The following is a 114,072-nucleotide window of genomic DNA, read 5'->3' on the forward strand; positions in this document are numbered from 1 at the left end:
GCTGGTTCAAAGATGCGTCGCCACGGCAGCGTCAATTGGTGTTTGATCCCACTGAAACCGAAGTCGAGTATTACCACTATACCGAGAGCAATAGCCGCTTCGATCCAGATGGTGCGGAAACCAAAGCCGCGGATGCGCGGCATCAAAATGTGCCTGACAGTCTTTTCCCCATCCCACCCTTGATTGGATCCTTTGGGATATCTCCAGGAACGGGACCATTGCAAGCTCAAGCACGCGCCCGTCAAAGTCCCGCCCAAATAGCACGCTGGCGCGGGTGGAGTGAGGTGCTTTTCGACGGCGCATACGGAACCATGTTACGCACCACAGAGCAGCATCTAAACAATATGATTTCCAACGGAGAAGTACATCCGTTCTGGCACAGGAGAAGTGGCCTTGGTGCCATGCTAATGCAAGACCCAACAGCTTTTGGTGCGTCATCTGGCAAGGCCATTAATGTCAACGACTTGAAGAAAATTTCGCCCTGTTGGTATCCCGTGCACGCGATGGGCTACAACTTCATAAAGAGCAATGGTGAATCTGCTATCACCATTGCAGAGAGAATACGCGGCCTAGTCAAAGGCTACAAAAAACGCGGATTCAAATGTAGTGAAGTCATTCTCGTCACGCACAGCATGGGTGGCTTGCTGGCCAGGGCGTTGATAAACCCGTGCTATGGAAATATGCTTGACGATAAGGATGTAAAAATCCTCGGCATTTATCACAACGTGATGCCAACCATTGGCGCCGCAGGAGCGTATAAACGCATGCGTTTTGGCTTTCAGGAAAGAGAAGGTTCAATAGCAGAAATAGAAGCCAGAATTCTGGGTATCGACGGTATACATGCCACCGCCATTCTAGCAAATTCACCAGCGCCACTGGAAATGTTGCCAGGTGCGGCATATGGCCAGAATTGGCTGAAAATTGTAGATGCACAGGATAAAGTTTTATGGAGCTGGCCTCGCGATAAGGCGACTGCACTGGAAAGCATTTACCTTCAGGAACCCACTGCGTGGTGGCGACTAATCAATCCAAACTGGGTAAATCCGGCACGCATATCATCTGATAATGGAGGTGGCTTAGAAATGGTAATGAACCGATTAAAATTAGCCGCAGAATTTCTATCATCCATAGAAAAAACGTTTCACCCTAACACTTATGCAAGCTATTGCGCATCGAGAAATTTCTTAAGTTATGGTGATGTCGTATTTAAATTAATTGACGGTCTTCACGGTGGCTCCAACGATCCATGGAATAAATTTGAGCCGCTACCTGAAAAATGGAAATTACTTGAAGATGATGCAAAGGGACAACTCCTGGTCCAAGCCGGAGGGAAACGCTTAAAATTGCAGCTACAGCCAGCTAGTGCACGCGGTGACGGAACCGTACCATCAGATCGTTCTGCTCAACACATCACGGGTACATTGTTCGTACACGGCATGGCGGCAGCGACTGGTTATGAACACCAGAATAGTTACGCCGATTTAAATGTACTCGCATCTATGCTTTATTCTATCGTACAAATTTCCAAAAAAGCAAAATGGGATTAACTCATGGGAAATAAAACAAAAATGAAGGAAATTTCAATCATCACATTTGTGATGATCACATTTATTTATGGATGCAAACAAAAAAATTTAGATAAGGAACTCCAGATGCCTGACAATTTAAAGATTAGCAAACGTCTTGAAGTACTTTTTCTAAAAACAAAAATTGTCTGTTTCGGACGTTACGCTATAGAAATCCCAAAGGAGGCTGAATTGATATACGGAAACATATCATTCCCGTCAAGAATTGAAGTTATAAGAGGCGGAATTTTTGCAAAAGATGAAAAAATAGCAGAAGATATAAGAAAAATAAAAATGAATAGCCAGTCTTCTGAAATCATATCCAACGGAAATGGCCCCATAGAAAATAGCTGGCAATTTCGCTATTTTGACAATAAATTTTCCAAAGAAGATGGCAATGTTTTATTCAGTACGTATGTCAACAAAGGAGATATCACATTCGTTCTTACCGGCTCCATCCCCAGAGGTGGAACGGTTAAAAGTGCGGCTACCACACAGTTAATGCGCGCGAATAGTCTGCGCCTGCGTCACCAAGATGAAATTCCTACCGAACCCGGTCATTGCTTAGAAGTTGGTTTCATGAGCGACAATAAGTATGACAATCAAGAAATGGCGGACGCAGGTCTGTATTTTCCAAGCCTGCCAGACGTGACATTTTCCATCACTGCGAATAAAGATGCCTACGGCGATTACCCTCCTGCTGAATATGATGCAAAAGTACGCGGGAAATTATCATTACTTGCTCGCATCCAGGAAGCGAAAAAACAGCAAGGCAAGAACTACCCTCCTCGTACTCTGCTACGCGAAGGCAAACGTGACGTGCAGCATTGGCATGGCGAGGAATCGTTGATACGACGAACAGATGGCGTACACGATTTCGAATGGACACTGGTGGGCACGCCAGGAGATATCGCCTATCCAGCGGTATTGGAAGCATCCATGTACACCAAAGTCGCCCACAACATGGTCGGCGCCGCCGAAGCCGCGTCGCTGACGGACGAGGAGGCGATTGCCTTGTGGGACAAGCTGCTGTCCGGCCTGAAGTTCCGGGTGAAAGTGCCGGGTGCGCCGCCGGGTTCGTATTACATCGATCCGGACAAGCCGGCGCAGTGATGGCCGGGCCGACGTGGCAGGCGATCGTACTGGTGCGATGCCAGCCATTGCGCTAGCATGCTCCTTTTACCCGGAAAAACCCCATGACCATCACCCTGCGCCCCGCCCTGCCCTCCGACATCGACGCCCTGTGGGCCCTGCGCACGGTGGCCGTGCGCGTCAGTTGCGCCACGCACTATGCGCCGGAACAAATTGATGTTTGGACCGCCTCGCCCGTGCCGGCATCGTATGGCGCCATGCTGGCTGCCGGTGGCGGCATCGTGGCCATGCAGGACGAAGCCATCGCCGGCTACGCCATGCTCGATGCGGACAAGCAGGAAGTCGATGCCGTCTTCGTCGACCCGGCGCGCGCGGGACTCGGTATCGGCAAGCGCCTGCTGGCGGCGCTGGAGCAGCTGGCGCGCCAGCGCGGCATAGTGCGCCTGCACCTGTCCGCCTCGCTCAATGCGGAACCGTTTTACCGGGCCGCCGGTTTTGTTGCCTTGCGCGCCGAAGCGTATGCGCACCCGAGCGGCATCAGCCTGGCCAGCGTGGCGATGGAAAAAGCGCTGGCGGCCGCCTGAATTTTCAGTCAGGCACCGCGCCTGCCTCGGACTCGGCCAGGCATTGCTGCAGCTTCGCGATCAGGGCGCGCACTTCGTCGTCGCCCAGGTCCAGCGGGTCGCCATGCGCGCCGACGGCGATCAGGCAGATGGCCGAGCCGTCGTACCAGGCGTCCAGGCGATCCTGGCCCTCATTCATATTGCTCTGACTCATATTGCAAATCCCTCCGTAAATCGTCCGGCGCCGCGATGCTGGCGCGGCCCTGCGGCACGGGAAAGACGGACGCCAGCTGGCCGTTGCCCGCCATGCCTGGCAGCCATTTATGCAAAAAATCGCCCAGCGCGATGGCGCGCGGCTGGAAATGTCCCCACTCGCCGCCGGCGCACGCTTGCGCGTAGGCCGCTTCCGGCCAGAATGGAATCGCCACCTTGGCGTCGGCTTGCGCCGTGGCCCAGCCGTCGTGGTGCAAACCCCACACTTCTTGCGTATCGGCCACCTTGCGCACGAAATAGCCATGGCGTTCGGTGGACGGCAGGACCATCACCTGCTTGAACTTTTCAGGATGCACGGTTTTCCCCTACCTCGTCCCATACCCGCAGCTGCGGCGCGCACCAGCCCGTCACCAGGTCGAGGGCGTCCAGTATCACGTCTTCCCGCGCCTCATCCTGCACGCCGTCCTGCACAGACGCGCGCAATTCCTGCAGCAAGCCGGCCACTTGCGCCGCCGTCACACCGCTGGCCTTGTAGCGCAGCAGGATGGCGCGCAGCGTCAATAAACCTGCCCCGGACTCCAGCGCGGCGAGCAGGTCTCTGTCGATCTCGGCGATGATGGTGTGCGGCATGTCAATCCGCCTCCCACGCGATGGCGGCGGGCCGCGCGCCGCCCGTCCTGAAAAATGCGGCAAAGGCATGCTGGCAGTGTTCCACGTCCACGCACCACGCTTCCGGATACTCATCCACCTGGCCATTGGCCAGCAGATAGCTGCAACCGCCGTCTGCCTCCTCGTCGCCCAGCGAGTGAAAACTCAGGTCATCCTGGCCCGACAGATACATCAGCCAGGCGTTGCCGCCATTGCGCAGCATGCACAGGGCCGGGCCCTGTTCCGCATCGGTCGCCACGGTCAGCCACAGCTCGCACTGGGCCAGGGCGCGTGCTTCGAGCAGCGCCTGTTCCAGCGCAACAAGTCCATCTACCACGCGCGGCTCGCCGTGCAGATTCAGTTCCATGCTCACGCGTTTTCTCCACTTAAATCGTTCGTCGCCAGGGCCGTACTCAGATACAGCTTGCCGCTGAGGTCTTTCAATAAGCTGCTCTGGCGCAAACGGTCCATCACGGGGCCCTTCACCTCGGCCAGGTTCAGGCTGATGCCGCGCTTGGCCAGCGTGCTGTTGAGCTCGATCAAGCCCAGCAAGGCCGTGCTGTCGATCTGGTTGACGGCCGACAGCACCAGCACCAGGTGGCGCGCCGTCGGGTGGCCGCGCAACTCGTCTTCCACGCGCTCCGTGACGGCTTCCACATTGCCAAAGAACAGGCCCGCATCGATGCGCAGCAGCAAGACGTCGGGCAAGGTCTGCGCCTCGTAGCGCTCCACGTTGCGGAAGTGCTCGCTATTCGGAATACGCCCCAGCACCGCGATATGCGGGCGGCTGGCGCGCCAGATCAGGGTGCCCATCGACAACAGCACGCCGATCACCACGCCCGCTTCCACGCCCAGCACCAGCACGCCGGCCGTCGTCGCCAGCAGGGCCAGCGCATCGCTGCGGTCGTAGCGCCACGACAATTTCAAGGTATCCCAGTCCAGCAGGCTGCTGACGGCAAAGATGATGGTGGCAGCCAGCACGGGCAGCGGCAGCAGGGCCAGCCAGCCCGTGGGCGCCACCAGCGCCAGCGCCAGCAGGCCCGCCGTGATGATGCTGGCCAGGGGCGTGTTGGCGCCCGCCTGGAAATTGACGGCCGAACGCGAAATCGAGCCCGTGACGGGAAAGCCGCCCGACAGCGCGCTGGCCACGTTGGCCGCGCCCAAGCCCAGCAGTTCCCGGTTCGTCTGCAGTTTTTCACCGCGTTTTTGCGCCAGGGTCTGGGCGGCGGACATGCTCATCAGGAAGATAATGAAAGCGATCAGCAACGCCGGCGACAGCAAGGTGCGCCAATGGGCGCCCGAGGTGGCCAGATTCAGCCCCGGCAAGCCGCTGGGCACGTGACCCGTCGTCTGCACGCCCATCGCTGCCAGGCCGCCATAGGCGACGAGTGCGATGCCGGCCAGCACCAGCGCCATCGGCGCCAGGCGCGCGCCCACGTCGGCCGCCACCTTGTTCAGCCCGCAGCGCTGCAGCAGGCGCGATGCGTAGCGCTTGGCCAGCCACAGGAACAGCAGGCCGGACAGCCCCAGCACGAGGCTGGGCGCGTGCCAGTGTGGCCAGGTGGCCCCCAGCAGGGGCGTGATCTGGCCCCAGATGATCAGGATGGCGGCGCCATTGCTGAAACCACTGATCACGGGACGCGACAAAAAGCTGGCCATGAAGCCCAGCCGCAGCACGCCGCACAGCAGCAGGACCAGGCCGCTGATGAAGGCCAGCTGGGCGGCCAGCACGATATACAGCGAGGAGCCGGGGTCGGCCAGCGGCGCCAGGGCCGCGGCCGTCATCAGCGAGACGATGGCCATGGGGCCCACCGATTGCGTCATGCTGCTGCCGAACAAGGCGTACAGCACGGGCGGCAAGATGCTGGCGTAAATGCCCACGACGGGCGGCAAACCGGCCACCAAGGCGTAAGCCATGCCTTGCGGCACCATCATCATGGCGACAACGATACCGGCGGTGATGTCTCCGGCCAACAGAGGACGCCGGTATTGCCTGAGCCAGAGCAGCATGGATGATCCCAAAATCTGAAAACCGAAGCCTATCATGCGACGAGGCCGGCTGACAGGGGGAACGCGATCAGTCTGGCAGCAATTGCGCCTTCACGGCATCGAGGATTTCCGCCGACAGCGCTTCGTCATCGACGGAACGGGCCAGCACCATGGCGCCCACCATGGCGGCAAACGTGGCAATGGCCTGCTGGCGCCGCCGCTCCGGCGTACCATCGGGCGCGCCGTCGGGCAGCAAGCCTTCCAGCAGCGCGAACTGCTGCCGCGTGGCTTGCGTAAACGCGGGGCGCGCGCCGGGCGACATGCGCGCCACGTCGACGCCCATGGCCGCCGCCGGGCAGCCGCCGCCCGGCTGGTTGCGGTGCCGGGTGGTCAGATAACTGTCGATGATGGCCGGCAGCGCCCGCTGCGGGTCGCTGGCGACCTTCGCCCGCCAGCCTTCCAGCGACTTGTTCAAGGCATGCTGGCACGCCTCGATCATCAAGTCTTCCTTGGACGCGAAATGGCCGTAGAAGCCGCCATGCGTGAGGCCCGCGTTCTTCATCAGGTCGGCCACGCCGATGCCGTCATAGCCCTTTTCGCGGAACAATCTTGCCGCCACGTCGACGATGCGCTCGCGGTTCAGCGCCGCCTGCTCCCTGCTCACTTTCATGCTGCCCTCCTACATTTATGTCAATCATCATATAACTTTACGCCCGTTTGCGCCACTCTGTTAGCAAGCGCACCGTTTGATGCCGGCGCCGCGCCGATACTGGGTCTTCGTTTCCAGGGAGGCCAGCATGAACGAAAACAAAGACCAGTCCGCCGGCAACTTGCAGCGCGCCATCCAGCAGGAGCAGGATGGCCGTGATGCCGTAGCAAAAGGCAAACAGGACAGCAAGCAGCCCGTACAGACGGGCAGCCGCAGCCAGCCAGGCACACCCCTGCCCGCCCAGCACCTGGACAAACCGGGCATCGAGGGGCAAATGCAGTTGAAACCGCGCTTCCTGGCGCCCGATTACTGTGGCAGCGGCAAGCTGGCCGGCATGGTGGCCGTCATCACGGGCGGCGATTCGGGCATCGGGCGCGCCGTGGCCGTGCTGTACGCGCGCGAAGGGGCCGATGTCGCCATCATTTACCTGAACGAACACGCGGACGCCAACGAAACGAAGCGCTACGTGGAAGCGGAAGGCCAAAGCTGTCTTTTGATCCCCGGCGACGTGCGCGACCAGGGCTTTTGCCAGCAAGCCGTCAGCCAGGTGCTGGAACGCTTCACGCACATCGATGTGCTGGTGAACAACGCCGCCTTCCAGGAGCACGCCGAATCCTTGCTGGACCTGAGCGAAGAACGCTTCGACCTGACCATGAAAACGAATGTCTACGGCTACTTTCACATGGCCAAGGCCGTGCTGCCCCATTTGCGGCGGGGCGCGTCCATCATCAACACGGGTTCCGTGACGGGTTTGCAGGGTTCCAAGCACCTGCTCGACTATTCCACCACCAAGGGCGCCATCCATGCGTTCACCATGGCGCTGGCCGGCAACCTGCTCGACAAGGGCATCCGCGTGAACGCCATCGCACCCGGCCCCGTCTGGACGCCGCTCAATCCGGCCGACAAGTCGCCCGAGGAGATCGAGAAATTCGGCCAGGACACGGACATGCGCCGCCCGGCCCAGCCCGAGGAACTGTCGCCCGCCTATGTCTTCCTGGCCTCGCCCGCCTGTTCCAGCTACATCAGCGGCATTGTCCTGCCCGTCACCGGCAGCGTGGGAGACTAGCCTATGGCGCGCGCACTCTGGAAAGGCGCCATCAGCTTCGGGCTCGTGCACATTCCCGTCGAGCTGATTTCTGCCAGCCTCGATCACGAACTGGACTTGTCCATGCTGGACCGGCGCGACTTCGCGCCCATCGGCTACAAGCGCTACAACAAGCAGACGGGCAAGGAAGTCGAGTGGGACGACATCATCAAGGGCTATGAATACAAGACGGACGAGTACGTGGTGCTGTCCGACGAGGATTTAAGGCAGGCGAACGTGAAGGCCACGCAAACCATCGATATTTTGACCTTTGTCGATGCGGCGGAAGTGCCGCTGACCTTTTACGAGCACCCGTATTACCTGCTGCCCGCCAAGGGCGGCGAGAAAGTCTATGCGCTGCTGCGCGAAACCTTGCGCAAAGCTAACAAAGTGGGTATCGCCAGCGTAGTCATGCGCACCAAGCAGCATTTGTGCGCGCTCGTCTGCGTGGGCGACGCCATCGTGCTCAACACCCTGCGCTACGCTGATGAAATCCGCCCCACGGATGACCTGGACTTGCCCGCCAGCACCCTGAAGGCGGCCGGCATTTCCGATAAGGAACTCAAGATGGCCCTGTCGCTCGTGGAAGGCATGAGCGAAGCGTGGGAACCGGAGCAATACCACGACAGCTACCGCGAAGACGTTCTGGCGCTGGTCAAGAAGAAAATCAAGGCGAAACAGACCAAGACCATCACGCCGCCGGCCCCCGAACCGGAAGAGGAACACGCCAGCAATGTGATCGACCTGGTCGCCCTGCTGCAGCAAAGCCTGGGCAAGAAGGCGTCCGCGGCGTCGGCCCGCAAGCGGACGGCCGCGTCCCCCGCGCGCAAAACGGCGTCCGCCAGGCGCAAGGCGGCCTGAGGCACGCCCCACGCCACCGAGAATAGTCAATACTATAAATGCATTGACTTTGATCAAGCTTCTCGCTACGTTATGCACAGGCCTGCCAGCCGGCAAGCCCTGTCTCGCGTGCGGAAAAAAATGGATGCCGAGTTAGATCAGCTTATCCTCAGCGGCGCCCCTGGCGGCGTCGTCATCACGAACGAAGAGCACGCCGTCGTGCGCTGGACGGTGGGTGCCCAGCGCATCTTCGGCTATGCCAACGACGAAGCGCTGGGCCGCACGCTGTGGGAGCTGATCTCCTTGCCCGGACAAGCCGAGGCGGCACAGCTGATCGACGAACAGCTGACCCTGCATGGCAGCTACGACCGCGAATCGCTGCGGCGGCGCAAGGATGGCGAACTCATCCACGTCGATGTCGCATGCCAGGTCGCACAGGCCGGGGCGGATGCCCCCCGCTACCTGATTTCCACCATGAAAGACACGACCTTGCTGAAGGCGGCACGCGACGCCCAGTTCGTCGAGGTGCGCTACCGCGTGCTGTTCGAATCGACGCCGGACAGCGTCATCATGGTCAATGCCACGGGCGCCATCGTGCTGGCCAACCAGCAGGCGCAGCGCCTGTTCGGCTACGCGGAAGGCGAATTGAACGGCAGGCAAATCGATAGTCTGCTGCCGCAACGGCTGCGCCATTCGCACGTGGCGCACCGCGCGCGCTATTTCGACCAGCCCCGCACGCGCACCATGGGCGCCGACCTGGAATTGCTGGGCTTGCGCAAGGACAACATCGAGTTTCCCGTCGAAATCAGCCTGTCGCCCATCCAGACGGAAATCGGCACCTTCGTCATCAGCGCCATCCGCGACGTCAGCGACCGCCGCCGCGCCGAGCAGAAGTTCCGCGGCCTGCTCGAATCGGCGCCGGACGCCATCGTCATCGTCAACGGCGATGGCGAGATCGTGCTCGTCAACTCGCAGACGGAACGCCTGTTCGGCTACTCGCGCGCGGAGTTGCTCGGGCGCAATGTGGAAGTGCTGATCCCGGCCCGCTACGCGATGGACCATCCGCGCCACCGCCATGCGTTTTCCACGGCGCCGCGCGCCCGCTCCATGGGCGCCGGGCTGGAACTGTACGGCTTGCGCCGCGATGGTACCGAATTCCCCGTCGAAATCAGCCTGTCGCCGCTGGAAACGGACGAAGGCGTGCTCGTGTCGTCGGCCATCCGCGACATCTCCGAGCGCAAGCGCATCGAACGCACGCTCAACGAGCAGAAAGTCGAACTCGAGCGGGCCAGCCAGGCGAAGGACCGTTTTCTCACCAGCATGTCGCACGAGCTGCGCACACCGCTGAACGCCATCCTCGGCTTTGCCCAGCTGCTGGCCAACGAAGCCTTGCCCGCCACCGTGCTGCAAAAACGCACCTTCGTGCAAAACATCGTCACCTCGGGACGCCACCTGCTCACCCTGATCAATGAAATCCTCGACCTGGCGAAGATCGAATCAGGCAGCCTGAGCCTGTCGATGGAAGCGGTGACGCTGCCCGCGCTGATCGAGGAAGTGCGCGTGATGGTGGAAGAACAGGCGCAGCAGCGCCAGATCCACCTGATCTTTCCCGCCTGCGAAGCGCTGACGCTCAGGGCCGACCATACGCGCCTCAAGCAAGTGCTGCTGAACCTGCTGTCGAACGCCATCAAGTACAACCGCCCGGCCGGCAAGGTGGAGCTGGAAATTTCGCAGCCCGATGCGCTGTGCGTGCGCATCGCCATCCGCGACACGGGCAAGGGGCTGGACGACGCGCAGATGGCCGAACTGTTCCAGCCGTTTAACCGCCTGGGGCAGGAGGCCGGCAGCGAAGAAGGCACGGGCATCGGCCTGGTCGTCACCAAGCGCCTGGTCGAACTGATGGGCGGACGCATGGGCGTGCACAGCTGCCTTGGCGAGGGCAGCGTGTTCTGGATCGAACTCGACACCATGGCCGCGCCGCCCGACAGCATGCCGCTGGATACGGAGGGGCTATCCGAGCCTGCCGGCGACGCCGGGGACGACGCCAGCGGCCAGGCGCTGCTGCTGTACGTGGAAGACAATCCGGCCAGCCTGCGCCTGGTGGAAGACATCGTCAGCTTCCTGCCGCATCTGCGCATGATCTCGGCCACCGATGCGCGCCAGGGCATCGCGCTGGCGCTGGAACGCCAGCCCGATGTCATCCTGATGGATATCAACCTGCCCGGCATGAACGGCAACCAGGCGCAACGCATTCTGCGCAACGATCCGCGCACGGCGCACATTCCCGTCATCGCCCTGACGGCCAACGCCATGAAGGGCGACATCCGGCATGGCCTGGCCGCGGGCTTTTTCCGCTACCTGACCAAACCCGTCGAGATTCCCCAGCTCAACGCCGCCATCGACGAAGCCCTGCAGCTGGCGCGCGCCACCGTGACATTCAAGCCGGAGGCGTAAAGGCCAGCTTTTTCATCGCCGCATCGAGCCCTTTCGCGCTGCGCGCATAGCCAGCCCACGGCGCGTTGCCCACGTCGAGACGGCTGTGGACATTGCCCACGTTCCATTGGTCGCCCGCCTTCAGCTGGTCGAGCTCCTCCCAGGCCAGCGGCACGGAAATGCCCAGCCCCGAACGCGTGCGGGCCGACCACGCGCACACGGTGGTGGCGCCCCGGCCATTGCGCAAATAATCGATGAAGATCTTGCCGACCCGGTTGGACGGTCCGCTTTTCAGGACAAAACGCTGGGGAATGAGCTGCGCCATGTGCGCCACGATGGCTTGCGAAAACGCCTTGACCGTATCCCAGTCGTGTTTCGGGCGGATCGGCACGACCACGTGCAAGCCCTTGCCGCCGCTGGTTTTCAGCCAGGCGGGCAAGCCCAGTTCCGTCAAAAAGGCGCGCAGCAGCACGGCCGCTTCGCGGATGGCGGGCCAGGCCACGCCCTTGCCCGGGTCCAGGTCGAACACCAGGCGGTTCGGCGTGTCATAGGCGCTGGCCAGGGCGTTTTGCGTATGAAATTCCACCACGTTCCATTGCGCAGCCGACAACAGGCCCTGTACGCTGGCCACTTCCAGCATGCTGGCATGCTCGGGATCGAGGCCGGGATCGAGCTGTTTGACACCGGGCATGGCGGACGTGTCCGCATGCTTCTGGAAAAACAGCTCGCCGCCCACGCCGGACGGCGCGCGCACCAGCGACACGGGCCGGCCCCGCAAATGCACGAGCATCAGCTTGCCCACGAGCGCGTAGTAGCGCACCAGGTCGATCTTCCTGGCGCCGCTGTCCTGGTCGATCACCCTGTCCGCATGGCTGACCTTGAAACTGGCCGGCAAGACGCTGTCCGGCCTGGATTGGTTTGGCATCGTCTTCTCCCTGTCGATTCGCTGTGGCCGCTCGCGCACGATGGCGACCGGCTGTTTATCCGCACGCAAGCCGTGAAACACGGCGTGGCGCACGGCGCCGCCGCTGGTCCATTGCGCAAAGCCGACCTCGGCCACCAGCGCCGGCTTGACCCAGATGGGCTGGCGCACGCCGCCCGCCTTGCCCGCGAACGGACTCGTCTCGATGGTCAGGGCGTCGAGGCGGCGCCGCAAGTCGCGCAAGGCCGCATCGTCAAAGCCGCTGCCCACATTGCCCGCATAGCGCAGCTTGCCCTGGTCATCGTGTACGCCCAGCAGCAGCGAACCGATGCCTTCGCGCGCGCCTTGCGGCGCCGTATAGCCGCCGATGACGAATTCCTGGCGCAGCCCGCATTTGAGCTTGATCCAGTCGCCGGAACGCCGCGTGACGTAGGGCGAGCCGCGCCGCTTGCCAATCACCCCTTCCAGCCCCAGGCGGCAGGCGTGGGCCAGCAATTGCCGGGGCTTGGCGTCGAGCGCTTCGCTGAAGCGCAGCAGCGGCGAAGCGGGCAAGCGCTGCAGCAGCTGTTCCAGCAAGGCCCGGCGCGCTTCGACGGGCTGGCCGCGCAGATCGTGGCCGTCGAAAAACGGCACGTCGAACAGGTAATACACAATCTCGCTGGTGGTGTCCGCCTCGAAGGCGCGCTGCAAGGCGCCAAAATCCGGGTGGCCGCTGGCGTCGTTGACGACGATTTCACCGTCATACCAGCCAGGCGGCAAGCCCAGCTTTTCCAGCGCCTGGCGCAGCTTCGGCAGTTTCGCCGTCCAGTCGTTGCCATTGCGCGTGATCAAACTGACCCGTTCGCCATCGCAACGCGCGAGGATGCGGTAACCGTCGAATTTCACCTCGAACATCCAGTCTTGCGCGTCTGGCGGCGGCGCATCGACGAGCGTGGCCAGCTGCGGCGACAGGGCGGCTGGCAGCTTCGCGGCTGGCGCAGCCGCCTGCTCCGCGCTGTGTTTGCGCCTGGGCATGGCCTTGTGCTTGACGCTGTCGGGGAATTCGTCGACGACAGAAAATTCCAGCGCCGGCCGGGCATATTCATCTTTTTCCTTGATCAGCAGCCAGGCGGGCTGCTTTTCGCCCTTGCCCTTCATGCGCACGAGCACCCACTTGCCGTGCATCTTGTGGCCATGTACGGTGAATTTCAGCTCGCCGGCCGCCAGCGCCTTGCGCGCATCGGGCGTGGCCGGCTGGGGCTGCCACGTGCCCTTGTCCCAGATGATGACCTTGCCCGCGCCATACTGTTTTTCGGGGATCGTGCCTTCAAAGCTGGCGTAGGCAATCGGGTGGTCTTCCACTTGCACGGCCATGCGCTTGTCGCGCGGGTCGTAGCTGGGGCCTTTCGGCACGGCCCAGCTTTTCATCGTGCCGTCCAGTTCCAGGCGAAAGTCATAGTGCAGGCGGCTGGCCCAATGCTTCTGGATGACGAAGGTAAGCCCGCCGCCCGCCGCCTCGCCGCCCGCCGCAGGCTCGGGCGTGACGGCGAAGTTGCGCTTGGCTTGATAGGTTTTCAAGGCGGCTTTCATGGCGGACCCATGCGGTGACGATGGCATCGAGTCTAGGCCGCCAGGGGCCAAGGCGCGGTACGCCAGCTAACAGAGCGCCTGCCCCGGCAAATGTAAGTGTTTGTAATTGAGAGAAAACGTGTCAACGCAATTGCCGCACGGCGCGTTTTTGGCTCAGTGACAGGGGAAATGCATCTCCTGAACTACAACCCCACTTCTCGAGGAACTGCATCATGAAAAAACGCACTGTCAACATTGTCGCTACTCTGATCGCCGGCTTGTTCGCTACCGCAGCCTTTGCTCAAACCCCAGCACCAGCAGCGCCGGCCAAGGCCGAAGCCAAGCACACCAAGGAAGTGGCTAAAGCAGAAGCAAAAGAAACCAAGGCCGTGGTGAAAGCCAATGCGAAAGAAGCCGCTGTCGCTGCAGATGCCAAAGCCGACGTCGCCAGCGCCAAGGCCGATGCCGCCGTCACCAAAGCCAAAGCCCACAAAAAAGCGAAAAAAGCCAAGGCCAAGGCTGACGAAGCCAAAACTGAAGCGACCGCAGCAGCAGCCAAGTAATCCCCACAGCGCATTTTTTGCGCCACACAAAAAGACAGCTTCGGCTGTCTTTTTTCATTTTCATACCAGCATCATGCAGCAACATCCTATAAAACACCTGATTGTAAGAAAGTGTAAACAAGGTCAACGGTAAGCTTCCGGGGCGCGTTTTATGCTCAGTGACACGGGAATCATCCCACCACCAACAGATACACCAGACAAACCACCACTGAGGACTGCACCATGAAAAAAGTAATCGCTACCCTGATCGCCGGCCTGTTCGCAACCGCTGCCTTTGCCCAGACGCCCGCAGCCCCAGCAGCTCCGGCAGTGCCCGCCAAAGTCGAAGCGGCCCACACCAAGGCCGTCGTAAAAGCCGATGCCAAGGAAGCGCAAACGGTCGTGAAAGCGGACGCCAAAGAAGCGAAAGCCGTCGTCGCCGCGAAAACGGAAGTCGCCAGCGCCAAAGCGGAAGCGGCCACCACGAAAGCCAAGGCCCACCACAAAGCCAAGAAAACCAAGGCCAAGGCTGACGAAAAGCTGGCATCGGCCACCGCTGAAGCAGCACCGGCAGCAGCCAAGTAATCACCCAGACAATCGCTTACCACTCTCCAGGACAATACAATGAAAAAAGTTATCGCCACCCTCGTCGCCAGCCTGTTCGCTACCGCCGCCTTCGCCCAAACCCCTGCCGCCCCCGCAGCACCGGTTCCCGCCAAGGCGGAAGCGGCCCACACGAAAGCCGTAGCAAAAGCGGAAGCCAAGGAAACCAAGGCCGTCGTGAAAGCCGATGCGAAAGAAGCGGCCGTCGTCGCCGATGCGAAAGCCGATGTCGCCAGCGCCAAGGCCGACGCCAAGGTCAGCAAGGCCAAGGCCCATCACAAGGCCAGCAAAGCGAAAGTGAAAGCGGACGCAACGAAAGCGGCAGAAACCGTACCGGCAGCACCTGCGCCAGCGCCAGCGAAGTAATCGCGGCGGTAGCCACGGGAGCGCGTCCGCCGGGTCTGCGCTTCCGTGGCGGCTTCGCCCCGAATACCAAGGACAGCTTCGGCTGTCTTTTTTTTTCGCGCCCGGCATCGGCTGCGCATGACCGATACTTACGCTCGGGAGCAGGAGCTTTCCACGTAAAACCGTGTAAAGATGTAAAAAAACAACGCTTTTCAGTCACAAAAAATCCCCATTCCGGCGCCTCCTCAAATAGAATTGAGAATTATTCTCATTCTCATCCTTGATTCAGGAGCCGTTTCAATGCCAGGTCGCACCGTTCTTTCCGCCGCATCGTCCACCCCATCCTGCCCCGCCGCGCTGTCGTTGCGCCCGCTGGCCCTGGCCATTTCACTGGCGCTCGGCGCCGGCATGGCACATGGCGCCGACGGCGCCCCCGCCGATGACGCTGGCGAAGACACGCCCATGATGCAAACCATTACCGTCACTGGCAGCAGCGACGCGAACGCCTACACGGCGCGCAAAAGCGCCTCGGCCAGCAAGTTCGACCTGTCGCTGCGCGAGACGCCGCAGGCCGTTTCCGTGGTCACGCGCGCGCAAATGGACGATTTCAGGCTCGATAACGCCAGCAAGGTGCTGGCGCAAACGACGGGCGTGACGGTGGAAGCGGTGGAAACGGACCGCACCTATTACACGGCGCGCGGCTACGACATCACCAACTTCCAGTTCGACGGCGTCGGCATTCCTTTCGTCTTCGGCAATGTGATGGGCGACCTCGATACGGCGCTGTTCGAGCGCGTCGACATCGTGCGCGGCGCGAATGGCCTGATTTCCTCGACCGGCAATCCGTCGGCCACCGTCAACTTCGTGCGCAAGCGCCCGACCCAGGGCCTGGCCGCTGCTGCCGGCGTCACGCTGGGCTCCTGGAACACGCGCCGCGTCGATGCCGACGTCTCGACGCCGCTCGGCAGCGACGGCAAGGTGGCGGCCCGCTTCGTCGCCGCGCACGAGGAAGGCGATTCCCACCTGGACCGCTACTCGCCGCGCAAGGATGTCGCCTACGCCATCGTCGAAGCGAAACTGACGCCGGACACCCGCCTGGCCGTGGGCCACAGCTACCAGAACAACCTGGCCAGAGGCGGCATGTGGGGCGCCCTGCCCGTCGCCTACAAGGACGGCACGCCCACCGACTACCCGGTTTCCGCCTCGACGTCGGCCGACTGGTCGCGCTGGAGCATCCTCAACAACAGCACCTTCGCCGAACTGGCGCACCAGTTCAATGCCGACTGGCGCGTGACGGCCACGGCCACCTACAACCGCTCCACCTCGGATTCCAAACTGTTCTACGTCTACGGCACGCCGGACAAGGCCACGGGCGACGGCTTGTTCAGCTACCCTTCGCGCTATGCCTCGGCCAACAAGCAGCGCCTGCTCGATGTCGCCGCCACGGGAAAATTTGCGCTGGCCGGGCGCCGGCATGACCTCAGCATGGGCCTGGCCTGGTCGAAGTCCACGCTCGACGACGTGTCGTATTATGGCCGCGGCATCGGCACGGCCCTGCCGAACGGCGCGGCCTTCGACGGCTCCTACCCGGAACCGCTCTTCGATGCATCGACCAATGGCAGCGCCTACAAGGACGAACGCAAGAATGCCTACCTGGCCGCCCGCTTCAACCTGGCCGACAACGCCAAGCTGCTGGCGGGCGTGAACACCGTCAAGGCCGACAGCACGGGCAGCGCGTATGGCGTCAGCCAGGCCAAGTCGCAGAGCGATACCACGCCCTACGTGGGCCTGGTGTACGACATCGGCCGCCATGTGTCGGCCTACGGCAGCTACACGGAAATCTTCAACCCGCAAAGCAGCATCGACCGCACGGGCCAGACCCTGGCGGCGGCCACCGGCAAGAGCCTGGAAGCGGGCTTGAAAAGCGACTGGTTCGACGGCCGCCTGAACCTGTCCGGCGCCCTGTTCAAGACGCGCCAGAAGAACGTGGCCGAAGCGGCCGGCACCACGCCCGACCTCAAGACGTTCTACAAGGGCGTCGATTCGGAATCGCAGGGTTTCGAGCTCGATGCCTCGGGCGAGCTGGCGAAAGGCTGGCAGGCGAACGCCGGCTATGCGCAGCTGCGCATCGAAGGCGACGACGGCCACGATGCGCGCACCTTCATCCCGCGCAAGCGCTTTCACCTGGCCACCACCTATCACGTGCCGGCCGTGCCGGCGCTGAAGCTGGGCGCCAGCCTGACCTGGCAGGACGCCATCTACAACAAGGTCGACGACAGCACCACCCTGCACCAGGGCGCCTACGCGCAACTGGGCCTGATGGCCAGCTACGCCATCAGCCGCAACGTCAGCCTGTCGCTGAACCTGAACAATGTGACGGACAAGAAGCACCTGACCAGCCTGTACTGGACCCAGTCGCTGTACGCGGCAGGCCGCAATGGCAGCGCCACCCTGAGCTGGAAGTACTAGGGAGCCGCCATGCGACTGCGTCCTCCCATGGTTGTTCTGCACCGCTGGTTCGGCCTGGCGGCGGCGCTCTTCCTGTTCATTTCCGGCCTGACGGGCGCCGTGATCTCGTGGGATCACGAGCTCGACGCCTGGCTCAATCCGCAGCTGTTCCGCGCCGCCAGCGCCGCCGATGTCGGCCCCGCAAAATCGGGGCTGGAACTGGCGCGCCAGCTCGAGGCGCAGGACCGGCGCCTGCGCGTGAACTACGCGCTCACGGCGATCGAGCCTGGCCACACGGCGCTGATCGCGGTGGAAGGCCGGCCCGACCCGGCCACCGGCAAGCCGTTCGAGCCGGGCTTCAACCAGGTGGCCGTCGACCCGGCCACGGGCGCCATCCAGGGCACGCGCCTGTGGGGCGCGGTCTCGCTGACGCGCGAAAACCTGCTGCCCTTCCTGTATAAACTGCACTACACCATGCACATTCCCGATGGCTGGGGCATCGAACTGGGCGTGTGGTTCATGGGCATCATCGGCATCGTGTGGGTCCTTGACTGCGGCATCGCCCTATACCTGTCGTTTCCAAACTGGCGCAGCTGGCGCAAGTCGCTGGCCTTCCGCTGGCGCGAAGGGGGCCACAGGCTGAACTTTGACTTGCACCGCTCGGGCGGCGTGTGGGTCTGGTTGCTGCTGCTGGTGCTGGCCGTCACGTCCGTGTCGATGAATCTGCAAACCCAGGTGATGCGTCCCCTGGTCGCGAAGTTGTCCACGCTCAGCCCGAACGCCTTCGACAGCCGCACGCCGCAGCCCCCCGGGAACCCCATCGAGCCGCTGCTGACGCGCGAAGAGGCCGTGGCGCTGGCGAAGACGGAAGCGGCAAGACGGGGCTGGACGCTGCCGGCCGGCGGCGTGTTCTATTCTTCCGCCTACGGCCTGTATGGCGTCGGTTTCTTCGCGGCGGACAACGACCATGGCGACGGCGGCCTGGGCAATGCATGGCTGTACTTCGACGGGCGCGACGGCAAGCCGGCGGGAGGCGTGGTGCCCGGCACGGGCAGCGCGGGCGACATCTTCCTGCAGGCGCAATTCCCCCTGCATTCGGGCCGCATCCTGGGCCTGCCCGGGCGTATCCTGATTTCCGCCATGGGCCTGGTGGTGGCCATGCTGAGCGCAACGGGCCTGATCATCTGGCTGAGAAAGCGCCGTGCCCGCGCGGCGCAGACCGGCAAGGCGCCGGCGCCGCTGCATGCCAACTTCAGCAAGCAGGTGCAGTAAAACGCCACAAAACGGCGCAACTGGGCGACACTGGCGATCCGACCATCGCCACGAAAGCTGTCCATGCGCCGCCTGTCCTTGTCCTTGCTGACTACCCTCCTCCTGTCCTGCGCCGCCATGGCACAGGACAGCGACCCCGGCACCATCGCGCAAGTCCTGCAAGCCCAGGACCGCGACAGCCACGGCGACCTGCGCGCCGTCGTCGTGCTGCGCGACGGCGCCATCGTCGCCGAACGCTATTACAACGGCGAGACGGCCGATACCCTGCACGACATCCGCTCGGCCGGCAAGAGCATCACCGCCCTGCTGGCCGGTGCGGCCGTGGCGCGCGGCCAGCTGGCGACGACAAAAACCGTGGGCGACTACTGGCCCGAAGTGGCCGGCAGCCCGGCGGGCAAGGTCGTCCTCGACGACGTGCTGACCATGCGTTCGGGCCTGGCCGCCTTCGATGAAGACGAACAGTCGCCCGGCAATGAAGACAAGCTCGATGCGGCGCCCGACCCCGCCGCCTTCGTGCGCGGCGTGCCGGCCGCAACAAAGCCGGGCAGCGCCTACCGCTATAACTCGCTGGGGGCGTACATCGCCGGCAGGGTGGTGGAAAACGCCAGCGGCGCCGACCTGGAAGACTACGCCGCCAAGGTGCTGTTCGCGCCGCTGGGCATCACGCGCTGGAGCTGGGGCCGCGACGTGGCCAACCATCCGAAGGGACAGGGCAATCTGTCGCTGCGCGCGCGCGACACCGCAAAGATCGGCCAGATGATGCTCGACGATGGCGTAGTTGGCGGCAAGAGGGTCATCGACGCCGCCTGGCTGCACGCGGTGCTGGCGCCACGCGTGGCCGTCGGCGCCGTCGACCGCTACGCCGACAGCTACGGCTATTTCTGGTACGCGAAGACGCAGGAGATCGGAGGACAAAAAATCGCCGTGTATTTCGCCTCGGGCAATGGCGGCAACAAGATCTATGTGATTCCCACGCGTCGCATGGTGGTGAGCGTGGCATCCAGCGCCTACGGCAAGGCGCATGGGCAGCGCCGTTCGGAAGACATCCTGAAAGCCATCCTGAAAGCCGATGCCACGCAGATGTAAGCGTTTGTAATGACCGTCAACGCAAGCGTCCGGGGCCGCGTTTTATGCTCAGTGACACGGGAATCATCCCGGCACCAACAGATACACCAGACAACCACCACTGAGGACTGCACCATGAAAAAAGTAATTGCTACCCTGATCGCCGGCCTGTTCGCAACCGCTGCCTTTGCCCAGACGCCTGCAGCTCCTGCAGCCACCCCGGCAGCCTCGGTTCCCGCCAAAGTGGAAGCGGCCCACACCAAGGCCGTCGTAAAAGCCGATGCCAAGGAAGCGCAAACGGTCGTCAAAGCGGACGCGAAAGAAGCGAAAGCCGTCGTCGCCGCCAAGACGGACGTCGCCAGCGCCAAAGCGGAAGCGGCCACCACCAAGGCCAAAGCCCACCACAAAGCCAAGAAAACCAAGGCCAAGGCTGACGAAAAGCTGGCATCGGCCACCGCTGAAGCGGCTCCAGCGAAGTAATTTCTTCCCACTGCATTCACCCGAAAAAACACCAAGGATCTCATCATGAAAAAAGTTATCGCCACCCTGATCGCCAGCCTGTTCGCCACCGCCGCTTTCGCCCAGACGCCAGCCGTCGCGCCAGTCGCTCCAGTGGCACCGATTCCTGTCGTCGCCCCTGTCGTCAAGGCCGAAGCCCCGGCAGCAGCCGTCAAGCCAGCGACGCACAAGAAAGCCAAGCATCACAAGGCGAAGAAAGCGGCACCAGCAACGCCGGCAACGCCAGCAACTCCGGCCGCACCAGCAGCTTCCGCACCAGCAGCAGCGCCAGCCAAGTAATCACGGCCGCAGCAAGCAAAAAGACAGGGTTTTCCCTGTCTTTTTTTTCGTCCGCTTATTGTGGCATCAGCACCGTGTCGATGACATTGATCACGCCATTCGACTGGTACACGTCATAGGTGCTGATGTTGGCGCTGTTGCCGCCTTCATCCATCACCACGATGTTGTGCATGCCGTTCATGGCGAACATCAGCTTGCCCCCGCTGGCCGTGGGCAAGGTGGCTTTACCGTCATGCATCTTGATTTCCCTGGCCAGCGCCTTGAAGTCGTATTTGCCGGGCACCACGTGGTAGGTGAGGATTTTCGTCAGGGTCGCCTTGTTTCCGGCTTGACCAGGGTGTCGACCAGGCCAGCCGCCTTCACGGCGGCGACCAGGCTCGTGTGGTCGGCCGAATTGACGGCGTTGTCGACGATGTCCCTGGACGGATACATGCTCTGGCCACCGACCATGGTCGCCATGCGGCGGCAAAGGGGGCGCTGGCGGCCAGCATGGACGTGATGAACAGGGTATTGTCGGCTTACGCGCTGCGCGCTAAGCCGACCTACAGCGCTGAGCCGACCTGCGCCAACCATAAAAAAACGGCGCCGTGCAATGCACGACGCCGTTCTTGGCTGGCTTATAGCCGGGATACTAGTTGGCCGCGACTTGCGGCTCCGTCTCGCCCCAGCCGCCGCCCAGGGCGCGGATCAGCGCCACCGTGGTGACGGCGCGGTTGCCGCGCAGCTGCACGGCATTGCGCTCGATGGCCGCCAGGTTGCGCTGCGCATCGAGCAGATCGAGGTAGCTGGAACGGCCCGCGTCGTACAGCTTTTGCGCCAGGTCGGCCGAGCGGCGCGCCGAGACGACGGCTTCGTCGATCTGCTGCGTCTGGCCCGACAGGATGCGCAGGCCGGCCAGGTTGTCTTCCACTTCGGCGAAGGCCACCAGCACGCTCTGGCGATACGTCGCCACCGACTCTTCCAGCTGCGCTTCGCTGCGGCTCACGGCCGCCTTGTTGCGGCCGCCGTCGATGATCGGCATCGACATCAGGGCGCCCAGCAGCCAGGAGCGGCTGCTCCACTTGAAGATGTCCGAGAAGGTATCGGACGCGCCGCCGCCGGAAGCGTTCAGGCTCAAGGCGGGGAACATGGCCGACTTGGCCACGCCGATACGCGCATTCGACGCTTCCATGGTGCGCTGCGCCGAGGCGATGTCGGGACGGCGTTCCAGCAAGGACGACGGCATGCCGGCCGGGATCACGGGCAGGAAGCCGCTATCCTGCAGCGGGTTGACGCCCGCCGTGAAGCTGGCGGCAGGTTTGCCCAGCAGGACGGCCAGCGCATGCTCGCTGGTGGCGCGCTGGCGCTGCAGGCCGATGGCTTCGGCGCGCACGGTCGACAGCTCCGTGCGGGCACGGGACAGGTCGAATTCGCCGATGTCGCCCAGGTCGTAGCGGCGCTGGTTCACATGCACGCTTTCCTCGCGCAGGCGCACCGTCTGTTCCAGGGTCGCCAGTTCGGCGTCCGTGGCGCGCAGCTGGAAGTAGGTTTGCGCCACGTCGGCCTGCAGCGACAGCAGCACCGAGCGGTAAGTCGCTTCCACGGCCAGCGCATCGCTGCGCGAGGCGCTGACGTTCGATGCCACCCTGCCGAACAGATCGACTTCGTAGCTGGCCGTCAGGTTGGCCTGGTAGACGTTGGTCGCCGCCACCGGCGCGCCGTTCGGCAAGCCGAGCGACACGGCGGAAGCGCGGTTGCGCTGGCCGCCCACGTTCACGCCCACTTGCGGAATGCGGTCCGCTTCGGCGATGCCGGCAATCGCCCTCGCCTGCTTGACGCGGGCGGCGGCCACGGCCAGGTTGGCGTTCGCCTGCGTGGCCTCGTTGATCAGGCCAGTCAAAGCCGGATCATTGAACGCCAGCCACCACTCGCCGCGCGCCTGGCGCTCGGCCGGCACGCCCTGCTTCCAGCGCGTGCCGTCGGCTGCCGTCTGCACGGCAGGCAAGGTTTGTGCTTCCTTGAACGCCGCCGGCGTCTCGATCTGCGGCTGCTTGAACTCGGGCGCCGCGCAGGCGGCCAGCAGGACTGCGGCGGCCATGGCGCTCAAGACGGGCGCCGCGCGCCGGATGATTGCATTGGTTTTCAATATATATCTCCTTCCAGGTCCAGCGCTGGCGCGGCGACAGGCTTGGCGGCAGCGGCGGCTGGTTTTTTCTCAAAACGCTGCGCCAGGGTGCGCAGCAGTACGTAGAACACGGGCGTCAGGAACAGGCCGAAGAAGGTCACGCCCAGCATGCCGGCGAATACCGCCACGCCCATCGCATGGCGCATTTCCGAACCGGCGCCGTGCGAGAACACCAGTGGCACCACGCCCATGATGAAGGCGATCGACGTCATCAGGATCGGACGCAGACGCAGACGGCACGCTTCCAGCGCCGCTTGCACGACGGTGCGGCCATGCTCTTCCAGTTCGCGGGCAAATTCCACGATCAGGATGGCATTTTTTGATGCCAGCCCCACCAGCACGAACAGCGCGATCTGGGTGAACACGTTGTTGTCGCCGCCGGTCAATTTGACGCCCAACAGCGCGCACAGGATCGACATCGGCACGATCAGGATCACGGCCAGCGGCAGGGTCCAGCTTTCATACTGGGCAGCGAGCACCAGGAACACCAGCAGCACGCACAGCGGGAAGACATAGATCATCGTATTGCCGGACAAGATGTCCTGGTAGGTCAGTTCCGTCCACTCATACGAAATCCCTTGCGGCAGCACTTCCTTGGCGATGCGTTCCAGCGCGACTTGCGCCTGGCCGCTCGATACGCCAGGGGCTGCGCCGCCATTGAAATCGGCTGCTGCATACGCGTTGTAGCGCTGTACGCGGTCCGGACCATAGCTGTCCTTGACGCGCATCAGCGACGACAGCGGGATCATCTCGCCTTTGTCATTGCGTACCTTCAGCTGCGCGATATCCTGCGCATGCGAACGGAATGCCGCATCGGCCTGCACGCGCACCTGGTAGGTGCGGCCAAACTGGTTGAAGTCATTCACGTACAGCGAACCGAGGTTGATCTGCAAGGTCTGGTAAATCGTTTGCAGCTGCACGCCCATCTGCTTGGCTTTCACGCGGTCTACGTCGGCGAACAGTTGCGGCACGTTGATCTGGTAACCCGAGAACACGCCCGCCAGTTCCGGCGTCTGGTACGCTTTCGCGGCCAGTGCCTGGGTGGCGTTGTACAGCGCGTCGTAACCGAGATTGCCGCGGTCTTCGATCATCATCTTGAAGCCGCCGATGGTACCGAGGCCATTCACAGGCGGTGGCGGGAAGACCATGATGAAGGCATCCTGGATGCCGCCCAGGCGCTTGTTGATCTCGGCCGCGATGGCGCCGCCGGACAGCTCCTTGGTAGTACGCTCGTCGAACGGCTTCAGGGTGGCGAAGACGATGCCGGCGTTTGGCGCGTTGGTAAAGTCGTTGATCGACAGGCCGGGGAAGGCGATGGTCGATTCGACGCCGGGCACCGACTTGATGACGTCGGACATGCGGCGCACGACATCTTCCGTGCGGTCCAGCGAAGCGGCGTCGGGCAATTGCGCAAAGCCCACCAGGTATTGCTTGTCCTGCGCCGGCACGAAGCCGGCCGGCACGGACTTGAAGGTGAAGATGGCGGCAACGACCAGCAGCGCATACACGCCCAGCGAGGCGCTCTTGCGGCCCAACACGCCCTTCACGCCCGCTTCATAGCGGTGCGAGGCGCGGCCGAAGAAGCGGTTGAACCAGGCGAAGAAGCGGCCGAAGACCATGTCCATGCCGCGTGTCAGCGCGTCCTTCGGCGCATCGTGCGGTTTCAAGAGAGCGGCCGACAGGGCCGGCGCCAGGGTCAGCGAGCTGAAAGCGGAGATCACGGTCGAAATGGCGATCGTCAGCGCGAACTGGCGATAGAACTCGCCCGACAGGCCGGGCACGAAGGCGATCGGCACGAACACGGCGCACAGCACCAGGGCGATGGCGACGATGGGACCGCTGACCTCTTTCATGGCCTGGATGGTGGCGTCGCGCGGCGAGAGGCCTTCCTCGATGTTGCGCTCGACGTTTTCCACCACGACGATGGCGTCATCGACGACGATACCGATGGCCAGCACGAGGCCGAACAGCGACAGGGTGTTGATCGAGAATCCGAAGCCCAGCATCACGGCAAAGGTACCGACGATGGAGACGGGAACGGCCAGCAGCGGGATGATCGATGCGCGCCAGGTTTGCAGGAAGATGATCACCACCAGCACCACCAGGGCAATCGCTTCGAGCAGGGTGTGGATCACGGCTTCGATGGACGAACGCACGAACTGCGTCGGGTCGTACTCGATGCGGTATTCCACGCCTTGCGGGAAGTCTTTTTTCAGTTCGTCCATCTTGGCGCGCACATCGGAAGACAATTGCAGCGCGTTGGCGTTCGGCGCTTCGAAAATACCCATGCCGACGGCAGGATTGTTGTTCAGCAGCGAACGCAGCGAGTAGCTGTTGGCGCCCATTTCCACGCGCGCCACGTCCTTCAGGTGCGTCACGGCGCCGTCGGCATTGGTGCGCACGATGATGGCGCCGAATTCCTCGGGCGTCTGCAGACGGCCCTGGGTGTTGACGGTCAGCTGGAAGTCCGAGTTCTTCGCTGGCGAGGCGCCGATCACGCCGGCGGCCACCTGCACGTTCTGCTCGCGGATCGCGTCGACGACGTCATTGGCCGTCATGCCGCGCGCCGCTACCTTTTGCGGGTCGAGCCAGATGCGCATCGCATAGTCGCCGGCGCCGAAGATCTGGATGTCGCCCATGCCGGGCAAACGGGCCAATTGGTCCTTGACGTTCAGCACCGCGTAGTTACGCAGGTACATATCGTCATAGCGCTTGTTCGGCGACACCAGGTGCACGACCATGGTCAGATTCGGCGACGATTTCACCGTCGTCACGCCGATCTGGCGCACTTCCTCGGGCAGGCGCGGCAAGGCGCGCTGCACGCGGTTCTGCACCTGCGTCTCGGCCTGCTCGACGTTGGTGCCGATCTTGAAGGTCACGGTCAGCATCATCGCGCCGTCGGACGTGTTTTGTGAGGACATGTAGAGCATGTTCTCGACGCCGTTGATCTGCTCTTCGAGCGGCGCGGCCACGGTTTCGGCGATCACTTTCGGATTGGCGCCCGGGTATTGCGCGCGCACCACCACCGATGGCGGCACGACGTCGGGATATTCGGAGATGGGCAGGCCGAATATCGACAGCAGCCCGGCCACGAATATGACGATCGACAGCACCGCCGCGAAAATCGGCTTGTCGATGAAAAAGCGGGAAAAATTCATGTTTATTCCTTGGAAGTCGATGCTGCTTTCGCGGCGATCTTGGCGTCTTTTACTTCAGGTTTTGCGGGAGCGACGGGCGCGGTCGGGTCGAAATCCATCGCCACCATCTGCGGCGTCACGGGCGCGCCGGGGCGCACGCGCTGCAGGCCGTTGACGACGATTTTTTCGCCCGCCTTCAAGCCTTCGCGCACCACGCGCAAGCCGTCCGAGTTCGGGCCCAGCTTGACGGCACGGTATTCGGCCTTGTTGTCGGCGCCCACCACGTAGACATATTTACGGCTTTGATCCGTGCCGACGGCGCGGTCGGAGATCAGCAGTGCCGTGCTTTGCGCGTGCGGGCCGTTGCCGCCATCGAGCTGGATGCGCGCGAACAGGCCCGGTACCAGCTGGCGCTCGGCGTTGGCGAAGGTGGCGCGCATGCGCACGCTGCCCGTGGCCGGGTCGAGCTGGTTGTCGACGAATTCCAGCTTGCCTTCGTGCGGGAAGCCCGTTTCATTGGCCAGGCCCACCTTGACGGTGACGGGCGTGCCTTTTTGCGCCGTGCCGGCCACGCGCAGATAGGTATCTTCATCGCCGTCGAAGCTGGCGTAGATGCGGTCCGTCGACACCACCGACGTCAAAATGGCGGAAGCGTCGATCAGGTTGCCGACGGTGATTTCCGCCTTGCTGACGCGGCCGCTGATCGGCGCCTGCACCTGCGTGTACGACAGGTTCAGCCTGGCCGCTTCATACGCGGCTTGCGCCGAACGGACATTCGCGTCCAGCTCTTTCAGGCCCGAGGCCTTTTCATCGAATTCGCGCTGGGCGATGGCTTTTTCGGCCAGCAGCTTTTCAGCGCGCGACAGTTCCAGCTTGGCCAGTTCCGCCTTGGCGCGGGCGGAAGCGGCCGTGCCTTCGGCGCGCGACACTTCAGCCTGGAAAGGGCGCGGATCGATGACGAACAGCACATCGCCCTTCTTCACTTCGCTGCCCGGCTTGAAGTTGACGGCCGTGATGAAACCGCCGACGCGCGAGCGGATTTCCACGCGCTCGATCGCTTCCAGGCGGCCCGAGAATTCCTGCGTTTCCGTGATCTGTTTTTCAACGACGGCGGCGGCCGAGATGGGCGGGCCGCCGGCCGCTGGCGCGTCGGGCACCTTGCTATTGGCCGAATCGCAGCCGGCCAGGCTCACGGCCACCAGTCCCGCCAGCGCGAGCGAGGCCGCCAGGGGCTTGATGAGTGTACCTAAGGTGGAAAATTGTTGAACGTTTTTCATTTTATTTCCCTGTTTTATGAAAATTTCTAATGATATGGGCGACAGAAAGCAACCCAGCTGAAAAAGTGAATGGTGGTGCCATGGCGCCCGACGGCGCTCGATCAAAGGTAAACAGGCCGCCAGCTGCTTGAAAGCGGACGGGGACGACGAAGCTGGCTGTGCGAACGCACAACGCAGACAGGAAGGGAACTACACTGCGTAGTGTAGCAACCGAAACTCAAAAAGTAAACTGATTAGTGTAAGTTTTTTTGCAGTGCCGCAGATGGCGGCTTTATGACTCGGGCTCCTGCCCCAGTCCGGCGACGAAACTGCTAATTTCGCTCAATACCTGCACCTTGCAGGCGCATTCATTACGGGCGCCAGCGTCCTGCAGCGGCGCGGCGGCCATGCGCCGCACGGTGGTCTTGATGCCGCAGGCGATCAATTTACTGCCGTATTGTTCAGCCTCGTCGCGCAATGGGTCATCTTCGCTGGACAAGATCAAGGCTGGCGGCAGGTTCTTCAGGCGGCTCGACTGCAATGGCGACGCGTACGGGTGGGTGCGGTCAGCGGCATTCGGCAGGTAGCCGCGGTAGGCGGCGGCGCACTGGTCCGCCACTTCGGCCAGGTCCGGACAAGTCGGCAAGTGGCGCATCGAACAGGTCGACAGGCCGGGGTCGAGCATGGGCATGATCAGCACCTGGCCCGCGAGGGGCGGGCCGCCCCGGTCGCGCGACATCATGGCGCACACGGCAGCCAGGTTGGCGCCCGCCTCGATGCCCGACACCACCATCTGCTTGCCCGTCCAGCCCAGCTTGGACTTGTTCTTTTTCGCCCACAGCAGCACGGCATGCGCATCTTCGACGGCGGCGGGGAATGGCCGCACCTTCGCCAGCGTGTAGTTCGCGGCCAGCACCACGTGGTCGGGGTTGCTCAGCACGAGGCAGCGCAGGAAGTCGTCCGCGTCGTCCAGGTCGCCGGCCACAAAGCCGCCGCCATGGAAGAAGACCATCAGGTTCGGCTGCTTGGCGCCCGGCACGCCGGCCGTATAGACGCGCGCGCCGAGCGCATCCTGCGCGCCCTGCACCTGGATGTCGCGTATCTTCAGCGCCTGGCCAGGTGCCAGTTCGGCCGTGGTGTCGGCAATGCTCATTGCGCCACCACCGGCTGCACGGCCACATCGCGTACCGCGTCGTTCAGGCACAACAGGGCGATGCCGCCCACTTCATGGGTCAGGGCGCTATAAGCGCTCGCTTCGCTTTGCGCCGCCAGCGAGTAGGCATCCGTCGATACCATCGCGGCCAGAGCGAGCAGGCTCGCCGCCAAGGCGAATACTGCAAAGTTTCCATTCCGATGACCCATGATGTTTCTCCTGTTGTACTTCCTGCGGCATCACATTTATGCTGCAGTACAACAACTATAGACTTGATCTACAATCTGATAAAGAGTGCAATGCCGAATTGATTGTTCAGGATTCTGAATAATCACGAAGAAAGTGATAGGAAATCAAGTGAACAAGCTGCAAGCCATGGAAGTTTTCATCCAAGTCGTCGATGCGGGCGGTTTTACGCGCGCGGCGGAAAACATGCAGTTGCCCAAAGCCACCGTGTCGACCTTGATCCAGTCGCTGGAAGCGAGCCTGTCGGTCAAGTTGCTCAACCGTACCACGCGCCACGTCAGCATCACCTCCGACGGCGCCGCGTATTACGAACGCTGCGTGCGCATCCTGTCGGACGTGCGCGAAGCCGAGGAATCGCTGTCGCGCACGCGCTTGAGTCCCAGCGGACGGCTGCGCGTGGACGCGCCCACGGCCCTGGCCAGCGAACTGATCATCCCTGCCCTGCCCGACTTCTTCGCCCGCTACCCCGATATATCGCTGGAACTCGGCTGCAGCGACCGCCCCGTCGACCTGATCGAGGAAGGCGTCGACTGCGCCGTGCGCGGCGGCGAACTGGGCGATTTGAACCTGATCGCGCGCCGGGTCGGCGTGCTGCATTTCATCACCTGTGCCGCGCCCGGCTACCTGGCGCGCTATGGCACGCCGTTGCACCCGAACGACCTGGCGCAGCACCGGGGCGTGAACTTCTTCTCCGCCAAGACGGGCAAGACCTTCGAATGGGATTTCACGCGCGCGGGCGAACGCATCCAGATGTCCATGCCCAGCCATATCGCCCTGAACGACTCGAACGCCTACGCGGCGGCCGGTCTGGCGGGCCTGGGCATCGTGCAAATGACGCATTTCATGCTTGCGCCCCTGATGGAACAGGGCAAAATGGTGGAATTGCTGGGCGATTGGGAATCCGACCCGCTGCCCATCCACGTGATCTATCCGCCCAACCGCCACCTGTCCGCCAAGGTGCGCGTGTTTGTCGAATGGGTCGCCGACATGTTTACCAACCACCCGGCCACGCAACTGAAGGGCAAGAGCACCCTGCCCGCGCGTGCCGCCCTGACCGAGGCCCAGCCATGACCGCAGCAAGCACACCGCCGCACCTGCACCCGCACCGCATCGTCTTTCTCGACCGCGACAGCCTGATCGCCACCGTGCGCCCGCCCGCCTTTGCCCACAGCTGGGAAGAATATCCGCATACCAAGGGCAGCGAGCAGACGGTAGCCCGCCTGCAAGGCGCCACCATCGCCATCACGAACAAGGTGCCGCTGCGCGCGGCCGAACTGGCGCAGCTGCCCCACCTGAAAATGATCGCCGTGGCCGCCACGGGCACGGATATCCTCGACCTGGCCGCCTGCCGCGCGCGGGGCATTATCGTCGCGAATATCCGCGACTATGCGCGCGCCACCGTGCCCGAACACACGCTGGCCCTGATGCTGGCCCTGCGCCGCCAGCTCATCGCCTACCGCGCGGACGTGGAAGCGGGCCTGTGGCAGAAGTCCGACCGCTTCTGCCTGTTCGGCCACCCGATCCGCGACCTGGCCGGCAGCCGCCTGGGTTTGCTCGGCTACGGCGCGCTGGGCAAGTCCGTGGCCCAGCTGGGACGCGCCTTCGGCATGCAGGTGATCGTCCACAACCGTTCCCCGATCGAGGAAGACGGCGTGCAGGAAGTGAGTTTTGATGAACTGCTGGCCACCTCCGACGTGCTCAGTCTGCACCTGCCCTTGACGGACAAGACGCGCAACATCATCGGAGAGCAAGAGCTGGCGCGCATGCAGCCCACGTCGCTGCTGATCAACACGGCGCGGGGCGGCCTCGTCGATGAAGCGGCGCTGGCCGACGCATTGACCCGTGGCGTGATCGCCGGCGCCGGCTTCGACGTGCTGTCGAAGGAACCGCCGCTGCCCGACAACCCGCTGTTGAACTTGCGCCTACCCAACTTCATCCTCACCCCGCACACGGCCTGGGCCAGCGGCGAGGCCATGCAAAAGCTGGCCGACATATTGATCGGCAATATCGAAGCGTTCGAACGCGGTGCTCCCGTGAACGTGGTGGCATGAGCGTGTTGCAGGAGCTCGATGAACTGCTGTGCGGCGACGACGAGGAATACGACCGCCTCGACCTGTTTCAGGAGGCGGATGAGCTGATCGGACAGCTGCGGACGGCCGACGTGCCCGCGCTGCTGGCCCTGTGGCCGCAGCGCGAGCCATGCTGGCAGGAGCGTTTCACGCAAGCGAGCGCTTCCATCGACGGCGCCGTGCTGCGCGCCCTGCTGGCCGGTTTGCTGCAGATCCAGGAGAGGTCCCACGGCGTGTTCGAACTGATGTCGCGCTTGCCTGCGACAGCCGACGCCTCTGCGCTCAGCGACGCCCTGCTCGATTATGCCGAGCAAGCCTGGCATGCGGACCAGGGGCGGCACCGGCAAATCCAGATCAGCTGCTGGAGCTGCGGGCTGTCGGGCCGGCTGTTGAAGCGGCTGGGACTGTCTGCCTGGAAGGAAGCGGGGCTGTAGGCCTTACGGCGCGGCGGGGCGCTCAAAACTGAAACCCGGCGCATACAGGTGATAGCCGTCGAAATCGCCCTTGCCAATGGCCGCACCGCTGCTGCGCGCGATCGCATACGCCATGCTGAAGTGAAAGTAGAAATTCGGCAGGATGTACAAATTCAAATACTCGCCGGCCGGCAGCGCGATGTCGGCAAAGCCGGCGCGGTCGCGGCAGATGCGCTCAAGCGGTCCGTCGAAGCTCTCTGCGGGAATGTCCTGGAGATAACGCATGGTCTGCGCGATCTGTTCCTGCAGGCTGGCGGCGGCGCTGAAATCGGCCACCTCCAGCCCCGCCAGCGGGCAGCAGCCGCGCAGCGAAAAGCTTACGGCCGCGCGCACCTGCTGGGCGAACGGCAGCATGTCCGGGTGCAACCGCGCGGCCAGCAACTGCGGCTGGGCGTCGAGCTTGTCCAGCATGGCCGACAACTGGCCCAGCGAGCGGCAAAAGATGGCGACGGGGTGGCTGTTCATCATTTCCTCATGCAAGATTCAAGATGACAAGAGTGTGCCACAGGCACCCGCGTCCCCGCAGCGTTATCGCCGGTGCTTGCTGAAAAATTCCCACATCACCTCGTTCGCATCGATGGCGTGCGTGGTCTTGCCGATGGGCAGGCCGATATTGAAGGCGTCGGCGCCCGGCCAGGTGTGGCCGCCGTCCTTGATGGTGAGCAAGGCCACCTTGGCGCCGCCCGCACCCTGCTCCTGCCAGCTCACTTGCGTGGCGTCGCCCGCAGGCCCGGGAATCAGGCGCGGTTGCGGCGTGGCGCCTTCGATGCCGTTGTGCCTGCGCCAGTAATCGTACGTGTCTTCTGCCGACAGGTAGCTGGCGGCCTTGCCCTCGATCAGCACCACCTTGTCGGCCGTGCCCTGCATCAGCAGCATGCCGACCTTGTCCTTCTGCTTGTGGTGCTGCAGCACCGGTTCCGGCATGGGCGCGCCCACCGAGGCAACGGCGGCGAACTGCTGGGGCAGCTCGGCCGCCAGGCGCAAGGCAAAGAAACCGCCGCGCGACAGGCCCGTCGCATACACGCGCTTGTCATCGATGCGGTAATCCTGCTTGAGTTTACTCAATATCGCTTGCGTAAAGCCGACGTCATCGGTGCCAGCCAGGTAATCCATGCCGAAGCCCACGTTCCAGTCTTGCTTGATCCCTTGCGGATACACAACGATGAACCGGTGCCGCTCGGCCGCCTTGTTCATTTGCGTGTACAGCATCTGTTCCGCCATGCTCATGCCGCCGCCATGGAAATTGAAGACGACGGGAAAGTTCTGTTGGGGCTGGCTTTGATAAGCCTCCGGCGTATAGACGATGTAGCGGCGCTTTTCCTCCTTGTGGACGAGGCTGCTCACTTGCGCCAGTGCGGGGAGGCTGGTGCACGCCAGCACCAGCAGGCTGATAAGAAACTTCATGCGGTTTTCTCCATTCATCAAGAGCTTGCAGCTTACGCAGGCGCCGGTGAAATCGCGGTGAAATCTCCCTGCTTTTTATCGTATCTGGAGGGGAATGATGTCGACGCGATAGTGCGCCTCGCCCGGATGGAAACGGATTTCCCAGCGCATGGCCTGCGCCACGCGCCCCAGCAAGCTTTGTCCATGCGCAAATCCCTGGACGCGCCGCGGCTGCCCCGCCGGCACGGTATTGCCGATGCTCAGACGGCCTTGCGCATACGCGATGCGGATGCGGCAAGCGGGGCCGCCATGGAACAGGGCATTTGCCAGGCAGTTATTGATGAGCAACATCGTCAAAGGCGGATTGCCGACGACCTCGAGGCGCTCGGGCAAGTCCAGCGTCAGCAGGCTGGCGTCCCACGGATGTTCGTCGAGCAGGCGCAGCAGGCATTGCTCGATGCAGGCGCGCAGCTCCATCACGTCGCCGGGCAGTTGCTCGGCCCGCGCCAGCGCGAACAGCACCTCGATGGTGGCGCGCATGTCGTCGACACCCTGGCGCAGCTGCGCCTGCTCAGCTGCCGCCAGGGGCTGTGCGCCGGCCAGCGCCAGGCCGTTGTGCATCAAGGTCAGCGGCGTGCGCAGTTCGTGGCTGACGTCGCGCGCGAATGCCTGTTCGCGCCGCAACACCGTTTGCAGTTCGGCAAACGTGGTTTCCAGGCGGCGCGCCAGGAAACCGATCTCGTCGGGGCGATCGCGCTCGCTGAAATGGACGGCGCCGCCGGGCGCCAGCTGGCGCGCTTCCTGCGCCAATCTCTGCAAGGGCAGCACGAGGCGCCGCGCCAGCCAGTATGCCAGCAGCAAGGCCAGGGCGATCAGCGCCAGCGCCACGCCAGCGACGACACCGCCCACCTCCCGCACCAGGCGCTGCACCACCAGCACGGGCGCCACGTCGGCCAGCAGATACGCGCGCTGCGGCTGGCCGGCGGCAACGAGGTTCAGCGCCAGCACGTGATAATGCTGGCCCGTCGTCGTAAACACTTCGCCACGCGGGGCAGATGCTGGCACTTTCGCGCGCACCACTTGAGGCAAATCAAGGTAGCGGCCATAAACCGTGATGAGGTCGCTGCCAGACGGCGTAAGCTCACCGTGCTGGCGCAAGCGCTGGCTAACCACCGCCGCTTCGCGCTCGAGCAGGCGCTGCACCAGCATGTCTTCCGTCACGTAGGCGATCACCAGCGCCAGGCCCGTGTAGCACAGGCACAGCAGGACGGTGAAGCCGGCCAGGGCCGCAAACAGGCGCTGCCGGATCGACCTAACCATCGCCGGCCGCCGCATCGAAGGCCAGGCGGTAGCCCAGTTGCGGGATGGTCACGAGCACGCCCGCCGCACCAGCCCCGCCGACCAGTTCCAGCTGCTTGCGCAGCGCATAGATATGCGATTTGAGGGCGTCGCTGTCCGGCGGCTGGCTGCCCCACAGGGCTTGCAGCAAGGCCGAGCGCGACACGGCGTGCGGATGCTCGCGGCACAGCAGCAGCAAAATTTTAAAACCCGTCTGCGTCAGCGGCAGCGTTGCGTCACGGTACAGGGCGCGTCCTGCGCGCGTCTGCAAGGTGAATGGGCCCACGCGCATTTCCTGGTGCACGTGCAACTGCTGCCGTCGCGCCAGCGCTTCGCAGCGCAAGGCCACTTCGCGCAAGTCGAAGGGCTTGGTCAGATAGTCGTCGGCGCCGTCGCGAAAGCCGCGTGCCTTGTCTTCGTATGCGTCGCGCGCCGTCAGCATCAGAATCGGCACATTGCTGGGCGCACCCGCCTTGATGGCGCGGCACACCTGCAAGCCATCGATATCGGGCAGGTTCAGGTCCAGCAGCACCACGTCATAAGTGTTGCGCGTGGCCAGCGCGACACCGAGCGCGCCCGTGCCCGCATGGTCGGTCTGCCAGCCCAGACCGTCGAGGAAATCCAATACCTGGCGCGCGATGGCCAGGTGATCTTCCACCAGCAGGATGTTCAAGGGCGCTTTGCTCATGGAATACCGGCAAGGCGCGCATACAGCCAGAAGTTGCCCGATCTTTCACGGATTTGCCGGTAGCTGCGCAGATAGCCTTCCCGCTCGAAAGCGCAGCGTTCGAGCACGCGCAGCGAACGCTCGTTGCTTTCCAGCACGGTCGCCTGGATACGCAGCAAGCCCAGGCGCTGAAAGCCCCAGTCCACGACGGCATTCACGATGGACGTGGCCACGCCATGCCCCCACACGGCGGGCGCCAGGTCGTAGGCGATTTCGGCCGTGCGGTGCTGCGGAGAAATCGCATTGAAGCCGATGGTGCCCACCAGCTGGCCGCCGTCGCGCAGCACGACGGCCAGGCGCATGGGCGAAGCCGGCTGGGCCGACGCGTAATCATCGAAATTGGCCTGCAGGTCATCGATGCCGCGCAAGGCCCAGCTCGTGTGCTCGACGACGGCAGGGTCGGCCAGGTAGGCATACCAGGCGGGCGCGTCGCTGCGTTCCAGTGGGCGCAAGGTCACGAGGGGATGGGTGGAACAGGGCAAGTCAGCCGGTTTCATCGTTTGCTCATGGAATAATCAATCGACGGGGCAATCGGCGGCCAGCCAGGCGGCGAAATCATCGGCGGCCCGCTCGAAATCGTCGCGCTGCATCGAGCCATGGTCCACCAGGTACACGGCGCGGTCAACGCCATCGAGCGCCAGCATGACGGCGCGCCCGCCGCTGTCGTCGCCGATGGTCATGTAGCCGGGGCAAAATTGCTGCGTCTCATACGTTTCATTGCGTTCCCGTAAGCTGTCCACGCCGTACAGCAATACCTGTTCGCCGCGCATGCTCTCTTGCCCATCCTGCAAAAAACGCAGGTAATGCGCCGGCAAGGGGGCACCCAGCCAGCGTTCAAGCGCGTCGATCGCTTGCCCGCTCACGCGGCATCCTTGCGCCGCGCTTCCCATTCGCGCCGCAGCAAGCCGTACAGTGCCGAATCGCTGACGTGGCCGCCAACGATCCAGCGTTCGGGCAAAAAGCCTTCCCTGTTGAAACCCTGGCGCTCGAGGGCGCTGGCCGAGCCGGCGTTGAGCGGGTCGATATCGGCTTCCAGGCGGTTCAGGTCGCGCTCGACGAAGGCGTACTCGATCAGCGCCGACAGCGCTTCATGCATATAGCCACGGCCCCAGTGCGGACGCGCCAGCGCATAGCCGATCTCGGCGCGGCGGTTCTGTCGGTGCACGGAAAACAGCGTGCAGCTGCCCACATACTCGCCCGTCTGCTGCAGTTCGATGGCGAAGCGGAAGAACTCTTCGTTCTCGAAGGCGGCGCTGTCCTCGGCGATCTGGCGCGCGGCGCGGCCGGCATCGTCCCAGGGCGGCTCGCTGAAATAGCGCATCACTTCGGGATCGGCATGCATGGCGAACAGGGCCGCCTCATCGGATGGCTGCGGCTTGCGCAGGATCAGGCGGTCGGTGGTGATGGTCTTGCTGTAGGTCATGGCGCTCCAGTCTGGCGGCAAACGGACGAATGCTTATTATTCCATGCAACTATAACGAAGTGGCAATTTTGTGACGGTGCTTTTAATGTAATATGGCAATATTTCGACCATATCATTGATGCAACTTCATGATCCGCTCATGCACGCAGTAAAACACGCAGCCAACACCGAAGCCGACCATGTCCATCCCTAAAATCCACCTCACCATGCCGCTTGCCCTGGGGGCACTGGCCGTCTGGCTGGGCTTGAGCATGGGCGGCCGCTGGCTGGAATCGGCCGGCTACGCCTTGCCGGGCGCCGCCGTCACCGGCCGTATCGGCCTGTCGTGGGCGCTGGCCGCCCTGTTCGCGCTGGCGCTGCTGCTGGCATCCAGCCGGCCCCGCGAAGCGGGCCTGAGCGCGCCGCAGCCATGGAAAACGGTGTGGCTCGCCTCGCCGCCCCTGCTGTATGCGCTGCTGATGCTGTTGCTGGCCTGGGCCGGCGGCTGGCCGCAGCCGCGCGTGCTGCTGATCGTCGCGTGCAATGCGGCGCTGGTGGCCGTCTCGGAAGAACTGATGTTCCGCGCCATCTTGCTGCAAGGCATGCTGGACCGCTACGCCGTCTGGCCCGCCGTCCTGATGTCCTCGGCGCTGTTCGGCCTGGCCCATACGGCCAACGGCCTGGCCACGGGCGACGTCAGCGGCGCCCTGTGGCAAGCCGTGGCCGCCACCTTGCAGGGTGTCGGCTATGCGGCCATCCGCCTGCGCACCCGCTCCATCTGGCCCATGGTGCTCGTGCATGGACTGTGGGATTACGCGCTGGTGACGGCCACCTTGCCGCACCCGGCCGAAGATGGCGCATCGATCCTGCCATATATCGCCCTGCTGGCCGTGCTGCCCCTGTGCCTGTACGGCGTCTACCTGCTGCGCCCCAGCCAGCGGGCGGTCATATATCAACTGCAACGATAAGGAATGTGCATGGCGTTTTTTTCACGTGATTACGAGGTATTCCTGCTGCTGGCCGCGCCCAATGCCATACCGCTATGGGATGCGGCGCAATGGACGCCGTTCGCCGCCAGCCTCGACGGCCTGATGGCGCAGGCTGGCGCGAGGGGCAAGGCCGCCGTGCGCAGCCATCAATACAATCCCAAGGGCAAGCCGATTCCCTTTGGCCGCCTGGGCTGGGACGCCAAATCGCACGCGAAGTGGACGCACACGCCGGCCACGACGCAAGCGCGCTTCATGAGCCTGGAAGCGTGGGCGCCCACCTGGACCGTCTGCGAAAAGGACGACCAGGCGCCCGACGTATTCCTCGCCCTGGCCAACGAATCGCTGCTGGGACTGGCAGGCAAGCCCTTGCAGTTCAGCCAGCGCCTGGTGTGCGCCATCGCCACGGACATGGGCCCGGAAGCGGCCGCCACCTTGCGGCAAGCGCTGGCGCAACTGGCCGCCCGGCAAGACACCGTCGTCTTCGCCCACACGCGCCGCCAGTGGGGCCGCGCCTCGTCGTACGGCGGTTTCACGGGTGCCATCCAGGACATGCTGATCGGCGGCCTGTTCCGGCAGGACGACCCGCATGCGCGGCCGCTCGATGACACCGCGTTCCAGGATGTGTGGAGCAAACTCGACATCCACCATGCATGAACGCACTCCCATGCCACGTCTGACCTGCGCCATCCTGCTGTGCTGGAGCGTCCATGCGGGCGCCTTTGAGCTGAGCGGCACCATCCGCAGCAATGGAACGCCGCTGCCGCAAGCCATCAGCATCGTTGCCGAGCGCATGCACGGCGAGCCGCAGATACATGGCACGGTCGAAAATGGCCGCTACCGTATTGATGTACCTGAAGGCGGCACACTGGCACTACTTTTGCAATCGCCCGGCTGGGAAGCGGAACCCAAGCTCATCTTCAGCGTGGCCACGGCGGGCGCGCTGGACTTCCTGCTGTATCCGGCCGCGGTGCCCGAAGCGGCGCTGGCAGCCGAATTGCGGACCATGGAACAGGAAGACCAGGCCCTGCGCGCGGGATTCCCGCCAACGGGGCCGGACCTGGCCACGCGCCAGCGCATGCTGGCCACGGATGAAGCACGCGAGCAACGCTTGCGGCAAATCATCGCCAGCAAGGGCTGGCCCACGCAAACGATGGTCGGCTACAAGGCGGCGGGCAGCGCCTGGCTGATCGCCCAGCATGGTTCCAGTGCCTTCCTCAAAAGCAGCCTGCCGCTGATGCGCGCGGCAGCGGCAAGGGGAGAGATCACGCCCTCGAAGCTGGCACTGGCGATCGACCGCGACTTGAGCAATGACAAGCTGCCGCAGCTGTACGGCAGCCAGTTCCGCACGGATAGCACCGGCAAGACGGTGCCCTTCCCCATCGACGATCCGCAGCGCCTGGAGCAGCGCCGCGCCAGCATGGGCATGGAACCGTATGCGCAGTACCGGCAGTTATTCGAAAAGGACAATTGACAACGCCAACCGTCGCATGGCATCGTTGCGCCATGCCATGCCATCGCCATTCCCGCCCCTGCCATCGATTATTGCCGCCATTTCACACATGGTGGCTGGACAGGAATGACATTGACCAAGCCGCCTGCAAGGCGGCTTTGATCGGCAACAAATAATCAAGACGTCTCGCAGGCTTTGTTTTCACTTTCAGCGAGCGACCATGCACACCACTTCCAGCACCCCCGTTATCCCCACCTTGCACCTCGTGTGCGGCAAGATTGCCTCGGGCAAATCCACCTTGACCAGCCAGCTTGCGCAAGCGCCGCATACCGTGCGCATCAGCGAAGACACCCTGCTGGCGCAGCTGTATCCGGGCCAGATCGCCAGCCTGGCCGACTATGTGGCCTGCGCGGCGCGGCTGCGCGCGGCCATCGCGCCTCTGGCCCTGCAGATGCTGCAGGCGGGCGTGTCCGTCGTGCTCGATTTCCCCGCGAATACGCCCGCCAGCCGCGCCTGGATGCGCGAGCTGTTCCAGCAGGCGCGCGTGCCGCACGTGCTGCACTACCTCGACGTGACGGATGAGGAATGCAAGGCGCGCTTGCGCCGGCGCAATGACAGCGGCTTGCACCCGTTCTCCACCAGCGACGCGCAATTTGATGAAATCACGCGCCACTTCACGCCGCCCGACGCCTCGGAAGGCTTTGATATCGTGCGGATTGCCGCTTAAAACGTCCCCGGCAGCAGGATTTTTTTGTCCACCTGCTGCAGGTCGCGCAAGCCGCAAAACGCCATCGTCAGATCGAGTTCATTGCGGATGATATCCAGGCATTTGGTGACGCCCGGGCCGCCCATGGCGCCCAGGCCATATAGAAACGGGCGGCCGATGTAGACGCCTTTCGCGCCCAAGGCCACGGCCTTGATCACGTCCTGGCCCGAGCGGATGCCGCCGTCCATGTGCACTTCGATCTGGCTGCCGACGGCGTCGACGATGGCGGGCAAGGCTTCGATCGACGATTGCGCGCCATCGAGCTGGCGCCCGCCGTGGTTCGAGACGATCAGCGCGTCGGCGCCGCTGTTGACGGCCAGGCGCGCGTCTTCGGGGTCCATGATGCCCTTGATGATCAGTTTTCCGCCCCAGCGCTGCTTGATCCATTCCACGTCCGCCCACGACAGGCTCAGGTCGAACTGCTGCTGCGTCCAGGCCGACAGCGACGACATGTCGGACACGGACGTGGCGTGGCCGACGATGTTGCCGAAACCGCGGCGTTTCGTGCCCAGCATGCCCGCCACCCAGCGCGGCTTGGTGGCCATGTTGAGGATATTCGGGATGGTCAGTTTCGGCGGCGCCGACAGGCCGTTGCGCAAGTCCTTGTGGCGCTGGCCCAGCACCTGCAAGTCCAGCGTCAGCACGAGCGCGCCGCATTTGGCCGCCTTGGCGCGGTCGATCAGGCGGTTGATGAATTCGCGGTCCTTCATCACGTACAGCTGGAACCAGAACGGTTTTGTCGTGTTCGCCGCCACGTCCTCGATCGAGCAAATGCTCATCGTCGACAGGGTGAACGGCACGCCAAACTTCTCGGCCGCCTGGGCCGCGAGGATTTCGCCATTCGCATGCTGCATGCCCGTCAAGCCCGTGGGCGACAGGGCCACCGGCATCGAGACGGCCTGCCCCACCATGGTCGAGGCCAGGCTGCGGTTTTCCAGGTTGACGGCCACGCGCTGGCGGAATTTGATCTTGGCAAAATCGCTGTTGTTGGCGCGGTACGTCGATTCCGTCCAGGAGCCGGAATCGGCGTAGTCGTAAAACATGCGCGGCACCCGTTTCTGGGCCAGCACGCGCAAGTCTTCGATGCAGGTGATGATACTCATGCGTTTCCTCGGTCGATGGCTAGTCGGACCATGATCGTGCATTTACCGGTAATTGTCTATCCGGCAGGCAAGCCTGCCGGATGGCGCTTCGCTTACCAGTCGCGCGCGCCGAGGATCTTCTCGCCCAGTTCGCTCAAGCGCGCCTGCGGATAGCGCAGCTTTTCCTTGTCCTCGGGGTCGCCGGGAAACGCATAGCCCTGCGGTGCGCTGCGTTCGCGCCAGCTTTGCACCCGCCAGTCGCGCAAGGTCTGGTTGTCTTGCTGGGCTGGCGTAAAGGAAATGTATTGCGCCAGCCGCACCTGGTCCGTCGACGTGTTCGGGCGGATGCCGTGCGCCAGCAGGCTGTTGAAGATCAGCAGTTCTCCCTTCTGCATGGCGATGAATTCCATCGGGTACGGTACCGTCGCCAGGTCCGGCTGCCACGGGTTGCGATCCGCCGGCACGGTCTTGCGCCAGCTCAATAAGTTATTGAACAATTCCGGATAGCACTGGAAACCGCCGCTCTCGGGCGAGGTGTCGGACAGGGCCAGCACGCCCTGCACGTTGACGGGCAGCGGGTCGAGCGTGGTGTCCGCATCCCAGTGGATGAAACCGCCAAACTTGCGCTTGCCATGGTTCGGCGTGTTCAGGTTGGCGCGGTCGATCGTCACCCACAAATCCTGACGGTCCCAGATATCGACGAAGGCGTCGTAGACGCGCTGGGTCTGGCGGTTATCCCACAGGGTCTGGTTGTGATAGGCCTCGACCATGCCGGAGCCGTTGAGTTCCTTCATCGCGTGATCGCGCAATTGCTCCCGGTTCCAGGTGGCGGGGTCATGCTGGTCGAGTCCCTGGAATTCCCACAGGAAATCTGTCGTGCGCCGCACTTGCTCGGGCGACACCGCATCCTTGACGATGACGTAGCCATAGGTTTGCCAGTGCAGGAAATCGCTGTCGGACAGCACGCGCAGGGGCAGCTGTTTGCGGATGTCGCGCAGCTGGGTCTGTTCCGTGTAGGCCACGGACGGGTTGCCGGGACGGTCTTCGCCGTATTGATATCGATCTTCTTGCATCGCTGTCTCCTGTGTTGGTGTGAGACAGATTGTGCGATGGCATGGCCGGGTGAAATGCGCGCCAAGCGGCCAATACTGATACTATCCTGACTATTCATACGCTTCAAACGTCACAATGACGCCTTTATTCGAACAAGTCACGATACCGGCGGGCCACTCTTGGGGCTTGCTGTGGCGCGAACTCGACACCATTCCCTTCATCTGGCACTACCACCCGCAGTTCGAGCTGACCCTGACGGTCAATGCGCGGGGGCAGCGCTACATCGGCGACCACCTGGGCGATTTCGAACCGGGCGACCTGGTGCTGCTGGGGCCGAACTTGCCGCACACATGGTCGGCCAGCGAGCGCATCGACAGCAGCCAGCCGATGCTGGCCGTCGTCGTGTGGTTTTCATCGGAGTGGCTGGAGCGGCTGGCGGCCTGTTTTCCCGAGTTTCTCAGCTTGCGCCAACTGGCGGCCCGCGCCGGCCCGGCCCTGCATTTTTCGCCGCGGACGAGCGCGCGCAGCGCTGATAAACTGCTGCAACTGAACGCCCTGCCCGTGCCGCAGCGCTTGCCGCTGCTGCTCGACGTGCTGCTGGACCTGGCGGGCGATACGGGCGCGCGGCCGCTGGCCTCGACGGCGCAGGCGCCGCTGCCCGATGGGCAGCACAAGCGCATGGCCGGCGTGTTCGATTTCATGCACGCGCATTTCCGGGAAGAGATCGCACTGGAGAGCCTGGCGCAGCGGGCGGCCCTGTCGCTGGGCGCGTTTCACCGCTGCTTCAAGCGCCACGCGCATTGCACGCCGGGCGAGTACCTGGCGCGCCTGCGCATCGGCCGCGCCTGCCAACAGCTGATCGAGAGCAATCTCGCCATCGCCGTCATCGCGCAAGAGGCGGGCTACCGCAACCTCGCGCATTTCAACCGCCAGTTCCGCGCCGCCAAGCACGTCACGCCGCGCGCGTTTCGCCTGCAATACCGGCGCGGCGTCAAAGACCTATCGTAAATCCGTTCGGAAACGAAAAAGGGGATCAGATTTTACAATCTGATCCCCGATATTCTGGTGCGGCTGGCAGGAATTGAACCCACGACCCCTTGGTTCGTAGCCAAGTACTCTATCCAGCTGAGCTACAGCCGCCTAAGACAAGATTATAGCAGGGCTTTGCAGAATGGCAAAGGGCGTGGCGGCGATATTTCACAATTGACGCCCTCCCCGGTTTTTCACCGGCCGCCCCGCAACTTGCATTTTTAATCACATTGATTTTCTGATTGCGGCGCAAAACCGACACGCTGATGACTGATTGGCCATTATTAATGCATCCAAGAAAAATAAATTGCAATTCATGGAAAACTTTGAGAATGTTTACTAGCAGTAATTCCAAAAAAAATACCAAGGGGATGTCATGAAAATAAACTTGCATAAATTGCCTCCGGCCGCCGCCTGCGCGGCCACCCTCCTTCTTGCCGCCTGTGGCGGCGGCAGTAGCAGCAGCCCCGCCGACCCGGTTCCGCCCGTCGTGCCGCCGCCGGCAACGACGCTCAGCGGCACTGCCGCCGTCGGCGCGCCCATCTCGGGCAGCGTGGTGGCCATCGACAGCAAGGGCAAAGTGTCCACGGCGGTCAATACCGGCGCCGGCGGGGCATTTACGGTGGACGTGGCCGGCATGACGGCGCCGTTTTTCCTCAGCATCACCGGCTCGTCCGGCGGCAAGCAGGTGACGCTCAATTCCATCGCCACCGCGGCTGGACAAACCGTCAACATCACGCCGCTGACCGACCTGATCGTCTCCACGGCGTCGGGCCAGCCCGGCGGCACGGCCCTGGCCGCCGTCTGCGCTCCCGTCGCCAATACGGTATCGGCCGCCTGCACCGCGGCCCTGGCCAATGCCGCGACGCAGCAACGGCTCGATGCGGCCGTGGCCGCCGTCGTCGCCATGATCAAACCGATTAATACCGGCAATACCAATCCGCTGACGGGCGCCTTTGTTGCCAACGGCACGGGCATGGACGCCGTGCTGGACCAGATCCTCGTCGCGCCCGCGGAAGCGCAGGGCGCCATGGCCACCGTCACCCTGATCGCCACCAACAGCGCGCTGGGCAGCGTAACCCTGCCGGCCGCCGCCGGCGGCGCGCCGACGATACCGGCAGCGACGCCGCCATCGGACGCCGACCTGGCCAGAGCGACGGCCGCGGCCAGTGTCTTGCCGGAAATCCGCGCCTGCATGGCCTCGCTCAGCGCCCTGTATCCGAAGACGGGCTTCGTCGTGCCGTCGGCGGCGGCCGTGTCGCCGTTCATCGACAGCAGCTTCAATATGGGCGCGGCGGTGGGCAAGGCCGACATTGTGTCCGCCCTGAGCAGCGCGGACCAGGCTGCCCATGCGGGCCTGACGATCGAGGCGCTGGGCCTGGCCAGCGTCAGCATGCAGCCCTTGAGCGCCGATGAAATCGCCACGCTGACGTCCGCGAGCAGCACCTCGACGACGCGCGTCGCCGACTTCATCGGCAATCGCCTCGGTGCCGGGGCGACGGCCATCGCCTTTACTTCAGGCAAGCCCAGCAGCGCATGGGTACAGTTACGCATAGGAACAGATGCGGGCATGCTCAACTGGAAGCTGGTCAAGACGGGCGACACCAGCGGCTGCGCCGGCGGCTGGAAACTGGCCGGCAGCGGCCACCTGGACATGCACATGAATGCGCGCATCCAGCGCAACTTCGATGCTGCAGGCACGGCCAGCTTTGCGCGCGAATGGGCAGCCCACGTCGAGCTCGACACCGTGCTGCAGGAAAATCCGGCCGTCAACAAGATCGACGTGCGGGGACCGGGCCTGACGACGTTCGGTGACTTCCAGATACCGGGCTCGGCCGGCAGCAAACTGCAGCTGATCCTGCCGGCCACCGGCTACACCCACATGCGGGTGGCCGACAGCAATGGCGCCGCCAGCACTTTCTACAATAACGCGGAAGCCATCCAGAGCTGCCAGGACCTGGCCAGCCTGCCCGTCAATACGCCGGGCCTGGGCGCGGGTACGGCTTGCATCGACGAAACGAAAGTGGCGCCTGGAAAAATCTACGTGTGGACCCTGAAAACGCCGAATGGCGCCGTCAGCGCCTTCCCGTTCCAGATCAATGCCGTGCCCCTGTCGAAAGCGTTTGCCAAGGCCAACCAGGCCAGCCTGTTCGCCACGCTCACCAGCATCACGCCGGCGAAACTGTCGTCCATCCCGTCCGCCGCCCTGCTCGATGGCGCGGTGACCTTCAATTACACGCAGTCGGCCACCTACGGATCGAAAATGGATAATTGCGGCCTGTACTTGTTCAATGGCGCCACGCCGGTGCTGAACGCGGAGCAAAATGCGGTTGGACAAGAAACCTCGTGCACGTTCACGACCTCGGGGCTCAATGCGCTGGCGTCGAACGTGGCGGACCCGGCGCAATCTGGCGCCTCGCTGTTCAAGTTCACCGGTCCCGTGACAAGCGGCGGACTGTGGGTGACCACCATCGTCCTGGGCAACCAGGCGTCGTCGGGCCAGCCTTATCCGAATTGACGGGGCCCGGCCACTGCAGCGCGCCGCGATGGGGGCGGCGCGCTGCACGCTTGCCTTTCGCTGGACGAAAAAAAACCCGGAAAGCGAACTTTCCGGGTTTTTTCACTACTGCTGATACTGGTGCGGCTGGCAGGAATTGAACCCACGACCCCTTGGTTCGTAGCCAAGTACTCTATCCAGCTGAGCTACAGCCGCAAACTCTGACACACTTCGCCGAACGGCGCGAAGCTTGAAACTTTCATCAGAACGAAGCGAACTTCATTCCGGCAACGATACTAATCAATACTGGTGCGGCTGGCAGGAATTGAACCCACGACCCCTTGGTTCGTAGCCAAGTACTCTATCCAGCTGAGCTACAGCCGCAAAACTTCTACAACATTCCATCAACAACATGGAGGTGAAACTTGTCACAACAAAACCAGGCAAAGTCTGATTTTCAGTATTCTGGTGCGGCTGGCAGGAATTGAACCCACGACCCCTTGGTTCGTAGCCAAGTACTCTATCCAGCTGAGCTACAGCCGCGCAGGCAAACATTATAGCGTATTCATTTCGCTTTGAAAAGTTCGATTTTTCAATCGCTTAGCTGATTTTGCAGAATACCGCCCCGCATGATCGACTACCTTTTCACTGCCAAAAAGCTGACGCCTTTTTATCGCAGGGCACTTCTGCTTCCACAGTCGGGTCCAGCGAATCGAGGAGTTGCTGCCTCGAAAGAAGCGGGATTATAGGGACTGCTTTCCAGCCTGTCCAGTGCTATCTGCAGGCGGCGCGCAAGCGTGCGGTGGCGGTGCCCCGCTTGGGGCTACAATACCAGCCAGACAGGGGCGCTTTTGCCTTCCCTGATGCATGACGGCGGACATTGAGCATCATGACCTATTTAACTGAGCTTAGCGACGGCGGCCCGGCGGGACAAGCGCCCGTGCGGCAGATTCATTGTTGCAGGATTTCCGATGGCCAAGCATGACCGCGAGCAAGATCTGCTTCCCCCATCAGCGCCGCTGAGCCTATCGGACGAGCGCCTGTCCAACTTGCTGGAAGGTATTACCGACGGCTTTTGCCTGCTCGACCGCGACTGGACCATCCGCTACCTCAATACGCGCGGCGCCGCCATGCTCGCGCCACAACACGCGCCTGGCACCGGCCTGGCGGGCAAGAACCTGTGGCATGCCTGCCCCGCCCTGCATGGCACGGAACTGGAAACCCAGTACCGGCGCGCCATGGCGCAGCAGCTCAGCTGCAGTTTCGAACTGCCGTATCCGCCGCTGGGGCGCTGGCTGGAAGTGCGCATCTTCCCTTCCAGCGAAGGCTTGACCACGTATATCCAGGACATCAGCCAGCGCAAGGCGGCCGAGGAAAACTTGCGCCACAGCGAGGAAGACTTGCGCGCGTTGGCCAATTCCATCCCGCAACTGGCCTGGATCGCCAGCTTCGATGGCACCATTGCCTGGTACAACCAGCGCTGGCACGACTACACGGGCACCACTGCCGAACAGATGGCGGGCGACGGCTGGAGCATCGCCTATGACGCGCAGCACCTGCCTTCCATGCTGCAAGCCTGGAAGGCCGCCTTGCGCGAGGGCACGCCCTTCGAAATGGAGTTCCCCATCCGCGGTGCCGACGGCCAGTACCGCTGGTTCCTGACGCGCGCCAATCCCGTGCGCGACCGGGGCGGCCAGCTGCTGCGCTGGTTTGGCACGAGCACCGACGTCGACCAGGTCAAGCGGGCGCAGGAAGCCTTGCGCGATGAAACGCGCGTACTGGAGCTGCTCAACAATACGGGCGCGGCCCTGGCCAGCACCCTCGACTTGCCGGCCCTGCTGCAGGAAACCGTCGATGCGGCCACGCGCATCAGCGGCGCGCGCTTCGGCGCCTTTTACTATGATGATGCGGGCGATATCCACGACGATCCCGACGCCCTGCCCGCGGCACGCGCCGTCAACGGCATCAGCCTGCGCCAGGCAGATGCCATCGCCACGGAACTGCGCCAGGGAGCGGCCATGCGCCAGAACGACTTGCTGGCCGCGCCCGACGCCAGCGCCGGCGGCGCGCCGCCGCTGCGCAGCTGCCTGAGCCTGCCCGTCAGCTCGCGCTCGGGCCTGCTGCTGGGGCGCTTGCTGCTCGGCCATCCGCAAGCGGGCATGTTCAGCGCGCGCAGCGAACGCATCGTCTCGGCCATCGCGGCCCAGGCCGCCGTCGCGCTCGACAATACGCGCCTGTACGCGGCCGCCACGCGCGCCGCCGAAGAGCGCAAGGTGCTGCTCGACAGCGAACGCGAGGCACGCGCCGACGCCGAGCGCACGAACCAGCTGAAAGACGATTTTCTCGCCACGCTGTCGCACGAACTGCGCACGCCGCTGTCGGCCATCCTGGGCTGGGCGCAAGTGCTGCGGCGCGGCACGCGCGACCAGGCCGACCTGCACCGCGGCCTGCAAAGCATCGAACGCAATGCGCGCGCGCAGGCGCAACTGATCGAAGACTTGCTCGACATGAGCCGCATCACTTCCGGCAAGGTGCTGCTGGATCTGCAAACCATCGTGCCCGCCAGCATCATCGCCTCGGCCATCGAAACCTTGCGCCCGGCGGCCGACGCCAAGCACATCGCCATCCACAGCAACATCGCCAGCGATGCGGGCAGGATCACGGGCGACCCCAGCCGTATCCAGCAAGTGATCTGGAACCTGCTGTCGAATGCCCTGAAGTTCACGCCGCAAGGCGGCCGGGTCGAGATCGGCGTGCGCCGCGAGGCAAGCCGCCTGGCCATCACGGTGAGCGACAACGGCGTCGGCATCAAGAAAGACTTCCTGCCCCACGTGTTCGACCGTTTCCGCCAGGCCGACGCCTCCACCACGCGCCGGCATGGCGGCCTGGGGCTGGGACTGGCGATCGTCAAGCACCTGGTGGAGCAGCATGGCGGCACGGTCACGGTCAGCAGCGCCGGCGACATGCAGGGCGCCAGCTTTACCGTGCGCCTGCCCCTGGGGACGCGAACCGCGCCGGCGCGGCCAACGGGCGGCGACTTGCCCGCCAGCCATGACTTGCGCGGCGTCACCGTCCTGCTGGTCGATGACGAGGCCGATGCGCGCGAACTGACGGCGCGCATCCTGCGTGACAGCAACGCCGAAGTGCATGGCGCCGGCAACGTGGCGCAAGCGCTGCAACTGCTGGACCAGGTACACCCGCATGTGCTGGTCAGCGACATCGGCATGCCTGACGCCGACGGTTTCGACTTGCTGGCGCAAATCCGCGCGCACGCCTCCCCTGATGCGGCCCGGCTGCCCGCGCTGGCGCTGACGGCGTTCGCGCAACCGCAGGACCGCCAGCGGGCACTGGCCAGCGGCTTCCAGGCCTGGGTCTCGAAACCGCTCGACCCGGCCGAACTGCTGGCGGCCGTAGCGCAACTGGCCGCAACGCGCTCCCTCACGCAGCGTCCTGAAGAGGGCAGCAATACGCCGCCCTAAAAGGATGATGCAAAGAAATACATGATGCAGTACAAAATGACTATTTTCATGGGCTAGCCTTCCTACTTTCAGACGCGGCTCTGTCCTACAAGCAACTAAGCTAAAGTTTGCTACACTGAAATGCAGAAACGCACCTGCACGGCAGGCTGGAGATGGCGGCCTGGGCCGGCGAGAACGTCAGAAGCGAGCTCAAGCGCTGTTGTGCGCCCTAACTTGTTGCAAGGCGCTACTATCTTCCCCACTGCCGTCAGCCCATCATCTGCGGTGGAAGCCAGCGTTGCATAGACCGTATAACCGAGACCTTACATGCCCAGCCAAGATGAGATTTTGAAAGCCAAAATTTTGGTCGTCGACGATTCACCCGACAATGTTGACCTGATGCTGGAAATCCTGCGCGATGCCGGCTACACCAATGTGACGGCCACCATGCGTCCGGCCCAGGTTTGCCCCCTGCACCGGGAGCATTGCTACGACCTGATCTTGCTGGATCTGCAAATGCCGGAACTCAATGGTTTCCAGGTCATGAAAGGCTTGAAGGAAATCGAGCATGGCGGCTACCTGCCCGTGCTGGCCCTGACGGCACAGCCGAGTTTCAAGATCGCCGCCCTGGAAGCGGGCGCGCGCGACTTCATCAGCAAGCCCTTCGACCTGATGGAAGTGCACAAGCGCATCCACAACATGCTGGAAGTGCGCCTGCTGTACAAGGAACTGGCCCAATACAGCAAGCAGCAGCAGGAACTGGCGCTGCACGATCCGCTGACGGGCTTGCCGAACCGGCGCCTGCTGGAAGACCGCATCGAGCATACCTTGCAGCAATCGGCCCGCAGCCGCGGCAAGTCGGCCATCCTGTACCTGGACCTGGACGGCTTCAAGGCCATCAACGACAGTTACGGCCACGGCTATGGCGATGAAATCCTGAAAATGGTGGCGGCCCGCCTGGTGAGCGCATCGCGCAAGGAAGACACGGTGGCGCGCATCGGCGGCGACGAATTCGTCATCGTGCTGGGCAACCTGGCCGGCAAGGGCGACGCACGCGAACCGGCCGCCAAGCTGATCGAAGTCATTTCCGAGCCGTATTTCATCAACGACCTGACCCTGCGCCTGTCGACCAGCATCGGCATCGCCATCTACCCGGACGACGCCAGCACCGTCGAATCCCTGCTGGGCGCGGCCGACACGGCCCTGTACGAAGCCAAGCGTGCCGGCAAGAACCGCTTTTGCTGCATCCCGCACGAGGTGATCGCCTCGCAGGTGAATATGCAAAAAAACAACATTCCGTCGATCGCCTGAGTTTTTACGCCACACCGCACATGAAAAAAACCGGCAAGCCACGTTGATGGCTTGCCGGTTTTTTCATGAGCACGATGTTTTATTTCTTGCCAGCCGTCACTTCATGCTGGCCCGCATGCTGGTGGTCCGTTTGCGCATCGACGGTTTCCGGCGGTACTTCGATGCGCGTGATGCCGGCATCAACGGAGATCGGGTCGCTGGCGGGGAAGGTCATTTCCACGGCGTCGTCAAGCAACTCTTCCTTGGCCCGCTCTTCGCCGCTCATGCCTTCTTCATCGGCCAGGATGGCCAGCGCGCTGGCCCATTTCACGAAATTAAGGTTGGACAACTCGCGTACGGTGGTCACGCCAAACGCTTGCTGCAAGGCCTTCGCATCCTTCGCGCTGACGCCGCGCAAGGCGCTGATGGGGGCATTGACGATGTCGCGGAAGCTTTTGTCGAGGTATTCCTTGTCGACGATGGTTTCGATATTCATGGCATGTCCTTTCGTTTCGGTAAACGGGCCTGTACTGCACCCTGCGCCGCGGGGCGGCTATGCTGCATGGAAAAATGCACAACCCCACTATGGCAGCGTGTGGCGTCCCGGTATGTGCGCAGCCGTACGTAAAGACGGGAACAACTTCCTGCTGGCGCAAACAGAAATATTGCCTATCATATAAAAATGATGGGAGGAGATTAAAATTGCCGAAAAGACAGAAATTTTCCATCCATGCGCCCCGCGATGAAATCCTCATGTATGATCCACAACTTGAATTTGGTCCACCTTTCACCATTCACGGGGCGCTATGTCCGCACAAACAGATCCGAACAAGGAAGCGGCCCAGGCCGATGCGGAACGCGCCGCCGATCTCAGCGAGTTGCTCGGTCATGTCAACACCAGTTGGGACAATGAACGGCGCGCCCTGTCGCGCCAGCTGCACGACAGCCTCGGCTCGTCGCTGACGGCGCTGACCATGCACCTGTCGCTGCTGACGCAAAAAATGCCGCAGGAAGCGGCCTTGCTCGACCGCGCCGCGACCATGAAGCAATTGCTGCTGAATGTCATCGAGACCAACCGGCAAATGCAGATGAAGCTGTGGAACGACAAGCTGGAGTTTCTCGGTGTGAATGTGGCGCTGGGCGAGCTGGCTGCGCAATTTGCGGAACAGCACAAGATCACCGTGCGCTGCAGCCTGCCCGAAGATGAACTGATCTGCCCGCGCAACGTGGGCGTGGCCCTGCTGCGCACCCTGGAAGAGGCGCTCAGCAATATCGCCGCGCACGCGCAGGCAAGCGAAGTGGATATCATCATCGACGACAACGACGAGGCGCTGATGATGACCGTCAAGGACAACGGCAGCGGCTTGCCGGCCAGCGTGCCCGTCGAAATGAGCAAACACGGCCTGCGCGCCGTGCGCGAGCGCGTGCATTACCTCGGCGGCAGCCTGAGCCTGACGGCGAATCCGCAAGGCGGCATGGCCCTGACCGCCGTCTTGCCGCGCATTAGCCCGAAAGAATAATCCCTGCCAGACAGCATCGGGCCGGAACATCGCCGGGCACCCTGCCCCGCTCAACGATACGACGAAGAAACCGCATGCAACGACTGATCCCCACCCTGCTGGCAGCGCTGCTGGCCATGGGAGCCGCCCAGGCCGCCGACAAGACCGTGCCGCCGCCGGAAACCGTGGACAAGCTGGCCTGGCTGGCCGGCTGCTGGAACGTCGACGGCGCCGAACCCGGTTCCGGGGAACAATGGAGTACGGCCGCCGGCGGTACCATCCTCGGCACCAGCCGCACCGTCAAGGGCGGCAAGACGACGGCCTTCGAATTCGTGCAGATCCGCCTCACCGAACCGGGCCAGCTGGCCTACATCGTTCAGCCGTCGGGCGAGCCACCCGTGATCTTCAACCTGCTGCGCCAGGACAAGCCGAATGAATTCATCTTCGCCAACCTGGACAATGACTTCCCGAGCCGCATCACCTACCGCCATGACAGCGAGCGCATCTTACACGCCAGCATCACCGGCACCTTGAAGGGCAAGCTCACCACCATCGCCTTCCCCATGACGCGGGGCCGCTGCGAAGCGGCGCCCCTCGCGCGCGGCAAATAAAAAAGGGCCGCAAGGCCCCTTGTTTTGTTACGGCGCAAACTGCTTAATGCAGCTTGACCTGCGGCGAGCTGCGCTTGATCAGGAAACGGCCCATGGCCATGACGGCCGTGCGCACGGTGCCCAGCACGGCGTTGTGGTGCATCAGGTGCAGGCTCACATACATCATCCGCGCGACAAAGCCTTCGACGAACCAGCTCAGGCCCTTCAGCGACCCCATCAGGGTGCCGACCGAGGTGGTGCGGCCAAACGACACCAGCGAACCGTAGTCCAGATATTCGTACGGCCTGGTTTGCGGCGGCTTGCCCTTCGCCTGCAGCAGGAACGTTTTCAGCAGGTAATCGGCTTGCTGGTGGGCAGCCTGGGCGCGCGGCGGCACCAGCTTGCCGTCGTGACCCGTACAGGCGGCGCAATCGCCCAGCGCGAAGATATTCGCATGGCCCTGCACATTGAGCATGCCCGTCACTTCCAGCTGGCCGGCGCGGTTGGTAGGCAAGCCCAAAGTGGACAGGAATTCCGGCGCGCGGATGCCGGCGGCCCACACGCAGATGTCGGCCGCATAGCTGGTGCCGCTGGCCACCGTCACCTTGTCGGCTTCGATCGTGGTGACGCGCGTATCGGTCACCACCGTGATGCCATGCTGGTGCAGCAGTTTCGAGGCGGCGATGGAAACGCGCTCGGGCAGCGGCGCCAGGATGCGCGGCGCCCCTTCGAGCAGGGTGATGCGCACATCCTTGATGGCGTTGAGATTCTGGAAGCCGTACGCGGCATACACGCCGCTCGCTTCGCGCAATTCGGCCGCCAGTTCCACGCCCGTCGCGCCGCCGCCGATGATGACGATGTCGACACCGGGATGGCCCGCGTCGCCCTGGCGCTGTTCAGCCATGGCCAGCAGTTTCAGCAGCGTCAGACGGAAACGTTCGGCGTCTTCCGTGGCATTGAGGGAAATCGTGTTTTCCTGGGCGCCGGGTACGCCAAAGTAATTCGAGGTGCTGCCCACGGCCAGCACCAGCTGGTCGTAGCTGACCTGGCGCTGCGGCAAGAGCTGCTCATCCTTGTCCGTGGCGATGGCGCCCACGGTGAGGCTGTTCGACGCTGCGTCGAGCCCGATCAGGGGACCATAGACATAGGTAAAACCATTGTCATGCGCCAGCATCTGGTACGACAGGCCCTCTTGATGAATGTCCAGGGTGCCGGCCGCCACTTCATGCAGTGACGGCTTCCAGATATGGTACAGGCGGCTGTCGACCAGGGTGACCTGGCCGGGGCCGAGCTTTCGGCTGAGTTTGCAAGCCAGCTCCAGGCCGCCTGCACCTCCTCCTACGATAACGATTTTACTATGCAAAGATCCTCCTGCTTGTTAATCCCTGTGCCCGTTGCCGTTGCCGTTGCCACGACCATTGCCATTGCCATGGCCTTTGCCCGGCTTGTCATCATGCTTGTCGCGCTTGTCATAGTGCTTGTCATGCTTGTCGTCATGACGGTCGCGGTCGCCGTAATCGGGACGGCCATGGTCGCCATGCTGCTGGCGGTAGCGGGGCACATATTGGTTGTTATACCAACCATCTTGGACGAAATATACCTCTTGGTTACAGGCATTATACTTGCGGCAGTGCTTGGACCAGTGTTTCGCATGGCCGGGCGGTACGCGCAGGTAGATCGGGGCGGCCGAATAGTATTGCGGGCGCTGCACGATGACGGGTTGGGCGTAGATCAATTGCGGCGCGGGATAGTCGCCTATGTCGATGCGGCCGTAAAAGCCTGGCTGGCCGACGGTGACGGAAACCTGGGCAACGGCGGCGGTACCTGCCGACAGCAGGACGGCGGCGAGAATGAGGGTTTTCATGAGGACACTCCTTTTATCAGTTATGCCGCAATTGTAGACCTTGTGTGACTAACTGTTTGTTCGCAAGGACACATAAGGAATCGCGTCCCAATCTCACCACAGTTTGCCCAAAGGCACTACCAAGCCGCTGAACAGCGACCAGTCCGGCGACGCCGCCGTCAAGCCACGCGCCATGCCGATATCGATGGCCAACCGCGGCGTGGGGCTGTAGGTGGCAGCCAGCAGCAGCTGCGCCGTGGCTGGCGCGCCGCGCAGGCGCGTGCCCGACACTTCCGCCGTGGCGCCCCAGCGGTCGCTGACGGGCGTGGAAAAGGAGGCCGCCCAGCCCGTTTGCACCCTGCCCGTGCCAGGGTCGGAAGCCCCCAGGCGCGTGGCGTTCAGGTTGGCGTCCATGTGCACGGCGCCCAGGTCGCGGCTGAAAATACCGTTCAACGAGACGTCGCTCTTGCCGCTGCCGATGCTGTCCTTGGCAGTGGGCAACTTCCAGCCCAGTTCCAGGCCCAGCGCTGTGGCGCTGTCGAGCAAAAAGGCGCGTTTGAGCACGACCGTCGTGTCGCCCACGCCCGTCTCGCGCCGCCCCGTGTCATTGCGCGCGCGCACGAAGCCCTCACCTTCGAGCAGCACGCCCCATTCGGGCGTGAACGCCAGCTTGAACGTGTACGGCAAGCTGGCGCGGCGCGTGTCGTCCGTTTTCGACAGCAGGCCGCCCGCCTCGAATTCCAGCTGGCCCGGCACGGGCAGCTGGGCGGGACTGGCCACCGATGGACGATAAGGCAGGACGGGATCGCCCTCCTGCGCCTGCGCCAGGGGCGCCAGCGACAGCAGCAACAGGGAAAAACTGAAGGAGGACAGGAAAGAAGATGGCATGGGGGACCCGCAAGTGGCAAACGCGCAATAGCGACAGCCTACCACCGCCGCGCCGATTGCGCCCGAGCCAACCGCCGTCAGGCCAGGCGCCGCACGTCCTGCCGGGCAGGCGGCACTGGCCGGCGCAGCGGCGTGACGTTGCTGGCCGCCGGCACGGCGATGCCTTCGGCCTGGGCATGCAGGCGGAACACGCCCACCAGTTCCGTCAGGGTCTGCGCCTGGTCCTGCAGCGATTCGGCGGCGGCTGCCGCCTCTTCCACCAGGGCCGCATTCTGCTGCGTCACCTGGTCCATCTGCAGCACGGCCTGGTTGACTTGCTCGATGCCGGCGCTTTGCTCGGCGCTGGCGGCTGTGATTTCCTGCATGATATCGGCCACCTGGCGCACGCTGGTCACCACCTCATCCATCGTCCTGCCCGCGTCATGCACGAGTTTGGAGCCGATTTCCACCTGTTCGACGGAGTCGCCGATCAGGGTCTTGATTTCCTTGGCGGCACTGGCAGAACGCTGGGCCAGGCTGCGCACTTCGGATGCCACGACGGCAAATCCCCGCCCTTCCTCGCCCGCCCGGGCCGCTTCCACGGCCGCGTTCAAGGCCAGGATATTCGTCTGGAAGGCGATGCCATCGATGACGCTGATGATGTCGACGATCTTGCGCGACGACGCATTGATCGATTCCATGGTCTGCACCACCTGCCCCACGACGGCGCCGCCCTTGCCGGCCACATCGGACGCGGCGCCGGCCAGCGCATTGGCCTGGCGCGCATTGTCCGCGTTCTGCCGGACGGCCGAGGTCAGCTGTTCCATCGAGGACGCCGTTTCTTCCAGCGAACTGGCCTGCTCTTCCGTGCGCGACGACAAGTCGAGGTTGCCCTGGGCGATTTCGCTCGAGGCCGTGTTGATGGTATCCGTACCCGAGCGCACCTGGCTGACGATGCCCACCAGCTTGTCGCGCATGGCTTTCATGGCGAACAGCAGGCTGGCATTGTCATGGCTGGCCGTGCGGATATCGATGGTGAGGTCGCCCTCGGCGATGGCGCCGGCGATCCTGACGGCGTACGCCGGTTCGCCGCCGAGCTGGCGAGTCAGTCCGCGCGTGATCAGCGCCCCCAGCGCCAGGCCGGCCGCCATGCTGCCCAGCACCAGCGCGATCATGAAGCTGCGGCTGGCCTGGTACACGCCCGAGGCCTGCTCGGAAGCCGCCTTGGCGCGCTCTTCCTTCTGCAGCGAAAGTTTATCCAGCATACCGTCGAGTTCATCGGCATGCTGGCGCGTCTTGTTGAGCAGTTCGACCAGTTGCGCGCTGCGCTGCGCCAGCGGCTCGGCCGCCGCCAGCGCCAGGGCTTGCTGCATGGTGGCAATGTACTCCGCTTCGACAGCGGCGAAGCGGGCAAACAATTCCTTGGCGGCCGACGTGACGAACAGCGGCTGGGCCTTGGCCAGATAGCTTTTATTTAACTCGAGGAATTTGCCGATGTCGGCCTGGCGCGTTGCGCGCTCCTCGGCGGTCGTGGCCAGCAAGAAATTGCTGCGCGCGCGGCCCACCTTGATCAGGGCAATATTGGCCTCTTTGATGTACGACAGCCCCAGCAATTCATGGTTGTACATCTGCCCCGCCATGGTATCGATCTTGCCCATGTTGAAGATGCCGATGCCGGCCACGATGGCCCCCATCAGCGCGACGCAAAAGAAGGCAGCGAGCAGGCGCGTCCCCACTTTCATTTTACTCAACATGTTTCCTCCAAGACAAGACGGTAGCCAATAATTTAAGCTATGACTTGAATATAAGGAAAAAACTGTCACTAAAATGCTCGGATTGTCACTAACCAACAATTCCTTGATACAAAGCAACATGCCCCGGGGCGTGCCATGTTAGCAATCCCCGGGAGAGCGTCAATGGCCGCTGTGCCCGCCTGGCTTGCGCACCGTCATTTCCACGCCGCTTTTTGCCGCCGGCTTGCCCGCGCCCTGGCCCCGCACCGGTTCCGGCAAGGCGCCCGTCCATTCATAGGCCACGCTGCCGGCCGGGTGCTTGTACCAGCCCGGGTCGCGGTAATCGCCCGGTTTCTGATCCTTGCGCACCTTGACCGTGGTAAACATGCCGCCCATGCCGATGGCACCGAAGGGACCGTCGCCGGCCATCATCGGCAAGGTATTGTCGGGGATCGGCATCTGCATCTCGCCCATGTCGGCCATGCCCCGTTCGCCCATCACCATGTAGCCGGGCACCAATTGATTGATCTTCGCCGCCACGCCCTGGTGGTCGACGCCGATCATGGTGGGCACGTCGTGTCCCATGGCATTCATCGTGTGGTGCGACTTGTGGCAGTGGAAAGCCCAGTCGCCGAGGTCCGTTGCCGTGAACTCGACGGCGCGCATCTGGCCCACGGCGATATCTGTCGTCACTTCGGGCCAGCGCGATTCGGGGCGCGTCCAGCCGCCATCGGTGCCCGTCACCTCGAATTCATGGCCATGCATGTGGATCGGGTGGTTCGTCATGGTCAGGTTGCCCACGCGCACGCGCACCTTGTCGCCCTGGCGCACGACCATGGGGTCGATGCCGGGGAAGACGCGGCTGTTGAAGGTAAACAAGTTGAAATCTGTCATGGTCATGATCTTCGGCGTGTAGCTGCCGGGATCGATATCGTAGTTACTAAGCAGAAAGACGAAATCGCGGTCCACCTTCATGAAGTTCGGGTCTTTCGGGTGCGTGACCCAGAAACCCATCATGCCCATGGCCATCTGCGTCATTTCATCGGCATGCGGGTGGTACATAAAGGTGCCGGGCCGCCTGGCGACGAATTCATAGACGAAGGTTTTGCCGGGAGGAATACCCGGCTGGGTCAGGCCCGTGACGCCATCCATGCCGTTGGGCAAGCGCTGGCCATGCCAGTGCACGCTCGTGTGTTCCGGCAACTTGTTGGTGACGAAGATGCGCACGCGGTCGCCCTCCACGACTTCGATGGTGGGACCGGGCGACTGGCCGTTGTAGCCCCACAGATTGGCTTGCATGCCGGGCGCCAGTTCGCGCACGACGGGCTCGGCCACCAGATGGAATTCCTTGACGTTGTTGTTCATGCGCCAGGGCAAGGACCAGCCATTCAGGGTGACGACGGGGTTGTACGGACGCCCGTTCGGCGGCGGTGGCGGCGCTTTCGTGTCCGCGCCAGCCATGCTGACGGCTTCCGGCAGGGACGCCGCACCGACTCTGCTCACCGCTGCCGCACTCAGGGCGACGGCGCCCGCATTCATGAAAAAATTTCTACGTGTAATCATCATTATTCCTTGTTGGCTGGGCCGCTGCCATTGATGGCGCCTTGCAGTTCGGTTTGCGCGATCCAGAAATCGCGCTGGGTTTCGATGGCGCTGTTCACGCTGGCGACTTGCTCGCGTGCATCGGCCAGCAGTTCGAACACGCTGGCCAGCATGCCGTTGTAGCGCAGCAATACTTCATGCGAGATCGTCTTGCGCAGCGGCACGACTTCATCGCGGTAATGGCGCGCCAGGTCGTAGGCCGTGCGGTAGCTCGAATACGCTTCGCGCACTTCCGAGCGGGCCTTCACCGCCGTGCCCGCCGTGCGCTGCAGCGACTGCTCATACAGCGCTTGCGCCTTGGTGTTGCGCGCCGTGCCCCAGTCGAACAGCGGCAGTTCCAGCGATACCTCATAGCCGTTTTCGCGCGGCGCCCCGCTCGTGCTCTTGTTGGTATAAGCCACGTCGAGCACATTGATGAAACCCGTCACCTTGGACAGGCCCAGTGCACTGGCCGTGGCATGGGCGTCAAGTTTGCTCATCTGCACGTCGAGGCGCTGCTCCATCGTCTGCGCCTCGATATTGCCAGGCTCCGCCGCCTGGGCCGGCAAGTCGGGCAGGCGCGACGGCAAAGTAAAGCTGGTCTGCTTGCCCCACAGGCCCAGCAAGCGCGTCAGGTGTTCGCGCGTCACCAATGCCTGGTGGCGGGCGCGGGCCAGGTCGCCGACGGCGTCCGCATAAAACACTTGCTGGCGCGCCTGGTCGAGGCGGCTCCAGTTGCCCGCCTGCCGCAAGCGCGTGGCCAGTTCGGCGCCCGCCTCGGCCGACAGCAGCGCCCGCTGCATGAACGCTTCCGTCTGCACGGCGGCCACGGCATTGAAGTAGGCGCGGCGCGTCTCAAGCGCCAGCTGCACGGCGCTGCCGGCGGCCTGCAGCTTGGCTTGCTCGAAGCGGCCCCGCTCGATGTTCACGCGCATCGGCATGGTCAGCAAGCCCGCCAGGTCGAAGCTGACGCCCCGGTCGATTTCATTGCCGTGGCTGCCGTGCGAACGGCCGAACGACAGGCCCGGGTTGCGCAAGCGCCCCGCCTGCACCAGGTCCGATTCGGAGGCGCCCAGTTCGGCCAGCGCCACTTTCATGCCGTGGTTGTTCATCAGGGCAATGCGCACGGCGCTGTCGGCGTCCAGGGGCTGGGCCAGCAGGGAAGCCAGCTTTTCCTCGCCGCCCTTGTCCGTCAATGCCGCAGGGGCGCCCGTGCGGGCGTCTGCCAACGCGGACACGGCCTGCATGCCGCCATCGGGGCTGAAGCTGGCGCAGCCGCTGAGCAGCAAGGCGGCCGCCAGGGCCAGCGGCGTGAGGCAAGTTGATTTTGTAAAACGTGCCATCTCAGTGTCCCTCATGCTGGTGTTGCGGGGCGGGCTGGGCGGCCGGCTTGGGGCCGGGCTTCTCCATCGGCATCTTGTGGCCGTCCATCTTGTGGCCGTCCATTTTCATCATGCCCATGTGGCCGCCGGCCTTGCCGACTTTCTCGTTGACGGCGCGCCAGGTCTGATCGGGCGTGGCGTCGTCCTCGGCGGCGGGACGGTAGCCGGCAAAGGCGGAGCGGTAGGTGGCGGCCGGCACGGGCGCTTGCGCCTCTTGCGGGGCGGATGGGGGCCGCGATTGCGCGGCGGCGTCCAGCGGCAGCGAGGCAAGCGTAACGCCGGCGGCCAGCGCGAGGCTGAATAATTGCTTCATGGTATTCCTTGAATGACGGGGTATGGCGCGGCGGGCGCGCGACGGGAACGCTGGCGCGGCCAAAGCAACGTGCAGGGACGTGCGACGGCGGCACCGCCAGGTTCAACGGGCGGTCAGGCGGAGCGCGTGCTTCTCGGGGGACGTTCAGGGCCGGAGGGGATATGCCCGGCGAACAGGGAATCGGGCGCCAGCGCCGGGGGTGGCGCGCGCAGGGTCAAGGCGTGCACGGCAGGCATGCCGGGCGGCGCCGTGGCGCCCACCGTGCAGGCGCCATGGTTGCTGCAATCGTGGCCAGGGTGGCCGGCGCCGCCATCGTCCATGGCCATGTGCAGCGGCTGGCCTTGCATCTGCATGTCGGCCATGCCATGGCACTGGGGCGCCTGCATGGCCTCGACAGCGACCGTGACCGCTGCCGCCCGCTCGTCCACGCAGCAGCTGCGCATGGCCGACGCAAAGCCCTGCAAGGGCAAGGTGACGGCAAGCAGCCAGAGCAGCGAGCGGGCGAGAAAGCGGAAAAAGGCACGGTTCATGGCACGACTATAAACCTTCCCACATGAGGAAGGTCAAGTGCCTATTTGATCTCGCCGGCCATGCGTCAGCCAGATGACGTAGACGCCGTAATAGCCCTGCCCTTCCAGGATGAGCTGGCCATCGGCAAAATAGATTTTCTCCACTTTATTGACGGTAAAGTACGCGCGGCCATCGGCCGCCTCCACGTCGCCCAAGCAACGGGCGCGGGGCCGGCGGTAGCCGCTGGCGCGCCCGATGGCCCACATCAGGTCGCCGATCATGAAGTCGTCAATCATTTCGGTCAGCAGCGGCCGGTGACCCGCCAGCATGGCCGTGATGTCGGGGTAACCGGCGTCCCTGAGCTCGGGCAAGTCGCTTTCCTCGTACTGCAGATCGTCTTCGCGGCAATCCTGCACGAAACTGTTGAACTGTTCGTCGAGCAGTCCCGCCAGCGCCGCTTCCGGCACGCTCAGGCGGAACGGGTGCAGCGGCAGCACGCTGTGCTGGCCGTAATTGAGTTCGCGGCAGTCGAGCAAGGCCAGCGGGTGGGGCTGATCACGGACCTCGCAGCGGATGCCAAGTTCTTGCTCAAACGTCATCAATATTCACCGTTGCCATGCACATTGTCCCCGTTGTACACCATCAGGGCCATATGGTAAGCGCTGTCGGGCAAACGGGACAGGCTCAGATGCAACAGAAAACAACGGATCAGTTCATCCCGCGCGGCACGCCTGTCAGGCGGGTTCCGTGATGCCCACGCAATTGCGCCCGTTTTCCTTGGCCACGTACAGGGCCGCGTCGGCGGCCAGCAGCACGGCGTCCGTGCTGCGCTCGCCGTGCGACGATGCCACCACGCCCAGCGAGACCGTGATGGCGCCCGCGCCGGGAATCACGGCGGCGGCCACCTTGGCGCGCAGGCGCTCGGCCACCTGCATGGCCACGTCCAGGTCGGCATCGGGCAGCAGCATGATGAACTCGTCGCCGCCATTGCGGCACAGAACGTCGGCATCGCGCGAACAGGCGCGCATCAGCTGCGCCAGGCGCAGGATGACTTCATCGCCCACGGCATGGCCCCATTTATCGTTGACTTGCTTGAAATGGTCGATATCGATGGCGATGACGGAAAACGGCCGCGCCTGCGCCTGCCAGACGTCGAGCGCCGCCGCCATGCCGCGCCGGTTCGAGAGGCCCGTCAGCGGGTCCGTCTCCACGTCGGTCTTCAACTTGCCGATCCTGTTCTGCAACAACGCCAGGCCCTTCAACAAGGCTTTCTTGATCTGCGCCGCCTCCACATACCAGGCACGGATGGAGGCGATGTGCTCGCTCGTACCGGGCACATCCATGCGCCGCGCCCCCTCGGCCAGTTGCATCAGGGGCCGCGAAATCAGGCTGGCCAGCCACCAGATGAATGGCAAACTCAGCAAGGCGATCGGCAGGGAATGCCATACGGTATTGGCCATCAGCTGGTTCAGCGGGGCCAGGGTCATGGCCGTGGGACGCTGCGCCACGATGCCCCAGCCCGTCGACGGCATGACGGCGTAGCCGGCCAGCATGTCCACGCCCAGGCTGTTATGCATGCGCCGGTTGCCGCCGCCCCGCTGCGCGATGATGGTGTCGATGACGTCATTGCGGCCGGCCACGTGGCCCAGGCGCTCAGGATCAGGGTGGTAAAGCAGGCGCCGGTTCTGGTCGACCACGTACAGGTAGGAGCCGTCGCGGTAATAATGCTGGCCCAGCATGGTGTACAGGATGTTTTTCTGTTTCAGGTAGATGCTGCCGCCCACGTAGCCGAGGTAGCGGCCATCCTTGCCAAGGATGGGATGCGAGATGAACACCACCAGATTGCCGACCGAAGATATGTACGGCTGCGTGACCAGCGGGCGCCGTTCGCGCAGCGCCTGCGCGGCGCCGGCCGAGTCGAGCGTGCGGTTTTTCAGGGCCAGGGTTTCCGGCGACACGCCCAGCACCTTGCCCTGGGCATCGACGATGAGCACGGAATTGAAGCTGTTCGTTTGCAGGCGCAGGCGCTGTGCCTCGTCCGTCAGCCATTGCTCGTCGCCCATGCGCGACGGCAGGCTGCCGGCGCTGTAGGCCAGCTGCTGGCGCGCCGACTGCAGGAAATCCTCGGCCGTGCTGGCCAGCTTGCTCGCGTAGGCGTGGTTCGCTTCCAGGGTGGTATCGATCAGCAGCTGGCGCTGCACGCTATAGCTGGCATAGAAGGTGTTGGCCAGGGACACCAGGGCGCTGGCAAAGGCCACGAGCACGATCAAACGGCGCAAGTTCATGCGCGGAACAGGTTTAGTCCACATGGAGTCGGCAGGAAATTGGAAAGTATTGCGCTACAGAAAGGGCGCATTATACCGAGACAGCCGTGCCAATATTGAAATCCTGGCATCGTTGGTCAAAGAATGTGAACAAGCGGCAACGCTGAGCGCTGCCGCCTTGACTTGCATCAAGCGTGAATCGCATGCTTGCGGACCCAGTCCACGTAGCGCTGCATCCAGCCCTGGAAGAAACCGAGGCTGGCCGGGCCGATGCCGCCGTGCTCGTCGAACAGGCCGTCCTTGGCCTGGATAAACATTTCAGGCTGTCCCAGCAGCGGCACGTCCAGGTAGGCGAGCACATTGCGCAAATGCTGCTGCGCCAGGGCCGTACCGGTGGCGCCGACGGACACGCCGAGCACGGCACCGGGCTTGCCGCCCCACACGCTCTGGCCATACGGACGCGAGCCGTGGTCGAGGGCGTTTTTCAGCACGCCGGGGATCGAGCGGTTGTATTCGGGGGTGAGGAAGAGCAAGGCTTGCGATGCGGAAATGTCGGATTTGAGGCGCAGCACCTGCTCGGCCTGCGCGCCATCGTCATCCTGGTTGTACAGCGGCAAATCGCCGATTTCAATGTGCTTGAAGGAAAACTCGGGCGGCGCCAGCTTGATGATGGCGTCGGCCAGCTTGCGGTTGAAGGAATCCTTGCGCAGGCTGCCGACGATGATAGCAACGTTATATTGACTCATAGAAATCCCCGATGATGGTTAAAAAAAGCCCTGAGGTGCGATGCACGTCAGGGCTATCTTGCCACACAATCATCGGTTTCGCGCTGCCTAGCGTGCGAAACCAGCGCACCTGAAAAAATGCTCAGGGCTAGGCGCCTTGCCGAAGACAGTACGAATGTACGGCAAGGCAACAACGCCATGGGCGTTTTGGCAAGTGCGCTAACGTGCCAGGCCCCGGTACTCGCGGTAGTAGCGTCCGCCCAGGTTCGTCAATACCTCGTAGCCGATGGTATTGGCCATGGCCGCCACGGCATCGACCGGGTGTTCGGCGCAGATCAGGTCGACCAGGCTGCCCGGTGCGACGCGTTCCTCGGCGATGGCGCTGACGTCCAGGGTGATGGAATCCATCGAGATGGCGCCGATCTGCGGCACTTTCACGCCATCGACGATGGCCAGGCCCTGATTGCTCATGCTGCGCAGCCAGCCATCGGCGTAGCCGACGGAAACCGTGGCCACCTGGCGCGGCTCGCTGGCCGTGTAGCGGCGGCTGTAGCCCACGTGGTCGCCGGCGGCGATCGTGCGTGTCTGCAAGACCTTGCCTTGCAGCCGCACCACGGAACGCAGCGGATTCGGTTCGCCGCCCTGCGGTCCGATGCCGTACAGGGCCGCGCCGGGTCGCACCAGGTCGAAGTGGTAATCGGGCGACAAGAAGATGCCCGAGGAATTGGCCAGGCTGGCGCGGTACTGCGGCAAACGGGCGCGAATGGCGATGAAACGGGCCAGTTGCTCGCCATTCATCGGGTTGGCGCGCTCGTCGGCGCAAGCCAGGTGGCTCATGACATAGCGCACATTGATGCCGTCGAGAAAGTGCGGGTCCAGCAGCCAGCCGTCGATTTCCTGCGGCGACAAGCCCATGCGCGACATGCCCGTGTCCACCTGCACGATGGCGTCCAGGGTGGTGCCCAGCGCTGCTGCGTGCCGGCGCCAGCCCGCCACCTGCGGCTCGCTGTTGAGCACGGGCGTCAGGCCATGGGCCGTGAATTCGCCTTCCGTGTCGACGGGTGGGCCGTGCAACACGAAGATGGCCGCGTCCGGCGCCACGTGCGGGCGCAGGCTGATGCCCTCTTCCAGGTGGGCCACGAAGAAATGGCGGCACCCTTCTTCATACAGGGCCGCGCCCACTTGCGCGGCGCCCAGGCCATACGCATCGGATTTCACGACGGCCGAGCAGGCGGCCGGGTGCGCCTTGTCGCGCAGCAAGCGGTAGTTGGCGCGCACGGCATCGAGGTCCACCGTCAGGATGGCGCCGCTACGTTCCTTTGGAGGCATGCTTCCCGCCATCTCAGGCTCCCGCGTATTGCAACTTGCCGCCGCGCTGCGCGCCGCTGTAGCGGCTGACGGACAGGTCGTCGGCCAGAATGGCCGGCTTTTTCGACGACATCAGGTCGGCCAGCAATTGCGCCGAACCGCAGGACATGGTCCAGCCCAGGGTACCGTGGCCCGTGTTCAGGAACAGGTTGCGCAGCGGCGTGCGGCCGACGATGGGCGTGCCGTCCGGCGTCATCGGGCGCAAGCCCGTCCAGAACGTCGCCTCGGCCGTGTTGCCGCCGCCGGGGAACAGGTCGTTGACGACCATTTCCAGGGTTTCGCGGCGGCGCGGATTCAGGTTCAGGTTGTAGCCGGCGATTTCTGCCATGCCGCCCACGCGGATGCGGTCGTCGAAGCGCGTGACGGCGATTTTATAGGTTTCATCGAGGATGGTCGACACGGGTGCCTTGGCCGCGTTGACGATGGGCACGGTGATCGAATAGCCCTTCAATGGATACACGGGGATGTCGAGCAGCGGCTTCATGAAGCCCGTCGAGTAGGAACCGAGCGCCACGACATAGGAATCGGCCTTGACGATTTCCGCGCCGCATTGCACGCCGGCGATTTCGTCGCCCTGCGTCAGCAATGCATCGATGGAGACGCCATAGCGGAACTTCACGCCCAGCGCCTCGGCCATCTCGGACAGGCGCGTGGTAAACAGCTGGCAATCGCCCGTTTCATCGTTGGGCAGGCGCAAACCGCCAAACAGCTTGTCCTTGACGGCTTCGAGGGCCGGCTCGGCGCGCGACAACTCATTGCGCTGCAGCACTTCATACGGCACGCCCGCGTCTTTCAACACTTCGATATCCTTGGCGGCGTCGTTGTATTGCTTTTCCGTGCGGAACAATTGCATCGTGCCTTGCTGGCGGCCTTCATACGTGATGCCGGCCTCGGCGCGCAACACCTTGAAGCAGTCGCGGCTGTACTCGGCCAGGCGCACCATGCGTTCCTTGTTCACGGCATACGCTTCCGGCGTGCAATTACGCAACATCTGCCACATCCATTTCAACTGGGCGGCGCTGCCGTCGAGCGAGATGGCCAGCGGCGCGTGGCGCTGCATCATCCATTTCACGGCTTTCAGGGGAATGCCGGGCGCGGCCCATGGCGAAGCGTAGCCGGGCGAGATTTGCCCCGCATTCGCAAAGCTGGTTTCCAGTGCGGGGCCCGGCTGGCGGTCGATGACGGTCACTTCATGTCCTGCTTTGGCCAGATAGTAAGCACTGGTGACGCCGATGACGCCGCTACCCAGAATCACGATACGCATAGTTTCCTCATTATATTTTTTTAGGCTGACGCCAGATTAACCGCTATCATATTGGGAAAGAGCCAGTATTTGTTCACGTATAAATCGAGATATTCAGCAATAAATCATGAGAATCCTTAAAGAATCGGCACGTGGCCTCGACAAGCTGGACCGCCACATCCTGCGCATCCTGCAACAGGATGGCCGCATCTCGATGAAAGACCTGGGTGAACAGGTGGGGCTGTCCATCACGCCCTGCATCGAGCGGGTCAAGCGCATGGAGCGTGACGGCGTCATCACGGGCTACCACGCCAAGGTGAACCCGGCCGCGCTGGGCGCCAAGCTGCTCGTCTTTGTAGAGATTACTCTCAATCAAAAGTCGGCGTCCGCCTTCGAACAATTCCGCCGCGAAGTGCTGCAGATTCCCGAGGTACAGGAATGCCACCTGGTGTCCGGCGACTTCGATTACCTGATCAAGGCGCGCATCCATGAAATGGCCGAGTACCGCAAGCTGCTGGGCGACATGCTGCTGCAGCTGCCGGGCGCCGCGCAATCGAAAAGCTATGTGGTGATGGAAGAAATCAAGGAAACCCTGGCACTGTCGACCGACGTGCTGCAGAACCGGTAAAAGTACCGCCAGCCGGCACCAACGGCATCATTTTTTGCGCCTTTGTATAATCTTGTAGCACATTCGCGGCGACGCAAGCACACTCCCGGCATGACATCACGCCCGTCCCCTCTGAGATTGGAAGCAGTGATGCACACCGGGAGTCCCTATGAACACATTGATCAAACTGGCAGCTTCCTGCCTCGCGGGCCTGGCCGTGGCCATGTGCACCGCCAGTGAATACAAGGTCAACCGCGCGCCCGACAACGGCGCCATCTATCAAAACATCAAGGTCGGCAAGACCACCCGCCTCGACCTCGACGCGGCCCTGGGCAACGCCACCGTCGTCAGCTTCGATCCCGGCTATGAAGTCTGGGTCTACAAGAACCAGCTGCAAGCGCCCAAGGTGACGCGGCTGATCCCCCTGCTGGGCGAAAAAGGCACGCGCGAAGTGGCCGTCATGTTCGACCAGGCGGGCGTCGTGAAGAAATTCCGCATTCACGAGCCGCGCAAGTAGGCGCACAGCGAACGGGCGCCGCCTGCCACGCTGGCTGGCTATACTGGCTGCTGGCTCCCGCCGCCCACCGCTCACCTACCCAGCAAGGAGTTCCCATGCGCCTGCCCCTGATCGCTCCGCAAGACCTGACGCCCGAACAGCAGCCGCTGTACGACGATATGCGCAAAGGCATCACCAGCAATTTCAACGATTTCATCGCCGTGCGCGAAGACGGCGCCCTGATGGGGCCATGGAATCCGTGGCTGCACGAACCGGCCATCGGCAAGGCCATCTGGGACCTGACCCTGGCCATGACGGCCAACGCCACGCTGCCCGATAACGTGCGCCAGATTGCCATCCTGGTGGTCGGCGCGCGCTACAACGCTGCCTATGAAATCTACGCCCACATCGCCGTCGCGGAGCGCGAAGGCATGTCGGCCGAGCGCCTGGCCACGCTGGTGGCCGACGTCAAGCCGGTCGACCTCGACCAGCATGAGAGCATCGCCTACGATTTTGCCTACGCGCTCAGCGGCGGCGGCACGCTGCCGGAGCCGCTGTACCGCCTGGTGCTGGCCACCTTTGGCCAGCACGGCACCAACGAGCTGATCTACCTGGTGGGCCTGTACGCGCTGGTCTCGACCACCTTGAACGGCTTCAACGTGCCGGTGCCGGAACGCGACTGAAGGGCCTGGCCCCTCACTTGTCCCCCTGCGATGGGGAACGCCAGCGGACGCGCTCTTGCTCTACACTGGCGTTTTATCCTCGGCAACCTCCATGCAATTACCTGCAAACCTCGCCCACATCTCTGTCGAACAAGACTGGCAACACACGACTGCGTATCCACCGCTCGGCTTCACCCCGTTCGCTGAAGGGGCGCTGGGCAATGGCGATACGTTCGGCCTGTACTGGCCCATCGGCCGCGAAGCGTACGAACCGATCGTCGTCGAGACCTGGCACGACGAGTGGCGCTTGCAGCCGCACTTTTCCAGCCTGGCGGCGTTTCTGTCAGCCTACGCAACGGCGGAAGACGAGTACGTCGCCACGCCATCGCTGGCCGACGACCCCGCTTCGCCGCGCGCCGCGTTCCTGGAAGCCAAGGAATTGATTGCGCAGCGCAATCCCGCAGCGGCCATCGCGCTGCTGGAAGCGGCGCTCGCCATCCTTCCCGAATATACGGACGCGCTGGTGCTGCTGCATGGACAGTATGTGCGCGCGGGAAGAATCGACGAAGCCGTCAAGCTGGCCATCCAGGCCATCATCTCTCCACCATCGTTTGGCGGCCCGCCATTGAAGGCCTTGCAATGGCTGCGCTCGCAGCCGATACCGGACGGGGAACCAGACCCCATCTGGCGCGCCTGCGGGCAATTGTCGTTCAACTTCGGCGGCAGCAAGGAAAATGCCGATTACCCCGTACTGCTGGCCGCCATCGACACCTATCTGGAACAAGGCAAGCATCTTTCCGCCTCGACCCTGATGCAGACGTATGCCGAACTGATGAGCGCGGAAACCGTCTCGTTCCAGGAACGCTACGCCTTCGAACCGGCCGCCTTCATCGCGCGGCAAATCGCCGTCAGCGCGCAGCTGCCCAACGGCAGCCGGGACACATCCACGCTATGGCTGCCTGATCTGGTCTGATTGCTGCCGGAATAGCTTGCGGTACGCCGACGGCGACGTCTGCAAGCTGGCCCGGAAATGCTGGCGCAGCGACAGGGCCGTGCCGAAGCCGGCTTCTTGCGCCACGACATCGATCGAGGCCGCGCTTTTTTCCAGCAAGCTTTGCGCATGCGCCAGACGCTGGTTCAATAGCCACTGCTTGAACGAGGTGCCCGTCGCCTGGCGGAAGTGGCGCGTGAAATTGCGCCGGCTCATGGCGGCCCGTTCGGCCAGCGCATCGATGCTGTGCGCCTGGCCCAGGCTGGCCGTCACGCAGGCAAGCACTTCGGCAAAGCGCCCTTCGCTGCCGGACACGGGCAGCGGGCGTTCGATGAACTGGGCCTGCCCGCCCTGGCGGTGCGGCGCCACCAGCAGCCGGCGCGCCACGCGGTTGGCCACCTCGGCGCCCGCCAGCTGGCGCAGCAGATACAGGCAGCAATCGAGGCCGGCCGCCACGCCCGCCGACGTCAGCACGGCGCCATCGTCCACGTACAGCACTTCCCGGTCTACCCTGACCCTGGGATAGCGGGTCGCCAGCCGGTCCGCCATGCCCCAGTGCGTGGCCGCGCTCTTGCCATCCAACAAGCCCGCCTGCGCCAGGGGAAACGCGCCGAGGCACAGGCCCACCATGCGCGCGCCGCGCCCGCTGGCCGCCTGCAGTGCCGCGACCAGCGATGGCGCCGCGTCGCGGCAATCGTCGTGCCAGGCCGGCATGATGACGATATCGGCGCCCTCCAGGCCTTCCAGGCCGAACTCGGGCGTAATGGCGAAGCCGGCCGCCGTGCGCAAGGGCGCGGGGTCGGCGGCACAGACGCGCACGTGGAAAGGCGGCAGATCGGCCTCGTCCGTCTGGGCGCCAAACACGAGACAAGGCACGGACAAGTGGAAAGGCGTCATGCCGTCGAAGGCGATCACGGCCACGCTCAAAGGCGAAGAAGAAGAAATGGCAGGCATGGCCCGATTTTATCGCAGATAGGCCTTCGGGCCACTTTTTGTTTATGCCGTGCGGCTTGAAAATGGCTGTATCGGGGAAGTCCTTCCTCTTTCAAACATTCAGGAGTCAAGCATGTCCACCACTACCGCACCGCGCCGCGCCCTGCTCGTCATCGACGTGCAAAATGAATACTTCACGGGCGACATGCCCATCGAATATCCGTCCGTCGACATTTCCCTGCCCAACATCGTCACCGCCATGGCCGCCGCCCGCGCCGCCGGCGTGCCCGTCATCGTCGTCCAGCACGATGCGCCGGAGGCTTCTCCCATCTTTGCAAAAGGCAGCGACGGCTGGCAGCTGCACCCGCAAGTGGCCGCCTTTGCCGCCGACCACCGCATCAACAAGAGCATGGGCAGCGCGTTTGCCGGCACGGACTTGCGCGCCTGGCTGGAGAGCCACGGCATCGACACCCTGACGGTGATCGGCTACATGACGCACAACTGCGACGCCGCCACCATCTACCAGGCCGCGCACGACGGCTTGCAAGTCGAGTTCCTGCAGGACGCCACCGGCACACTGCCCTACGCCAATGCGGGCGGCACGGCCAGCGCCGAGGAAATCCACCGCGTCTTCAGCACGGTGTTCCACTCGAATTTCGCCGCCGTCGTCAGCACGCAGGACTGGCTCGATGCCGTGCGCGCAGGCAAGCCGCTGGACAAGGACAATATTTATCTGTCGAACCAGCGCGCACGCAAGGCGCAGGCGAACTGACGCCGGCGGGAATGGACGGGTATCATGCGTCCATTCCCAACTTGATGATGAACGATGCGAAAAATAACTGTGCTGGGCTTGACGACTGCTGGTGTTTTCCTGCTGGCCACCGCTGCCCTGGTGCTGGCGGGCCTGAACGACAAGCTGGCCCCGGCCGACGTGATCGTCGTGCCCGGCAACACGATCCTGCCCGACGGCACGCCCAGCCCCCGCCTGCAGGCGCGGCTCGACGCGGCGCTCACACAGTTCCAGGAACGCAGGGCGCCGCGCATCCTCGTCAGCGGGGCGACGGGCAAGGAAGGTTTTGACGAGGCCGCGGCTATGGCCCGCTACCTGCTCAAGCGCGGCGTGCCGGCCGGCGCCATCATTGAGGATAATCAAGGCTGGACCACGGACGCCACGGCCCGCAACGCTGCGGCCCTGATGCGCCAACACGGCTGGCACACGGCCATGGTGGCCACGCAATACTTTCACGTGCCCCGCTTCCGGCTGGCGCTGGAGCGCAGCGGCATCACCGTCAGCGGCCACGTGCACGCGCCCTATTTCGAGCTGCGCGACCTGTATTCCGTGCCGCGCGAAACGGTGGGCTATGCCGTGTATTTCATGCGCCATTGATCCTGGCTTATTCCCTGACTCACTCGCTCCAGTCGCGCGAGCGCTCCACCGCGCGCTGCCATTTATGCAAGCGCGTCAGCCGTTCGTCGGCCGCCATCTTCGGCTCGAATCGGCGTCCCACCTGCCACTGGGCGGCGATTTCTTCCTGCGACGTCCAGAAACCGACGGCCAGGCCCGCCAGGTAGGCGGCGCCCAGGGCCGTCGTTTCCGTCACCACGGGGCGCACCACAGGGACATTGAGTATGTCGGCCTGGAACTGCATCAGCATGTCGTTGCGGGCCGCGCCGCCATCCACGCGCAACTCGGATAGCGCAATGCCCGCGTCGTCCTGCATGGCGGACAACACATCGACGTTCTGGTAGGCCACGCCCTCCAATGCGGCGCGCGCGATGTGGGCCTTGCCCGTGCCGCGCGTGATGCCGATCAGGGTGCCCCGTGCATACGGGTCCCAGTACGGTGCGCCGAGCCCCGCGAAGGCGGGCACGAAGACGAGGCCGCCCGAATCGGGCACGCTGGTGGCCAGCGCTTCCACTTCGGACGAGTCGCGGATGATGCCGATGCCGTCGCGCATCCATTGCACGGCCGCGCCCGCGATAAAGGCGCTGCCTTCGAGCAAGTAATCAGTCTTGTCGCTGCCGGCGCCCAGGCTCCAGCCCACCGTCGTCAGCAGCCGGTTTTTCGATGGCAAGGGGCGCTTGCCCACGTTCATCAGCATGAAGCAGCCCGTGCCGTAGGTATTTTTCGCCATGCCCGGTTTCAAACAGGCCTGGCCGAACGTGGCCGCCTGCTGGTCGCCCGCGATGCCGGCGATGGGTACGGACACGCCCAGCAATGCCGCGTGCGTATGCGCGGCCACGCCGCTCGAGGGCACGACGTCGGGCAGCAGGGAGGCGGGAATGTCCAGCAGCGCCAGCAGGTCCGTGTCCCATTGCAAGGTGTGTATATTGAACAGCATGGTGCGCGCCGCGTTGCTCGTGTCCGTCAAGTGGGCGCCGCTCATCTTGTAGATCAGCCAGCTGTCGACGGTGCCGAAGGCCAGCTCGCCCCGTTCGGCGCGGGCGCGGGCACCCGGCACGTTGTCGAGCAGCCATTTGAGCTTGGTGGCGGAAAAATAGGCGTCCAGCACGAGGCCCGTTTTTTGCTGGATCACGTCCGCCTTGCCCTGCTCGACCAGCTGCTCGCAGAACGCGGCATTGCGGCGGTCTTGCCAGACGATGGCGTTGGCGACGGGTTCGCCCGTGGCGCGGTCCCACAGCACCGTCGTTTCGCGCTGGTTGGTCACGCCGATGGCGGCCACGTCGCTTGCCGCCACGCCGCTGTCGCGCAGCACCTGCTGCAGCACGCCTTCCTGCGAAGCCCATATGTCGCCCGCGTCATGCTCGACCCAGCCCGGCTGGGGGAAAATCTGGCGAAATTCGCGCTGCGCGCTGGCGTGCGGCCGGCCCGCATGGTCGAACAGGATGGCGCGCGAACTGGTGGTGCCCTGGTCTAAAGCAAGTATATATTTGGTCATGGTCGCTACTACGGCTATACAGTGAAAAAAGGGCACGGACATGCGCCCGTGCCCCGGGAAAGCGGCGGCAGAAGTCTACACGACTACCTTACCTTGCCTTCTTTCCAGGCCTGCAATAATTTATCGTAAGCAATAGTTTCACCCTTCGGCTTTTCATTCGCCAGCTTTTTCCATGGCGCGTGCTGGTCCGACAGATACTGGTTCGGATCGACCTTGGGATTGAGCTTGGGCGCGCACGCCTTCATGCCGGCCCGCTGCAGGCGCGCCATGACCTGGTCCATTTCCTCGGCCAGGTTATCCATGGCGGCCTGCGGCGTTTTTTCCGCCGTGATGGCCGTGGCCACGTTCTTCCACCACAGCTGGGCCAGCTTTGGATAGTCGGGCACGTTGTTGCCGGTCGGCGTCCACGCCACGCGGGCGGGGCTGCGGTAGAACTCGATCAAGCCGCCGTACTCGTTCGCGTGCTTCGTAAAATAATCGTGGCGGATGTCGGAATCGCGGATGAAGGTCAGGCCGACGATGGATTTCTTCAGCGACACGGTTTTCGACGTGACGAATTGCGCGTACAGCCAGGCGGCCGCCTTGCGGTCATCGGGCGTGGACTTGAACAGGAACCAGGAACCCACGTCCTGGTAGCCGTTCTGCATGCCCTCTTTCCAGTACGGGCCGTGCGGCGACGGCGCCATGCGCCATTTCGGCGTGCCGTCCTTGTTGACCACCGGCAAGCCCGGTTTCGTCATGCCGGCCGTAAATGCCGTGTACCAGAAGATTTGCTGGGCGATTTCGCCCTGCGCCGGCACGGGACCCGATTCCGAGAAATTCATGCCGTTCGCCTGCGGCGGCGCGTATTTCTTCATCCAGTCGATATATTTCGTCAGCGCAAAGACGGCGGCCGGCGAATTGGTGGCGCCGCCGCGTGACATCGAGGCGCCTACGGGCGTGCACTTGTCGGCCGCCACCTTGATGCCCCACTCGTCGACGGGCATGCCGTTCGGAATGCCCTTGTCGGCCGCGCCAGCCATCGACAGCCAGGCATCGGTAAAGCGCCAGCCCAGGGACGGATCTTTCTTGCCGTAATCCATGTGGCCGTAGACTTTCTTGCCGTCCAGTTCCTTCACGTCATTCGTGAAGAAATCGGCGATGTCTTCATACGCGGACCAGTTTTGCGGCACGCCCAGTTCGTAGCCATACTTGGCCTTGAACTTGGCCTGCAAATCCTTGCGCGCGAACCAGTCGGCGCGGAACCAGTACAGGTTGGCGAATTGCTGGTCGGGCAGCTGGTACACCTTGCCGTCCGGCGCCGTGGTAAAGCTGATGCCGATGAAATCTTTCAAATCGAGACCGGGATTCGTGAATTCCTTGCCCTTGGCGGCCATGTAGTCGGACAGCGGTTCCACGGCGCCATAGCGGTAATGGGTGCCGATCAGGTCGGAATCGGAAATCCAGCCGTCATAGATGCTCTTGCCGGACTGCATCGACGTTTGCAGCTTTTCCACCACGTCGCCTTCCTGGATGATGTCGTGGCGCACCTTGATGCCCGTGATTTCCTCGAAGGCCTTGGCCAGGGTCTTCGATTCGTAGACGTGGGTGTCGATGGTTTCCGAGACCACGGAAATTTCCTTGATGCCCTTGGCTTTGAGCTTGGCCGCCGCATCGATGAACCATTTCATTTCAGCAAGCTGTTGCTGCTTGCTCAGGCTGGATGGCTGGAATTCCTTGTCGATCCAGGTTTGCGCCTGCTTGGCGTCGGCCAGGGCCGCGTTCGACACGAGCATGGCCGCAGCCGCGAAGACCGTGAACTTCAATTTCATCGTGAATCTCCTTTTATTTTATTGCCGGCCGCCTGCTGACGGTCCGGCCTCCATCAACACCGGCAAGCCGGTCATCCCCAACGCATTACCACTAATAAAATGACAAAACTGATGGCGGCGCCTATCGCCTGCTGCATTTCCGTGAACCCCGCCCAGGCCAGATTCACGTAGGCCGCAGTGAGCAAGCCGATGAACAGGCGGTCGCCGCGCGTCGTCGGCATGGGCAAAAAGCCCTTGCGTTCGATGCTGGGCGAACGGATTTGCCACACCGTCATGCCGGCCAGCATCAAGCCGATGCAGATGAAGAAGATGGCCACTTCCGGCGTCCACGCCATCCAGCCGAACAGGCTGGCTGTGCTATCGGTATTTTCCATGTCACACCCTCCCCATCGCGAAACCCTTGGCAATGTAATGCCGCACGAACCAGATCACCAGCGCGCCGGGCACGATGGTCAGCACGCCGGCCGCCGCCAGCACGCCCCAGTCCATGCCGGCCGCCGACACCGTGCGAGTCATGGTGGCGGCGATCGGCTTGGCATTGACGGAAGTCAAGGTGCGCGCCAGCAGCAATTCCACCCAGCTGAACATGAAGCAGAAGAACGCCGTCACGCCCACGCCCGACTTAATCATCGGCAAGAAGATGCGGATGAAGAAGCGGGGAAAGCTGTAGCCGTCGATATACGCCGTCTCGTCGATTTCCTTCGGCACGCCGGACATGAAACCTTCCAAAATCCACACAGCCAGCGGCACGTTGAACACCATGTGCGCCAGCGCCACGGCCAGGTGCGTATCCATCAGGCCCACCGTCGAATACAGCTGGAAGAACGGCACGAGGAAGACGGCGGGCGGCGTCATGCGGTTGGTCAAGAGCCAGAAGAATAAATGCTTGTCGCCGACAAAGTTATAGCGGGAAAAAGCGTAAGCTGCCGGCAAGGCGACCGTGACGGACATGACCATGTTCAAGGCCACGTAAATCATGGAATTGATGTAGCCGCTGTACCAGGAACGGTCGGTAAAAATCGTGTGGTAGTTGGCGAACGTCCATTGCTGCGGCCACAGGCTCAGCACGCCCACGATTTCCTCGTTGGTCTTGAGCGACATATTGAGCATCCAGTAGATGGGCAACAGCGAGCCCAGCAAAAAGACGATCAGGATGGTGCTGCTCATTTTCTTGTGCATCATTTCTGGTCTCCCGTGCCGACTCTCTGCATCCACGTGTACAGCACAAAGCAGAACAGCAGGATGATGAGGAAATAGATCAGTGAGAAGGCCGAGGCCGGCCCCAGGTCGAACTGGCCCACTGCCTTTTGCGTCAGGTATTGCGACAGGAACGTGGTGGCATTGCCCGGTCCGCCGCCCGTCAGCACGAACGGTTCCGTGTAGATCATGAAACTGTCCATGAAGCGCAGCAAGACGGCGATCATCAGCACATTGCGCAATTTCGGCAGCTGGATGTAGCGGAACACGGCCAGGCGCGAGGCGCCGTCGATGCGTGCCGCCTGGTAATACGCGTCAGGAATGGCGCGCAAACCCGCATAGCACAGCAGCACGACCAATGGCGTCCAGTGCCAGATATCCATCACCATCACCGTCAGCCAGGCGTCGAGCGAATTGCCGTTGTAGTTGTAGTCGAATCCCAGCTGATTCAGGGTATAGCCCATCAGGCCGATGTCGCCGCGGCCGAAGATTTGCCAGATGGTGCCCACCACGTTCCAGGGAATGAGCAAGGGCAGCGCGATCAGCACCAGCGCCAGCGATGCCTTCCAGCCATCGGCCGGCATGCACAGGGCAATCAAGATGCCGAGCGGAATCTGGATGGCCAGCACGGAGCCGGAAAACAGCAGCTGGCGCAACAAGGCGCTGTGCAAGTCGCCGTCGAGCATGACCATGCGGAACCACTCGGTGCCCACGAAGACCTTTTGCGTGGGGCTCAGAATATCCTGCACGGAATAATTGACCACCGTCATCAATGGCAGGATGGCGGAAAAGGCCACGCACAGCAGCACGGGCAAGATCAGCAGCCAGGCGCGGCGGTTATTATCGGTTTTACCGTTATGTATCATCAGGCCACCCGCTTATCGTTGACATAGAAAAGGGTGCGTTGCGGCGGAAAATGCAGCCGCACAGCATCCCCGGCGACGGCATCGATGGCGCGCAGCTTGGCCGCCACCGTCACGCCGCCCAGCTGGAATTCCGCCAGGTAATGCGTACCCATATTGCGCACGGCAGTCACCGTGGCGTCCAGGCAATGATCGCTACCCGCACCGCTCTCGCCCGCCTTCAGGCATGCGACGAATTCCGGCCGCACGCCCAGCGTGATTTTCCCTTGCGCGCCAGCCAGGGCCGCGCGGGCGGAAGCGGACACGGCGAGTAGCTGCCCCGCCACGCGCACGCCGCCATCGTCCAGGGTGCAATCGAGCAAATTCATGCCCGGGTTGCCGATGAAATAGCCGACAAAGGTGTGTTCCGGTTCCTCGAACAGCGCCTGCGCGCTGCCCGTCTGCACCACTTCGCCCTGCGTCATGACGACCACCTGGTCGGCAAAGGTCAAGGCTTCCACCTGGTCGTGCGTGACGTAGATCAGGGACAATTTCAGTTCGTGGTGGATCTCCTTCAACTTTCTGCGCAACAGCCATTTCAAATGCGGATCGATCACCGTCAGCGGTTCGTCGAACAGCACGGCCGCCACGTCGGGGCGCACGAGCCCCCGTCCCAGCGAAATCTTTTGCTTGGCGTCCACGGACAAGCCGCTGGCGCGCAGTTTCAAGTCGCCCGTCAGCTCCAGCATCTGCGCCACCTGCTGCACGCGCTTTTTCACCTCGCTCTCTTTCCAGCCGCGATTACGCAGCGGAAATGCCAGATTGTCGTGCACGGTCATGGTGTCGTAGATGACGGGAAACTGGAACACTTGCGCGATATTGCGTGCTTCCGTGGGCAGCTGCGTGACGTCCTTGCCGTCGAACAGCACCTTGCCATGCGACGGTTTCACGAGACCGGAGATAATATTGAGCAAGGTCGTCTTGCCGCAGCCGGACGGCCCCAGCAAGGCATAGGCGCCGCCGTCATGCCATTCCATGCTCATGGGCCGCAGCGCATAGTCGGCGGGTGCCGTCGGGTTCGGTTTGTAGGCGTGAGCCAGGTCCACCAGTTCGATGCGCGCCATGTCACACCCCTCCTTGCACAGGAGCGAACAATAGCCCGCCATCGTCGGCGAAGATCAGCAAGGCGTGCGGCTGGCAATACACGGTGCAGGCGCTGCCGATCTCCAGGTTGTGCACGCCGCCGAGCTGGGCCACCAGGGCCAGGTCGCCACGGCGCGCATGCACATAGGTTTCCGAGCCGCTGATTTCCGCCAGGTCCACCGTAGCTGCGATGGCCACGTCGCCTTCGGACTGGGAAGATAAATGCAGGCTGTGTGCGCGCACGCCGAGGATCACGTCGCGCCGCTCGCCGAGGCGGGCGCGCTGCGCGCCGCTCAGGTGGATGGCCAGGCCATCCGCTGCCTGCGCCACGCCATCGGCGCTCACGCGGGCGGGAATCAGGTTGATCGGCGGGTCGCTGAAGGTGCGCGCCACATCGATGGAATTGGGGGCGTTGAAGACGTCCAGGGTCGGCCCCTGCTGCAGCAGCCGTCCCTCGTGCAGCACGGCCACGTGGCCGCCCAGTTGCAGCGCTTCCAGCGGTTCCGTGGTCGCATACACGACCGTCGTGCTGCCGCTGGAAAACAGTTCCGTCAATTCGCGGCGCAATTCCTCGCGCAGTTTGTAGTCGAGGTTGACCAGGGGCTCGTCGAGCAGCAGCAGGGACGCATCCTTGATCAACGCGCGCCCCAGCGCCGTGCGCTGCTGCTGCCCGCCCGACAATTCTCCGGGCGTGCGCTGCAGGTAGGGCGTGATGTGCAGGCGCTCGGCCAGCGCCAGCACTTTCGTCCGGATCTGCTCTTCGGGCACCTTGCGCAAACGCAAGGGCGAAGCGATATTGTCGTAGACGGTGAAGGCCGGATAGTTGATGAATTGCTGGTACACCATGGCCAGGTTACGTTTGCTGACGGGCACGCCCGTCACGTCGACGCCGTCGGCCGTCACGGTGCCCCCGCTGGGCTTGTCCAGCCCCGCCATCACGCGCATCAGGGTCGTCTTGCCGGCACGCGTGGTGCCCAGCAAGACGTTGATGGCGCCCGGCACCAATGCCAGCGACATCGGATATAAAAAATCGTCAGCCCCCTGCTTCCTGCTGATCTTGTCCAGTACCAGTTGCACGCGCTTCTCCTCCAGTGATGGTTTCTTATTCTTCGCCGCACCCTCTGCGGGGCGCGGTCGCTTACGTGTGCTGCCTACGACGACAACGGGTGCTGCAACATCCAGGCGTCGAGCGTGTCGGCCGTTTCGCGCGGCAGGTGCAGGCCCAGCTTGGAGCGCCGCCACAGCATGTCGGCCGCGCTGACGGCCCATTCGTGGCGCCGCAAATAGTCCACTTCCGCCGCGTACAGGCCGGCGGCGATTTCCTCGCCCATGGCCGCCACATCCGTCCGCCCGGCGAGCAGCACGTGGATGCGCGTGCCGTAGGCGCGTGCATAGCGCGCCACCAGCGCCGCCGGCAGCCACGCATAGTCGCGCTGCAAGCCCTGCACGAACTGGCCGAACTCGCGCACCGCTCTGTTCTGCGGCGTGCTGCCGAACACATCGCCGCCGGGCAGGCAGGCGTTGGCCGTCCAGGCCGGCCGCGCATTGCCCGGCACCGGCGCCAACAACGGTGCGAGCACATCGAGCGCTTCCTCCGCCAGCTTGCGAAACGTGGTGATCTTGCCGCCGAAAATACTGAGCAGCGGCGCCCCTTCCCGGTCCAGTTCGAAGCGGTAATCGCGCGTGACGGCCTTGGCGTCGGCCGCCGCGTCTTCCACCAGCGGGCGCACGCCGGCATACGTCCACACCACGTCGGCCGGCACAATGGGCTTGCTGAAATAGTAACTGGAAAGCTCGCACAAGTAACGAATTTCCTCGTCGTCGATTTCCACCTTGCCGCTGTCGCCGTGGTAGTCGAGATCGGTGGTGCCGATCAGGGTGAAATCGTGCTCATACGGAATGGCAAACACGATGCGCCCGTCCGGATGCTGAAAGATGTAGGCATGATCGTGCTCGAACAATCGCTTGACGACGATGTGACTGCCCTTGATCAGGCGCAAATGCCGGCCCTGTCCGCCCGGCGCCGCCTGCTGCAGAAATTCGGCCGTCCACGGCCCGGCCGCATTGACGACGCTGCGCGCACGCACGGACAGCTCACGTCCGTCGCCTTGCAGCAGGGTCGCCTGCCAGCAAGCGTCCGCACCCGCGCCGTCGCGCCGCAGGGCCGTGCAGCGCGTCTGCGTGAGGATGGTCGCCCCCTTGTCCGCCGCGTCGATGGCGTTCAGGACCACCAGCCGCGCATCGTCGACCCAGCCGTCGGAATACACGAAGCCGCGCTTGAATTCGGGTTTTAACGGTTTGCCGGCCGCGTGGCGCGTCAGGTCGATGCCCTGCGAGCCAGGCAGGATTTCCCGCTTCGCCAGCATGTCGTACAGAAACAGGCCGGCGCGTATCAGCCAGGCGGGGCGCTGGCCTTGGGCGTGCGGCATGACGAAGCGCAAGGGCCACATGATGTGCGGCGCCGAGCGCAGCAGCACTTCGCGCTCGATCAGCGCCTTGCGCACGAGGCCGAATTCATAGTATTCGAGATAGCGCAGGCCGCCATGTATCAGCTTGGTGGAAGCGGACGAGGTGTGGGCAGCGAGGTCGTCCTTTTCGCACAGCACCACGGACAAGCCCCGTCCGGCCGCGTCGCGCGCGATGCCGGCGCCATTGATGCCGCCGCCCACCACCAGCACGTCGCATGCCATCGTTGTCTCCACACCTTGCTGTGCTGCCGCCATCGGGACTCCGTGTCTGTCAGGGAAAGGCCGGCGAGGAAAGACTAGGCATCGCCGGCGACTGTCGTTAAGATCAATACAGCTGTAATTCGAATGCAATATGGATAAGATACGCCAGATTGCGAATCGATAGCAACATATTTTTATCACTATTTGTTCGTTTTTGTTCGTTTGTATTTTTTAAAGAGACAAGCCCATGATTTTGAATCCCCGCCAGCGCCGCTTGCTCGAAGTGGTGCGCCAGAAGGTCACCATGTCCGTCGAGGAGCTGGCCCAGCAGCTGGACGTGACGCCGCAGACCGTGCGCCGCGACGTCAAGCAGATGGAAGAAGCGCGCCTGCTGGCCCGCTACCACGGCGGAGTCGGCTTGCCCTCGTCCGTGGAAAACATCGATTACAGCCAGCGACAAGTGTTCAACAGCGACGCCAAGCGGCGTATCGCCGCCGCCGTCGCCGCGCAGGTGCCGCACGGCTGTTCGCTCTTGATCAATATCGGCACGACGACCGAGGAAGTGGCGCGCGCGCTGGGCCGCCATACGGGCTTGCACGTGGTGACGAACAACCTCAACGTGGCCGCCATCCTGGCCGACAACGCCGCCTGCGAAGTCATCGTGGCCGGCGGCGTGGTGCGCGGGCGCGACCGCGGCATCGTCGGCGAAGCCACCATCGACTTCATCCGCCAGTTCAAGGTCGACATCGGCATCATCGGCATTTCCAGCATCGACGAAGATGGCAGCCTGCGCGACTTCGACGCGCGCGAAGTGAAGGTGGCGCAAGCGATCATCGAGCAGTCGCGCGAAGTGTGGCTGGTGGCCGACCAGCATAAATTCGGCCGCAAGGCGCTGGTGCGCCTGGCCGACCTGGCGCAAGTCGACATCCTGTTTACGGACGCGCCGCCGCCGCCCCGCTTTGCCGAGGTGCTGCGCGACGCGAACGTGAAAGTGCACGTCGCCGCCTGACGGCGACAGTGTTGCGGCCGGCTCAGTGCGCGATGGCAAGCTTGCCGACATGGCGGCCGCCGGCAGCCAGCTGCGCATACGCTTCTGCCGTGTCGCCGAGGCCGAACACGCGGTCGATGACGGGCACGATGCCATGCGCGGCGATGGCCTGGGCCGCCTGCGCCAGGTCCGCCACGGAACCGGTGTTGTTGCCGACGATGCGCAAGGCCTTGACGATGACGGGAAGCAAATCGATGCTGGCCGCCGTGCCGCCGACAAAACCCACCGTGAAGACCGTGCCGCCCACCGCTGCCGCGTTGAGCGAGCGCACGATGGTGGCGCCGCCCACCGTCTCGACCACCAGGTCGGCGCCCCGCCCGCCCGTCAGTTTCAGCACTTCCGCATCCCAGGCCGGCGCGGCCCGGTAGTTGATCAGGTAGTCGGCGCCCAGCTGGCGCGCCCGCTCCAGCTTGTCATCGCTGGACGACGCGAGGATCACCGTGGCGCCCGACGCCTTGGCGAACTGCAAGGCAAACAGGCTGACGCCGCCCGTTCCCAACAGCAACACCACCGATCCGGGGCGCACTTGCGCCGAACGCACGGCATTCCACGCCGTCGTGGCTGCAATCGGCAGGGCCGCACCCTGGATAAAATCGAGGTGGGCCGGCAAGGCGACCAGGCTGGCGGCGGGGACGGCCACGTATTCGGCCAGCGAACCCGGCAAGGTGACGCCGCGCATCGCGCCCACGTTGTGCGGCGTGATGGCGCCGCCCTGCCAGCGCGGCATGAAGTGCGGGATGACGCGGTCGCCGACGGCCAGCCCGCTGACGCCCTCGCCCAGCGCCGCCACTTCGCCCGCGCCGTCGGCGACGGGAATCAGCGGAAAGGCCGCGCCGGCAAAGTTGCCGGTCGCAATGGCCACGTCGAGAAAGTTCAGCGTGGCGGCGCGCAGGCGCAGCAGCACCTCGCCTCGCCCGGCCTGCGGCTCGGGCAGCTCGGTCTGGTGAAACGCGGTGAGGGAAGGAGCGGTCAGTTGGATGGCTTGCATGGTCTGTTCTCGGGCAATGGGTCAGGGTGGCCGCGCGCTGGCGGGACAAACAGCAGTGTCATTTAAAATCATTAATAGATAAACTATGGTTTGATTCAATGATTTGACACCAGGGATTGCCAATGGATTTGCTCGACAGCATGAAGGTGTATGTACTGGCCGTGGAAAAAGGCAGCTTGAGCGCCGCCGCGGCCGCCTGCGGGATCTCCGCGACGATGGCCGGCAACCACCTGCGGACGCTGGAAAAGCGCCTGGGCATGCAGTTGCTCCAGCGCACCACCCGGCGCCAGCACCTGACGGCCTTCGGCGAGGATTACTATGCGCGCTGCAAGGAAATCCTCAGGCTGGTGGCCGAAACCGATGTCCAGGCGCAAAACCTGCAACTGGCGCCCGCCGGCAAGCTGCGCATCACGGCGCCCCTCACCTTCGGCGCGGAAGCGCTGATGCCCGCCATGGCCGCATACCTGGAGCGTTATCCCGACGTGAGCATCGATGTGTCGCTGAGCGACCGCGTGGTCGACCTGGTGGAGGAAGGTTTCGAGGCCGCCATCCGCATCGGCCAGTTGCCCGATTCCCTGCTGATCGCCAGACCGCTGGCGCCCTACCGGCTGATGATCTGCGCCGCTCCCGACTATCTGGCGCGCAGGGGAACGCCGCGCCACCCGGCCGAGCTGAGCCGGCACGAATGCCTGTCCTTCTCGCCCGCCGCCCTGGCGCATTGGCGCCTGACAGGCGAGGACGGCGTCTGCAGCGTGCCCGTCTCGGGCCGCCTGCAAGTCAACCACGGCCAGGCGCTGCGCGTTGCTGCACTGCATGGCATGGGCATCGTGCTGCAACCGGCCTTCCTGCTGGAAACGGACGTGCAAGCGGGCCGCCTGGTCCAGCTGTTTCCCGCGCATGCGCTGCCCAGCCGCCCCTTGAACGTAGTCTACCTGCCGGACCGCTATCGCTCGCCCAAGCTGCGCAGCTTCGTCGATTTTCTCGTGGAACGGTTCAGCTAAGAGCCTATCCCAGTAGGGAGCGTCTTTTGCAAGCAGCACATCAGGAGCGCGGACAAGGCGCGAGGAGGACGCGTGGCGAACCACGCGACGACGAACAACGCAGTCCCCGCTTCTGAGGGGCGCTTGCAAGAGATGTATTCATCTACTGGGATAGGCTCTAAGTAGCGCCGGCAACACACCTGTGCCATGCGACAGTGATCGCGCTTGAAATATTTATCAATTCGGCAAAATTCATGTTACCATTGATACAACATGAGTTATTTTTTTAATCTTCCTCTCTAGCAATACGATTATTTGCTTGATATTGCTTTTTATATATTTAGAGCAAGAGAAAAAGGAAAAACTTTTTGCCGCTGAATGATTTCCTGTGAAAACAGTGTTAGAAATACCTCAAGCACGACGATTGTTCCCAAACAAACCACTCGACAGCAAGCGTGAAGGCCTTAACCATGCCGGCAACGCCGCCCAGTGAAGGAAGAGAAATGAGCCATAATTTTGAATCGGCCGCCACGCAAGCCGCCCATCCCAACAGCGTTCCCGTCAGCGAACTGGAAGCCCATCTCGGTTACTGGCTGCGTTTCGTTTCCAACCATGTGTCCCACAGCTTCCAGAAGAAAGCCGAAGCCAATGGCGTGACGGTGTCCGAATGGGTGGTGCTGCGCGAAATGTTCCGCCTGGGCTGCACCTCGCCCACGGTGCTGGCGCAGGTGTCCGGCATGAGCAAGGGCGCCGTGTCGAAACTGATCGACCGCCTGGAAAGCAAGGGCATGGTCAGCAAATCCATCCTGCTGGCCGACCGCCGCCAGCATTCGATCGAACTGACCACGGAAGGCGAGGCGCTGGTACCGGTGCTGGCCGAAATGGCCGACCAGAACGACGAGGAATTCTTCGGCAAGCTGCCGCGCCAGCTGCGCGACGATCTGCTCGAAGCGATGAAGGAAGTGGCGCGCACGCACCACCTCAAAAGCGTCCCGCTGAACTGACAGCCAGCGCACTGCCGGCAAGGATGACACGGTGGCGCGGGCGCTTCGGCTATGATGCTGGCCTGACTGTTTACCAGGAACACGCATGGCCCTGCACATCGAAACTCCCTTGCTCAACTCGCGCGCCCTGAGCCTGCTCAGCGAACGCGCCATCTGGCTCAAGCTCGAAGCCTTGCAGCCACCCGGCTCCTTCAAGATCCGCGGCATCGGCCTCGCCTGCGAAGAATACGCGCGGCGCGGCGCCAGCCGCTTCATTTCCTCTTCCGGCGGCAATGCCGGCATCGCCGTCGCCTATGCGGGACGCCAGCTCGGTATTCCCGTCATCGTCGTCGTGCCGGAAACGACGAGCGAACGGGCCAAGGCCCTGATCGCCCAGGAAGGCGCCGAAGTCATCGTGCACGGCGCCGCCTGGCAGGAAGCGAACGCGCTGGCCCAATCGATGCTCACGCCGCAAGACGCTTTTTTGCACCCGTTCGACGACCCGCTGCTGTGGCAGGGCCATGCCGGCATGATCGATGAAGTAGCGCGCGCGGGCCTGAAACCGGACGCGGTGGTGCTGTCGGTGGGCGGCGGCGGCCTGCTGGCCGGCGTGGCCGAAGGCTTGCAGCGCAACGGCTGGGATGACGTGGCCATCGTGGCCGTCGAAACGCAAGGCGCCGCTTCGCTGGCGGCGGCCGTGTCCGCGCGCGAACACGTGGCCCTGCCGGCCGTGAGCAGCATCGCCACGTCGCTGGCCGCGCGCCAGGTCTGCGCCCAGGCATACGCCATCAGCCAGACTCGCCTGCTGCACAGCGTGGTGGTGTCGGACCGCGCCGCCGTTGACGCCTGCCAGCGCTTTGTCGCCGACCAGCGCCTGGTGGTGGAACCGGCCTGCGGAGCGGCGCTGGCGGCCGTCTACGGCAAGGCGCCGGAACTGGCTCCCTACCGCAATGTGCTCGTCATCGTGTGCGGCGGCGTGACGGCCACCACGCAGCAGCTCGATCACTGGAGCGCCATCCTTTAGTGGCTACGGCGCCGCCTCGCGCAGCGCCACGCCGTCGCGGCCCTGCCCCTTGGCGGCGTACAGGGCCTGGTCGGCCAGATCCAGCAGCTGCGCCGGCGTCAGCGCGCCCTCGCGGAAGATGGCCATGCCGACGCTGGTCGTCACCGGCAGCGGACCGCCGGCCAGCGCAAACGGCTGGCGGATGGCCTCGACGATCTTGGCGCCGACCTGGCGCACTTCGGCCGCGCCGTTCACCCCTTCGAGAATGATCACGAATTCATCGCCGGCCAGGCGCGCCACCAGGTCGCTGGCGCGCACGCTGCGCACCAGGCGCGCGGCGAACTCCTTGAGCACCTCGTCGCCCGCCTTGTGTCCCAGGCTGTCGTTGATGGCCTTGAAACGGTCGATATCGAGATAGGCCAGCGCCATCGGCGCGCGCGCGGCCCGCGTGCGCTGCATGCTCAATTCCAGCTGTTCGTCGAAACGGCGCCGGTTGGCGATGCCCGTCAGGATATCCGTGGCGGCGGCGAACTGCAGCGCCGTATGCACGGCCCTGGTCTTGGTGATTTCGTGGATCAGGCCATACACGCCTTCCACCGCGCCGCTCTCGCCCACGTCGGGCACGTAGCTGGTCTGGAAGGCGCGCTGGCCAGCGTCTCCGTCGCCGCCGATGGTGAACTCATATTCAACCTCCTCGCCCGAGAAGGCGCGCCGCAGGTATTGTTCGCGCAACTGGTAGGCTTCCTCGCCCAGCACCTCGCGGATCGACTGCATCATGCTTTCCTGCTGCGATCTGCCGAACCATTTTTCAAACGTCGCATTGATGAACTGGTAGCGGTGCTCGCGGTCGATATAGACGATCACCACGGGCACGTGGTCCGTCAGCAGTTTCAAACGCCGCTCGCTGTCGCGCGTCTGCGCCACGGCAATTTCGCGCTCGGCCATCAGCGAGTAGAAATCGCGGCTCAAGTCGCCGATCTCGTCGCGCCGCTCGATTTGCAGCGCCTCGATGCCCAGGCGCTGGCGGCGGATTTCATGCACATGGTGGCGCAGCCGCGCCAAAGGCAGCAGCAGGCGCAGCACCACGCGCCAGCCGGCCAGCCCCGCCAGCGCCGCCAGCAGCACGGCGGCCAGCAATATCTTGCTGCGGATGGCGTGCAGCGGCGCGAACGCGTCGCGCATGGGATACACGGACGCCAGTATCCAGCCCGTCGACGCGATGCGGTGGTAGGCAAACAGGGCATCGACGCCTTGCGTGGTGGTGCCCGTCAGCCAGCCCTCGAAACCCTGCAAGGCGCGCCGCGCGGACATGCTGATGGGACCATGCGCCTCGATATGCTGCATGATGCGCGACTTGTCGGGATGCTCGACGATGATGCCTTCGCCGGTCATGATGTACAGGTAGCCGCCCGTGCCCGGCTTGAGGGCGCCCAGGCGGCCCAGGAAATCGGGCTGGCGCAGGTTGACGCTGGCCGCCAGCACATAGCGCACGGCGCCCCGCGCGTCGAACACGGGTTGCGTGACCACGACGATGGGCATGCCGGAAATGCTGCCGTTGAGGGGCGCGGAAATCACCGAGCGCCGGGTCGCCAGCGTCTGTTCAAAGTAAGGGCGGCCCTTCACATTCAGCCCCGCCTGCGGCTTGAAGGGACTCACGCTGGCCAGCACGGCCCCGTCGATACCGACCACGCCGGCCGAATAAAATTCCTTGCGCAGCACCGTTTGCGCAGCCAGGTAACGCTGCAGGCTGGCGCCGTCGTGCGCGCCGCCGGCCGGCAGGCTGTCGGCAATGGCGCGCAGCACGTTGCGCTTCGCGTCGAGTTCCTCATCGATGAAGACGGCGGCGCTGGACAGCGATACGTACTGCTGGCGCCCCGTCACATCGCGCATGCCGCGCTCGGCCACGGACAGGGTGGCCAGCGCCAGCGAGGCCACGGCAGCGAGCACGAGCAGAAAGACGACCACGCTCATGCGCGCCTTCAGGCTGGCGGGCAGGCGCCGGCGCAATCGTTTGCGCCAGGTCGTCACGGCCGCTGCCGCAGGTAGCGGCAAATGCGCTCGACCGACTCGTCCAGCGCCAGGGTGCCCGTGTCCAGGGTCAGCGCGGCGGCCAGCGGCGCTTCATAGGGTGCGGAAACGCCCGTGAATTGCGCCAGCTTCCCTGCCCGCGCCTTTTCATACAGGCCCTTCGGGTCGCGCGCCTCGCACACGGCCAGCGGCGTGCTGACGTGGACTTCAATGAAATGCGCCGCGCCGATGATGGCGGCGGCCATGGCCCGGTCTGCGCGGTAGGGAGAAATGAAGGCGGCGATGACAGTCAAGCCCGCCCCGTTCATCAGGCGCGCCACTTCGGCCGTGCGGCGGATATTTTCATGCCGGTCTTGGGGCGTAAAACCCAGGTCGCGATTCAAGCCATGGCGCAGCTGGTCGCCATCGAGTACTGCCACGGCGCACCCCTGCTCCTTGAGCTGGCGCGCCAGCGCGTCGGCGATGCTGGACTTGCCGGCGCCGCTCAAGCCCGTCAGCCAGACCGTGTCGTATTGTCCTGCCGTCATCACATTGCCTCTCCCCTTGTAGAGCTGGCAATATAGCAAAGCCGCGCGGGAAAGGACAGATGATCAGGCCGCGCTGCGCGCTTCAAGCAGCAACTGTCGTATCTCCGGCACGCAGGAGCCGCAATTGCCGCCCGCCTTGACGCAGGCCGTCACCTGCGCCGTCGTCTCCAGTTTCTGCCCGGCGATGGCCGCGCAAATGGTGTTGCGCCCCACGCCAAAGCACGAGCACACGATGGGACCGGCGTCCACGCCCTTGCCGATGGGCTGGCCCAGCAGCACGCCGGCGCGATCAAGCGCATCCATTTGCGCATGCGCAAACAGGCCGGCCAGCCAGCTGCGCGACGGCAGGTCGGGACGGGGCGAGACATACACGCATTGCGCGATGCGTCCCTCGTCCAGGTGCACGGCGCGGTACACGCCGGCGCTGGCATCCGCGTAATCGAGCCAGTCGGCGTTGTCGTCCGTGACGCCGAGCAGCGCGCGCGCCCAGGCGCCGAGATCCTCGATGCGCTGGCGGCCCGCCAGTTCGTAGCGCAGGAACTGCTCGCCCTGGATGCGCGTCCAGTGCGCCACGCCGTCCAGGGCCAAGGGCGTGCGGCTCAGGACAAACGCATGCCAGTGCACGCGGAATTGTTCGATGCGCACGGGCGTGTGCTTGAATTCCGGTTCGCCCGAGACGGGATCGACGACCGGATTGACGACGGCACCCACGCGCGCGTCGGACGCATTCGCGTCGCTCCAGTGGATGGGCACGAAGACCTGGCCGCGCGCGATGCCGCCGCCATGCACGACGCGCGCCACCATCGCGCCCCAGGCGCTGGTGATGCGCGCCAGTTCGCCTTCGCGCACGCCGTACAGCAGCGCATCCTGCGGGTGGATATCGATGAACGCTTCGGCGACATGGCCCGACAGTTTGGCCGCCTTGCCCGTGCGCGTCATCGTATGCCACTGGTCGCGCACCCGGCCCGTGTTCAGGATCAGCGGATAGTCCTCGCCGGGCATGTTGTGCGGCGCGCGCGGCGCCGTCGGCACGAAGCGCGCGCGCCCGTCCGCATGGGCGAAGCGGCCGTCGCCGAACAGGCGCGCCCGGCCCTGCGGCCACTGCTGTGGCGCCAGGGCGTCGTACTGCGCCGCATCCAGCTTGTCCAGGCCCGCCAGATTGAACAGCCGCGCCGTTTCCGCCCCGTTGCGGAAGGTCGACAGCCGTGCGTGTTCGGCAAAAATGGCTTGCGGCGCCGCGAAATCGAAGCCGTCATAACCCATGCGGCGCGCCACGTCGCACAGCACGTCCCAGTCGGCACGCGCCTCGCCCGGCGCCGGCAAGAACGCGCGCTGGCGCGAGATGCGGCGCTCGGAGTTCGTCACCGTGCCGTCCTTCTCGCCCCAGCCCAGGGCCGGCAGCAGCACGTCGGCATGGGCATTCGTGTCCGACTGCGCGCTGATGTCCGACACCACCACCAGCTCGCACGTGGCCAGCGCGCGGCGCACCTGGTCGGCGTCCGGCATGCTGACCAGGGGATTGGTGGCGATGATCCACACGGCTTTGACCTTGCCCGCCTCGATCGCGTGGAACAGGTCCACCGCCTTCAAGCCCGGTTTGGCGGCGATGCGCGGAGAGTCCCAGAAGGTTTGCACGGTGTCGCGGTGCAGCGGATTGTCCAGTTCAAGGTGCGCCGCCAGCATGTTGGCCAGGCCCCCTACTTCGCGCCCGCCCATGGCGTTCGGCTGGCCCGTGAGCGAAAACGGCCCCATGCCGGGCTGGCCGATGCGACCCGTCGCCAGGTGGCAGTTGATGATGCTGTTGACCTTGTCCGTACCGGAGGACGACTGGTTCACGCCCTGCGAAAAGGCCGTGACGACCTTGCGCGTGGCGGCAAACGCCTGGTAAAACGCCAGCAGGGCTTGCGGGTCGACCTTGCAGATGCGCGCTACCTGCAAGGGGTCGCCGCAGTCCGCGTGGGCGGCCGCCAGCGCTGCGTCGAGGCCGCGGCTGTGCCGCGTGACGAAAGCGTCGGCGATCACGCCCTCCTTCGCCAGATAGCACAGCAAGCCGTTGAACAGCCACACGTCGGTGCCCGGTTTCACGGGCAAATGCAGGTCGGCCAGCTCGCAGGTGGCCGTGCGGCGCGGGTCGATCACCACCAGCTTCATCTCCGGCCGGGTTTCGCGGATGCGGGCGATGCGCTGGAACAAAATCGGGTGGCACCAGGCCGTGTTCGAGCCCACCAGCACGACCATGTCGGCCAGCTCCAGGTCTTCATAGCAGCCGGGCACGATGTCTTCGCCGAACGCGCGCTTGTGGCCGGCGACGGCCGAGGACATGCACAGGCGCGAATTGGTGTCGATGTTCGCGCTGCCCACATAGCCCTTCATGAATTTGTTGGCGATGTAATAGTCTTCCGTCAGCAGCTGGCCCGAGACATACAGGGCGACGGCGTCGGGGCCGTGCTCATCGATGATGGCGCGCAGGCCGCCGGCCACCTGGTCCAGCGCGGCATCCCAGGAAGCGCGCCGCAGCACGCCGTCGGCGCGCACCTGCGGGTAGAGCAGGCGCTGTTCGAGGTCCAGGGTGTCGCCCAGGGCCGAACCTTTCACGCACAGGCGGCCCAGGTTGGCCGGGTGCGTTGTATCGCCGGCGATGCGGATGGCGCCGTCGGGCAGGCGTGTCGCTTCCACGCCGCAGCCGACGCCGCAGTACGGGCAAGTGGTTTTCACGGGCGTGCAGCTGGTCATGGGCGTATCCTGTTGGTCGCTGTCAGGCGGCCTGGGCGCACAGCGCCTGGCCAAACAATAAATGGGCGCGCAGCTTGCTGATGTCGCGGCGCTGCTGGATCAGGTCGAAATACCACGGACCGTCCTGCACGTCGCCATACAGCACGGCGCCGGCCAGGCGGCTGCCCTGCACCACGAGCCGCTTGTAGACGCCACGCCTCGGATCGCGCAGCACCAGGTCTTCGCTGCCCTCGCCGCCGATGATGTCGCCGGCCGAATACAGGTCGATGCCCGTCACTTTCAATTTGGTGGCGCTGGCTTGCTGCACGTAGCGGCGGTGCCCGGCGCCGGCCAGATGCGCGCCGCACACGCGCGCCTGTTCCCATATGGGCGCGACCAGACCGAAGGTGGCGCGCCGGTGCTGCACGCATTCGCCCACGGCGTACACGCGCGGGTCGTAGCTTTGCAGGCAGTCGTCGACGACGATGGCCCGTTCGCAGTGCAGGCCGGCCGCTTGCGCCAGCACGATGTTGGGACGCACGCCGGCCGTCATCACCACCAGGTCGGCGGGAATGCTGCTGCCGTCCGCAAACTGCACGCCTTCCACGCGGGTGCTGCCCATGATGGCCGACGTTTGCGCCTGCATCAAAAACCGCAGGCCGCGCGCTTCCAGCGCCGATTTCAGCAGCATCGATGCGGGCGCGTCGAGCTGCTGGTTCATCAGGGCGCCGCTCATGTGCACCACCGTGACGTCCATGCCCTGGCGCTGCAGGCCGTTGGCCGCTTCCAGTCCCAGCAAGCCGCCGCCGATGACGACCGCGTGGCGGTGCTGGCGCGCCGCCCGCAGCATGGTGTCGACATCGTCGATATCGCGAAAACCGATCACGCCGGGCAGTTCGTGGCCCGGCACGGGCACGATGAACGGGGTGGAACCGGTGGCCAGCAGCAGGCGGTCATAGCGCACCTCGATGCCCGACAGCGCCTGCACCGTGCGCGCCTGGCGGTCGATGTGTACCACGGGGTCGCCCGCGTGCAGGGTGATGCCGTTGTGCGCATACCAGTCGCGCGTGTGCAGCATGATGTCGTCCACCGTCTTTTCGCCGGCCAGCACGGGAGACAGCAGGATGCGGTTGTAATTGCCGTGCGGTTCGGCGCCGAAGACGGTGATGTCGTACAGGTCCGGCGCGAGTTTCAGCAATTCCTCGACCGTGCGCATGCCGGCCATGCCGTTGCCGACCACGACTAAAGACGGCCGTGCGGCGGTGTTCACAGGGCCACCCACACCATGCCGCCGAACACGCGCGCCGGCCAGGCGGCCACCGAGTGTTCAGGTGCTTCGATGCACTCGCCGCTGGCCAGGTCGAAGTGCTGCTTGTAGATGGGCGACGCCACCACGACGCGCTCGCCGATGCTGCCCACCAGCCCGCGCGAGAGCACGGAAGCGCCCGCGTTCGGGTCGACATTGTCGATGGCGTACACGCGCGGCGCGGCATCGCCGACGCGGAACACGGCCACGTGCCGGCCACCCAGCAGCGCGCACACGCCCGTGTCGGGCACGATGTCCGTCAAGGGGCAGATGGCCACCCAGTTGTCGGCGCTGGCGCTGTTCAATTCATTCATCGCATTCATGGCTCACGCCTCCACGGCAAGGATGGGGATCACGGTGTTGCGGCGTTCAAGGGGCGTGGCGGGCCGGATCTGGCCCCGCTCTTCCACGAACACGACGTTTTCATCGTTCTTCCCGCTGTTGACGAAATGGCGGAAACGCTGGCGCACGGCGGGATTCGAGACGGCTTCCTTCCACTCGCAGGCATAGGTGTCGACCACGTGCTGCATGTCCGCTTCCAGCTCGTGGGCGATGCCCAGACGGTCGGCCACGACGACGGCTTTCAGGTAGTCGAGGCCCCCTTCCAGGTTGTCGCGCCACACGCTGGTGCGCTGCAGGCGGTCGGCCGTGCGCACGTAAAACATCAAAAAGCGGTCGACATAGCGCACCAGGGTCGCTTCATCGAGATCGGATGCCAGCAATTCCGCATGGCGCGGCTTCATGCCGCCATTGCCGCACACGTACAAATTCCAGCCCTTTTCCGTGGCGATAAGGCCGATGTCCTTGCCTTGCGCCTCGGCGCATTCGCGCGTGCAGCCGGAGACGCCGAACTTGATCTTGTGCGGCGTGCGCAAGCCCTTGTAGCGGTTCTCCAGTTGAATCGCGAAGCCCACGCTGTCGGCCACGCCATAGCGGCACCAGGTGGAGCCGACGCACGATTTCACCGTGCGCAGCGACTTGCCGTAGGCGTGGCCCGACTCGAAGCCGGCCGCGATCAGCTCTTCCCAGATGGCCGGCAACTGGTCCACGCGCGCGCCGAACAGGTCGACCCGCTGGCCGCCCGTGATCTTCGTATAGAGACCGTATTTTTTCGCCACCATGCCCACGGCGATCAAGCCATCGGCCGTCACTTCGCCGCCCGGCATGCGCGGCACGACGGAATACGTGCCATCCTTCTGGATATTACCGAGAAAATAATCGTTACTGTCCTGCAGGCTGGCGTGCACGGGCGACAGCACGAAATCGTTCCAGCAAGACGCCAGGATATTCGCCGCCACGGGCTTGCACACGTCGCAACCAAGACCCTTTCCATGCGCGGACAGCAGCGCGCCGAAGCTGCGGATTTTTCCCACGCGCACCAGATGGTGCAATTCCTGGCGCGAGTACGCAAAGTGTTCGCACACGTGGTTGTTGACGGCCAGGCCCTGCTTCTGCATTTCCGCCTTCATGATCTGCGTCACCAGCGGCACGCAGCCGCCGCAGGCCGTGCCGGCTTTCGTGCAGGATTTTAATGCGCCGATGCTGGTGGCGCCATCGGCCACGGCCGCGCACAGCGCGCCTTTCGACACGTCGTTGCACGAGCAGATTTGCGCCGACTCGGGCAAGGCATCCACACCGAGTCCCGCCTTTTGCTGGCCGTCCGCCTGCGGCAGGATGAGGAATTCCGGCGATGCCGGCAGCTCGATCTTGTTGAGCATCATCTGCAAGAGCGTGCCGTATTCGCTGGCGTCGCCCACCATCACGCCGCCCAGCAGGTACTTGCCGCAGTCGGAAACGACGATCTTCTTGTAGATCTGCTTGCGCTCGTCCATGAACTGGTAGGAGCGGCTGCCCGGCGCATTGCCGTGCGGGTCGCCCAGGCTGGCCACGTCCACGCCCATCAGTTTGAGCTTGGTGCTCATGTCGGCGCCCTTGAACGAGGCTTCGCCCGCTTCTCCTTCTTCCTCCTGCAGCAGGTGGCGGGCAGCGATGCGGGCCATTTCGTAGCCGGGCGCCACCAGGCCGAACACCAGGCCGCCCCACAGCGCGCATTCGCCGATGGCATAGATGTCCGGGTCGGAGGTGACGCAGCGGTCGTCGATGGCGATGCCGCCGCGCGGTCCCACGTCCAGGCCGCAGGCGCGCGCCAGTTCGTCACGCGGGCGGATGCCGGCCGAAAAGACGATCATGTCCGCTTCCAGGTGGCTGCCGTCGGCGAACTGCATGCGGTGCGTGGCTGATTCGCCGTCAACGATGGCCAGCGTATTCTTTTGCGTGTGCACGGTCACGCCCAGCTCCTCGATCTTGCGGCGCAAGACGCGCGCGCCGCCCTCGTCCACCTGCACGGCCATCAGGCGCGGCGCGAATTCCACCACGTGGGTGTCGAGCTTCAAATCACGCAAGGCTTTCGCGCATTCGAGGCCCAGCAAGCCGCCGCCGATGACCACGCCCGTTTTCGACTTGGCACCCCAGGCCAGCATGGCTTCCAGGTCTTCGATGGTGCGGTAGACGAAGCAGCCATCGCGCTCCTTGCCCGGCAGCGGCGGCACGAACGGCGTCGAGCCGGTGGCAAACACGAGTTTGTCGTAGGCCAGCACTTCACCCGTGCTGGCAGTGACGGTTTTCGCCGCGCGGTCGATGGACACGGCGCGCGCATTGAGCTTTAACACGACGTTGCCCTTGTCGAAAAAGCCGGGCGCCACCAGCGACAGGTCCTCGGCCGATTTGCCGCTGAAAAATTCGGACAGGTGCACCCGGTCGTAGGCGGGGCGCGGCTCTTCGCACAAGACCGTCACGGACAGGTGCGGCGCGTTGTCCAGTGCCAGGCGTTCGAGGAATTTATGCCCGACCATGCCATGGCCAAGGACGACGATGTTCAAGGGGTGGTTCATTGCGCTCTCCTCAGGCCGCGGCCATGTTCGGTTCGGCCGCCAGGCCCGTGAAACGGGCGGCGATGGCGCACAGGGCCGAAATCACCACCAGCGCGCTGAGGATGATCAAGGTCTGGCGGATGTCGCCCGTGCCTTTCATCAGGAAACCGGCCGCCACGGCGCCCACGTTGCCGCCCGCGCCGATGATGCCGGCCACGCCGCCGAGAGCCTTGCTGTCGATGAAGGGCACCAGCGCGTAGGTGGCACCGCACGCCATGTGGGTGAACAGGCCGAAGACCAGCATGGCGATGACGGCCCAGGTGACGCTGTCGACCTTGGCAAACCACAGCAAGCCCACGCCTTCGCCTATCATCAGCATGAACAGCAGCGTCACGCGGCTGTTCAGGTTGCCGCGCAGGGCCAGCTTGTCGGACAGCCAGCCGCCCAAAGCGCGGGCAAACAGCGCCAGCAGGCCGAAGCTGCCGGCGGCCAGGCCAGCCGATTTCAACGACAGGCCGAAATGGTCGACGTAGTAGACGGCGGCGATGTTGTGGATGAAGATTTCGATGCCGAAGCAGGCGCCGTAGGTGACAAACAGCAGCCAGACGCGATAATTGCTGCTGGCGGCCTTGAAACTGTCCCAGCCACCGCTTTTACCACCACCTTTACCGCCTTCGATGGCGGTGCCGGCGGCGCGCAAGTCCGAGTAATTACCTTCAGGGCAATCCTGCGTATAACGCCAGTACAGCACGGCCATCACCAGCATCAGCACGCCCGGCACCAGCAGGGCCACGCGCCAGCCCAGCGATTCGGACACGCCCAGCATCAGCACGGCGCCGAGCAGCAGCGGCATCAGCGCCTGCGCCGCGCCGCCGCCCGCATTGCCCCAGCCGGCGGCGGCCGCGTTTGCCGTGCCGACAACACGCGGAGCGAACATCACGGAGGTGTGATATTGCGTGATGACAAAGCTGGCGCCGACGGCGCCGATGCCCAGGCGGAAGAACAGAAAGCTTTCATAGCTTTGCGACGCGGCCACGCCCAGCACGGGAATGGCACCGAGCAGCAGCAAGCCCGTGTACGTCTTGCGGGGGCCGTAGCGGTCGCACAAGGGCCCGACGATCAGGCGCACGAGGATGGTGATGGCGACGGCCGCGATATTGATGTTCGCCACTTGCGCCAAGGAAAGGCCGAACTCGCCCTTGATGACCGGCATCAGGGGTGCGCAGGCGAACCAGGCGAAGAAACACACGAAAAATGCCATCCACGTCAGGTGGAATGCCCGCATGGGCGGCGTGGCGAGGGAGAAGAGCGCGATGCGCGTTGCTTTTTGGCTGGCCATGATGGTTTCCCGAAGTATCCCGAAAATAACAAAGATGCAAACAAAAACGGCGCCCGCCCCCGCCGATGAAAAAATCAGCCAGAGCGGACGCCGTTGTCCAGGTGGTCCGTCGTTGGACCGTTGTGCGTTTATTCAGGGGATCGCCGTTGATCCGTCCCTTCTGTTTAGCAAGCGCCGTGCCAGGCCCGTCCCAGGGGCAGGGTGCGTATTTGTACGGACTTTGCGCCAGGTCATGGCACCTGGCGGTGCAGGCGCGCCTCTTCTTGGTGCGTTGCGGAACTCGAAAGTGCAATGTTTGTCTAATTGATATTGAGTTCATGAAGCGGAGGCCGGCATGTTCGGGCAACTGCGGCAATGGCAGCCACGGCGCGGCTTGGCGCGCGCACTGGCATGCGTCTGCGTGGGTGCGCTCCTGATCGCCTGGAGTAACACTGCCGCAGCGCAAGATGTCTCTCCCGAACCGAGGGAGCACAGCGAGCTGGACGCCACGGTATTCGCACCGTTCCACGCGGCGCGCGGCGAGCGGGTCACGCAGGCGCGCACATTCGTCGTGCGGCTCAGCTATCCGGACGAAGGCCGCCCGCATGCCGTGCGCTGGACCTTGACCTTGTCCGGTCCCGGTCCGCAAGGCGCCGTGCTGCGGCGCTGGTCGGGCATGGAACAGGTGGGCGCCAGCGGCAAGCGCGTCAACTTGCCCTGGGATGGCCGCGCCGATGCCGATGCGCGCGAACGGCGCGTGATGGCGCCGGACGGCTTGTACGAGCTGCGCCTGCTGGCCGTGGCCAATGCCGGCACGCCGCGCGAAGCGCAGGTGGAACAGCAATGGCAAATCGCGGTGCAGCGGGGCGCCAGCACGGCGCCCCGGGTGCCCGCCTTCCAGGCCGGCCTGCAACAACTGTCTCGCCTGGATGAGGAGCCCGGCTACCGCATCGTCTACGCCAACCTGCACAGCCAGACGCGCCACAGCGACGGCGGCGCGGCGCTTGATGCCTGCCATGGCGCGCAGGAGCCGCAAACGGCGCCGTTCGGCCCCATCGACGCCTATAAATATGCGCAGGATCACGGCCTGGACGCCCTGCTGACATCCGAGCACAACCATATGTATGACGGTTCGGACGGAACCAATCCCGCAGCCACGCCTGCCGAAGCGAAGGCCTTGTACCAGACGGGGCTGGCCGAAGCGGCCGCCTATACAAACGCCCACCCCGGTTTCCTGGCCCTGTACGGCATGGAATGGGGCGTCATCAACAAGGGCGGCCACCTGAACATCTTCAATAGCGACCAATTGCTGGGCTGGGAAAGGAATGCCCGGGGCGAATTGCTGGCCGACCTGGAAACGCCGAAAAGCGACTACGCCGCCCTGTATGCGCTGATGCGCGAACGGGGCTGGATAGGCCAGTTCAACCACCCTGCCTATGCGGGCCAGTTTCTCGTCGATGGCCAGCCGCTCGGCTACACGCCGGACGGCGATGCGGCCATGGTGCTGTGCGAAGTGATGAATACATCCGCGTTTTCCACCAACGACCAGGAAACGGAAACGCGGCGCAGCAATTACGAGGCGGCCTGCAACCGTGCCCTGGCGGCCGGCTACCACGTGGCCTTCAGCAGCAACCAGGACAACCACTGCGCCAACTGGGGCGCGTCGTACGGCAACCGCACGGCCGTGCTGGTGGCCAGCCCGGCCGCCGGCATGCCCGTGTCACGCGACAGCTTCCTCGACGCGCTGCGCGCGCGCCGCGCGTTTGCCACCATGGACAAGCACGCGCAGCTGCTGTTCACGGCCAATGGCAAGCTGATGGGCGAGCGTTTCGACAACCACGGGCCCTTGCAACTGTCTACCAGTTTCAGCAACAGCGCGGGCCGGCAAGCGGCGGCCGTCGCCATTTTCCACGGCGTACCGGGCGGCAACGGCTCCGTCACGCAACTGTCGGACCAGGCCGAGCTCACCGTCACGCCCGCGCCCGGCCCCCATGTCTATTACGCGCGCCTGACGCAGGACGACGGCAACATCGTCTGGTCGGCGCCCGTGTGGGTCAATCAGCTGCCGTGAACGCCGCGCATCAGGGCACGGCAACGGCACGGACTGGTACACCAAGTGCCGCAGATTCTACGGCCCTGCTCTTTTCCAGCAAACAATATTGGAAAAGTAACTATTTTTTCAGGTAGCCGTCCATAGACACTGGTTCCTCACAGCAATCCATGGCACCATGGCTGCGCCGTTTTGCCTGCAACGCGGCCTCCACCGGACCAACCAGGAACCTTACATGTCGTCATATCGCACTCTCGCCGGCAGCATGCTGCTCGGCCTGGCCGCAGCGGGCCTCGCCCACGCGCAAGCCCCCGCCCCTGCCGCCGCCAACACCGATCCCCATTTGTGGCTGGAAGAAGTCCTCGGCGACAAGCCGCTGGCCTGGGTCAAGCAGCACAATGCCGTCACCACCAAAGAGCTGGAAGCCCAGCCCGGCTTCGCGGCCCTGCAGGCGCGCCTGAAAACCATCCTCAACTCGAAGGAACGCATTCCCTACGTCAGCAAGGAAGGCGCGTTTTACTACAATTTCTGGCGCGATGCCCAGCACGTGCGCGGCATCTGGCGCCGCACCACCCTGGCGCAGTACCAGCTGGCCGAACCGGCGTGGGAAACCGTGATCGACCTCGACCAGCTGGCCGCCGGCGAGCATGAAAACTGGGTCTGGGGCGGCGCCTCCTGCCTGTATCCGAAGGGCGAACGCTGCCTCATTTCCCTGTCGCGCGGCGGCGGCGACGCCAAGGTGGTGCGCGAATATGACGTGGCCAAGCGCGCCTTTGTCGACGGCGGCTTCACCCTGCCCGAAGCGAAGGGCAGCGCCAGCTGGATCGACCAGGACACCTTGTTCGTGTCCACCGATTTCGGCCCCGGCTCGATGACCAGCTCGGGCTACCCGCGCATCATCAAACAGTGGCAGCGCGGCACGCCGCTGGCGCAGGCGCACACCTTGTATGAAGCCAAACCCGACGACCTGAGCGCGGGCGCCTACAAGGACTTCACGCCCGGCCACGAACACCAGTTCATCGAGCGGCAAATCGATTTCTACAGCGGCGAAATGTTCCTGCGCGAAGGCGCCGATCTGAAAAAAGTGCCGAAGCCGGACGACGCGACGGCCTTCACCGTACGCGATCAATTGATCATCACCCTGCGCTCGGACTGGAAAGTGAACGGCAAGACCTACGTGCAAGGCTCGCTGCTGGCGACCGACTTCAAGGCCTTCATGCAAGGCAAGCAGGCGCTGGAAGTGCTGTACGCGCCCACGGCCACCTCGTCGCTGGACAATGTTACGGCCACCAAATCGGCCATCCTCGTCACCACCCTGGACAAGGTCAAGAACCGCCTGACGGAACTGCGCCACGTGAACGGCAAGTGGCAACGCCGCGCCGTCGACGCGCCGAAGCTGGGCACCCTGGCCGTCAGCGCGCTCGACCCGGTCGATTCGGACCAGTACTTCCTGACGGTGACCGACTTCCTCAATCCGACCACCCTGTATCTGGCCACGGCGCAAAGCGACCAGCGCACGAAAATCAAGTCGCTGCCCGCCTACTACGATGCGGCGCCGTACAAGGTGGAGCAGTTCGAATCGACGTCGAAGGACGGCACCAAGGTGCCCTACTTCGCCATCATGAGCAAGAAGACGAAATTCGACGGCAGCAACCCCACCGTGCTGTATGGCTATGGCGGCTTTGAAGTGTCGCTCAAACCGAGCTACAGCGGCACCACGGGCGTGGCGTGGCTGGAAAAGGGCGGCGTGTATGTGCTGGCGAATATCCGCGGCGGCGGCGAATTCGGCCCCCGCTGGCACCAGGCGGCGCTGAAGGAAAACCGCCAGCGCGCGTATGACGATTTCATCTCGGTGGCGCAGGACCTGATCAAGCGCAAGGTCACCAGTCCGCGCCACCTGGGCATCATGGGCGGCAGCAATGGCGGCCTGCTGACGGGCGCCGTGCTGGTGCAGCGTCCCGATTTGTTCAACGCCGTCGTCAGCCAGGTGCCGCTGCTCGACATGCGCCGCTATAACAAGATGCTGGCGGGCGCTTCGTGGATGGGTGAGTACGGCGATCCGGACGTGCCGGAACAATGGGCCTACATCAGCAAGTACTCGCCGTATCAGAACGTCTTCAAGGACAAGAAATATCCGCGCGTGCTGTTTACCACCTCGACACGCGACGACCGCGTCCACCCAGGCCATGCGCGCAAGATGGTGGCGAAGATGGAAGAGCAAGGCCACGACGTGCTGTACTGGGAAAACACGGAAGGCGGCCACGCGGGCGCCGCCAACAACGACCAGCAGGCGCTGATGTGGGCGCTGACCTACACCTTCCTGCACGAGCAGCTGAAGTAAGTGGTGATGTCGGATGACGCGTCCCGCTAATCCGACCTACCGGGCTGTCGGTAGACGCAGGCCGGCGTAGGTCGGCGTAGGTCGGCTTAGCCCAACGGGCGTAAGCCGACAACATAGTTGAAGCGGCCCGCACGCATGGCCTACTTCGCCTGCGCGCTGGGCCGCTCGGCGATGCGGTCGCGGTAAGCCTGCAGGTTCGACAACCCTTCCGCGCCCGGCCGGTACTTCATCAGCCCGCGCACAAATTCCAGCGCGCAGAAGGCCGTGATGTCGGCAATCGTAAAGCGTTCGCCGGCGATGTAGGGCTGGTGGGCCAGCACCTGGTCCAGCCATTGCGCCGTCTCGCGCAGCTTGCCCGCCTGCGCCGTGGCGAAATCGGGAAACTGCGGGTTTTCCAGCGCCACCAAGGCCGGATGACCGTGACGCACCCAGTTGGCGGCGGCGCTGAACAAATGCAGTTCCACGCGGCGGTCGGCCATTTCAATGAAGGCGCGCTCCTCGAATCCCTCGCCCATCAGGTTCGGCTGCGGCTGCAAGCCTTCCAGGTAGGTGCAGATGGCGCGCGTCTCGGTCAGCACGCGTCCGTCGTCCAGTTCCAGCACGGGCACGCGGCCCAGCGGGTTTTTCGCCAGGAAGGCGGGATCGCGGTGATGGCCGGCCATCAGGTCGAGCGCCACTTCCTCGATGCCGGTGATGCCCTTCTCGGCGATGAACATGGTGACGCGGCGCGGATTGGGCGTGCGGGGGCTGATAGTGAGTTTCATGTGCAGGTCTCGTCTCGTTATGGTGGTGGCCAATCAGGCGCGGCACCAGCCTGTGGCAATGCAGTCAGACGCCCATCATACCAGCGCACCGGCATGGTGCGGCGCCCCTGGCGCGTTGACTTTGCCCCCGTTTCGCCTTAGATTGCTGTACGGGAACGCTGGCCGCCAGTTCCAGCGATGTCCCCCACACGTCATCAACGCCCGCAGCCTATCCGGCTGGGGGGCGTTTTATCCATGAACCAAGGGCATACCATGCATCGCACACCGACTCCGCGCTTCCGGCGCAGCCAACTGGCCGCCGCCGTCCTGGCACTGGCTTCCATCACCGCAGCCCATGCAGACAATGCAGCTCCCGCCGCCAGGTACGTCTCGGCCAGCCATGCGCCCGGCACCACCACGCAGCTGCCGCGCGGCGTCACGCCTTTGCACTATATCGTGTCGATCACGCCGGACGCCGCCGCCTCTACCTTCAAGGGCGAGGTGGCCATCAAGGTGGCGGTCGACGCGCCGACCGCCAGCATCACCTTCAATGCCTTGAACCTGACGTTTGCGGCCGCCGCCATCGAAGGCGCGGGCGGCAGCAAGCAGGTGACGCGCAAGATCGCGTTCGACGCGGACAAGCAGACGGCCACCGTGCATTTCGCCGAACCCGTGGCGAAGGGCGAGTACCTGCTGCGCATCGATTACAGCGGCAAGATCGGCACGCAGGCCACGGGCCTGTTTTCGCTCGACTACGACACGCCGCAAGGCCGCCAGCGCGCGCTGTACACGCAGTTCGAAAATTCGGACGCGCGCAGCATGCTGCCATCGTGGGATGAACCGGACTACAAGGCCACCTTCGATCTCAACGTGGTCGTGCCGAGCAACCAGATGGCCGTCGGCAACATGCCGATCGCCAGCAGCGAAGACCTGGGCAACGGCATGAAGCATGTGTACTTCGCCACGACGCCGCGCATGTCGACGTATCTGCTGTTCTTCGGCCTGGGCGACTTCGAGCGGGCGACAACGATGGCCGACGGTACGGAGATCGGCGTCATCACGAAGAAAGGAGCGCTGGCGCAAAGCCGCTTCGCGCTCGACGAGTCAAGCGCCCTGCTGCGCGAATACAACGATTATTTCGGCGTGCGCTATCCGCTGCCCAAGCTCGACAACATCGCCGCGCCGGGCCGCAGCCAGTTCTTCGGCGCCATGGAAAACTGGGGCGCCGTCTTCACTTTCGAATATGGCCTGCTGCTTGACCCGGCCATCTCGACCCAGGCCGACAAGGAAAACATCTACACCACCCTGTCGCATGAAATGGCGCACCAGTGGTTCGGCGACCTGGTCACCATGCGCTGGTGGGACGACCTGTGGCTCAACGAAGGTTTTGCGTCGTGGATGGAAAGCCGCACCACGGAGCGTCTGCACCCCGAGTGGAACACGGCCCTGTCCAGCGTGGGCGGGCGCGAGTCGGCCATGAGCCAGGACGCGCTGCGCACCACGCATCCGGTGGTGCAGCGCATCGCCACCGTGGAGCAGGCCAGCCAGGCCTTCGACGGCATCACCTATCAAAAGGGCGAGGCGGTGATCCGCATGCTCGAAGCGTATGTCGGCGCCGACACGTGGCGCACGGCCGTGCGCAGCTACATGCGCAAGCATGCGTATGGCAATACGGTGTCCGACGACCTGTGGCGCGAAGTCGATGCGGCCGCCGGCAAACCGGTCCGCGCCATCGCCCATGATTTCACCTTGCAGCCCGGCGTGCCGATGATCACGGTGGGCGAGGCCATGTGCAGGAACGGCAATACGCGCGTGCGCCTGACGCAGACGGAATTTTCCAAGGACCAGCCGAATAAAAAACCGCTGTCGTGGAAAGTGCCCGTCATCGCCTCGACGGTCGGCAGCGGCAAGCTGGCCACGGTGCTGGTCAGGGATGGCAAGGCGACCCTGAACGTGCCCGGCTGCGGCGCCCTGCTGGTGAACGCGGGCCAGAGCGGCTACTACCGCACCATATATGCACCGTCCAACACGCGCGCGCTGGCGCGCAGCTTCGCGCGCCTGGCGCCGATCGACCAACTGGGCTTGCTGGCGGACAGCCAGTCGCTGGGCCTGGCGGGCGCGCAAAACCTGGCCGACTTCCTGGAACTGGTGAAAGCGACGCCGCTGTCGGCCGATCCGCAGGTGCTGGGCAAGGTGGCCGCCTCGCTGGGCAGCCTGTACGAGCAATACGCCGGCGACCCCGCGCGCCAGCAGGCCTTCGGCGGCTTTGCCGTGGCGCGCCTGGCGCCGATGATGGCGCAGACGGGCTGGGAAGCGCGCGCGGGCGAAGCGTCGAGCGTGGCGACCCTGCGCGGACAGCTGATCGCCATCCTCGGCGACATGGGCGAACCGGGCGTGATCGCCGAGGCGCGCCGCCGCCATGCGGCCAGCGAGCAAGACCCCGCCGCCATGCCCGCGCCCCTGCGCCGCACCATCCTGGGCGTGGTGGCGCAGCATGCGGACGCCGCCACTTGGGAGCAGCTGCACGCCCGCGCGCAGCAGGAAAAGACGCCGCTGGTGAAAAACCAGCTGTATGACCTGCTGGCCTCGAGCGACGATCCCGCGCTGGCGCAGCGCGCGCTGGCGCTGGCGCTGACGGATGAACCGGGCGTGACCAACAGCCCGGCCATGATCTCGCGCGTGTCGCGCACGCATCCGGAACTGGCCTTCGACTTTGCGCTGGCGCACCTGGAGCAAGTCAATGCGCGCATCGACGCCAGCTCGCGCAGCCGCTACTTCCCGCGCCTGGCCGCCGGTTCGGCGCGGCCGGACATGATCGCCAAGCTGGAAGCGTACGCGCAGGCGCACCTGCCGGCCGGCGCGCGCGGCGACGCCGACAGCTCCGTGGCCGGCATCAAGTACCGCATCAAGCTGCGCGCCGAACGGCTGCCGGCCGTCGATGCATGGCTGGCGAAACAGGCGGGCTGATTGGCTTTCCCGGCGCCGCGGCGCCGGGAACGGATGAAAACGCAGGCAAAAAAAAACCGGCTTCGCAAAGTGCGGTAGCCGGTTGAAACGCTGTTTCGAGCGCAGGGATAAAACGGGAAACACATGAAAACGTGGAAATCGTGCCGGTCATTGAGGTGTCCGGCAACCTTGCGCCCGGGGTCTCCGTGCGCCATGTATCCACTATGCCAGTCCTTCCCTCGGGCAGGCTTAGGACTTCATTAAAGCCCCGCCCGATTCCTGCATTTCCCCTGCCCCACCCTGCAAATACTGCCATAAAACAATTTTTACATGTCTGGTGCCGATGGTTGAGCTCACCGGCTAAGCTGTTGAGTCATGCCTGCATCCTATCGCTCCCGGAGCGTAGTGATCTGCGCAATGCATGCTGTGTGCCAACGAAAGCATCATAACAGCGGCATATGACCGCCTTATGACGCAGGCTAAACTTTCATACTTTCATCGGCATTTCCGGCGCCGCCGGCATCATGCGTGAAACTGGTGCCGCTGTCCCGCGCCGCGCACGGCGTCCACCAGCGCCAGCACGGCCGGCGTATTGTTGCGTGGAAAGGCATAAAAACGGGCATCGGGTAATGGCGGCAAGCCCTCTTCCGCTCCCAGGATGCGCAAGCCCTCGCGCAACTGGCTGCGCGCCACGGGCGTCACGGCAAAGCCGGCCAGCGCCGCCGCCACGCAGCCGGCCATGCTGCCGCTGTCAAACGCCAGCCGCCAGGCACGGCCCGCCTGCGCCAAAGCGGCCAGCGCCGCTTCGCGGTACACGCACGGCGAGGGAAACAGCGCCAGCGGCACGGGCAGTTGCGGATCGGGCAGGCGGCCGGCCGCATACGCCCATACCAGCGGCTCGGCCCACAGCAATTCGCCGGCCCCTTCCGTGCGGCTGCATTGCTTGCCGAAAATGACATCGATCTGCTCGTGCGCCTGGCGCCGCAGCAGGTCGGCCGTGATGCCCACCTTCAATTCGATCGACGCTTGCGGATGCCAGCGCTGGAACGTCTGCAGCACTTGCGGCAGCCAGGTGCCCGCGAAATCCTCCGACGCGCCCAGGACCAGCCGCCCCTGCACCGATGCACCGCTGAGCCTGGCCCGCGCCTCGCGTTCCAGGTCGACGATATTGCGCGCATACATGTACAGCAGTTCGCCGGCCGCCGTCAGCTCCAGGCTGCGCGTCGTGCGCGCCAGCAACTGTTTGCCGGCGCTGTGTTCCAGGCGCTTGATATGCCCGCTGACAGCCGACGGCGTCAGCGCCAGGTTTTGCGCGGCCAGCGCGAAGCCGCCCGTATCGACCACTTCCAGCAGGCTGCGCAAGAGGACGATGTCCAGGGTCATTGCCGGCAAGGCGTGCATGGTACGCTCCAATTCATCAAGATATGATCATAATATCGATGAATTGCTCACGAATCAAATGCATTGCCGGCGCTACCATGACGTTCTCCCCTCACCTTCGTCAGGAATGCCATGCAAGACTATCACTACATCGCCACCCCGCTGCTGGACGTGGCCTACCTGGAATGGAACGCCGCCGGCAGCCGCTGCGCCGTGCTGGTACACGGCTGGCCCGACAGCCCGGAAAGCTGGGCCAGCACGGCGACGGCGCTGGCCGCCGCTGGCTACCGCGTGCTGGCGCCCGCCCTGCGCGGCTTCGCGCCCACGCGCTTTCGCCATGCGGACACGCCGCGCAGCGGCCAGCTGGCCGCGCTGGGACGCGACTTGCTCGACTTTATCGATGCCATGCAACTGGATCGGCCCTTGCTGGTGGGCCATGACTGGGGCGCGCGCGCCGTCGCCAATGCCTGCGGCTTGCGCCACGATGCGGCGTCCGGCCTCGTCATGCTGTCGGTAGGCTATGGCACGAATGACCCACGGCAAGAACTGTCTTACCAGCAGGCGCGCAACTACTGGTACCACTGGTTCATGGCCACGCCGCGGGGCCAGCATGCCGTCGAGCATGACCGCCACGCGTTTGCCCGCATGATGTGGGACAGCTGGTCGCCCGCCGGCTGGTATGGCGAAGCCGATTTCGCGCAGGCCAGCCGCGCTTTCGACGGTCCCGACTGGGCCGAGGTGGTGCTGCATTCCTACCGTCACCGCTGGGCGTTTGTCGAGGGCGACCCCGCGTACGCAGCCGACGAAGCGCGGCTGCACCCGGCGCCCGTCTTGCCGGTGCCCACCCTGGTGCTGCATGGCGCGGCCGACACCTGCAACCACCCGGACAGCTCGGCTGGACGCGAACGCCATTTCAGCGGCGCCTACCAGCGCGTGCTGCTCGAAGGCATCGGCCACTTCCCGCAGCGCGAAGCGCCGCAGGTGGTCGCCAGCGCCATCCTCCTGTTTGTCGACGGACAGGCGCGGTAAACGCTATCCCTGTACTCCGTCCTTGCGCGGCCGCCTGCGAAGGGGCTAGCGCCGGGCAGGCTGGATCGCGTACTATCGCCCCATCGCCCCATCGCGCCTTGCGCCTCTGCACGCGCAGTCCATGTCCAGCCAGGAGTTTTCATCGATGCACACTGTTCACCGCCGCATGCTGCTGGCCGGCGCCTGCGCCTTGCTGCTATCCTGCACACCCTTGCCGCCCGCGCCGGCCCCCGCTTCCGCGCCGCCCGCCCCTGCCGCCGTGCCGGCGCCCGCGTGGCAGCGGCAAGGCGTGCAGCTGCTGCACATCGTGCCCGCAGAATCGCTGCTGACCATCACCGTGCGCCGTGGCGGCGCGCTGGCGCGGCTCGGGCATGATCACGTGGTGGCCAGCCGCAGCCTGCAGGGCATCGTGGCGCCCGCGCCGGGGCGCGCGCAGTTGCGCTTCCGGCTCGACGAGATGACTGTGGATGAAGAAAGCTTGCGCCAGGCGGCGGGCTTGACGACGACGCCGTCGGCCGACGCCATCGCCGGCACGCGCCACAACATGCTGGTGCGCGTGCTCGAGGCGGAACGCTATCCGTGGGTCAGCATCGAGGCGCGCCGCACGGGCGACCAGCAGGTGTTTGATGCGGACATCACCCTGCATGGCGTGACGCGCACGGTGCGGCTGCCCGTGCGGATCGAGCAAGCGGCCGACGGGCGCAGCCTGCAGGCCAGCGGCAGCCTGCTGCTGAAACAAAGCGACTTCGGCATCGTGCCGTTCGCCATCCTGGGCGGCGCCATGGCCGTGCAGGACCAGATGGAACTGGCGTTCCGCATCACCGCCCGGCAAGAGGTCAGCGCGCCAGGATCAGGCGCAAGCCCAGGCCGATGAAGATGGTGCCGGCCACGCGGTCGAGCCACAGGCCGGCGCGCGGGCGGCGGTTCAGCCACAGGCCGACGGCGCCGGAAAAATAGCCGAGCAGGCCGAACAGCACGCACGCCTGCGCCGTGAAGACCAGGCCCAGCTGCGCCGTCTGCCAGCTGGCATTGCCCTGGCCCGCGACGATGAACTGCGGCAGGAACGAGAGGAAAAACAATACGACTTTCGGATTGATACTGTTGGCAAACAGTCCCTTGCCGAACAAACGCAGCAAGGATTCGTCGGGCAAGGCGGCCGCACCATCGACTCTGGCGCCGCCACGGCTGCGCAAGGCGCCGATACCCAGCCACACCAGATAGAGCCCGCCGGCCACTTTCAGCGCCGTAAAGGCCGTGGGCGAGGCGGCCAGCAGGGCCGACACGCCGATGGTCGCCAGCACGGTATGCGTGAGGCAGCCAAGGGCGCAGCCCAGGCCGAACGCCATGCCCTGACGGCGCCCGCGCGACATGCCCACGCCCAGCACCATCAGGTTGTCGGGGCCGGGACTGGCGGTGATCAAGACGGCGGCGGCCAGGAAGGCCAGGAACTGGTCGGGACTGAGCATGAATATCTCGCGGACAAAAGCGCCATGATACCGGAGCGGGCGCCAGGCGGACAGGACATGAATTTGCCCGTGTGTCACCGAGAGTCGATTAAAATGGACACTCCACAGCAAACGGCGTTGCCGCCAATTCCCGCGCGACCATCACCCACTCCATCGATGCCAGCCCACTCGCCCCCTCCCTGCCACCGCGCTTCCAGCTCCCGCGTCAGCGCCTGGCTATGCGGCTGGCCGCTCGTGCTCAGCCTGCTGTTCGGCCTGCTGGGTCTGGCGGGCGCGGCGCAGGCGACGCCCTTGCCTCTGAGCAAACAAGGCCTCGCTCACCTGGGCAAGGGCGGCCAACTATTTCTTGCCGAAAATGAAGCCGCGCCTGCCGATGTCGCCGCCCTGCCCGCCTGGCTGGCGCGCCAGCGCCCGGCCGACCAGGTCGACCTGTTCGGCGGCGCCTACTGGCTGCATGCGCAGGTGCGCAACGACAGCAGCGAGGCGGCCTGGGTCATCGACCCGAACGACACCCTGATCGACCTGGTCGACGTCTACGTGTATGGCCCGGGGCCGCACGCGGCGCCGCGTACCTTGCTGACGGGCTACCAGCGGCCGCACGACTATTTGCTGCACTACGGCATGAACGTGCAGCTGGCGCCGGGTGCCACGTACGACATCCTGATCCGCTTTTCCAGCCCCTACTACGCGCGCGCGCCCCTGTTCGGCGTGAAGACGCAGCACGACTACCGCAAGCTGGTGGGCAAGGAAAACTTCCTGATGGTGGCCTCCATCGGCGCCCTGCTGGCGCTGGGCCTGTTCAATTTCTTCATCTTTTCCATCACCCTGGAAAAGGCGTCGGCGTATTACGCGCTGTACGTGCTGACGTACGGCCTGGCCTGGGCCATGACCTTCCACGTGTTTGCCGACCTATTCGACTGGCACCAGCTGCAGCTGCATTACGTGCCGTTTTTCCTGCTGCCCGTCTTCAGCACCCTGTTCTACATGCATTTCCTGCGCCTGCGCGACTACTCCCTGCTGCTGTACCGTCTCAGCAAGGTCAACCTGGCATTGCCCTTGCTGCTCCTGCCCAGCTGCTTTTTCGCCCTGTCGTATGCGCACACGCTGGCCACCATCGCCATCAGCATCTGGATGCTGCTGGCGCTCATCTGCGGCATCGTCGTCTGGCGCCGCGGCTACCAGCCGGCGCGCTTCTTCGTGCTGGCCTTCGTCGCGCTGATGCTGCCCGGCTTTCTGATCCTGCCGGCCAACCTGGGCCTGATGCCGGCCATGGTCGCCAACGCCCAGCTGGTGACCCTGCTGGGCGGCACCTTCGACGGCCTGCTGCTGGCCTTTGCCCTGGCCGACCAGATCCGCCTGCTGCGCAACAACCTGGAACAGCGCGTGCAGGAACGCACGCTGGCCCTCACCCTCAGCAACGACGCCCTGCTGAAGGCCAAGGAGCACGCGGAAGTGGTCAGCCGCCACCGCATCGATTTTCTGTCCGCCATGAGCCACGACATCCGCACGCCGCTGGCCGGCGTGATCGGCATGCTGAAATTCGCCCTGCGCGACCAGTCCGTCAAGGGCCGCACGCAGGAATACCTGCGCATCGGCCTGCACAATGGCGTCTCGCTCCTGACCATCCTCAACGACATCCTCGATTTCTCGAAGATCGACGCGGGCAAGCTGACCCTGGAAACGGTGGACTTCGACCTGCTGGCGCTGATCGGCGACGCGGCCGGCATCGTGCAGGGCCAGGCCGACGCCAAGAGCCTGCTGCTGCGCCGCGAACTGGCGCTGGACCTGCCCCGCTACGTGCGCGCCGATCCCACGCGCCTGCGGCAAATCCTCATCAACCTGCTGGGTAACGCGCTGAAATTCACGGCCAATGGCGAGGTGCTGCTGGAAGTGCGGCGCGCCCGCACGCCGCCGCGCGGCGATGGCCGCAGCGACATCGAATTCATCATCAGCGATACGGGCCCCGGCATCGACGCGGACACCTTGCCGCGCCTGTTCCAGAAATTCGAGCAGGCCGACCACTCCACCACGCGCCGCTACGGCGGCACGGGCCTGGGCCTGGCCATCTGCAAGGAACTGGTCGAACTGATGCAGGGCACGATCGGCGTGGAAAGCCGGGTCGGCATCGGCTCGCGCTTCCATTTCACCTTGCCGCTGACGCCCGGCAGCGCGCCGGCGGCCGATGCGCGCCGGCCGGCACGCCAGGCGCGCCATGCCTGCCGCCTGCGCATCCTGTGCGCCGAAGACGTGCGCACCAACCAGATCATCATCGGCACCCTGCTCGAAAGCATGGGCCATGACGTGACCATCGTGGAAAACGGCGAACAGGCGCTGCGCGCGCTGGGATCGGGCCCCTACGACTGCGTGCTGATGGATGGCCGCATGCCGGAAATGGATGGCGAACAAGCCGCGCGCCTGATCCGCGACGGCGGCAATGCCCAATTCCCAATTCCCGACGCGCACATCCCCATCCTCGCGCTGACGGCCAACGCCAGCGAACATGACCGGCAACGCTACCTGGCCGCCGGCATGGACGACTTCCTCAGCAAGCCCGTCGACGAAGCGCTGCTGTTCGAGAAAATCGACGCCATCATCGACCTGCTGCTGGCGCGCGGCCACGCACTGCCGCAGGCCGCGCCCATCGACGACGATACCCTGGCGCGCCAGTTCGGCCTGGCCGACGCCGAGGACGCGCAGGCGCAAACGCCGGCGCCGCCCGATCCCATGACGGCGCCCGTGCACATCCTGCCGCTGGCAGGCCTGTCGGCGCAGCACTTGCAGCGCATCGCGCAAGCGTTCTTGACGGAAGCGCCGCGGCGCCTGGACCTGGCTTGCCACGCCGTGCGCGATGGCAATGCCAGCGCCGCGGCCGCCGCCTTCCACGCCTTGAAAGGCAGCGCCGGCTACCTGAGCCGCCCCACCCTGCACGGCCTGTGCCACCAGATGGAAACCCTGGCCTCGAACGGCCAGCTCGATAACGTGGAGCAATTCCTGCCGCAGCTGCAGACGGCGCTGGACGTGGCGCGGCGCGACCTGGAAAATCAACCGGGAGCTTGAGGCATCCAGCCATGCGATTGCAGCCACGCCAGCAGCAGTTGCGGCCACGCGGCCGGCTCGCTGCCCGGCTTGCCCAGGCCCCAGCCATGGCCGCCGCGCCGGAACTGGTGCAATTCAACAGGCACACCCGCGCGGCGCAAGGCCGCCGCCATCAATGTACTGTTCTCGGGTGGAGAAATGGGATCGTCCAGCGCCTGCGCGATGAAGGCGGGCGGCGTGCGCGCATCGACCTGCCATTCCACCGACAGCGCATCGCGCGCCGCCTGCGTGGGGTGGCTTCCCAGCAGCTCTTTCTTCGCATGCGTCGTATCGAACGGCGGCTGCATGGTCAGCACGGGGTATAGCAGCACGACGAAATCGGGCCGCGCGGAGACGCCATCGATCGCATCGACGGGCGCATACAGGGCGGCGTCCGGCTGGACGGCCGTCATGCCGGCCAGGTGCGCGCCGGCGGAAAAACCGAGCATGCCGATGCGCGCCGGGTCGATGCCCCACTCGGCCGCACGCGCCCGGATCACGCGCATGGCCCGCTGGCCATCCTGGAACGGCGCGCTGGCGCCACCGCCTTCCTGCGGCAGACGGTACACGAGTTCAAACGCCGTGACACCCTGCGCTTGCAGCCAGGCGGCGGCGGGGCCGCTTTCCTTGCCCGCCTCGATATGCGCATAACCGCCGCCGCTGACCAGCAGGATCGCCGTGCCGTCCGGGCGCGCCGGGCGGTGCGCGATCAGGTAAGGCTGCTCCACCTGCGTGATGGAGCCCTTGGCGCTGTCGCGCTGCGGACCCGGCGCCGCGCCGCCGGGCGGCGCGCCCGGCCACAACACAATGGCGCCCGGCGGCGCGGCGCCCACGTGCAGGTGGATCAGGACAAGGCACAGCAGCATCAGGCCTCGCATGCCTAGAAATCCGTCTCGCCCTGGATCACGGCCGGATAGCCCGTCATGGCGCGCGAGGTCTGCATGCCGGCCATCACGGCCGCCTCCACGCAGCCCGCGTTCAGGCCCGTCCTGATCCAGTCGCCCGTGAGGAACAGGTTACTGAAGCCCGACTGGTCGGTGGCCAGCCGGTACTGCGTGCTGCCCACCACCGACATCACGTAGCGCTCGGACGGATCGACGTTGGCGCGCCAGTACTGGCTGTCGAAGCGCGCCGGTCCCGTGCCAGCCTTCGCATCGACCAGCCATTGCCACGGGAACGCGCCGGGCGCGCCCGCCTCGGGCCACAGCGCGCCGATCTCGCGTTCCAGCTGGTGCTGCGCGCCCTGTTTCGCCCTGTCCGCGCAGCGGGCGGGAAAAGCCGTGTCGGTGACGGGCGGGTAGCTGTCGACGGGGAAGGCGCTGCAAAAATACGAGACGTTTTTCGGTTCCAGCCCCGCCGGCCAATCCTCGTGCGCCAATAACTGGTCCATCGGCGCCCACGTGTCGTACGGCTCCGTGAAGGCCGACAGCACCGGTTGCTGGCCCTTCGGCTGCGTGGTCCAGCCCATCTGAGACAAATCCTTGTTGAGCCACACCTGGTAAGCCTGCGTGGCCACCGTTTTCACCTTGTCGGCCGCCAGTTGCAGAGCCGGACTTTGCGCCAGCAGTTGCGGGCACAGGGCTTGCAGCGAGCCGATGGAAATGCCGAACACCACCTTGTCGAAATCGACGCCCTTCTTCAATACCGTGGCGGGCAGCGCGCGGCCGAACGCCTGCCGGTACTGCTGCGGCCAGTCGCTCCAGTACGATTCCAGGTTGACTTCCTGCTCCTGCAGCAGCGCCGCCTGGGCCGGTTCGATCTGCGCGTAATCGGGCGCACTGGGCCAGCACGCCAGGCCTTTGACGTCCACCAGCGGCGCATAGCCGGCGGCCGGGTCCTTCAATTGCACCTGCTGCGTGATGCGGATGCTGTCGATGTCGCCCGCGCCCGGCACCAGTTCCTCCACGCGCTGGAAGAACTTGAATTCCACGCCGCGCTTGCGCAGCACTTCGTACAGCGGTGTGAAGATGGTGTCGCCCATGCCGGCCTGCATCTTGAACATGATGCCGCCCTTGTAGGCCAGGCCGATGCGCGCCATCGAGCGCAGCAAGGTACCCGCCTCGATGTTCGGCTTGGCGAAATCGCCGCCCTCGTAGGCGAAGACCAGGTCGTAAAAGCCGCGCACCGGGGCTGAATTGACGCTGAACTGCTCGTCGCCGCCATGCTTGCGCAGCCAGGCGCGGAAATCGATGTCGTTGATGACGTCAAAACCGTTCTTGAACACGCCATCCTCGAACATGCCCTTCATGACCGTGATGCCCAGGTCCAGGCAGGTGAACAGGCGGCGCAACTCGTCGTCGCCGTCGATCAGGGCACGGTAGCGCAGGCGCAGCCAGGCGCGGATGCCGTTCAGGGTGCTGGCCAGCAGCTGGTGGCGGGCCTGGTCGTGGCGCGTGGAGTCCGGCGCCAGGTCGGTCACCAGGGCCACCAGCGCGCCCACGGACAGGCCCACGTCGAGCCCCAGTTCATCGGCCTGGCCCACCACTTCGTCGGCCAGGCGGCGCAGCCAGCCCGGCCATACGCCCTCGCCTTGCGATGCGCTGGCACGCACGATGCGCGCGTCGGCGTCCGCCACCTGGCGGATCTGGCGTATCCACTGCTCGATCCAGCCCACCATGGCGATGGCCATCTGCCACAGCGTGACGTCTTCGCCGCCCTCGCCCGGTTCGCCCGGCAAGGTGGGAAAGACGATGGACCAGTTGCGCCATTGTCCCTTGACGTCTTCCGACAGGGCCACGTAATCGTGTTGTTTAAAAGCGTCGCGCCAGGTGGCCAGCGGTGCGCCGGGCGGGCGTTCCAGGCTGGCGTAGGCTTCCTTGATCATCCTGAAGGCGTTCGCGTAGAAGCCGAACCAGATGTGCAGGCCGTGCTCCTCGATGCGCTGGCCCGCCTGCGCATTGCGCCCGCTGGCGCCCTTGCCGCCCAGGCGCCAGCCCAGCTGGTAGACGGTGATGGCATGCCGGTTTTGCCAGCCCGGCTGGTTCGTCAGATAATACGCGGCGGTCATGGCCGCCACGCCGCCGCCGAGGATGGCGATCTTTTCCGGCGCGATGCGGGAATTGTCGACCAGTTCCTCGCCCGGCATGGCCGTGAAATCGAAGTTCACATTGAAGGGCAAAATCGCCGCCTGCGGTCCCAGCTGCAAACCCAGGGTCTGGTCCAGCGGGAAGCTGTCGAAGGCGTGCACCGTGCATTCGTATTCATAGCCGAGCAGGCGCGCGCTGTGCAGGCGGTTGATTTCGGCCGGCGCAGCCACCAGGGCCTGGTACACGGCTTTCACGCCCGCGCTGTCGGGGAATTGCTTGAGGAAAATCTGATCGATGCGCGGGTTGCGCAGCAAGGACAAAATATCGGCCCAGCCAGCCTGGTCCATGTCGAAGAAATCGGGAATGGAGAGAAAAATCTCGAATGCCTGCTCGATGAGTTCCAGGAAACTGTTGACGGGTTTGTGCGGCCCCGTCTGCACGGT

At 64.2% G+C, this 114,072-nt stretch carries 101 protein-coding genes, 4 tRNA genes and 1 pseudogene (2 of these 106 only partly in view); 43 read left to right on the forward strand and 63 right to left on the reverse strand.

Features of this window, described 5'->3' with window-relative positions; all coding sequences use genetic code 11:
* From JAB4_RS19680 to JAB4_RS19690, 3 genes are all read left to right on the forward strand, one after another.
* Positions 1–1,547, forward strand: partial view of a hypothetical protein gene (locus JAB4_RS19680; protein WP_071650176.1) — the 3' portion only. 307 nt of this gene lie to the left of the window's left edge; 1,547 of the gene's 1,854 nt are visible here — the last part of the coding sequence; the start codon falls outside the window, past its left edge; the stop codon is at positions 1,545–1,547.
* A gap of 3 nt (positions 1,548–1,550) precedes the next feature.
* Entirely contained in the window at positions 1,551–2,678 is a 1,128-nt protein-coding gene (locus JAB4_RS19685; RefSeq protein WP_227741999.1) for a T6SS immunity protein Tli4 family protein, read from the forward strand.
* An 83-nt stretch (positions 2,679–2,761) separates the two neighbouring features.
* Positions 2,762–3,241, forward strand: a complete 480-nt coding sequence (locus tag JAB4_RS19690) for a GNAT family N-acetyltransferase (RefSeq protein WP_070219432.1) — start codon at positions 2,762–2,764, stop codon at positions 3,239–3,241.
* Between the two features lie 4 nt (positions 3,242–3,245).
* Here the strand turns inward: JAB4_RS19690 and JAB4_RS19695 are convergent, their stop codons facing one another.
* The 6 genes from JAB4_RS19695 to JAB4_RS19720 all read right to left on the reverse strand — a co-directional run bounded on the left by JAB4_RS19695 (position 3,246) and on the right by JAB4_RS19720 (position 6,740).
* Positions 3,246–3,434, reverse strand: coding sequence for a hypothetical protein (locus JAB4_RS19695; RefSeq protein WP_139143560.1), 189 nt, complete (start codon positions 3,432–3,434; stop codon positions 3,246–3,248).
* Complete coding sequence (locus JAB4_RS19700; RefSeq protein WP_083286979.1) at positions 3,412–3,789, reverse strand: DUF2750 domain-containing protein; 378 nt, start codon at positions 3,787–3,789, stop codon at positions 3,412–3,414. The genes JAB4_RS19695 and JAB4_RS19700 overlap by 23 nt, the downstream gene beginning before the upstream one ends.
* The gene (locus JAB4_RS19705) at positions 3,779–4,063 is read right to left on the reverse strand and encodes a hypothetical protein (protein ID WP_070219433.1); all 285 of its coding nucleotides are present in this window, start codon (positions 4,061–4,063) and stop codon (positions 3,779–3,781) included. The genes JAB4_RS19700 and JAB4_RS19705 overlap by 11 nt, the downstream gene beginning before the upstream one ends.
* Position 4,064: 1 nt before the next feature.
* Positions 4,065–4,448: an Imm1 family immunity protein gene (locus tag JAB4_RS19710; protein WP_070219434.1), complete on the reverse strand. Its 384-nt coding sequence runs from the start codon at positions 4,446–4,448 to the stop codon at positions 4,065–4,067.
* A 2-nt stretch (positions 4,449–4,450) separates the two neighbouring features.
* The gene (gene sulP, locus JAB4_RS19715) at positions 4,451–6,091 is read right to left on the reverse strand and encodes a sulfate permease (RefSeq protein ID WP_070219435.1); all 1,641 of its coding nucleotides are present in this window, start codon (positions 6,089–6,091) and stop codon (positions 4,451–4,453) included.
* Between the two features lie 67 nt (positions 6,092–6,158).
* A complete protein-coding gene (locus JAB4_RS19720; RefSeq protein ID WP_070219436.1) occupies positions 6,159–6,740 on the reverse strand; it encodes a TetR/AcrR family transcriptional regulator in 582 nt (193 codons plus the stop codon).
* A 127-nt stretch (positions 6,741–6,867) separates the two neighbouring features.
* Between JAB4_RS19720 and JAB4_RS19725 the strand changes: the two genes are divergently transcribed.
* The 3 genes from JAB4_RS19725 (at position 6,868) to JAB4_RS19735 (ending at position 11,157) form a co-directional block, all read left to right on the forward strand.
* A complete protein-coding gene (locus tag JAB4_RS19725; RefSeq protein ID WP_070219437.1) occupies positions 6,868–7,845 on the forward strand; it encodes an SDR family oxidoreductase in 978 nt (325 codons plus the stop codon).
* Between the two features lie 3 nt (positions 7,846–7,848).
* The gene (locus JAB4_RS19730; RefSeq protein WP_070219438.1) at positions 7,849–8,724 is read left to right on the forward strand and encodes a Ku protein; all 876 of its coding nucleotides are present in this window, start codon (positions 7,849–7,851) and stop codon (positions 8,722–8,724) included.
* 120 nt (positions 8,725–8,844) lie between these two features.
* Positions 8,845–11,157, forward strand: coding sequence for a PAS domain S-box protein (locus JAB4_RS19735; RefSeq protein WP_070219439.1), 2,313 nt, complete (start codon positions 8,845–8,847; stop codon positions 11,155–11,157).
* Here the strand turns inward: JAB4_RS19735 and ligD are convergent.
* Positions 11,141–13,627 (reverse strand): DNA ligase D, encoded by a 2,487-nt coding sequence (ligD, locus tag JAB4_RS19740; RefSeq protein ID WP_070308402.1) that lies wholly within the window; start codon positions 13,625–13,627, stop codon positions 11,141–11,143. The genes JAB4_RS19735 and ligD overlap by 17 nt on opposite strands.
* Before the next feature lie 212 nt (positions 13,628–13,839).
* Here ligD and JAB4_RS19745 point away from each other — a divergent pair, with 212 nt between their 5' ends.
* The 8 genes from JAB4_RS19745 to JAB4_RS19780 all read left to right on the forward strand — a co-directional run bounded on the left by JAB4_RS19745 (position 13,840) and on the right by JAB4_RS19780 (position 20,679).
* Positions 13,840–14,169, forward strand: coding sequence for a hypothetical protein (locus tag JAB4_RS19745; RefSeq protein WP_070219506.1), 330 nt, complete (start codon positions 13,840–13,842; stop codon positions 14,167–14,169).
* A 222-nt stretch (positions 14,170–14,391) separates the two neighbouring features.
* Positions 14,392–14,733: a hypothetical protein gene (locus JAB4_RS19750; protein WP_070219505.1), complete on the forward strand. Its 342-nt coding sequence runs from the start codon at positions 14,392–14,394 to the stop codon at positions 14,731–14,733.
* 39 nt (positions 14,734–14,772) lie between these two features.
* Positions 14,773–15,117 carry a hypothetical protein gene (locus JAB4_RS19755; RefSeq protein WP_070219504.1) on the forward strand — a complete coding sequence of 115 codons (345 nt, stop codon included), beginning with the start codon at positions 14,773–14,775 and terminating at the stop codon, positions 15,115–15,117.
* 279 nt (positions 15,118–15,396) lie between these two features.
* Positions 15,397–17,565, forward strand: a complete 2,169-nt coding sequence (locus JAB4_RS19760) for a TonB-dependent siderophore receptor (protein WP_070219503.1) — start codon at positions 15,397–15,399, stop codon at positions 17,563–17,565.
* 15 nt (positions 17,566–17,580) lie between these two features.
* Complete coding sequence (locus tag JAB4_RS19765; protein WP_070219511.1) at positions 17,581–18,816, forward strand: PepSY-associated TM helix domain-containing protein; 1,236 nt, start codon at positions 17,581–17,583, stop codon at positions 18,814–18,816.
* A 63-nt stretch (positions 18,817–18,879) separates the two neighbouring features.
* Entirely contained in the window at positions 18,880–19,902 is a 1,023-nt protein-coding gene (locus tag JAB4_RS19770) for a serine hydrolase (RefSeq protein WP_070219502.1), read from the forward strand.
* A gap of 114 nt (positions 19,903–20,016) precedes the next feature.
* Positions 20,017–20,361 (forward strand): hypothetical protein, encoded by a 345-nt coding sequence (locus JAB4_RS19775; RefSeq protein WP_070219501.1) that lies wholly within the window; start codon positions 20,017–20,019, stop codon positions 20,359–20,361.
* Positions 20,362–20,406: 45 nt separating this feature from the next.
* On the forward strand, positions 20,407–20,679 hold the full coding sequence (locus JAB4_RS19780) for a hypothetical protein (protein WP_071650178.1): 273 nt from the start codon (positions 20,407–20,409) through the stop codon (positions 20,677–20,679).
* A gap of 55 nt (positions 20,680–20,734) precedes the next feature.
* On the opposite strand, the pseudogene JAB4_RS19785 reads toward JAB4_RS19780, so the two are convergent.
* From JAB4_RS19785 to JAB4_RS19810, 6 genes and pseudogenes are all read right to left on the reverse strand, one after another.
* A pseudogene (locus tag JAB4_RS19785) lies at positions 20,735–21,138 on the reverse strand (fasciclin domain-containing protein).
* A 172-nt stretch (positions 21,139–21,310) separates the two neighbouring features.
* Positions 21,311–22,756: an efflux transporter outer membrane subunit gene (locus JAB4_RS19790; protein WP_070219510.1), complete on the reverse strand. Its 1,446-nt coding sequence runs from the start codon at positions 22,754–22,756 to the stop codon at positions 21,311–21,313.
* Positions 22,757–22,800: 44 nt separating this feature from the next.
* Entirely contained in the window at positions 22,801–26,001 is a 3,201-nt protein-coding gene (locus JAB4_RS19795; protein WP_070219500.1) for an efflux RND transporter permease subunit, read from the reverse strand.
* A 2-nt stretch (positions 26,002–26,003) separates the two neighbouring features.
* Positions 26,004–27,257 (reverse strand): efflux RND transporter periplasmic adaptor subunit, encoded by a 1,254-nt coding sequence (locus tag JAB4_RS19800; protein WP_070219499.1) that lies wholly within the window; start codon positions 27,255–27,257, stop codon positions 26,004–26,006.
* 271 nt (positions 27,258–27,528) lie between these two features.
* Entirely contained in the window at positions 27,529–28,389 is an 861-nt protein-coding gene (locus JAB4_RS19805) for an alpha/beta hydrolase (RefSeq protein WP_070219498.1), read from the reverse strand.
* A complete protein-coding gene (locus JAB4_RS19810; RefSeq protein WP_139142989.1) occupies positions 28,386–28,598 on the reverse strand; it encodes a hypothetical protein in 213 nt (70 codons plus the stop codon). The genes JAB4_RS19805 and JAB4_RS19810 overlap by 4 nt, the downstream gene beginning before the upstream one ends.
* Positions 28,599–28,746: 148 nt before the next feature.
* On the opposite strand from JAB4_RS19810, the gene JAB4_RS19815 reads away from it, so the two are divergent.
* Genes JAB4_RS19815 through JAB4_RS19825 form a run of 3 tightly spaced genes read left to right on the forward strand, consistent with a single transcriptional unit; the run spans position 28,747 to position 31,138 of the window.
* On the forward strand, positions 28,747–29,706 hold the full coding sequence (locus JAB4_RS19815) for a LysR family transcriptional regulator (protein ID WP_070219497.1): 960 nt from the start codon (positions 28,747–28,749) through the stop codon (positions 29,704–29,706).
* Positions 29,703–30,686, forward strand: coding sequence for a D-2-hydroxyacid dehydrogenase (locus JAB4_RS19820; RefSeq protein ID WP_070219496.1), 984 nt, complete (start codon positions 29,703–29,705; stop codon positions 30,684–30,686). Before JAB4_RS19815 ends, JAB4_RS19820 begins: the two co-directional genes overlap by 4 nt.
* Positions 30,683–31,138, forward strand: a complete 456-nt coding sequence (locus JAB4_RS19825) for a hypothetical protein (protein ID WP_070219495.1) — start codon at positions 30,683–30,685, stop codon at positions 31,136–31,138. The genes JAB4_RS19820 and JAB4_RS19825 overlap by 4 nt, the downstream gene beginning before the upstream one ends.
* A gap of 3 nt (positions 31,139–31,141) precedes the next feature.
* Here JAB4_RS19825 and JAB4_RS19830 read toward each other — a convergent pair whose 3' ends face one another.
* The 7 genes from JAB4_RS19830 to JAB4_RS19860 all read right to left on the reverse strand — a co-directional run bounded on the left by JAB4_RS19830 (position 31,142) and on the right by JAB4_RS19860 (position 36,048).
* Positions 31,142–31,645, reverse strand: a complete 504-nt coding sequence (locus JAB4_RS19830; protein WP_227742000.1) for a DUF1993 domain-containing protein — start codon at positions 31,643–31,645, stop codon at positions 31,142–31,144.
* Positions 31,646–31,705: 60 nt separating this feature from the next.
* Positions 31,706–32,581, reverse strand: a complete 876-nt coding sequence (locus tag JAB4_RS19835; RefSeq protein ID WP_070219494.1) for an alpha/beta hydrolase-fold protein — start codon at positions 32,579–32,581, stop codon at positions 31,706–31,708.
* A gap of 75 nt (positions 32,582–32,656) precedes the next feature.
* A complete protein-coding gene (locus JAB4_RS19840; RefSeq protein ID WP_070219493.1) occupies positions 32,657–33,880 on the reverse strand; it encodes a HAMP domain-containing sensor histidine kinase in 1,224 nt (407 codons plus the stop codon).
* A complete protein-coding gene (locus tag JAB4_RS19845; protein WP_070219492.1) occupies positions 33,873–34,586 on the reverse strand; it encodes a response regulator transcription factor in 714 nt (237 codons plus the stop codon). Before JAB4_RS19845 ends, JAB4_RS19840 begins: the two co-directional genes overlap by 8 nt.
* Positions 34,583–35,122: a GNAT family N-acetyltransferase gene (locus JAB4_RS19850; protein ID WP_070219491.1), complete on the reverse strand. Its 540-nt coding sequence runs from the start codon at positions 35,120–35,122 to the stop codon at positions 34,583–34,585. The genes JAB4_RS19845 and JAB4_RS19850 overlap by 4 nt, the downstream gene beginning before the upstream one ends.
* 18 nt (positions 35,123–35,140) lie before the next feature.
* Positions 35,141–35,488, reverse strand: coding sequence for an SMI1/KNR4 family protein (locus tag JAB4_RS19855; RefSeq protein ID WP_175444700.1), 348 nt, complete (start codon positions 35,486–35,488; stop codon positions 35,141–35,143).
* Positions 35,485–36,048: a GNAT family N-acetyltransferase gene (locus tag JAB4_RS19860; protein WP_070219489.1), complete on the reverse strand. Its 564-nt coding sequence runs from the start codon at positions 36,046–36,048 to the stop codon at positions 35,485–35,487. Before JAB4_RS19860 ends, JAB4_RS19855 begins: the two co-directional genes overlap by 4 nt.
* A 179-nt stretch (positions 36,049–36,227) precedes the next feature.
* Between JAB4_RS19860 and JAB4_RS19865 the strand changes: the two genes are divergently transcribed.
* The 4 genes from JAB4_RS19865 (at position 36,228) to JAB4_RS19880 (ending at position 39,193) form a co-directional block, all read left to right on the forward strand.
* The gene (locus JAB4_RS19865) at positions 36,228–36,995 is read left to right on the forward strand and encodes a CPBP family intramembrane glutamic endopeptidase (RefSeq protein WP_083286976.1); all 768 of its coding nucleotides are present in this window, start codon (positions 36,228–36,230) and stop codon (positions 36,993–36,995) included.
* 9 nt (positions 36,996–37,004) lie between these two features.
* On the forward strand, positions 37,005–37,670 hold the full coding sequence (locus JAB4_RS19870) for a hypothetical protein (RefSeq protein WP_083286975.1): 666 nt from the start codon (positions 37,005–37,007) through the stop codon (positions 37,668–37,670).
* Positions 37,671–37,680: 10 nt separating this feature from the next.
* Positions 37,681–38,487, forward strand: coding sequence for a DUF6624 domain-containing protein (locus JAB4_RS19875; protein ID WP_083286974.1), 807 nt, complete (start codon positions 37,681–37,683; stop codon positions 38,485–38,487).
* Positions 38,488–38,686: 199 nt separating this feature from the next.
* Complete coding sequence (locus JAB4_RS19880) at positions 38,687–39,193, forward strand: ATP-binding protein (protein ID WP_070219487.1); 507 nt, start codon at positions 38,687–38,689, stop codon at positions 39,191–39,193.
* Here the strand turns inward: JAB4_RS19880 and JAB4_RS19885 are convergent.
* Both JAB4_RS19885 and JAB4_RS19890 read right to left on the reverse strand, forming a co-directional pair.
* Positions 39,190–40,335 (reverse strand): alpha-hydroxy acid oxidase, encoded by a 1,146-nt coding sequence (locus JAB4_RS19885; protein WP_070219486.1) that lies wholly within the window; start codon positions 40,333–40,335, stop codon positions 39,190–39,192. The genes JAB4_RS19880 and JAB4_RS19885 overlap by 4 nt on opposite strands.
* Positions 40,336–40,427: 92 nt before the next feature.
* Positions 40,428–41,387 carry a phytanoyl-CoA dioxygenase family protein gene (locus tag JAB4_RS19890; protein WP_070219485.1) on the reverse strand — a complete coding sequence of 320 codons (960 nt, stop codon included), beginning with the start codon at positions 41,385–41,387 and terminating at the stop codon, positions 40,428–40,430.
* A 115-nt stretch (positions 41,388–41,502) separates the two neighbouring features.
* Between JAB4_RS19890 and JAB4_RS19895 the strand changes: the two genes are divergently transcribed.
* Positions 41,503–42,375, forward strand: a complete 873-nt coding sequence (locus JAB4_RS19895; protein ID WP_070219484.1) for an AraC family transcriptional regulator — start codon at positions 41,503–41,505, stop codon at positions 42,373–42,375.
* A 55-nt stretch (positions 42,376–42,430) separates the two neighbouring features.
* On the opposite strand, the gene JAB4_RS19900 is transcribed toward JAB4_RS19895, so the two are convergent.
* Together JAB4_RS19900 and JAB4_RS19905 are read right to left on the reverse strand one after the other, a co-directional pair.
* Positions 42,431–42,507: transfer RNA gene (locus JAB4_RS19900), tRNA-Arg, on the reverse strand.
* Complete coding sequence (locus JAB4_RS19905) at positions 42,485–42,790, reverse strand: hypothetical protein (RefSeq protein ID WP_139143559.1); 306 nt, start codon at positions 42,788–42,790, stop codon at positions 42,485–42,487. The genes JAB4_RS19900 and JAB4_RS19905 overlap by 23 nt, the downstream gene beginning before the upstream one ends.
* Here JAB4_RS19905 and JAB4_RS19910 point away from each other — a divergent pair.
* Entirely contained in the window at positions 42,785–44,914 is a 2,130-nt protein-coding gene (locus JAB4_RS19910; protein WP_070308401.1) for a hypothetical protein, read from the forward strand. The genes JAB4_RS19905 and JAB4_RS19910 overlap by 6 nt on opposite strands.
* A gap of 118 nt (positions 44,915–45,032) precedes the next feature.
* Here JAB4_RS19910 and JAB4_RS19915 read toward each other — a convergent pair.
* The 3 genes from JAB4_RS19915 to JAB4_RS19925 form a co-directional block, all read right to left on the reverse strand.
* Positions 45,033–45,109 (reverse strand) — tRNA-Arg (locus JAB4_RS19915).
* Between the two features lie 91 nt (positions 45,110–45,200).
* Positions 45,201–45,277: transfer RNA gene (locus JAB4_RS19920), tRNA-Arg, on the reverse strand.
* Positions 45,278–45,359: 82 nt separating this feature from the next.
* Positions 45,360–45,436, reverse strand: a tRNA-Arg gene (locus tag JAB4_RS19925).
* Positions 45,437–45,864: 428 nt separating this feature from the next.
* On the opposite strand from JAB4_RS19925, the gene JAB4_RS19930 reads away from it, so the two are divergent.
* Both JAB4_RS19930 and JAB4_RS19935 read left to right on the forward strand, forming a co-directional pair.
* Positions 45,865–48,372: an ATP-binding protein gene (locus tag JAB4_RS19930; protein ID WP_070219227.1), complete on the forward strand. Its 2,508-nt coding sequence runs from the start codon at positions 45,865–45,867 to the stop codon at positions 48,370–48,372.
* A 306-nt stretch (positions 48,373–48,678) separates the two neighbouring features.
* Entirely contained in the window at positions 48,679–49,662 is a 984-nt protein-coding gene (locus tag JAB4_RS19935; RefSeq protein WP_070219228.1) for a diguanylate cyclase, read from the forward strand.
* Between the two features lie 79 nt (positions 49,663–49,741).
* Here the strand turns inward: JAB4_RS19935 and JAB4_RS19940 are convergent, their stop codons facing one another.
* Positions 49,742–50,137, reverse strand: coding sequence for a hypothetical protein (locus tag JAB4_RS19940; RefSeq protein ID WP_070219229.1), 396 nt, complete (start codon positions 50,135–50,137; stop codon positions 49,742–49,744).
* A gap of 310 nt (positions 50,138–50,447) precedes the next feature.
* Here JAB4_RS19940 and JAB4_RS19945 point away from each other — a divergent pair, with 310 nt between their 5' ends.
* On the forward strand, positions 50,448–51,161 hold the full coding sequence (locus tag JAB4_RS19945; protein ID WP_070219230.1) for an ATP-binding protein: 714 nt from the start codon (positions 50,448–50,450) through the stop codon (positions 51,159–51,161).
* 74 nt (positions 51,162–51,235) lie between these two features.
* A complete protein-coding gene (locus JAB4_RS19950; RefSeq protein ID WP_070219231.1) occupies positions 51,236–51,751 on the forward strand; it encodes a DUF6265 family protein in 516 nt (171 codons plus the stop codon).
* Positions 51,752–51,794: 43 nt separating this feature from the next.
* On the opposite strand, the gene JAB4_RS19955 is transcribed toward JAB4_RS19950, so the two are convergent.
* The 13 genes from JAB4_RS19955 to JAB4_RS20015 form a co-directional block, all read right to left on the reverse strand.
* Positions 51,795–53,093, reverse strand: a complete 1,299-nt coding sequence (locus JAB4_RS19955; protein ID WP_070219232.1) for an NAD(P)/FAD-dependent oxidoreductase — start codon at positions 53,091–53,093, stop codon at positions 51,795–51,797.
* A 15-nt stretch (positions 53,094–53,108) separates the two neighbouring features.
* Entirely contained in the window at positions 53,109–53,594 is a 486-nt protein-coding gene (locus tag JAB4_RS19960; protein ID WP_070219233.1) for a hypothetical protein, read from the reverse strand.
* A 93-nt stretch (positions 53,595–53,687) separates the two neighbouring features.
* Complete coding sequence (locus JAB4_RS19965; protein WP_227742001.1) at positions 53,688–54,461, reverse strand: transporter; 774 nt, start codon at positions 54,459–54,461, stop codon at positions 53,688–53,690.
* Positions 54,462–54,538: 77 nt separating this feature from the next.
* Entirely contained in the window at positions 54,539–56,194 is a 1,656-nt protein-coding gene (locus tag JAB4_RS31040) for a methyl-accepting chemotaxis protein (protein WP_139143558.1), read from the reverse strand.
* 159 nt (positions 56,195–56,353) lie between these two features.
* Positions 56,354–57,736 carry a copper oxidase gene (locus JAB4_RS19975; protein WP_070222173.1) on the reverse strand — a complete coding sequence of 461 codons (1,383 nt, stop codon included), beginning with the start codon at positions 57,734–57,736 and terminating at the stop codon, positions 56,354–56,356.
* Between the two features lie 2 nt (positions 57,737–57,738).
* Positions 57,739–59,097, reverse strand: coding sequence for a TolC family protein (locus tag JAB4_RS19980; RefSeq protein WP_070222175.1), 1,359 nt, complete (start codon positions 59,095–59,097; stop codon positions 57,739–57,741).
* A gap of 1 nt (position 59,098) precedes the next feature.
* The gene (locus JAB4_RS19985; protein ID WP_070222177.1) at positions 59,099–59,449 is read right to left on the reverse strand and encodes a hypothetical protein; all 351 of its coding nucleotides are present in this window, start codon (positions 59,447–59,449) and stop codon (positions 59,099–59,101) included.
* A 113-nt stretch (positions 59,450–59,562) separates the two neighbouring features.
* Positions 59,563–59,979: a hypothetical protein gene (locus JAB4_RS19990; RefSeq protein ID WP_070222179.1), complete on the reverse strand. Its 417-nt coding sequence runs from the start codon at positions 59,977–59,979 to the stop codon at positions 59,563–59,565.
* A gap of 33 nt (positions 59,980–60,012) precedes the next feature.
* Entirely contained in the window at positions 60,013–60,558 is a 546-nt protein-coding gene (locus JAB4_RS19995) for a hypothetical protein (RefSeq protein ID WP_070222181.1), read from the reverse strand.
* 135 nt (positions 60,559–60,693) lie between these two features.
* A complete protein-coding gene (locus JAB4_RS20000; RefSeq protein ID WP_070222183.1) occupies positions 60,694–62,268 on the reverse strand; it encodes a sensor domain-containing diguanylate cyclase in 1,575 nt (524 codons plus the stop codon).
* Between the two features lie 143 nt (positions 62,269–62,411).
* Positions 62,412–62,969 (reverse strand): NAD(P)H-dependent oxidoreductase, encoded by a 558-nt coding sequence (locus tag JAB4_RS20005; protein ID WP_070222187.1) that lies wholly within the window; start codon positions 62,967–62,969, stop codon positions 62,412–62,414.
* 198 nt (positions 62,970–63,167) lie between these two features.
* Positions 63,168–64,277, reverse strand: a complete 1,110-nt coding sequence (gene alr, locus JAB4_RS20010; protein WP_227742002.1) for an alanine racemase — start codon at positions 64,275–64,277, stop codon at positions 63,168–63,170.
* Between the two features lie 13 nt (positions 64,278–64,290).
* Entirely contained in the window at positions 64,291–65,580 is a 1,290-nt protein-coding gene (locus tag JAB4_RS20015; RefSeq protein WP_070222191.1) for a D-amino acid dehydrogenase, read from the reverse strand.
* Positions 65,581–65,686: 106 nt separating this feature from the next.
* On the opposite strand from JAB4_RS20015, the gene JAB4_RS20020 reads away from it, so the two are divergent.
* The 4 genes from JAB4_RS20020 (at position 65,687) to JAB4_RS20035 (ending at position 68,297) form a co-directional block, all read left to right on the forward strand.
* Positions 65,687–66,187, forward strand: a complete 501-nt coding sequence (locus JAB4_RS20020) for an Lrp/AsnC ligand binding domain-containing protein (protein WP_070222192.1) — start codon at positions 65,687–65,689, stop codon at positions 66,185–66,187.
* Positions 66,188–66,335: 148 nt separating this feature from the next.
* On the forward strand, positions 66,336–66,683 hold the full coding sequence (locus JAB4_RS20025) for a hypothetical protein (RefSeq protein ID WP_070222194.1): 348 nt from the start codon (positions 66,336–66,338) through the stop codon (positions 66,681–66,683).
* A gap of 95 nt (positions 66,684–66,778) precedes the next feature.
* Positions 66,779–67,345 (forward strand): carboxymuconolactone decarboxylase family protein, encoded by a 567-nt coding sequence (locus tag JAB4_RS20030; RefSeq protein WP_070222196.1) that lies wholly within the window; start codon positions 66,779–66,781, stop codon positions 67,343–67,345.
* A 91-nt stretch (positions 67,346–67,436) separates the two neighbouring features.
* Positions 67,437–68,297, forward strand: coding sequence for a tetratricopeptide repeat protein (locus JAB4_RS20035; RefSeq protein WP_070222198.1), 861 nt, complete (start codon positions 67,437–67,439; stop codon positions 68,295–68,297).
* Here the strand turns inward: JAB4_RS20035 and JAB4_RS20040 are convergent.
* Positions 68,274–69,269 carry a helix-turn-helix domain-containing protein gene (locus tag JAB4_RS20040; protein ID WP_070222200.1) on the reverse strand — a complete coding sequence of 332 codons (996 nt, stop codon included), beginning with the start codon at positions 69,267–69,269 and terminating at the stop codon, positions 68,274–68,276. The two genes, JAB4_RS20035 and JAB4_RS20040, sit on opposite strands and share 24 nt — an antisense overlap.
* Before the next feature lie 112 nt (positions 69,270–69,381).
* Between JAB4_RS20040 and JAB4_RS20045 the strand changes: the two genes are divergently transcribed.
* On the forward strand, positions 69,382–70,020 hold the full coding sequence (locus JAB4_RS20045; protein ID WP_070222202.1) for a cysteine hydrolase family protein: 639 nt from the start codon (positions 69,382–69,384) through the stop codon (positions 70,018–70,020).
* Between the two features lie 54 nt (positions 70,021–70,074).
* Positions 70,075–70,635 (forward strand): YdcF family protein, encoded by a 561-nt coding sequence (locus tag JAB4_RS20050; protein ID WP_070222204.1) that lies wholly within the window; start codon positions 70,075–70,077, stop codon positions 70,633–70,635.
* A gap of 19 nt (positions 70,636–70,654) precedes the next feature.
* Here the strand turns inward: JAB4_RS20050 and glpK are convergent, their stop codons facing one another.
* The 8 genes from glpK to glpD form a co-directional block, all read right to left on the reverse strand.
* Positions 70,655–72,148 carry a glycerol kinase GlpK gene (gene glpK / locus JAB4_RS20055; RefSeq protein ID WP_070222206.1) on the reverse strand — a complete coding sequence of 498 codons (1,494 nt, stop codon included), beginning with the start codon at positions 72,146–72,148 and terminating at the stop codon, positions 70,655–70,657.
* An 83-nt stretch (positions 72,149–72,231) separates the two neighbouring features.
* Positions 72,232–73,959, reverse strand: coding sequence for an extracellular solute-binding protein (locus JAB4_RS20060; RefSeq protein WP_034779106.1), 1,728 nt, complete (start codon positions 73,957–73,959; stop codon positions 72,232–72,234).
* A gap of 71 nt (positions 73,960–74,030) precedes the next feature.
* Complete coding sequence (locus tag JAB4_RS20065) at positions 74,031–74,333, reverse strand: DUF2160 domain-containing protein (RefSeq protein ID WP_227742003.1); 303 nt, start codon at positions 74,331–74,333, stop codon at positions 74,031–74,033.
* Position 74,334: 1 nt separating this feature from the next.
* Positions 74,335–75,138: a carbohydrate ABC transporter permease gene (locus JAB4_RS20070; RefSeq protein ID WP_175444707.1), complete on the reverse strand. Its 804-nt coding sequence runs from the start codon at positions 75,136–75,138 to the stop codon at positions 74,335–74,337.
* On the reverse strand, positions 75,138–76,022 hold the full coding sequence (locus JAB4_RS20075; RefSeq protein ID WP_034754965.1) for a sugar ABC transporter permease: 885 nt from the start codon (positions 76,020–76,022) through the stop codon (positions 75,138–75,140). The genes JAB4_RS20070 and JAB4_RS20075 overlap by 1 nt, the downstream gene beginning before the upstream one ends.
* Positions 76,022–77,122 (reverse strand): ABC transporter ATP-binding protein, encoded by a 1,101-nt coding sequence (locus JAB4_RS20080; RefSeq protein ID WP_070222210.1) that lies wholly within the window; start codon positions 77,120–77,122, stop codon positions 76,022–76,024. Before JAB4_RS20080 ends, JAB4_RS20075 begins: the two co-directional genes overlap by 1 nt.
* Position 77,123: 1 nt before the next feature.
* Entirely contained in the window at positions 77,124–78,218 is a 1,095-nt protein-coding gene (locus JAB4_RS20085) for an ABC transporter ATP-binding protein (protein WP_070222212.1), read from the reverse strand.
* Between the two features lie 74 nt (positions 78,219–78,292).
* On the reverse strand, positions 78,293–79,831 hold the full coding sequence (gene glpD / locus JAB4_RS20090) for a glycerol-3-phosphate dehydrogenase (RefSeq protein ID WP_175444699.1): 1,539 nt from the start codon (positions 79,829–79,831) through the stop codon (positions 78,293–78,295).
* 226 nt (positions 79,832–80,057) lie between these two features.
* Here glpD and JAB4_RS20095 point away from each other — a divergent pair, with 226 nt between their 5' ends.
* On the forward strand, positions 80,058–80,819 hold the full coding sequence (locus JAB4_RS20095) for a DeoR/GlpR family DNA-binding transcription regulator (protein ID WP_175444698.1): 762 nt from the start codon (positions 80,058–80,060) through the stop codon (positions 80,817–80,819).
* A 22-nt stretch (positions 80,820–80,841) separates the two neighbouring features.
* On the opposite strand, the gene JAB4_RS20100 is transcribed toward JAB4_RS20095, so the two are convergent.
* Complete coding sequence (locus tag JAB4_RS20100; RefSeq protein ID WP_070222216.1) at positions 80,842–81,846, reverse strand: NAD(P)-dependent alcohol dehydrogenase; 1,005 nt, start codon at positions 81,844–81,846, stop codon at positions 80,842–80,844.
* A gap of 122 nt (positions 81,847–81,968) precedes the next feature.
* Here JAB4_RS20100 and JAB4_RS20105 point away from each other — a divergent pair, with 122 nt between their 5' ends.
* The 3 genes from JAB4_RS20105 (at position 81,969) to JAB4_RS20115 (ending at position 84,833) form a co-directional block, all read left to right on the forward strand.
* Positions 81,969–82,847 carry a LysR family transcriptional regulator gene (locus JAB4_RS20105; RefSeq protein ID WP_070222218.1) on the forward strand — a complete coding sequence of 293 codons (879 nt, stop codon included), beginning with the start codon at positions 81,969–81,971 and terminating at the stop codon, positions 82,845–82,847.
* Positions 82,848–83,329: 482 nt separating this feature from the next.
* Positions 83,330–83,830 carry a MarR family transcriptional regulator gene (locus JAB4_RS20110; RefSeq protein ID WP_070222220.1) on the forward strand — a complete coding sequence of 167 codons (501 nt, stop codon included), beginning with the start codon at positions 83,330–83,332 and terminating at the stop codon, positions 83,828–83,830.
* Positions 83,831–83,915: 85 nt separating this feature from the next.
* Positions 83,916–84,833, forward strand: coding sequence for a pyridoxal-phosphate dependent enzyme (locus JAB4_RS20115; protein ID WP_070222222.1), 918 nt, complete (start codon positions 83,916–83,918; stop codon positions 84,831–84,833).
* Between the two features lie 3 nt (positions 84,834–84,836).
* Here JAB4_RS20115 and JAB4_RS20120 read toward each other — a convergent pair whose 3' ends face one another.
* The 7 genes from JAB4_RS20120 to JAB4_RS20150 all read right to left on the reverse strand — a co-directional run bounded on the left by JAB4_RS20120 (position 84,837) and on the right by JAB4_RS20150 (position 95,594).
* Complete coding sequence (locus tag JAB4_RS20120; RefSeq protein ID WP_139143557.1) at positions 84,837–86,840, reverse strand: diguanylate cyclase; 2,004 nt, start codon at positions 86,838–86,840, stop codon at positions 84,837–84,839.
* On the reverse strand, positions 86,837–87,367 hold the full coding sequence (gene cysC / locus JAB4_RS20125; RefSeq protein WP_083286970.1) for an adenylyl-sulfate kinase: 531 nt from the start codon (positions 87,365–87,367) through the stop codon (positions 86,837–86,839). The genes JAB4_RS20120 and cysC overlap by 4 nt, the downstream gene beginning before the upstream one ends.
* Before the next feature lie 63 nt (positions 87,368–87,430).
* Positions 87,431–90,100: a nitrate reductase gene (locus JAB4_RS20130; protein ID WP_070222224.1), complete on the reverse strand. Its 2,670-nt coding sequence runs from the start codon at positions 90,098–90,100 to the stop codon at positions 87,431–87,433.
* Between the two features lie 22 nt (positions 90,101–90,122).
* Positions 90,123–91,361: an FAD-dependent oxidoreductase gene (locus JAB4_RS20135; protein WP_217494546.1), complete on the reverse strand. Its 1,239-nt coding sequence runs from the start codon at positions 91,359–91,361 to the stop codon at positions 90,123–90,125.
* Entirely contained in the window at positions 91,346–91,699 is a 354-nt protein-coding gene (gene nirD, locus JAB4_RS20140; RefSeq protein ID WP_070222340.1) for a nitrite reductase small subunit NirD, read from the reverse strand. The genes JAB4_RS20135 and nirD overlap by 16 nt, the downstream gene beginning before the upstream one ends.
* A gap of 12 nt (positions 91,700–91,711) precedes the next feature.
* The gene (nirB, locus tag JAB4_RS20145) at positions 91,712–94,276 is read right to left on the reverse strand and encodes a nitrite reductase large subunit NirB (RefSeq protein WP_070222229.1); all 2,565 of its coding nucleotides are present in this window, start codon (positions 94,274–94,276) and stop codon (positions 91,712–91,714) included.
* Positions 94,277–94,286: 10 nt separating this feature from the next.
* On the reverse strand, positions 94,287–95,594 hold the full coding sequence (locus JAB4_RS20150; protein ID WP_070222231.1) for an MFS transporter: 1,308 nt from the start codon (positions 95,592–95,594) through the stop codon (positions 94,287–94,289).
* Positions 95,595–95,928: 334 nt separating this feature from the next.
* Here JAB4_RS20150 and JAB4_RS20155 point away from each other — a divergent pair, with 334 nt between their 5' ends.
* Both JAB4_RS20155 and JAB4_RS20160 read left to right on the forward strand, forming a co-directional pair.
* Entirely contained in the window at positions 95,929–97,644 is a 1,716-nt protein-coding gene (locus JAB4_RS20155) for a CehA/McbA family metallohydrolase (protein ID WP_070222233.1), read from the forward strand.
* A gap of 214 nt (positions 97,645–97,858) precedes the next feature.
* Positions 97,859–99,964: a prolyl oligopeptidase family serine peptidase gene (locus JAB4_RS20160; RefSeq protein ID WP_070222235.1), complete on the forward strand. Its 2,106-nt coding sequence runs from the start codon at positions 97,859–97,861 to the stop codon at positions 99,962–99,964.
* Between the two features lie 140 nt (positions 99,965–100,104).
* On the opposite strand, the gene JAB4_RS20165 is transcribed toward JAB4_RS20160, so the two are convergent.
* On the reverse strand, positions 100,105–100,728 hold the full coding sequence (locus JAB4_RS20165) for a glutathione S-transferase family protein (protein ID WP_070222237.1): 624 nt from the start codon (positions 100,726–100,728) through the stop codon (positions 100,105–100,107).
* 252 nt (positions 100,729–100,980) lie between these two features.
* On the opposite strand from JAB4_RS20165, the gene JAB4_RS20170 reads away from it, so the two are divergent.
* The gene (locus JAB4_RS20170; RefSeq protein WP_070222239.1) at positions 100,981–103,674 is read left to right on the forward strand and encodes a M1 family metallopeptidase; all 2,694 of its coding nucleotides are present in this window, start codon (positions 100,981–100,983) and stop codon (positions 103,672–103,674) included.
* A 501-nt stretch (positions 103,675–104,175) separates the two neighbouring features.
* On the opposite strand, the gene JAB4_RS20175 is transcribed toward JAB4_RS20170, so the two are convergent.
* Positions 104,176–105,054 carry a LysR substrate-binding domain-containing protein gene (locus JAB4_RS20175; protein WP_070222241.1) on the reverse strand — a complete coding sequence of 293 codons (879 nt, stop codon included), beginning with the start codon at positions 105,052–105,054 and terminating at the stop codon, positions 104,176–104,178.
* A gap of 111 nt (positions 105,055–105,165) precedes the next feature.
* Between JAB4_RS20175 and JAB4_RS20180 the strand changes: the two genes are divergently transcribed.
* Entirely contained in the window at positions 105,166–106,062 is an 897-nt protein-coding gene (locus JAB4_RS20180) for an alpha/beta hydrolase (RefSeq protein ID WP_070222243.1), read from the forward strand.
* Between the two features lie 145 nt (positions 106,063–106,207).
* Positions 106,208–106,936: a YceI family protein gene (locus tag JAB4_RS20185; RefSeq protein WP_070222246.1), complete on the forward strand. Its 729-nt coding sequence runs from the start codon at positions 106,208–106,210 to the stop codon at positions 106,934–106,936.
* Here JAB4_RS20185 and JAB4_RS20190 read toward each other — a convergent pair.
* Positions 106,899–107,528 (reverse strand): LysE family translocator, encoded by a 630-nt coding sequence (locus JAB4_RS20190; RefSeq protein WP_034754929.1) that lies wholly within the window; start codon positions 107,526–107,528, stop codon positions 106,899–106,901. The two genes, JAB4_RS20185 and JAB4_RS20190, sit on opposite strands and share 38 nt — an antisense overlap.
* 156 nt (positions 107,529–107,684) lie before the next feature.
* Between JAB4_RS20190 and JAB4_RS20195 the strand changes: the two genes are divergently transcribed.
* The gene (locus tag JAB4_RS20195; protein WP_227742004.1) at positions 107,685–110,585 is read left to right on the forward strand and encodes a hybrid sensor histidine kinase/response regulator; all 2,901 of its coding nucleotides are present in this window, start codon (positions 107,685–107,687) and stop codon (positions 110,583–110,585) included.
* Here JAB4_RS20195 and JAB4_RS20200 read toward each other — a convergent pair.
* Together JAB4_RS20200 and JAB4_RS20205 are read right to left on the reverse strand one after the other, a co-directional pair.
* On the reverse strand, positions 110,570–111,481 hold the full coding sequence (locus JAB4_RS20200; protein WP_083286969.1) for an alpha/beta hydrolase: 912 nt from the start codon (positions 111,479–111,481) through the stop codon (positions 110,570–110,572). The genes JAB4_RS20195 and JAB4_RS20200 overlap by 16 nt on opposite strands.
* 2 nt (positions 111,482–111,483) lie before the next feature.
* On the reverse strand, positions 111,484–114,072 hold the 3' portion of the coding sequence (locus JAB4_RS20205; protein ID WP_070222250.1) for an NAD(P)-binding protein. It continues 549 nt past the right edge of the window; the window shows 2,589 of its 3,138 coding nt (coding positions 550–3,138); its start codon lies off the right edge, out of view — the gene reads right to left on this strand; the stop codon is at positions 111,484–111,486.

Origin of the sequence: Janthinobacterium sp. HH102 (genome assembly GCF_001758625.2) — a bacterium.
Classification (GTDB): Bacteria; Pseudomonadota; Gammaproteobacteria; order Burkholderiales; family Burkholderiaceae_D; genus Janthinobacterium.

Coding starts and splice junctions, on each gene's coding strand:
- JAB4_RS20045 (WP_070222202.1), top strand. CDS start 69,382: ATGTCCACCACTACCGCACCGCGCCGCGCCCTGCTCGTCATCGACGTG.
- JAB4_RS19865 (WP_083286976.1), top strand. CDS start 36,228: ATGTCCATCCCTAAAATCCACCTCACCATGCCGCTTGCCCTGGGGGCA.
- alr (WP_227742002.1), bottom strand. CDS start 64,277: ATGCCTCCAAAGGAACGTAGCGGCGCCATCCTGACGGTGGACCTCGAT.
- JAB4_RS19845 (WP_070219492.1), bottom strand. CDS start 34,586: ATGAGCAAAGCGCCCTTGAACATCCTGCTGGTGGAAGATCACCTGGCC.
- JAB4_RS19705 (WP_070219433.1), bottom strand. CDS start 4,063: ATGCCGCACACCATCATCGCCGAGATCGACAGAGACCTGCTCGCCGCG.
- JAB4_RS19890 (WP_070219485.1), bottom strand. CDS start 41,387: ATGCAAGAAGATCGATATCAATACGGCGAAGACCGTCCCGGCAACCCG.
- JAB4_RS19985 (WP_070222177.1), bottom strand. CDS start 59,449: ATGAAGCAATTATTCAGCCTCGCGCTGGCCGCCGGCGTTACGCTTGCC.
- JAB4_RS19730 (WP_070219438.1), top strand. CDS start 7,849: ATGGCGCGCGCACTCTGGAAAGGCGCCATCAGCTTCGGGCTCGTGCAC.
- JAB4_RS19880 (WP_070219487.1), top strand. CDS start 38,687: ATGCACACCACTTCCAGCACCCCCGTTATCCCCACCTTGCACCTCGTG.
- JAB4_RS20160 (WP_070222235.1), top strand. CDS start 97,859: ATGTCGTCATATCGCACTCTCGCCGGCAGCATGCTGCTCGGCCTGGCC.
- JAB4_RS19870 (WP_083286975.1), top strand. CDS start 37,005: ATGGCGTTTTTTTCACGTGATTACGAGGTATTCCTGCTGCTGGCCGCG.
- JAB4_RS19725 (WP_070219437.1), top strand. CDS start 6,868: ATGAACGAAAACAAAGACCAGTCCGCCGGCAACTTGCAGCGCGCCATC.
- JAB4_RS20110 (WP_070222220.1), top strand. CDS start 83,330: ATGAGCCATAATTTTGAATCGGCCGCCACGCAAGCCGCCCATCCCAAC.
- JAB4_RS20065 (WP_227742003.1), bottom strand. CDS start 74,333: ATGGAAAATACCGATAGCACAGCCAGCCTGTTCGGCTGGATGGCGTGG.
- JAB4_RS20195 (WP_227742004.1), top strand. CDS start 107,685: ATGCCAGCCCACTCGCCCCCTCCCTGCCACCGCGCTTCCAGCTCCCGC.
- JAB4_RS20185 (WP_070222246.1), top strand. CDS start 106,208: ATGCACACTGTTCACCGCCGCATGCTGCTGGCCGGCGCCTGCGCCTTG.
- JAB4_RS20180 (WP_070222243.1), top strand. CDS start 105,166: ATGCAAGACTATCACTACATCGCCACCCCGCTGCTGGACGTGGCCTAC.
- JAB4_RS20060 (WP_034779106.1), bottom strand. CDS start 73,959: ATGAAATTGAAGTTCACGGTCTTCGCGGCTGCGGCCATGCTCGTGTCG.
- JAB4_RS19930 (WP_070219227.1), top strand. CDS start 45,865: ATGGCCAAGCATGACCGCGAGCAAGATCTGCTTCCCCCATCAGCGCCG.
- JAB4_RS20100 (WP_070222216.1), bottom strand. CDS start 81,846: ATGCAAGCCATCCAACTGACCGCTCCTTCCCTCACCGCGTTTCACCAG.
- JAB4_RS20155 (WP_070222233.1), top strand. CDS start 95,929: ATGTTCGGGCAACTGCGGCAATGGCAGCCACGGCGCGGCTTGGCGCGC.
- JAB4_RS20175 (WP_070222241.1), bottom strand. CDS start 105,054: ATGCACGCCTTGCCGGCAATGACCCTGGACATCGTCCTCTTGCGCAGC.
- JAB4_RS19950 (WP_070219231.1), top strand. CDS start 51,236: ATGCAACGACTGATCCCCACCCTGCTGGCAGCGCTGCTGGCCATGGGA.
- JAB4_RS20040 (WP_070222200.1), bottom strand. CDS start 69,269: ATGCCTGCCATTTCTTCTTCTTCGCCTTTGAGCGTGGCCGTGATCGCC.
- JAB4_RS20170 (WP_070222239.1), top strand. CDS start 100,981: ATGCATCGCACACCGACTCCGCGCTTCCGGCGCAGCCAACTGGCCGCC.
- JAB4_RS20005 (WP_070222187.1), bottom strand. CDS start 62,969: ATGAGTCAATATAACGTTGCTATCATCGTCGGCAGCCTGCGCAAGGAT.
- JAB4_RS20095 (WP_175444698.1), top strand. CDS start 80,058: ATGATTTTGAATCCCCGCCAGCGCCGCTTGCTCGAAGTGGTGCGCCAG.
- JAB4_RS19965 (WP_227742001.1), bottom strand. CDS start 54,461: ATGCCATCTTCTTTCCTGTCCTCCTTCAGTTTTTCCCTGTTGCTGCTG.
- JAB4_RS20130 (WP_070222224.1), bottom strand. CDS start 90,100: ATGACCAGCTGCACGCCCGTGAAAACCACTTGCCCGTACTGCGGCGTC.
- glpK (WP_070222206.1), bottom strand. CDS start 72,148: ATGACCAAATATATACTTGCTTTAGACCAGGGCACCACCAGTTCGCGC.
- JAB4_RS20020 (WP_070222192.1), top strand. CDS start 65,687: ATGAGAATCCTTAAAGAATCGGCACGTGGCCTCGACAAGCTGGACCGC.
- JAB4_RS19905 (WP_139143559.1), bottom strand. CDS start 42,790: ATGCAAGTTTATTTTCATGACATCCCCTTGGTATTTTTTTTGGAATTA.
- JAB4_RS19720 (WP_070219436.1), bottom strand. CDS start 6,740: ATGAAAGTGAGCAGGGAGCAGGCGGCGCTGAACCGCGAGCGCATCGTC.
- JAB4_RS19885 (WP_070219486.1), bottom strand. CDS start 40,335: ATGAGTATCATCACCTGCATCGAAGACTTGCGCGTGCTGGCCCAGAAA.
- JAB4_RS19960 (WP_070219233.1), bottom strand. CDS start 53,594: ATGAAAACCCTCATTCTCGCCGCCGTCCTGCTGTCGGCAGGTACCGCC.
- JAB4_RS20030 (WP_070222196.1), top strand. CDS start 66,779: ATGCGCCTGCCCCTGATCGCTCCGCAAGACCTGACGCCCGAACAGCAG.
- JAB4_RS19805 (WP_070219498.1), bottom strand. CDS start 28,389: ATGAGCATTGCCGACACCACGGCCGAACTGGCACCTGGCCAGGCGCTG.
- JAB4_RS19825 (WP_070219495.1), top strand. CDS start 30,683: ATGAGCGTGTTGCAGGAGCTCGATGAACTGCTGTGCGGCGACGACGAG.
- cysC (WP_083286970.1), bottom strand. CDS start 87,367: ATGACGGCAGGACAATACGACACGGTCTGGCTGACGGGCTTGAGCGGC.
- JAB4_RS19835 (WP_070219494.1), bottom strand. CDS start 32,581: ATGAAGTTTCTTATCAGCCTGCTGGTGCTGGCGTGCACCAGCCTCCCC.
- JAB4_RS19935 (WP_070219228.1), top strand. CDS start 48,679: ATGCCCAGCCAAGATGAGATTTTGAAAGCCAAAATTTTGGTCGTCGAC.
- JAB4_RS20105 (WP_070222218.1), top strand. CDS start 81,969: ATGGATTTGCTCGACAGCATGAAGGTGTATGTACTGGCCGTGGAAAAA.
- JAB4_RS19790 (WP_070219510.1), bottom strand. CDS start 22,756: ATGGCCGCCGCAGTCCTGCTGGCCGCCTGCGCGGCGCCCGAGTTCAAG.
- JAB4_RS20000 (WP_070222183.1), bottom strand. CDS start 62,268: ATGTGGACTAAACCTGTTCCGCGCATGAACTTGCGCCGTTTGATCGTG.
- JAB4_RS20035 (WP_070222198.1), top strand. CDS start 67,437: ATGCAATTACCTGCAAACCTCGCCCACATCTCTGTCGAACAAGACTGG.
- JAB4_RS19830 (WP_227742000.1), bottom strand. CDS start 31,645: ATGATGAACAGCCACCCCGTCGCCATCTTTTGCCGCTCGCTGGGCCAG.
- JAB4_RS19780 (WP_071650178.1), top strand. CDS start 20,407: ATGAAAAAAGTTATCGCCACCCTGATCGCCAGCCTGTTCGCCACCGCC.
- JAB4_RS19775 (WP_070219501.1), top strand. CDS start 20,017: ATGAAAAAAGTAATTGCTACCCTGATCGCCGGCCTGTTCGCAACCGCT.
- JAB4_RS31040 (WP_139143558.1), bottom strand. CDS start 56,194: ATGTTGAGTAAAATGAAAGTGGGGACGCGCCTGCTCGCTGCCTTCTTT.
- JAB4_RS19690 (WP_070219432.1), top strand. CDS start 2,762: ATGACCATCACCCTGCGCCCCGCCCTGCCCTCCGACATCGACGCCCTG.
- glpD (WP_175444699.1), bottom strand. CDS start 79,831: ATGGCATGCGACGTGCTGGTGGTGGGCGGCGGCATCAATGGCGCCGGC.
- JAB4_RS19895 (WP_070219484.1), top strand. CDS start 41,503: ATGACGCCTTTATTCGAACAAGTCACGATACCGGCGGGCCACTCTTGG.
- JAB4_RS19940 (WP_070219229.1), bottom strand. CDS start 50,137: ATGAATATCGAAACCATCGTCGACAAGGAATACCTCGACAAAAGCTTC.
- JAB4_RS19995 (WP_070222181.1), bottom strand. CDS start 60,558: ATGACGTTTGAGCAAGAACTTGGCATCCGCTGCGAGGTCCGTGATCAG.
- JAB4_RS19945 (WP_070219230.1), top strand. CDS start 50,448: ATGTCCGCACAAACAGATCCGAACAAGGAAGCGGCCCAGGCCGATGCG.
- JAB4_RS20070 (WP_175444707.1), bottom strand. CDS start 75,138: ATGCACAAGAAAATGAGCAGCACCATCCTGATCGTCTTTTTGCTGGGC.
- JAB4_RS19795 (WP_070219500.1), bottom strand. CDS start 26,001: ATGAATTTTTCCCGCTTTTTCATCGACAAGCCGATTTTCGCGGCGGTG.
- JAB4_RS19685 (WP_227741999.1), top strand. CDS start 1,551: ATGGGAAATAAAACAAAAATGAAGGAAATTTCAATCATCACATTTGTG.
- JAB4_RS19980 (WP_070222175.1), bottom strand. CDS start 59,097: ATGGCACGTTTTACAAAATCAACTTGCCTCACGCCGCTGGCCCTGGCG.
- JAB4_RS19990 (WP_070222179.1), bottom strand. CDS start 59,979: ATGAACCGTGCCTTTTTCCGCTTTCTCGCCCGCTCGCTGCTCTGGCTG.
- JAB4_RS20190 (WP_034754929.1), bottom strand. CDS start 107,528: ATGCTCAGTCCCGACCAGTTCCTGGCCTTCCTGGCCGCCGCCGTCTTG.
- JAB4_RS19800 (WP_070219499.1), bottom strand. CDS start 27,257: ATGAAAAACGTTCAACAATTTTCCACCTTAGGTACACTCATCAAGCCC.
- JAB4_RS20015 (WP_070222191.1), bottom strand. CDS start 65,580: ATGCGTATCGTGATTCTGGGTAGCGGCGTCATCGGCGTCACCAGTGCT.
- JAB4_RS19760 (WP_070219503.1), top strand. CDS start 15,397: ATGCCAGGTCGCACCGTTCTTTCCGCCGCATCGTCCACCCCATCCTGC.
- JAB4_RS20165 (WP_070222237.1), bottom strand. CDS start 100,728: ATGAAACTCACTATCAGCCCCCGCACGCCCAATCCGCGCCGCGTCACC.
- JAB4_RS19695 (WP_139143560.1), bottom strand. CDS start 3,434: ATGAGTCAGAGCAATATGAATGAGGGCCAGGATCGCCTGGACGCCTGG.
- JAB4_RS20025 (WP_070222194.1), top strand. CDS start 66,336: ATGAACACATTGATCAAACTGGCAGCTTCCTGCCTCGCGGGCCTGGCC.
- JAB4_RS19750 (WP_070219505.1), top strand. CDS start 14,392: ATGAAAAAAGTAATCGCTACCCTGATCGCCGGCCTGTTCGCAACCGCT.
- JAB4_RS20200 (WP_083286969.1), bottom strand. CDS start 111,481: ATGCGAGGCCTGATGCTGCTGTGCCTTGTCCTGATCCACCTGCACGTG.
- JAB4_RS19810 (WP_139142989.1), bottom strand. CDS start 28,598: ATGGGTCATCGGAATGGAAACTTTGCAGTATTCGCCTTGGCGGCGAGC.
- JAB4_RS19755 (WP_070219504.1), top strand. CDS start 14,773: ATGAAAAAAGTTATCGCCACCCTCGTCGCCAGCCTGTTCGCTACCGCC.
- JAB4_RS19850 (WP_070219491.1), bottom strand. CDS start 35,122: ATGAAACCGGCTGACTTGCCCTGTTCCACCCATCCCCTCGTGACCTTG.
- sulP (WP_070219435.1), bottom strand. CDS start 6,091: ATGCTGCTCTGGCTCAGGCAATACCGGCGTCCTCTGTTGGCCGGAGAC.
- nirB (WP_070222229.1), bottom strand. CDS start 94,276: ATGAACCACCCCTTGAACATCGTCGTCCTTGGCCATGGCATGGTCGGG.
- JAB4_RS19860 (WP_070219489.1), bottom strand. CDS start 36,048: ATGACCTACAGCAAGACCATCACCACCGACCGCCTGATCCTGCGCAAG.
- ligD (WP_070308402.1), bottom strand. CDS start 13,627: ATGAAAGCCGCCTTGAAAACCTATCAAGCCAAGCGCAACTTCGCCGTC.
- JAB4_RS19820 (WP_070219496.1), top strand. CDS start 29,703: ATGACCGCAGCAAGCACACCGCCGCACCTGCACCCGCACCGCATCGTC.
- JAB4_RS19770 (WP_070219502.1), top strand. CDS start 18,880: ATGCGCCGCCTGTCCTTGTCCTTGCTGACTACCCTCCTCCTGTCCTGC.
- JAB4_RS19840 (WP_070219493.1), bottom strand. CDS start 33,880: ATGGTTAGGTCGATCCGGCAGCGCCTGTTTGCGGCCCTGGCCGGCTTC.
- JAB4_RS19975 (WP_070222173.1), bottom strand. CDS start 57,736: ATGATTACACGTAGAAATTTTTTCATGAATGCGGGCGCCGTCGCCCTG.
- JAB4_RS20050 (WP_070222204.1), top strand. CDS start 70,075: ATGCGAAAAATAACTGTGCTGGGCTTGACGACTGCTGGTGTTTTCCTG.
- JAB4_RS20115 (WP_070222222.1), top strand. CDS start 83,916: ATGGCCCTGCACATCGAAACTCCCTTGCTCAACTCGCGCGCCCTGAGC.
- JAB4_RS19710 (WP_070219434.1), bottom strand. CDS start 4,448: ATGGAACTGAATCTGCACGGCGAGCCGCGCGTGGTAGATGGACTTGTT.
- JAB4_RS20075 (WP_034754965.1), bottom strand. CDS start 76,022: ATGATACATAACGGTAAAACCGATAATAACCGCCGCGCCTGGCTGCTG.
- JAB4_RS20080 (WP_070222210.1), bottom strand. CDS start 77,122: ATGGCGCGCATCGAACTGGTGGACCTGGCTCACGCCTACAAACCGAAC.
- JAB4_RS19735 (WP_070219439.1), top strand. CDS start 8,845: ATGGATGCCGAGTTAGATCAGCTTATCCTCAGCGGCGCCCCTGGCGGC.
- JAB4_RS19875 (WP_083286974.1), top strand. CDS start 37,681: ATGCCACGTCTGACCTGCGCCATCCTGCTGTGCTGGAGCGTCCATGCG.
- JAB4_RS19745 (WP_070219506.1), top strand. CDS start 13,840: ATGAAAAAACGCACTGTCAACATTGTCGCTACTCTGATCGCCGGCTTG.
- nirD (WP_070222340.1), bottom strand. CDS start 91,699: ATGAATGAATTGAACAGCGCCAGCGCCGACAACTGGGTGGCCATCTGC.
- JAB4_RS20150 (WP_070222231.1), bottom strand. CDS start 95,594: ATGGCCAGCCAAAAAGCAACGCGCATCGCGCTCTTCTCCCTCGCCACG.